General features: G+C 59.9%; 112 protein-coding genes, 3 tRNA genes and 2 riboswitches (2 of these 117 only partly in view). Of the genes, 71 read left to right on the top strand and 44 right to left on the bottom strand.

The genetic code is table 11. The features are described from left to right. Positions 1-89, top strand: partial view of a hypothetical protein gene (locus JFU48_RS20985; protein ID WP_201137514.1) — the final stretch only. It extends 304 nt beyond the left edge of the window; the window shows 89 of its 393 coding nt (coding positions 305-393); the start codon falls outside the window, past its left edge; its stop codon occupies positions 87-89. Here the strand turns inward: JFU48_RS20985 and JFU48_RS20980 are convergent. Continuing rightward, positions 82-690: a hypothetical protein gene (locus tag JFU48_RS20980; RefSeq protein WP_201137513.1), complete on the bottom strand. Its 609-nt coding sequence runs from the start codon at positions 688-690 to the stop codon at positions 82-84. The genes JFU48_RS20985 and JFU48_RS20980 overlap by 8 nt on opposite strands. A gap of 99 nt (positions 691-789) precedes the next feature. Between JFU48_RS20980 and JFU48_RS20975 the strand changes: the two genes are divergently transcribed. Beyond that, entirely contained in the window at positions 790-1,053 is a 264-nt protein-coding gene (locus JFU48_RS20975; protein WP_242486692.1) for a hypothetical protein, read from the top strand. Between the two features lie 147 nt (positions 1,054-1,200). Here the strand turns inward: JFU48_RS20975 and JFU48_RS20970 are convergent, their stop codons facing one another. Then, complete coding sequence (locus JFU48_RS20970; protein WP_201137512.1) at positions 1,201-1,743, bottom strand: hypothetical protein; 543 nt, start codon at positions 1,741-1,743, stop codon at positions 1,201-1,203. A 159-nt stretch (positions 1,744-1,902) separates the two neighbouring features. Here JFU48_RS20970 and JFU48_RS20965 point away from each other — a divergent pair, with 159 nt between their 5' ends. Next, on the top strand, positions 1,903-2,490 hold the full coding sequence (locus tag JFU48_RS20965) for a hypothetical protein (protein WP_201137511.1): 588 nt from the start codon (positions 1,903-1,905) through the stop codon (positions 2,488-2,490). Positions 2,491-2,526: 36 nt separating this feature from the next. Here the strand turns inward: JFU48_RS20965 and JFU48_RS20960 are convergent, their stop codons facing one another. Further along, positions 2,527-2,772 carry a hypothetical protein gene (locus JFU48_RS20960; protein WP_201137510.1) on the bottom strand — a complete coding sequence of 82 codons (246 nt, stop codon included), beginning with the start codon at positions 2,770-2,772 and terminating at the stop codon, positions 2,527-2,529. Positions 2,773-2,881: 109 nt separating this feature from the next. Beyond that, on the bottom strand, positions 2,882-3,124 hold the full coding sequence (locus tag JFU48_RS20955) for a hypothetical protein (RefSeq protein WP_201137509.1): 243 nt from the start codon (positions 3,122-3,124) through the stop codon (positions 2,882-2,884). 128 nt (positions 3,125-3,252) lie between these two features. Between JFU48_RS20955 and JFU48_RS20950 the strand changes: the two genes are divergently transcribed. The 7 genes from JFU48_RS20950 (at position 3,253) to JFU48_RS20920 (ending at position 9,635) form a co-directional block, all read left to right on the top strand. Continuing rightward, positions 3,253-3,567: a hypothetical protein gene (locus JFU48_RS20950; RefSeq protein WP_201137508.1), complete on the top strand. Its 315-nt coding sequence runs from the start codon at positions 3,253-3,255 to the stop codon at positions 3,565-3,567. Between the two features lie 43 nt (positions 3,568-3,610). Beyond that, positions 3,611-4,246 carry a hypothetical protein gene (locus JFU48_RS20945; protein ID WP_201137507.1) on the top strand — a complete coding sequence of 212 codons (636 nt, stop codon included), beginning with the start codon at positions 3,611-3,613 and terminating at the stop codon, positions 4,244-4,246. Beyond that, entirely contained in the window at positions 4,243-4,560 is a 318-nt protein-coding gene (locus JFU48_RS20940) for a hypothetical protein (RefSeq protein WP_201137506.1), read from the top strand. Before JFU48_RS20945 ends, JFU48_RS20940 begins: the two co-directional genes overlap by 4 nt. Before the next feature lie 51 nt (positions 4,561-4,611). Further along, positions 4,612-5,106, top strand: coding sequence for a hypothetical protein (locus JFU48_RS20935; protein ID WP_201137505.1), 495 nt, complete (start codon positions 4,612-4,614; stop codon positions 5,104-5,106). 255 nt (positions 5,107-5,361) lie between these two features. Further along, positions 5,362-6,564, top strand: coding sequence for a tyrosine-type recombinase/integrase (locus tag JFU48_RS20930; RefSeq protein ID WP_201137504.1), 1,203 nt, complete (start codon positions 5,362-5,364; stop codon positions 6,562-6,564). A gap of 12 nt (positions 6,565-6,576) precedes the next feature. Then, a complete protein-coding gene (locus tag JFU48_RS20925) occupies positions 6,577-8,163 on the top strand; it encodes an ABC-F family ATPase (protein ID WP_080593251.1) in 1,587 nt (528 codons plus the stop codon). Positions 8,164-8,447: 284 nt separating this feature from the next. Further along, on the top strand, positions 8,448-9,635 hold the full coding sequence (locus tag JFU48_RS20920) for an MFS transporter (RefSeq protein WP_201137503.1): 1,188 nt from the start codon (positions 8,448-8,450) through the stop codon (positions 9,633-9,635). A 122-nt stretch (positions 9,636-9,757) separates the two neighbouring features. On the opposite strand, the gene JFU48_RS20915 is transcribed toward JFU48_RS20920, so the two are convergent. Together JFU48_RS20915 and JFU48_RS20910 are read right to left on the bottom strand one after the other, a co-directional pair. Continuing rightward, complete coding sequence (locus JFU48_RS20915) at positions 9,758-10,795, bottom strand: alpha/beta hydrolase family protein (RefSeq protein ID WP_003225347.1); 1,038 nt, start codon at positions 10,793-10,795, stop codon at positions 9,758-9,760. Between the two features lie 238 nt (positions 10,796-11,033). After that, complete coding sequence (locus JFU48_RS20910) at positions 11,034-11,645, bottom strand: FMN-dependent NADH-azoreductase (protein WP_003225349.1); 612 nt, start codon at positions 11,643-11,645, stop codon at positions 11,034-11,036. Between the two features lie 125 nt (positions 11,646-11,770). On the opposite strand from JFU48_RS20910, the gene JFU48_RS20905 reads away from it, so the two are divergent. Together JFU48_RS20905 and JFU48_RS20900 are read left to right on the top strand one after the other, a co-directional pair. Next, entirely contained in the window at positions 11,771-12,679 is a 909-nt protein-coding gene (locus JFU48_RS20905) for a LysR substrate-binding domain-containing protein (protein ID WP_103485116.1), read from the top strand. Then, positions 12,676-13,035 carry an MmcQ/YjbR family DNA-binding protein gene (locus JFU48_RS20900; RefSeq protein WP_003225351.1) on the top strand — a complete coding sequence of 120 codons (360 nt, stop codon included), beginning with the start codon at positions 12,676-12,678 and terminating at the stop codon, positions 13,033-13,035. The genes JFU48_RS20905 and JFU48_RS20900 overlap by 4 nt, the downstream gene beginning before the upstream one ends. 118 nt (positions 13,036-13,153) lie before the next feature. Here the strand turns inward: JFU48_RS20900 and JFU48_RS20895 are convergent, their stop codons facing one another. Continuing rightward, positions 13,154-13,582 carry a DUF1294 domain-containing protein gene (locus tag JFU48_RS20895; RefSeq protein ID WP_103485118.1) on the bottom strand — a complete coding sequence of 143 codons (429 nt, stop codon included), beginning with the start codon at positions 13,580-13,582 and terminating at the stop codon, positions 13,154-13,156. Next, positions 13,579-14,409: an undecaprenyl-diphosphate phosphatase gene (locus tag JFU48_RS20890; RefSeq protein WP_103485119.1), complete on the bottom strand. Its 831-nt coding sequence runs from the start codon at positions 14,407-14,409 to the stop codon at positions 13,579-13,581. The genes JFU48_RS20895 and JFU48_RS20890 overlap by 4 nt, the downstream gene beginning before the upstream one ends. Positions 14,410-14,713: 304 nt before the next feature. Here JFU48_RS20890 and JFU48_RS20885 point away from each other — a divergent pair, with 304 nt between their 5' ends. From JFU48_RS20885 to JFU48_RS20845, 9 genes are all read left to right on the top strand, one after another. Next, a complete protein-coding gene (locus JFU48_RS20885; protein WP_201137502.1) occupies positions 14,714-16,348 on the top strand; it encodes a methyl-accepting chemotaxis protein in 1,635 nt (544 codons plus the stop codon). A 150-nt stretch (positions 16,349-16,498) separates the two neighbouring features. Beyond that, entirely contained in the window at positions 16,499-17,062 is a 564-nt protein-coding gene (gene pnuC / locus JFU48_RS20880; RefSeq protein WP_201137501.1) for a nicotinamide riboside transporter PnuC, read from the top strand. After that, entirely contained in the window at positions 17,059-17,583 is a 525-nt protein-coding gene (locus JFU48_RS20875) for an AAA family ATPase (protein WP_201137500.1), read from the top strand. Before pnuC ends, JFU48_RS20875 begins: the two co-directional genes overlap by 4 nt. Before the next feature lie 334 nt (positions 17,584-17,917). Further along, entirely contained in the window at positions 17,918-18,376 is a 459-nt protein-coding gene (locus tag JFU48_RS20870; protein WP_003225361.1) for a hypothetical protein, read from the top strand. Next, positions 18,373-18,951 (top strand): hypothetical protein, encoded by a 579-nt coding sequence (locus tag JFU48_RS20865; RefSeq protein WP_003225363.1) that lies wholly within the window; start codon positions 18,373-18,375, stop codon positions 18,949-18,951. The genes JFU48_RS20870 and JFU48_RS20865 overlap by 4 nt, the downstream gene beginning before the upstream one ends. A gap of 60 nt (positions 18,952-19,011) precedes the next feature. Beyond that, positions 19,012-19,977, top strand: coding sequence for a hypothetical protein (locus JFU48_RS20860; RefSeq protein ID WP_003225365.1), 966 nt, complete (start codon positions 19,012-19,014; stop codon positions 19,975-19,977). A 64-nt stretch (positions 19,978-20,041) separates the two neighbouring features. Continuing rightward, positions 20,042-20,722 (top strand): C39 family peptidase, encoded by a 681-nt coding sequence (locus JFU48_RS20855; protein WP_003225366.1) that lies wholly within the window; start codon positions 20,042-20,044, stop codon positions 20,720-20,722. Between the two features lie 44 nt (positions 20,723-20,766). Then, entirely contained in the window at positions 20,767-21,516 is a 750-nt protein-coding gene (locus tag JFU48_RS20850) for a hypothetical protein (RefSeq protein WP_045122475.1), read from the top strand. A gap of 45 nt (positions 21,517-21,561) precedes the next feature. Further along, complete coding sequence (locus JFU48_RS20845; protein WP_201137499.1) at positions 21,562-22,875, top strand: hypothetical protein; 1,314 nt, start codon at positions 21,562-21,564, stop codon at positions 22,873-22,875. An 89-nt stretch (positions 22,876-22,964) separates the two neighbouring features. Here the strand turns inward: JFU48_RS20845 and JFU48_RS20840 are convergent, their stop codons facing one another. Continuing rightward, positions 22,965-24,290, bottom strand: coding sequence for a sigma-54 dependent transcriptional regulator (locus JFU48_RS20840; RefSeq protein WP_003225372.1), 1,326 nt, complete (start codon positions 24,288-24,290; stop codon positions 22,965-22,967). Between the two features lie 345 nt (positions 24,291-24,635). On the opposite strand from JFU48_RS20840, the gene JFU48_RS20835 reads away from it, so the two are divergent. From JFU48_RS20835 to nhaB, 3 genes are all read left to right on the top strand, one after another. Then, complete coding sequence (locus JFU48_RS20835; RefSeq protein ID WP_003225374.1) at positions 24,636-24,902, top strand: hypothetical protein; 267 nt, start codon at positions 24,636-24,638, stop codon at positions 24,900-24,902. A gap of 280 nt (positions 24,903-25,182) precedes the next feature. After that, complete coding sequence (locus JFU48_RS20830; protein WP_201137498.1) at positions 25,183-26,469, top strand: hypothetical protein; 1,287 nt, start codon at positions 25,183-25,185, stop codon at positions 26,467-26,469. A gap of 68 nt (positions 26,470-26,537) precedes the next feature. Then, positions 26,538-28,040 (top strand): sodium/proton antiporter NhaB, encoded by a 1,503-nt coding sequence (gene nhaB / locus JFU48_RS20825; protein WP_201137497.1) that lies wholly within the window; start codon positions 26,538-26,540, stop codon positions 28,038-28,040. A gap of 124 nt (positions 28,041-28,164) precedes the next feature. Here nhaB and JFU48_RS20820 read toward each other — a convergent pair whose 3' ends face one another. The 3 genes from JFU48_RS20820 to gnd are packed head-to-tail and all read right to left on the bottom strand — an operon-like array spanning position 28,165 to position 31,495. Beyond that, on the bottom strand, positions 28,165-28,974 hold the full coding sequence (locus JFU48_RS20820; protein WP_201137496.1) for an HAD family hydrolase: 810 nt from the start codon (positions 28,972-28,974) through the stop codon (positions 28,165-28,167). Continuing rightward, entirely contained in the window at positions 28,971-30,494 is a 1,524-nt protein-coding gene (zwf, locus tag JFU48_RS20815) for a glucose-6-phosphate dehydrogenase (protein ID WP_201137495.1), read from the bottom strand. The genes JFU48_RS20820 and zwf overlap by 4 nt, the downstream gene beginning before the upstream one ends. Further along, entirely contained in the window at positions 30,491-31,495 is a 1,005-nt protein-coding gene (gene gnd, locus JFU48_RS20810) for a phosphogluconate dehydrogenase (NAD(+)-dependent, decarboxylating) (protein ID WP_315975069.1), read from the bottom strand. The genes zwf and gnd overlap by 4 nt, the downstream gene beginning before the upstream one ends. Before the next feature lie 251 nt (positions 31,496-31,746). Here gnd and JFU48_RS20805 point away from each other — a divergent pair, with 251 nt between their 5' ends. Next, positions 31,747-31,929: a DUF6026 family protein gene (locus JFU48_RS20805; RefSeq protein WP_003225385.1), complete on the top strand. Its 183-nt coding sequence runs from the start codon at positions 31,747-31,749 to the stop codon at positions 31,927-31,929. A gap of 200 nt (positions 31,930-32,129) precedes the next feature. Beyond that, positions 32,130-33,878 carry a phosphoethanolamine transferase CptA gene (locus JFU48_RS20800; RefSeq protein WP_201137493.1) on the top strand — a complete coding sequence of 583 codons (1,749 nt, stop codon included), beginning with the start codon at positions 32,130-32,132 and terminating at the stop codon, positions 33,876-33,878. 341 nt (positions 33,879-34,219) lie between these two features. Here the strand turns inward: JFU48_RS20800 and galU are convergent, their stop codons facing one another. Continuing rightward, on the bottom strand, positions 34,220-35,059 hold the full coding sequence (gene galU, locus JFU48_RS20795; protein ID WP_007912230.1) for a UTP--glucose-1-phosphate uridylyltransferase GalU: 840 nt from the start codon (positions 35,057-35,059) through the stop codon (positions 34,220-34,222). A 258-nt stretch (positions 35,060-35,317) separates the two neighbouring features. Between galU and JFU48_RS20790 the strand changes: the two genes are divergently transcribed. Next, a complete protein-coding gene (locus tag JFU48_RS20790; RefSeq protein WP_003225388.1) occupies positions 35,318-35,503 on the top strand; it encodes a hypothetical protein in 186 nt (61 codons plus the stop codon). Between the two features lie 151 nt (positions 35,504-35,654). Further along, a complete protein-coding gene (locus JFU48_RS20785) occupies positions 35,655-35,942 on the top strand; it encodes a hypothetical protein (protein ID WP_003225390.1) in 288 nt (95 codons plus the stop codon). Between the two features lie 3 nt (positions 35,943-35,945). Here JFU48_RS20785 and JFU48_RS20780 read toward each other — a convergent pair whose 3' ends face one another. Continuing rightward, positions 35,946-36,176: a hypothetical protein gene (locus tag JFU48_RS20780; RefSeq protein WP_003225391.1), complete on the bottom strand. Its 231-nt coding sequence runs from the start codon at positions 36,174-36,176 to the stop codon at positions 35,946-35,948. A gap of 72 nt (positions 36,177-36,248) precedes the next feature. Further along, positions 36,249-36,605 (bottom strand): hypothetical protein, encoded by a 357-nt coding sequence (locus tag JFU48_RS20775; protein ID WP_003225393.1) that lies wholly within the window; start codon positions 36,603-36,605, stop codon positions 36,249-36,251. A 212-nt stretch (positions 36,606-36,817) separates the two neighbouring features. Between JFU48_RS20775 and JFU48_RS20770 the strand changes: the two genes are divergently transcribed. The 5 genes from JFU48_RS20770 (at position 36,818) to ada (ending at position 39,949) form a co-directional block, all read left to right on the top strand. After that, the gene (locus JFU48_RS20770) at positions 36,818-37,120 is read left to right on the top strand and encodes a DUF1883 domain-containing protein (RefSeq protein ID WP_201137492.1); all 303 of its coding nucleotides are present in this window, start codon (positions 36,818-36,820) and stop codon (positions 37,118-37,120) included. A 22-nt stretch (positions 37,121-37,142) separates the two neighbouring features. Continuing rightward, positions 37,143-37,319, top strand: coding sequence for a hypothetical protein (locus JFU48_RS20765; protein ID WP_201137491.1), 177 nt, complete (start codon positions 37,143-37,145; stop codon positions 37,317-37,319). A 93-nt stretch (positions 37,320-37,412) separates the two neighbouring features. After that, entirely contained in the window at positions 37,413-38,123 is a 711-nt protein-coding gene (locus tag JFU48_RS20760) for a 2OG-Fe(II) oxygenase (RefSeq protein WP_201137490.1), read from the top strand. A gap of 5 nt (positions 38,124-38,128) precedes the next feature. Next, on the top strand, positions 38,129-38,794 hold the full coding sequence (gene alkB / locus JFU48_RS20755; protein WP_201137489.1) for a DNA oxidative demethylase AlkB: 666 nt from the start codon (positions 38,129-38,131) through the stop codon (positions 38,792-38,794). 87 nt (positions 38,795-38,881) lie between these two features. Next, positions 38,882-39,949, top strand: a complete 1,068-nt coding sequence (gene ada, locus JFU48_RS20750) for a bifunctional DNA-binding transcriptional regulator/O6-methylguanine-DNA methyltransferase Ada (protein WP_201137488.1) — start codon at positions 38,882-38,884, stop codon at positions 39,947-39,949. Here ada and JFU48_RS20745 read toward each other — a convergent pair. Together JFU48_RS20745 and acuI are read right to left on the bottom strand one after the other, a co-directional pair. Then, complete coding sequence (locus JFU48_RS20745; protein WP_201137487.1) at positions 39,946-40,404, bottom strand: GyrI-like domain-containing protein; 459 nt, start codon at positions 40,402-40,404, stop codon at positions 39,946-39,948. The genes ada and JFU48_RS20745 overlap by 4 nt on opposite strands. 60 nt (positions 40,405-40,464) lie before the next feature. Beyond that, complete coding sequence (gene acuI / locus JFU48_RS20740) at positions 40,465-41,448, bottom strand: acrylyl-CoA reductase (NADPH) (RefSeq protein ID WP_201137486.1); 984 nt, start codon at positions 41,446-41,448, stop codon at positions 40,465-40,467. Between the two features lie 190 nt (positions 41,449-41,638). Here acuI and JFU48_RS20735 point away from each other — a divergent pair, with 190 nt between their 5' ends. From JFU48_RS20735 to JFU48_RS20670, 15 genes are all read left to right on the top strand, one after another. Then, complete coding sequence (locus JFU48_RS20735; RefSeq protein ID WP_242486691.1) at positions 41,639-43,513, top strand: autotransporter; 1,875 nt, start codon at positions 41,639-41,641, stop codon at positions 43,511-43,513. Further along, entirely contained in the window at positions 43,438-44,088 is a 651-nt protein-coding gene (locus JFU48_RS30025) for a hypothetical protein (protein WP_242486690.1), read from the top strand. Before JFU48_RS20735 ends, JFU48_RS30025 begins: the two co-directional genes overlap by 76 nt. Before the next feature lie 114 nt (positions 44,089-44,202). Beyond that, a complete protein-coding gene (locus JFU48_RS20730; RefSeq protein ID WP_003225405.1) occupies positions 44,203-45,267 on the top strand; it encodes an NAD(P)H-dependent flavin oxidoreductase in 1,065 nt (354 codons plus the stop codon). 169 nt (positions 45,268-45,436) lie between these two features. Next, positions 45,437-46,204 (top strand): molybdate ABC transporter substrate-binding protein, encoded by a 768-nt coding sequence (gene modA, locus JFU48_RS20725; protein ID WP_242486689.1) that lies wholly within the window; start codon positions 45,437-45,439, stop codon positions 46,202-46,204. Further along, a complete protein-coding gene (gene modB / locus JFU48_RS20720) occupies positions 46,205-46,885 on the top strand; it encodes a molybdate ABC transporter permease subunit (RefSeq protein WP_003225407.1) in 681 nt (226 codons plus the stop codon). It begins immediately after the preceding gene. Positions 46,886-46,888: 3 nt separating this feature from the next. Further along, positions 46,889-47,968 (top strand): molybdenum ABC transporter ATP-binding protein, encoded by a 1,080-nt coding sequence (modC, locus tag JFU48_RS20715; RefSeq protein WP_201137485.1) that lies wholly within the window; start codon positions 46,889-46,891, stop codon positions 47,966-47,968. Between the two features lie 69 nt (positions 47,969-48,037). Continuing rightward, positions 48,038-49,066 carry a DNA topoisomerase IB gene (locus tag JFU48_RS20710; RefSeq protein WP_201137484.1) on the top strand — a complete coding sequence of 343 codons (1,029 nt, stop codon included), beginning with the start codon at positions 48,038-48,040 and terminating at the stop codon, positions 49,064-49,066. Between the two features lie 146 nt (positions 49,067-49,212). Beyond that, a complete protein-coding gene (locus JFU48_RS20705; RefSeq protein ID WP_201137483.1) occupies positions 49,213-50,838 on the top strand; it encodes an ABC-F family ATP-binding cassette domain-containing protein in 1,626 nt (541 codons plus the stop codon). 70 nt (positions 50,839-50,908) lie between these two features. Beyond that, positions 50,909-51,139 (top strand): hypothetical protein, encoded by a 231-nt coding sequence (locus JFU48_RS20700; RefSeq protein WP_003225411.1) that lies wholly within the window; start codon positions 50,909-50,911, stop codon positions 51,137-51,139. 122 nt (positions 51,140-51,261) lie between these two features. Beyond that, complete coding sequence (locus JFU48_RS20695; protein ID WP_003225412.1) at positions 51,262-51,492, top strand: hypothetical protein; 231 nt, start codon at positions 51,262-51,264, stop codon at positions 51,490-51,492. A 107-nt stretch (positions 51,493-51,599) separates the two neighbouring features. Then, positions 51,600-51,884: a hypothetical protein gene (locus tag JFU48_RS20690; protein WP_003225413.1), complete on the top strand. Its 285-nt coding sequence runs from the start codon at positions 51,600-51,602 to the stop codon at positions 51,882-51,884. Between the two features lie 206 nt (positions 51,885-52,090). After that, the gene (gene msrA / locus JFU48_RS20685) at positions 52,091-52,597 is read left to right on the top strand and encodes a peptide-methionine (S)-S-oxide reductase MsrA (RefSeq protein WP_103485138.1); all 507 of its coding nucleotides are present in this window, start codon (positions 52,091-52,093) and stop codon (positions 52,595-52,597) included. Positions 52,598-52,875: 278 nt separating this feature from the next. Beyond that, positions 52,876-53,037, top strand: a complete 162-nt coding sequence (locus JFU48_RS20680; RefSeq protein ID WP_003225415.1) for a hypothetical protein — start codon at positions 52,876-52,878, stop codon at positions 53,035-53,037. Between the two features lie 342 nt (positions 53,038-53,379). Then, positions 53,380-53,598, top strand: coding sequence for a hypothetical protein (locus tag JFU48_RS20675; RefSeq protein ID WP_045122476.1), 219 nt, complete (start codon positions 53,380-53,382; stop codon positions 53,596-53,598). A gap of 97 nt (positions 53,599-53,695) precedes the next feature. Then, entirely contained in the window at positions 53,696-54,472 is a 777-nt protein-coding gene (locus tag JFU48_RS20670; protein WP_242486688.1) for a hypothetical protein, read from the top strand. Positions 54,473-54,705: 233 nt separating this feature from the next. Here the strand turns inward: JFU48_RS20670 and JFU48_RS20665 are convergent. The 8 genes from JFU48_RS20665 to JFU48_RS20630 all read right to left on the bottom strand — a co-directional run bounded on the left by JFU48_RS20665 (position 54,706) and on the right by JFU48_RS20630 (position 59,632). After that, positions 54,706-54,792: transfer RNA gene (locus tag JFU48_RS20665), tRNA-Leu, on the bottom strand. A gap of 194 nt (positions 54,793-54,986) precedes the next feature. After that, positions 54,987-55,060 (bottom strand) — tRNA-Cys (locus JFU48_RS20660). A 46-nt stretch (positions 55,061-55,106) separates the two neighbouring features. Next, positions 55,107-55,182: transfer RNA gene (locus JFU48_RS20655), tRNA-Gly, on the bottom strand. A 60-nt stretch (positions 55,183-55,242) separates the two neighbouring features. Continuing rightward, a complete protein-coding gene (pgsA, locus tag JFU48_RS20650) occupies positions 55,243-55,803 on the bottom strand; it encodes a CDP-diacylglycerol--glycerol-3-phosphate 3-phosphatidyltransferase (protein WP_003225417.1) in 561 nt (186 codons plus the stop codon). 32 nt (positions 55,804-55,835) lie between these two features. Next, positions 55,836-57,659 carry an excinuclease ABC subunit UvrC gene (gene uvrC / locus JFU48_RS20645; protein ID WP_103486481.1) on the bottom strand — a complete coding sequence of 608 codons (1,824 nt, stop codon included), beginning with the start codon at positions 57,657-57,659 and terminating at the stop codon, positions 55,836-55,838. Between the two features lie 2 nt (positions 57,660-57,661). Continuing rightward, positions 57,662-58,303 carry a response regulator transcription factor GacA gene (gene gacA / locus JFU48_RS20640; RefSeq protein ID WP_024012761.1) on the bottom strand — a complete coding sequence of 214 codons (642 nt, stop codon included), beginning with the start codon at positions 58,301-58,303 and terminating at the stop codon, positions 57,662-57,664. Positions 58,304-58,430: 127 nt separating this feature from the next. Further along, the gene (locus JFU48_RS20635; RefSeq protein ID WP_201137481.1) at positions 58,431-58,874 is read right to left on the bottom strand and encodes a GNAT family N-acetyltransferase; all 444 of its coding nucleotides are present in this window, start codon (positions 58,872-58,874) and stop codon (positions 58,431-58,433) included. Beyond that, on the bottom strand, positions 58,871-59,632 hold the full coding sequence (locus JFU48_RS20630; protein WP_201137480.1) for a carbon-nitrogen hydrolase family protein: 762 nt from the start codon (positions 59,630-59,632) through the stop codon (positions 58,871-58,873). Before JFU48_RS20630 ends, JFU48_RS20635 begins: the two co-directional genes overlap by 4 nt. 618 nt (positions 59,633-60,250) lie before the next feature. Between JFU48_RS20630 and JFU48_RS20625 the strand changes: the two genes are divergently transcribed. Next, the gene (locus tag JFU48_RS20625) at positions 60,251-61,315 is read left to right on the top strand and encodes a 3-deoxy-7-phosphoheptulonate synthase (RefSeq protein WP_003225424.1); all 1,065 of its coding nucleotides are present in this window, start codon (positions 60,251-60,253) and stop codon (positions 61,313-61,315) included. 72 nt (positions 61,316-61,387) lie between these two features. Here JFU48_RS20625 and JFU48_RS20620 read toward each other — a convergent pair whose 3' ends face one another. Then, the gene (locus tag JFU48_RS20620) at positions 61,388-62,566 is read right to left on the bottom strand and encodes a hypothetical protein (RefSeq protein ID WP_201137479.1); all 1,179 of its coding nucleotides are present in this window, start codon (positions 62,564-62,566) and stop codon (positions 61,388-61,390) included. Between the two features lie 336 nt (positions 62,567-62,902). Between JFU48_RS20620 and JFU48_RS20615 the strand changes: the two genes are divergently transcribed. The 10 genes from JFU48_RS20615 to JFU48_RS20570 all read left to right on the top strand — a co-directional run bounded on the left by JFU48_RS20615 (position 62,903) and on the right by JFU48_RS20570 (position 75,900). Continuing rightward, positions 62,903-63,772 carry an esterase/lipase family protein gene (locus JFU48_RS20615; RefSeq protein WP_201137478.1) on the top strand — a complete coding sequence of 290 codons (870 nt, stop codon included), beginning with the start codon at positions 62,903-62,905 and terminating at the stop codon, positions 63,770-63,772. A 97-nt stretch (positions 63,773-63,869) separates the two neighbouring features. Continuing rightward, positions 63,870-64,151, top strand: coding sequence for a peptidylprolyl isomerase (locus JFU48_RS20610; RefSeq protein ID WP_007912303.1), 282 nt, complete (start codon positions 63,870-63,872; stop codon positions 64,149-64,151). A gap of 135 nt (positions 64,152-64,286) precedes the next feature. Next, positions 64,287-66,155, top strand: a complete 1,869-nt coding sequence (locus JFU48_RS20605) for an extracellular solute-binding protein (protein WP_201137477.1) — start codon at positions 64,287-64,289, stop codon at positions 66,153-66,155. After that, a complete protein-coding gene (locus JFU48_RS20600; protein WP_003225430.1) occupies positions 66,155-67,216 on the top strand; it encodes a microcin C ABC transporter permease YejB in 1,062 nt (353 codons plus the stop codon). The genes JFU48_RS20605 and JFU48_RS20600 overlap by 1 nt, the downstream gene beginning before the upstream one ends. Next, a complete protein-coding gene (locus JFU48_RS20595; protein WP_201137476.1) occupies positions 67,216-68,238 on the top strand; it encodes an ABC transporter permease in 1,023 nt (340 codons plus the stop codon). The genes JFU48_RS20600 and JFU48_RS20595 overlap by 1 nt, the downstream gene beginning before the upstream one ends. 9 nt (positions 68,239-68,247) lie before the next feature. Then, a complete protein-coding gene (locus JFU48_RS20590; protein ID WP_201137475.1) occupies positions 68,248-69,822 on the top strand; it encodes an ABC transporter ATP-binding protein in 1,575 nt (524 codons plus the stop codon). Positions 69,823-69,946: 124 nt separating this feature from the next. Continuing rightward, entirely contained in the window at positions 69,947-71,362 is a 1,416-nt protein-coding gene (locus JFU48_RS20585; protein ID WP_201137474.1) for a sigma-54 interaction domain-containing protein, read from the top strand. Between the two features lie 278 nt (positions 71,363-71,640). After that, entirely contained in the window at positions 71,641-72,996 is a 1,356-nt protein-coding gene (locus tag JFU48_RS20580) for a GntP family permease (protein ID WP_201137473.1), read from the top strand. 7 nt (positions 72,997-73,003) lie between these two features. Then, positions 73,004-73,777, top strand: coding sequence for a 3-hydroxybutyrate dehydrogenase (gene hbdH / locus JFU48_RS20575; protein ID WP_201137472.1), 774 nt, complete (start codon positions 73,004-73,006; stop codon positions 73,775-73,777). A gap of 167 nt (positions 73,778-73,944) precedes the next feature. Beyond that, on the top strand, positions 73,945-75,900 hold the full coding sequence (locus JFU48_RS20570; RefSeq protein ID WP_201137471.1) for an acetoacetate--CoA ligase: 1,956 nt from the start codon (positions 73,945-73,947) through the stop codon (positions 75,898-75,900). 495 nt (positions 75,901-76,395) lie between these two features. On the opposite strand, the gene JFU48_RS20565 is transcribed toward JFU48_RS20570, so the two are convergent. Then, positions 76,396-77,508, bottom strand: coding sequence for a PilT/PilU family type 4a pilus ATPase (locus JFU48_RS20565; protein ID WP_201137470.1), 1,113 nt, complete (start codon positions 77,506-77,508; stop codon positions 76,396-76,398). A 133-nt stretch (positions 77,509-77,641) separates the two neighbouring features. Between JFU48_RS20565 and JFU48_RS20560 the strand changes: the two genes are divergently transcribed. Both JFU48_RS20560 and JFU48_RS20555 read left to right on the top strand, forming a co-directional pair. Further along, positions 77,642-80,191, top strand: coding sequence for a PAS domain-containing hybrid sensor histidine kinase/response regulator (locus tag JFU48_RS20560; RefSeq protein ID WP_201137469.1), 2,550 nt, complete (start codon positions 77,642-77,644; stop codon positions 80,189-80,191). A gap of 39 nt (positions 80,192-80,230) precedes the next feature. Further along, positions 80,231-80,506 carry a peptidylprolyl isomerase gene (locus tag JFU48_RS20555; RefSeq protein ID WP_003225447.1) on the top strand — a complete coding sequence of 92 codons (276 nt, stop codon included), beginning with the start codon at positions 80,231-80,233 and terminating at the stop codon, positions 80,504-80,506. A 116-nt stretch (positions 80,507-80,622) separates the two neighbouring features. On the opposite strand, the gene JFU48_RS20550 is transcribed toward JFU48_RS20555, so the two are convergent. The 10 genes from JFU48_RS20550 to JFU48_RS20505 all read right to left on the bottom strand — a co-directional run bounded on the left by JFU48_RS20550 (position 80,623) and on the right by JFU48_RS20505 (position 88,106). Continuing rightward, complete coding sequence (locus tag JFU48_RS20550; RefSeq protein WP_201137468.1) at positions 80,623-81,555, bottom strand: sugar kinase; 933 nt, start codon at positions 81,553-81,555, stop codon at positions 80,623-80,625. Between the two features lie 128 nt (positions 81,556-81,683). Then, entirely contained in the window at positions 81,684-82,898 is a 1,215-nt protein-coding gene (locus JFU48_RS20545) for an amino acid deaminase (RefSeq protein ID WP_201137467.1), read from the bottom strand. A gap of 43 nt (positions 82,899-82,941) precedes the next feature. Continuing rightward, positions 82,942-83,706 carry an IclR family transcriptional regulator gene (locus tag JFU48_RS20540; protein ID WP_027612656.1) on the bottom strand — a complete coding sequence of 255 codons (765 nt, stop codon included), beginning with the start codon at positions 83,704-83,706 and terminating at the stop codon, positions 82,942-82,944. A gap of 144 nt (positions 83,707-83,850) precedes the next feature. Further along, a complete protein-coding gene (locus JFU48_RS20535; RefSeq protein WP_007912330.1) occupies positions 83,851-84,240 on the bottom strand; it encodes a RidA family protein in 390 nt (129 codons plus the stop codon). Positions 84,241-84,270: 30 nt separating this feature from the next. Then, complete coding sequence (locus tag JFU48_RS20530; RefSeq protein ID WP_103485146.1) at positions 84,271-85,068, bottom strand: amino acid ABC transporter ATP-binding protein; 798 nt, start codon at positions 85,066-85,068, stop codon at positions 84,271-84,273. Further along, positions 85,065-85,727, bottom strand: a complete 663-nt coding sequence (locus tag JFU48_RS20525; RefSeq protein WP_007965124.1) for an amino acid ABC transporter permease — start codon at positions 85,725-85,727, stop codon at positions 85,065-85,067. Before JFU48_RS20525 ends, JFU48_RS20530 begins: the two co-directional genes overlap by 4 nt. A 9-nt stretch (positions 85,728-85,736) precedes the next feature. After that, positions 85,737-86,399 (bottom strand): amino acid ABC transporter permease, encoded by a 663-nt coding sequence (locus JFU48_RS20520; protein WP_201137466.1) that lies wholly within the window; start codon positions 86,397-86,399, stop codon positions 85,737-85,739. Between the two features lie 50 nt (positions 86,400-86,449). Then, the gene (locus JFU48_RS20515) at positions 86,450-87,298 is read right to left on the bottom strand and encodes a transporter substrate-binding domain-containing protein (RefSeq protein WP_003225457.1); all 849 of its coding nucleotides are present in this window, start codon (positions 87,296-87,298) and stop codon (positions 86,450-86,452) included. A 288-nt stretch (positions 87,299-87,586) separates the two neighbouring features. Beyond that, positions 87,587-87,868, bottom strand: a complete 282-nt coding sequence (locus JFU48_RS20510) for a type II toxin-antitoxin system RelE family toxin (protein ID WP_103519729.1) — start codon at positions 87,866-87,868, stop codon at positions 87,587-87,589. Next, positions 87,858-88,106, bottom strand: coding sequence for a type II toxin-antitoxin system Phd/YefM family antitoxin (locus JFU48_RS20505; RefSeq protein WP_003225462.1), 249 nt, complete (start codon positions 88,104-88,106; stop codon positions 87,858-87,860). The genes JFU48_RS20510 and JFU48_RS20505 overlap by 11 nt, the downstream gene beginning before the upstream one ends. Before the next feature lie 275 nt (positions 88,107-88,381). Here JFU48_RS20505 and JFU48_RS20500 point away from each other — a divergent pair, with 275 nt between their 5' ends. From JFU48_RS20500 to JFU48_RS20475, 6 genes are all read left to right on the top strand, one after another. Next, positions 88,382-88,813 carry a thioredoxin family protein gene (locus JFU48_RS20500; RefSeq protein WP_003225464.1) on the top strand — a complete coding sequence of 144 codons (432 nt, stop codon included), beginning with the start codon at positions 88,382-88,384 and terminating at the stop codon, positions 88,811-88,813. 176 nt (positions 88,814-88,989) lie between these two features. Continuing rightward, positions 88,990-90,144 (top strand): non-hydrolyzing UDP-N-acetylglucosamine 2-epimerase, encoded by a 1,155-nt coding sequence (wecB, locus tag JFU48_RS20495; RefSeq protein WP_103485150.1) that lies wholly within the window; start codon positions 88,990-88,992, stop codon positions 90,142-90,144. Beyond that, entirely contained in the window at positions 90,141-92,315 is a 2,175-nt protein-coding gene (nfrB, locus tag JFU48_RS20490) for a cyclic di-3',5'-guanylate-activated glycosyltransferase NfrB (RefSeq protein ID WP_003225466.1), read from the top strand. Before wecB ends, nfrB begins: the two co-directional genes overlap by 4 nt. Then, positions 92,312-95,473, top strand: a complete 3,162-nt coding sequence (locus JFU48_RS20485) for an NfrA family protein (RefSeq protein WP_201137465.1) — start codon at positions 92,312-92,314, stop codon at positions 95,471-95,473. The genes nfrB and JFU48_RS20485 overlap by 4 nt, the downstream gene beginning before the upstream one ends. Continuing rightward, complete coding sequence (locus tag JFU48_RS20480) at positions 95,473-96,351, top strand: DUF4434 family protein (RefSeq protein WP_201137464.1); 879 nt, start codon at positions 95,473-95,475, stop codon at positions 96,349-96,351. The genes JFU48_RS20485 and JFU48_RS20480 overlap by 1 nt, the downstream gene beginning before the upstream one ends. Continuing rightward, positions 96,335-97,411: a GGDEF domain-containing protein gene (locus JFU48_RS20475; protein ID WP_201137463.1), complete on the top strand. Its 1,077-nt coding sequence runs from the start codon at positions 96,335-96,337 to the stop codon at positions 97,409-97,411. Before JFU48_RS20480 ends, JFU48_RS20475 begins: the two co-directional genes overlap by 17 nt. Positions 97,412-97,514: 103 nt before the next feature. Here JFU48_RS20475 and JFU48_RS20470 read toward each other — a convergent pair whose 3' ends face one another. The 6 genes from JFU48_RS20470 to cobW all read right to left on the bottom strand — a co-directional run bounded on the left by JFU48_RS20470 (position 97,515) and on the right by cobW (position 108,032). Continuing rightward, positions 97,515-99,074, bottom strand: coding sequence for a TerC family protein (locus JFU48_RS20470; protein WP_201137462.1), 1,560 nt, complete (start codon positions 99,072-99,074; stop codon positions 97,515-97,517). A 415-nt stretch (positions 99,075-99,489) separates the two neighbouring features. Continuing rightward, positions 99,490-101,136, bottom strand: coding sequence for a phospholipase D-like domain-containing protein (locus JFU48_RS20465; protein ID WP_201137461.1), 1,647 nt, complete (start codon positions 101,134-101,136; stop codon positions 99,490-99,492). Between the two features lie 172 nt (positions 101,137-101,308). Further along, on the bottom strand, positions 101,309-102,040 hold the full coding sequence (locus JFU48_RS20460) for a VWA domain-containing protein (protein ID WP_201137460.1): 732 nt from the start codon (positions 102,038-102,040) through the stop codon (positions 101,309-101,311). After that, entirely contained in the window at positions 101,968-102,966 is a 999-nt protein-coding gene (locus JFU48_RS20455) for an ATP-binding protein (protein ID WP_201137459.1), read from the bottom strand. The genes JFU48_RS20460 and JFU48_RS20455 overlap by 73 nt, the downstream gene beginning before the upstream one ends. Positions 102,967-103,109: 143 nt before the next feature. Then, entirely contained in the window at positions 103,110-106,958 is a 3,849-nt protein-coding gene (cobN, locus tag JFU48_RS20450) for a cobaltochelatase subunit CobN (protein WP_201137458.1), read from the bottom strand. 3 nt (positions 106,959-106,961) lie between these two features. After that, on the bottom strand, positions 106,962-108,032 hold the full coding sequence (cobW, locus tag JFU48_RS20445) for a cobalamin biosynthesis protein CobW (RefSeq protein ID WP_201137457.1): 1,071 nt from the start codon (positions 108,030-108,032) through the stop codon (positions 106,962-106,964). A 98-nt stretch (positions 108,033-108,130) separates the two neighbouring features. Then, a riboswitch (cobalamin riboswitch) is annotated at positions 108,131-108,343 on the bottom strand. A 1,017-nt stretch (positions 108,344-109,360) separates the two neighbouring features. Next, positions 109,361-109,581: riboswitch (cobalamin riboswitch) on the top strand. 122 nt (positions 109,582-109,703) lie between these two features. On the opposite strand from cobW, the gene JFU48_RS20440 reads away from it, so the two are divergent. The 4 genes from JFU48_RS20440 to cobM all read left to right on the top strand — a co-directional run bounded on the left by JFU48_RS20440 (position 109,704) and on the right by cobM (position 111,849). Further along, a complete protein-coding gene (locus tag JFU48_RS20440; RefSeq protein ID WP_003225486.1) occupies positions 109,704-109,901 on the top strand; it encodes a CbtB domain-containing protein in 198 nt (65 codons plus the stop codon). Between the two features lie 11 nt (positions 109,902-109,912). Beyond that, on the top strand, positions 109,913-110,611 hold the full coding sequence (locus JFU48_RS20435) for a CbtA family protein (RefSeq protein WP_003225489.1): 699 nt from the start codon (positions 109,913-109,915) through the stop codon (positions 110,609-110,611). After that, positions 110,608-111,021, top strand: a complete 414-nt coding sequence (locus JFU48_RS20430) for a cobalamin biosynthesis protein (RefSeq protein ID WP_003225490.1) — start codon at positions 110,608-110,610, stop codon at positions 111,019-111,021. The genes JFU48_RS20435 and JFU48_RS20430 overlap by 4 nt, the downstream gene beginning before the upstream one ends. An 81-nt stretch (positions 111,022-111,102) precedes the next feature. Continuing rightward, on the top strand, positions 111,103-111,849 hold the full coding sequence (cobM, locus tag JFU48_RS20425; protein WP_103484757.1) for a precorrin-4 C(11)-methyltransferase: 747 nt from the start codon (positions 111,103-111,105) through the stop codon (positions 111,847-111,849). Positions 111,850-112,022: 173 nt separating this feature from the next. Here the strand turns inward: cobM and nfuA are convergent, their stop codons facing one another. After that, positions 112,023-112,594 carry the 3' portion of a Fe-S biogenesis protein NfuA gene (nfuA, locus tag JFU48_RS20420; RefSeq protein ID WP_003225494.1) on the bottom strand. Its footprint extends 13 nt past the window's final position, so only the last 572 of its 585 coding nucleotides appear in the window; its start codon lies beyond the right edge, outside the window; the stop codon is at positions 112,023-112,025.

Below are 112,594 nucleotides of genomic sequence, written 5' to 3'. Positions count from 1 at the left end.
GCATTATTCAGGCCGCCGGCATGAGGTCGCTCGCTGACGATCCGCCAGAGCCTGATGACGAAGTTATCGGGCCTGATCGGATCACTTGAGCGAACCAGTGATCACCGAAAAAGCCCCTATTGCCTTCATATCCAGCTTGTCGATTTCAAAACGACCCCAGTACCCGTTAGCGCTTCGATAAAGCTCAATGACGTACTTGTGGTAGTTCTCGTAAAACTCTGAAAGGTCCACTTCCCCTGAGCTTCTTTCGGTAATTGCATGAGCCGTACTGTTCCGAACTTGCCGAAATTTTCTGCCGAAGTCAGCGGGTATCTGAATGTCGTAATAGTCGGAACTGTTTTCCCATCCGTAACCTTGCCCAGCCTTTATTCGGTGGAGAATTCCTAGGAACACACGACTGGTTTCAACTTGGAACAAGTCGTCTTTTTTCTGCGCCCCAGGGCGACCTGAGAAGCCTGCATCACTGCCTTGCTCTCGCATGAAGCAAGCAACGTAGAACTCGTAGAGATGATGAAGAAAAGAGCTGTAGCTACTGAAGAGCCGTACCTGCTCCACAGCGTTTAGCTTATTTCTAATTTGTTTTTCTGCGAGCTCAACGAATTCATCGAAGCTGCTTTTCATTAAAAAGCATTCGTGATGAATGGTTGTAATCAGAGCACTATCGAGATCTGGATCAGTGAAGTTCTGCATTGACCTTCTCCATCCGGCTCCATGCCGGGCCGAACACAAATACCCCACTTCTACGAATCACGCCAGCCGGCGAGGCAGGCGTATGCCTGGAGAATGCTTATGAGCACTTTCGCTGTGTTTGGAATGACCATTGATGTCGCCACCGCCGAGGCGCGCAAGAAAACGAGCGGCACCCGTAAGAACCTCAAGGCTCCAGGCGGCGTCGAGCCAATACCCGAGCCTGAGTGGCTTGAAATGGTTCGCAAGCGTGCAGAGAAGATCATGGGGGGGGGCTACGGTGCGTCAGCTTTCACCATTATTCGACGCGCCGCAGTACGCAGAGCAGTTCATGGAGCTGGCTCGAAAGACTTTACGCTGTCGTGATTTGAAGATTCGAGCAAAGGCGGTGCTGACCGACGCCAAGGGAAAGCCAATCCTCAATCCAAAAACCAAGGTGCCGAAGGTTGGTTTTTCCGAGTGGCCACCGAAGCCTGTTGAGCAGCAAGAGCAGGCCGCATGACCTGCCCTCACCTATTGCGCTGAGGTTTTGTACAAAACCAAAGCAATCCCAATGGTTATCGCTAATAAAACCAAACCAAGAGATATTCTCTTTAGCCATCTAAATGATGGCTCCCCTTGCTTTACTCTTACCCACTCACCCTTAAGTAAAAATTGAATCTGGCCTAACAACTTATCAAGATTCGCTACCATATCTTTTAATGTATCATCACCTTTATCGTGAAGACTATTCAGCGTTTTGATAATATCTTGGTGCTCAGCAGGGTTAAGCCTTAGCTTAATTCTAGCAGCAGATATTTCCATCTTTATAAACTCATTATGTTTTTCAAGAATAATATTCTTCGTATCATCAGAGTCTTCAGCAAAGTCAATAATGGCATGCAGATGCCCTATTAGCTCGGCGACATCATTCCGAAGAGCTTCGATCCACGCCTGCCTAAACTCGGAAGTTTTATTTTCTTTAGTAAGCACTGCAACTATGAAGGCAATTGTACCAGCGATCATCGCGGCTAATACGGGTCCTATTACGGGTATCAAACTTTTATAAACATCCATCTACCTGCTCCAAAGTCAAATGAGCTGAATCATACCTGATACCCTTGGGAAGCGAGCTGCACGCTGACATCACCTCCGCACACGACGCTCCCGAGCTCGACATAAATTTCTGACTCCCCACCCTCCACCACCCGGGCATGCCCCGGCATAGGACGCCCCATGCCCACAGAAAACAAACCGGCCGAGCCGCTGCCGACATTGGCGACTGGCGCCGCGCTTGATGCATCGACCTGGAACGACTTCGTCGAACGCCTCCGTTATCACTGCAAAGGCGCCGGCGTTAAATGGCACCACACTGCGGCCGCCATTTTCACTGTGCAGACCAAGCGAATCGATTACGGCTACGAGATCGACTACGCGGAAGGCCGAGTTGTCTGTCTGGAGGATCAGCACTGGTTCAGCCCGAAAGAATACTGGTACGATCTCGACGACGAGGAGCGTGCAGAAATCGACCAGGCTCTGATGGCTGATCGGGAATGCAGCTTTATAGATCTGGACGAGGACGACCAGTGGGAATATCTCGCCGAGTGCGATGACCACACCGTCACCGGCTGGAACAAGCGCTGGGAGATCGTGAACAGTCACTTCACCCGAGATGCCGCTGAAGCGTTCATCCGGCGCAAGCAGCACGACTACGGCGAAATGCGCGTCTACGTCGAATCGCAGTACTACGCCAGGGAGTTCGAAGCCATCAAGGAGGCGATCCTCGACGGCACGCTGACCTACACGCCGAAAGCAGCGACGTGACATCCTTCCAATGGGAGTTACTGCGACATCCGTCGGTCACTCGGATAATAGGGCTCCACTTTCGGCAGGTCGACCATCAAGAGGGGGAAGCGGATCTACTTGAACGCCAGTAAGGACTGCGGCCCAGGCATCAAAGGCCTGCCTATGACGCGCTACTGCTTCATCCCAGCGACTGCCGGTGACCTCGCTTGCAACCACCAACATCATCAGGTGATTGGTGGTTGCATCGAGATCGAGCAATCGGTGATGGGCTTTAAAACGTAAATCATCAGATGCAGTCATTTTTCATGGCCGAGATGGGCTGGCTCGGAACTACGGGCCGATATCCCAATGGAGTCAGTTTGCCATCAAATATCCAAGTTCAAAAGTCGACACGACCAATAGCAGGCCCTCACGGCATTTGTCGATCGATCCAATCCTCGGCCGCTTTGACCGCATCAGCGATAGCCTGCTGGTAATCATCCCAAGGGCCATCTAGTTCTACCGCGACTTTGCCGAGCCCTTCAACCTCGCCCAGCGCGATCACATGTGCAGCCGTAGGCGCTTCATCGTTCGGCTTCTTCCAGTCGAACTTCACGAAAACGTCTTTGCCACGGTAGTGATGGGCAAGCGGTACATCCATCTGGTGTGACACGGCTCCTCCTACATAGGGTTGTGGGCTGAGAGTATTGTTTTAGACCTTCTTACCGGTTTTCGCCATCAAGGCGAAATGCCATTCCCTCCCCCTTCAAAGTCAGCCGCTATAGCGGCAAGGACGAAGTCATGTCTGAAGAAAAGTTGATTGGCCCCGTCGAAGTCGTGCGCGATGAAGACGGGTACTGGTATCACCCGAACATTCCGGACTTCGACGAAGACGCTGAAGCATGGAAAGCGTGGCTCGATGCGCAAGGCCTGAAGGTCATCGGCTGGCATATGGATTCCGATCTGGGAGTTCATCCCTACTGGGATGACGATGCGTGTCATTGCCTGGGTTGGCAGCCTGAAACGCCGTCCGGCGATGGCTGGTTCCTGCTCGGAATTTTCGACACGGACGACGGCCCCTACGTGCAATGGGCGCGCCGCCAGGTGACGTCATGATCTTCGCCCCGCTCTACATGGCCTACCTGATCTATCGAGGCCCATGGCGATGAACAAATTGGTTTGTGGGTGGGGCATAAACGATGTCGATTACCAAATTCAGGCGAACAGGCCGTACTTGGATAACGGAATCAAAAAATACATCACCGAGTTCGATTGCCCTTACTACCGGCGCTGGTCGCACATGCTGATGCGGTGTTACAGCGATAAATTCAAACCCAAAAATCCAACCTACAGAAACACCACTGTTTGTGATGAGTGGAGGCACTTTTCGAAGTTCAGAGCCTGGATGGAAGCGATGCCATGGCATGGCAATGAGCTGGACAAAGACATCCTTGGCGATGGCTCTCATTACTCACCGAGCACCTGCTGCTTCGTACCTAAAAGCGTGAACGTATTCTGGACGAAGTGTGACGAAAAAGGCTCGAGCCTCGTTGGCGCGAGCTTTCACAAAGCCTCCGGGAGATATCGGGCTCAGTGCAATGTAGGAAAGCATCGCAAGGCATTGGGCTATTTCAACTCAGAGTTAGAGGCCCATGCAGCATGGGTTAGGGCAAAGGCCGAGTCACTGGCCATTTTGCTTGGATCGGTGAACCTTGAGGAAAGGGTTGTCCGTGGAATGAAGCGCAGGCTCAGCTTTTTTGAAGAGCGCTTGAAAGTCGGAGAGCTCACGCAATGAACCGCATGGTCAGCGTCCGAACCGAGGAACTGGCCGGCCCGGCGCTGGACTGGGCAATCAACGCGATAGAGGGTGATCAGCAGCCTGGCACTGGGCAACTGCAACTCTTCATCCTGCCCGACGCCGAGCAACTGATCACGAAGTACGGCGTCTGGGTCGATGTTGGCCACCGGCACCCTTGGCTGGCTGACATGACGAACGAACCGTTCAACCGCCAGCCCGGAGAAACCCGAACCATTGCTGTGTTCCGCGCCGTGGTATTCGCCAAGCGCGGCGCTGCGGTGAGCGTCCCCGCCGAATTCATCCAGCAGTAACCCCTCCCCCAACTCAACAGCCTGCCGGTATACGGCGGGCGAGGAATTCGTATGTCCGCACTTAACCGCTTCCACGAAACAGCGAGCGATGCGCTGGAAAAGATCAGCGCCAGCCTTCCTGAAGGCGCAAAGCTCTGCCTGACCATCCACACCCCCGAAAAACCAGAACTCGACATTGTTCTGCAGGACAAAGGGCTCGACCTGAACGAGGTGGTTTCCACCCTACGCCGGCGCGGCCTGAGCATCGACGGCGACAACACCTACAAGCGCGACCTGCTGGACTCTGTAGTCGGTGCACTGGCGTTCGGCGCGCAGAACAACAACGCGCCACCGGCCGGGCACTGGGGCCAGCGCTTCTGGGATATCGGCCGCGAGGAGCGCGGACTTCACGAAGAGCTGGTGGCGGCGCTGAAACTCACCCGCGAGAACCTCCGCGCCTGCCAGGCAACCATTCACCTCGCAGGCGGGTTTGATCCGGCCTACGTCGACGACGCACAGGCCACGATGGCAGTCGCCGACGCACTGCTGGCCAAGGTCGGCGCATAACCCATCACCACCTTCTGCCGCCACGTGCGGCATGGAGCAACAACGCCCGCCCCGGGCAGAGGACGCCGCTATGCCTGGAGAGCTGCAAGTTCTACAAGCACCAGACCCCGACAAAATCACCGAAAAGCAAATGGCAGAACGCCTCGGAACAACCATGAAAGCCTTGCAGACCCGACGCAGTAGAAACCAGATCCCTGAAGGGGTGTGGAACAAGTTCGGACACAACATCATGTACAGCATCAGGAGATACGACGAATGGCTCGAAAGCCTTTGGGTTTGCCCGCCGGGTTGGAAATCAGGGGCGACACCATCCGGATCCGTTTTAGTTGGGACGGTAAGCGTCGATCCGAAACACTCACGCTTCCAACCACGAAAGCGGGCATCAAGGCTGCCACCAGTCTTAGAGATCAAGTAGTCGGCCTGATCAAGCATGGCCTGCTCGACGAAGCGAAATACGCAGAACTGTTCCCCGGGTCGGCATTGTCCGGGGGCAAGGAGGTTTTGTTCGGGGAGTATGCGCAGGCGTGGCTGAGCGGAAGGGAAATTGAGGAAGGCACGCACCTCAACTACAAAAGCGCGCTGAACCTGTACTGGATGCCCTACCTGGCACTCACTCGCTTGACGGCAATCAGCACGATGCTGCTGCGGAAAATCGTAGGGGAGATTGAGTGGTCGTCGCCAGGCGTGAAACGTAACGCCATCGTCCGACTGAGCACCATTCTGGATGATGCTGTGCGAGAAGAGCTCATCGGGAAGAACCCGGCCGAGCTATTGGACGCGCCGAAGCGCAAGAAGGGTGAGCCTGATCCGTTCACGCTGGAAGAGGCCAACAAGATAATCGCGGAGCTTTACAGCACAGAGCATTGGCCCAGTTCGATTTACGCGGCCTTCTTCGAGTTCGCTTTCTTCACCGGCATGCGGCCGCAGGAGATCATCGCCCTCCGCTGGGATGCCGTGGACAGGGTGAAGCGCCAGGCTCACGTCTGTCGCGCGATCGCCCAGGGCGTGATCAAGGAGCGCACCAAGACGAAGAAGAATCGGTATGTGCTGCTCAACGATCGTGCACTGCACGCTCTGGCGTTTGCTGAGCAGTACGCGGAGCGCCGGAAGGCTGGCACCGGGGCGATCAAGGATTTCCCCTACGTGTTCCCCCCTTCCAAGATGAGCCAGCACGTCAAGCAGACCTCAGACCTGCACAAACAATGGGGGCCGGCACTGGAAAGGCTGAAGGTTCGTTATCGGCCGCCGTACAACTGCCGTCATACTTATGCGACAATATGCATAATGTCTGGCATGAATCCCGCCTTTATTGCCCAACAGCTTGGACACAGCGTCCAAATGCTGCTCTCGACCTATGCCCGCTGGCTGAATTCCAGCGGTGACTGGGGCGAGATGGAAAAGCTCCAAAATGCCCCAGGAATGGCCCAAGCGCCAAATGTGCGGCTCGCAACCCATTGATAGGTAAAGTAATTGATCTCCACAGCAAATATCACGATGCAGTTCGGCGCCAAGCCGCTCTTCGAAAACGTTTCGGTCAAATTCGGCGCGGGTAACCGCTACGGTCTGATCGGCGCCAACGGTTGCGGCAAGTCGACCTTCATGAAAATCCTCGGTGGCGACCTCGACCCGTCCGGCGGTCAGGTCATGCTCGAGCCGAACGTGCGCCTGGGTAAATTGCGCCAGGACCAGTTCGCCTACGAAGAATTCACCGTGATCGACACCGTGATCATGGGTCACGAAGAGCTGTGGAAGGTCAAGGCCGAGCGCGACCGCATCTACTCGCTGGCAGAAATGTCGGAAGAAGACGGCATGGCCGTGGCCGAGCTGGAAACCGAGTTCGCCGAGATGGATGGCTACACCGCCGAATCCCGCGCGGGTGAACTGTTGCTGGGTCTGGGTATTCCGCTGGAGCAGCATTTCGGCCCGATGAGCGAAGTCTCGCCAGGCTGGAAACTGCGCGTATTGCTGGCTCAGGCGCTGTTCTCCGATCCGGAAGTGCTGTTGCTCGACGAACCGACCAACCACCTGGACATCAACACCATTCGCTGGCTGGAAAACGTTCTGACTCAGCGTAACAGCCTGATGATCATCATCTCTCACGACCGTCACTTCCTGAACAGCGTGTGCACCCACATGGCTGACCTGGATTACGGCGAATTGCGCCTGTTCCCGGGCAACTACGACGAGTACATGACCGTGGCGACCCAGTCCCGCGAGCAACTGCTGTCGGACAACGCCAAGAAGAAAGCGCAGATTTCCGAGCTGCAATCGTTCGTCAGCCGCTTCTCGGCCAACGCCTCGAAAGCCAAACAGGCCACTTCCCGCGCCAAGGCGATCGACAAGATCCAGCTGGCCGAGGTCAAGCCTTCCAGCCGCGTGAGCCCGTTCATCCGTTTCGAGCAAAACAAAAAGCTGCACCGTCAGGCCGTCATGGTCGAAAAGATGGCCAAAGGTTTCGACGGCAAGCCACTGTTCAAAGACTTCAGCTTCCAGGTTGAAGCGGGCGAGCGCGTAGCGATCATCGGCCCGAACGGCATCGGCAAGACCACCCTGCTGCGCACCCTGGTCAACGAACTGACCCCGGATGCCGGTAGCGTCAAGTGGACCGACGCCGCGGAACTGGGCTACTACGCTCAGGACCACGCGCACGACTTTGAAGACGACGTCACGCTGTTCGACTGGATGGGCCAGTGGACGCAGGGCGAGCAGATGATTCGCGGTACCTTGGGCCGCATGCTGTTCTCCAACGATGAGATCCTCAAGTCGGTCAAAGTGATTTCCGGTGGTGAGCAAGGTCGCATGCTGTTCGGCAAGCTGATCCTGCAAAAGCCGAACGTGCTGATCATGGACGAACCGACCAACCACCTGGACATGGAATCGATCGAGGCGCTGAACCTGGCGCTGGAAAACTACCCGGGCACGCTGATTTTCGTCAGCCACGACCGTGAGTTCGTATCGTCCCTGGCCACGCGCATCATCGAGTTGAGCCCGAATGGCGTGACCGACTTCAGCGGCACTTACGACGACTACCTGCGTAGTCAGGGTGTGGTGTTCTAAGAGCAGCTTCGAGTGTTGACCAGCTAGCTTCAAGCTAAGGCCCTGTCCATGTGACGGGGCTTTTTGCATTCCAGCGCCAGTATTCATGCGGGTACCGACACCATCGCGAGCAGGCTCACTCCTACACGGGGGACGCATTTCAACTGTAGGAGTGAGCCTGCTCGCGATGAGGCCGTCAGCAACGCCTCACTCCCGGACCAGGAAAAATAGTTAGCCTGCTTCCTTTTATTTCAACGCCACGCCATGATGCCGACTCTCCCACCGCCGCCCGCGAACGAGTTCACATGTCTGCGCAGCAACAGCCTCCGCAAAGCTCCCTGACGATCACCCTGCAGATCGTCTCCATCGTTTTCTACACCTTTGTCGCCTTCCTGTGCATCGGCCTGCCAATCGCGGTGTTGCCCGGTTATGTGCATGAACAACTGGGGTTCAGCGCGATCGTTGCCGGGCTGGTGATCGGCTCGCAGTATCTAGCCACCCTGCTCAGTCGGCCGATGGCCGGGCGTATGTCGGATACGCTGGGCACCAAACGGGCGATTGTCTATGGCTTGTGCGGGATTGTCCTCAGCGGGCTGCTGACGCTGATTTCGACGCTGTTGCAGGATTTTCCGTTGCCGAGCCTGATGATTCTGATCGTCGGGCGCCTGCTGCTCGGCGTGGCACAGGGCTTGATCGGGGTCGGCACCATCAGTTGGTGCATGGGCCAGGTCGGGGTCGAACATACGGCAAGATCAATCGGCTGGAACGGCATTGCCTCCTACGGCGCGATTGCGATTGGCGCGCCACTGGGCGTGGTCATGGTCGCCAACTACGGCTTTGCCAGCCTGGGCATCGCCCTTTCGGTATTGGCTGCGGGCGCTTTGGTATTGATCCGCAATAAACCTTCGGTGCCAGTGGTGCGCGGCGAACGGCTGCCTTTTTGGGCAGTCTTCGGGCGGATTGCACCGTATGGGGCCAGCTTGAGCCTGGCGTCCATCGGTTACGGCACACTGACCACCTTCATTACTCTTTATTACCTCAACCGTGGCTGGAGCGGCGCCGCGTATTGCCTGACGGTCTTCGGCGTGTGCTTCATCGTGTCGCGGCTGCTGTTTATTTCGGCGATCAGCCGTTTTGGCGGCTTCAATTCGGCCATTGCCTGCATGAGCATCGAAACCGTTGGGCTGGTGCTGCTGTGGCTGGCGCCGTCTACCGCGTTTGCCTTGATCGGCGCGGGACTCGCCGGGTTTGGTTTGTCGCTGGTGTATCCGGCGCTGGGGGTCGAGGCGATCAAGCAGGTGCCCAGTTCCAGCCGTGGCTCGGGGTTGGGTGCCTATGCGGTGTTCTTTGACCTGGCGCTGGCGATTGCCGGGCCGTTGATGGGCGCGGTGGCGTTGAATCTGGGCTATGCGTGGATATTTTTCAGTGCGGCGCTGTTGTCGGTGATCGGGCTGGGATTGACCCTGCTGCTCAAACGCCGGGCGATGAACTGAACCTTCGTACAAATCACTGTGGGAGCGGGCTTGCTCGCGAATGCGGTGGATCAGTCGCTATCTAGATTGACTGGCCCACCGCCTTCGCGAGCAAGCCCGCTCCCACAGGGGAATTGCGTCTTTTATTGATCCGCGGTCTGCATCCCCGCCCGGCTCGGCTTGCCCAGCGTCCGCGAGAAGAACTGCCCGGCTTCGGAGATCAGGTTGCGGTGGATGTCTTCGCGATCCACGCCGTCAGCATCGGTGCACAGCGCCGGCATCGCACGAATCTGCTCTTCATTGCACGGCGCCATGAACACGAAGTGCCCTGCCCCGGCCAGTAATTTGAAGTCCGGTGCGGTTGGCAGTTTGCGCGCCAGTGCAGCGGCGTTTTTATCGAAGGCCACCAATTTGTCGCCATCACCGCTATAAAGCAGCACTGGCACATGCACATCCGCGAGGGTGTGACGGCCGAACTTCAGGCTCAGCGGCGCCATCAGGAGCAAGGCATGCACCCGGGGGTCGGCCACTGGCTGCAAATCGTCACGGTCGACGATCAGTTCGCCCTGAGTGTTGCAGGCATCGCGGTCGTCCGGGCGCTCCTGGCAGTAACGGCGCAAGCGGTCCAGATCCGGCTGCGCACCAGAAAGGATCAACGCAGTCTCGCCACCGGCCGAGTAGCCAATCACCCCGACCTGATCGGCGTTGACGAACGGCGAGAGCATCGGGTCGCCGAGCGTCGCGGTGATCGCTTCGGAAATCTGGATCGGCCGCCCGTACAGATTGCTCAGGGTGCCGAGGCGGCTGTGGTCTTTGGAGTTGTCGCCGGGATGAATTACCGCGACCACCACAAACCCCTTGCGCGCCAGCGAGGTGGCGAGGTCATGCAGCGCAATGGGCGTGCCGGTGTTGCCGTGGGACAGCATCAGCATCGGAAAGCGGCCGATGGCAACCTTGGTGTCGGCGCCGGCCTCGACGGTGTAGCCCTCAAGCAGGCTGGTGTGTTCGCGGTCGCTGGAGGGATAGAAGGCGATGGCACGCATCGGTTGCAGATCCAGCGGATCGAGGAACGTCATCTCGTGATAACCGACGCTCCAGACAGGGTGTCGCCCGGGCGCGGCATGCACTGAACCGAGGCTGCCGAGCAGGCAAATCAGTAACGCTGCACAAAGACGCATCATGGGATGGCCCACCCTGTGTTACTCAATCGAAAGATCCTTTGTGTTCCGACACGCCCGCAACCCTGTGGTTCGGTAATCCGGCGCGGCGTTGCACTCAGACGTTGATCGTTTGACTGCATAACCCGGGCCAGATTATGCAACAGTCAGAAACAAAAAACTCCGCATCTGGCCCTTGCAGAACCAGAATACAGAGTTTTTTGAGGGGCTACCTGAACGGCAGCTGGTCTTTACGTAATGCTTACGCAGCGGCGAACAGTTGCTCGCTGATCTTCGCCTGAGCGGCGCTCATCGCGTTGTTGCGCACTTCATCACCGTAAGCCAGGCCTTCGGCGCGGACGATTTCGATGTCGGTGATGCCGAGGAAGCCCAGGACCAGTTTCAGATACTCTTCGTGAGCGATACCGCTGGCCTGACCGGCATGGATGCCGCCGGAGGTGGAGACGATGATTACTTTCTTGCCACCGCACAGGCCTTCCGGGCCGGCTTCGGTGTAACGGAAAGTCTGGCCGGCAACGGCAACGCGGTCGATCCAGGCCTTGAGTTGGGTCGGCACGGTGAAGTTGTACATCGGCGCAGCGATGACGATGGCGTCGGCGGCGATGAATTCGGCCAGAGTCGAAGCGCTCAGCTCGGCTTCGTGCTGTTGCGCGGCGTCGCGCAGTTCAGCGGTAGTGCCAGCGGCAACCAAGGTGGTCGACGAGAAGTGACTGATGGCGTCTGCGGCCAGGTCGCGGTAGGTCACCACGGCGGTTGGCTCGGCGGCTTGCCAGGCTTTGACGACTTGGCTGCTCAACTGACGGGAAGCCGAGTTGTCGCCCAGAATGCTCGAATCGATGTGCAGCAGTTTCATGTGGGATCTCCTGGAAAGAATCGCCGACGGCGACGGAATGGAGACAATCCTACGGAAGAAACCAATAGCTGATTAGCCGCTGACAATGCGATAGTTCGTCCCACTGATAGAACGGTGGACTTTTCATGCAGGATCTCAACGATCTCTACTATTTCGCCAAGGTAGTCGAGGCTGGCGGCTTCGCGGCGGCCGGGCGTCTGCTGGGCATTCCCAAGTCGCGGTTGTCGCGGCGTATCGCCGAACTCGAAGAGCGCCTCGGCGCCCGCCTGTTGCAACGCACCACCCGCCAGTTGAACCTTACCGCTGTCGGTGAGCGCTACTTGCGCCACTGTCAGGCAATGCTGCTGGAAGCGGAAATGGCCGACGAAGCGGTCGCCAGCATGTCCAGCGAGCCACGCGGCCGCTTGCGCGTGTCCTGCCCTACCGGTCTGGCGCGGGAAATGTTGCCGTGGGTGATCAGCGAATTTCTCGGCAAATTCCCTCAAGTGCAACTGGAAGTGGTGCTGCTCAATCGCCGTGTGGATCTGGTCGCCGAAGGTTTCGACGTTGCGTTGCGTGTGCGCGAACTCGGTGATGAAGATCCGTTGCTGGTGACCCGGCGTCTGCGTCAGGCGCAAATGGTCGTGGTGGCCAGCCCGGCTTTTGTCGAGGGCAAAACCATCGCCCACCCGCTGGACCTGAAGCACTTGCCGGTGCTCGGCGCGCTGGAAGCCGATCGCATGGTCCATGTGCGCTTGCTCGACCAGCAAGGCAACAGCGTCGAGCTGAACATGGAGGCGCGACTGGGCATCGACGACTTCATCGTGCGCAAGGCCTGTGTGCTCGCCGGCCAAGGCTTCACCCTGCTGCCAATGATGTATTGCGAAGCCGACCTCGAGAGCGGCGCGCTGGTGCAACTGTTGCCCGAGTGGTCGTTGCCCGGCGGCTGGTTGCAGGCGGTGTATCCGCATCGGCGTGGCGTGATGCCGGCGGTGCGGGCGTGGATCGATCACCTGGTCGATTCGTTCAATGCGTGCGGGGAGCGTTTGTTATGAAACAGGGAAAGATGAACGAAGCGGACGTCGCCGCCTTCTGCCTGGCCTTGCCGGGCGCGCGGGAAGATTACAAATGGGGCGGCGTGCGGGTGTTTTCGATCGCCGGCAACAAGATGTTCGCCCTGCAAGGGCTGCGTGGAGACTCATTGGCGTTCAAGGTCGACAAGGATCTGTTTCTCGGCCATTGCGACCGCCCGGGCATTCATCCGGCGCCTTATCTGGCGCGGGCGCAGTGGATCATCATGCACCCACCCTACCCGCTGGGTGCCGAGGAACTGCAGGGCTTGCTGCAGCGTTCGCATCAGTTGGTGGTGAGCAAGTTGCCGAAGAAAACCCAAATCGGATTGTTGCTTTAGCTTTTGACTTGGGTGGGAGCGGGCTTGCTCGCGAATGCGGTGTGCCAATAGACGAATATGCTGTCTGACACACCGCATTCGCGAGCAAGCCCGCTCCCACAGGGTTTCTTGTGTTGCTTCAGAACAATGAAAGCAGGTTCGAACCCAGAAACAACTGGTCGATCCAGAACACCTGATGCAACACCACGATCACCCAGAACAGAATCTGATACGAAACCTTGCGCGTCTTGTGCCGAAACACCTGCTGAGCAATCAGCGCACCCGGCCAGCCACCCGCCAGCTCCACCGCGTGCAGTACGTTCTCCGGCGTTCGCCAGGCGTCGGCACGAGCCTTGCGCTTGTCAGCCCAATACAGAAAGAACGCCAGCACGCTGACGATCCCATAGGCGGCCAGCGGCACCAGCGAGATTCCGCGCAGCCACATCGACACCGAACCGAACAGCGGTAGTGCGCAAACGATCAGGAGAACGATCAGTTTCAACTTGAGGTTCTGAATCCCACCACCGGATGGACGTCCTTCGGGGCGACGGGCGCGAGAATCACTCATGCCTTGGCCGCCGACCAGTCGACCCAACCGAACTGCCAGGTCGCCAGAATCACCAGACCGAAAACGATCCGGTACCAGGCAAACGCTGCGTAACTGTGGCTGGCGATGAACTTGAGCAGACCGCGTACGGCAATCATGGCGAAGATGAACGCAGTGATGAAGCCGATGGCAAACACCGGGAAATCCGCCGGCACAAACAGGTGGCGATACTTGTAACCGGAGTACACCGCCGCACCGACCATGGTCGGCATGGCCAGGAAGAACGAGAACTCGGTCGCGGTCTTGCGCGACAGGCCAAACAGCAGGCCACCGATGATCGTCGAGCCGGAACGCGAAGTGCCGGGAATCATCGCCAGACATTGCGCGAAACCGACTTTCAGCGCGTCCTTCCAGGTGATCTCGTCCACGGTTTCGGCGTGCACTTCATGCTGCCTGCGTTCGGCCCACAACATGATCACGCCACCCACCACCAGCGCAGTCGCAACCGTGATCGGGTTGAACAGGTATTGGTGAATCAAATCGGCAAAAATCACCCCCAACACCACCGCCGGCAGAAACGCGATCAGCAGGTTGGCGGTGAAACGCCGAGCACTCGGCTGGGTCGGCAAGCCGATCACCACATCGAGAATCTTGCGGCGAAACTCCCAGACCACCGCGAGGATCGCGCCGAGCTGAATAATGATGTTGAACGCCATGGCCCGTTCGCCGCCGAAGTCGAGCAAGTCGGCAACAATGATCTGGTGTCCGGTACTGGAAATGGGCAAAAACTCCGTCAGCCCCTCTACAACTCCAAGAATCAGCGCCTGCAAGGCGGTCCAAAGATCCATCAGTCCCCCAAAGAGCGATGCACGGCGGCATGCCCCGATAATATTTTTTTACGTTCACTGCGTTCAGCGTAGCTGTTTGTTGCTGTACCGATTCCGCGCACACAGGATCCACACGAAACGGTCAAAATTCCGTGAAATATCAACTTGGATTCAGGTTTTTACGCGCGGGGCCGAAATCCTAACAGACAAGCCTTGATAGTGCTGCGGCGTTATTCGACTTGGGTCGCGTATGCCCGATCACCCAAACGTGGTTGGATGCTGGCGTTGATTTATTACAAGAAAAAGAAATCGGAGTGACAGCGTTATGAACAGCTTGCGCAGTGTGTCGATCAGCCGACGCTTGTGGCTCATTTTGATTGTGGCCGTGGTCATGTTGTTGACCTTGGGCGTGCTGATGCTCAAGCAGATCCACGACGACCTGTATCACGCCAAGGCGCAGAAAACCCAGCATGTGGTGCAGACCGCCAGCGGCCTGCTGACCTACTACCACGACCTCGAAACTGCCGGTACCCTCACCCGCGACGCCGCACAGAAGCAGGCGCTGACCGCCATTCGCGGTCTGCGCTACGACCAGAGCGATTACTTCTGGATCAACGACCTCACGCCTGTGATGGTCATGCACCCGACCAACCCCAAGCTCGAAGGCCAGAACCTCTCGGCGATCCGTGATCCGGACGGTTTCGCGGTGTTCAACGAAATGGTCGCAATCGCCAAAAGCAAGGGCGCCGGCATGGTCGATTACCGTTGGCCCAAGCCCGGCGCCAGCGAGCCGGTGGCGAAAACCTCTTACGTCAAGCTGTTCGAGCCATGGGGCTGGGTGCTCGGCTCCGGCGTTTACATCGACGATGTGCAGAGCGAGTTCCAGGGTCAGGTGATCAAGGCTTCGGTGATCGGTCTGGTGATCGCCGTGATCATGGCCCTGCTGGTGATTTTGATTGCCCGCAGCATCGTGCGTCCGCTGCAGGAAACCGTGAACGCCATGGCCAACATCGCCAGCGGTGAAAGCGACCTGACTCGCAGTCTCGACACCCACGGCCAGGACGAAGTCACGCAACTGGCTCATCACTTCAACGCCTTTACCGCCAAGTTGCGCCGGGTGATAGGCGATTTGCAGATCTCGGCCAGTGCGCTGGGCCAGTCCTCAAGTGAACTGGGCAACGATGCCACCCAGGCCCAGCAACGCAGCCAGCAGCAATCGCAGCAGATGGAACTGGTGGCGACGGCGATCAACGAAGTCACCTACGGCGTACAGGACGTAGCGAAGAATGCCGAACATGCGGCCGCTGAAATGCGCGATGCCGAAGCCCAGGCACAACAGGGCCAGATCAACATCGACGGCAGTCTGCAACAGATCGATAAACTGTCGGGGACCATTGATCAGGCGGTCGAGGTGATTCGCACCCTGGCAGCGGAAAGCACGCAGATTGGCAGTGTGCTGGAGGTGATCCGATCGATTGCCGAGCAGACCAACCTGCTGGCACTCAATGCCGCCATCGAAGCGGCCCGCGCCGGCGAACAGGGCCGTGGCTTCGCGGTGGTGGCCGATGAAGTTCGGTTGTTGGCGCAGCGCACGCAAAAATCGACGGCGGAAATCCAGACCATGATCGAACGCCTGCAGAATCATTCCGAAGCGGCGGTGAAGGTCATTGGCGACAGCAGCAAGGCCTCGCAACTGACCATCGAACAGGCCGGCCTCGCCGGCGCCAGCCTCAACGCCATCGGCCAGGCGTTGCGCAATCTCAATGGCCTGAACGCCTCGATTGCCAGCGCCACACTGCAACAGGCGCATGTGGTCGAAGACATCAATCAGAACGTCACGCAGGCAGCCGGGCTGTCCCACAGCACAGCGCTGGCGGCGGAGCAGTCGAGCGCGGCAAGCGTGAAGCTTGGGCAATTGAGCGAGCAGCTGAACCAGCTTCTGCGGCAATTCCGCGTCTGACCCCTCACCCTTGTGGGAGCGAGCCTGCTCGCGAAGGCGTAATGTCAGTCAACATCTGCGTTGCTGACATACCGCTTTCGCGAGCAGGCTCGCTCCCACAGGTTTTTGGGTACAATTGCGCCCCTTCTTGCACTCCCCCAAGGAACCCCCATGTCCGGGCTTGAACTGTTTGCCGCCGCCCTCGGTGTGATCGCCGTCTGGCTGACGGTCAAACAGAATCCGTGGTGCTGGCCGATCGGCCTGGTCATGGTGCTGCTGTACAGCTGGATCTTCTATGACGTGAAGCTGTACTCGGACATGTTGCTGCAAGTGATCTACGCCGCGCTGCAAGTCTACGGCTGGTGGCAATGGACACGCGCCGGGACGATGCATGACGGACGCGATGTCACCCGTCTGGACCGGCGCTCGATCCTGCTCGGCCTGAGTGTCGGAGCGCTCGGCAGCCTGCTGCTCGGCGCAGCCATGGCACACTGGACCGACGCGGCGCAGCCGTGGCTCGACGCCGCGCTGACGGCGTTCAGCCTGGTCGCACAACTCTGGATGGCGCAGAAACGCTTGCAATGCTGGGCGCTGTGGTTCCTGCTGGACGTGATTTTCGTCGGTCTGTTTCTTTACAAGGGCCTTTACCTCACTGCGGCGCTCTATGCCCTGTTCACCTTGATTGCCGTGCAAGGTTGGCGTGAGTGGCGCGCCGATCCGGCGTTGCAGCGATGAAAGTCGTTGTACTGACCGGCCCGGAATCCACGGGCAAGAGTTGGCTGGCGGCAGGCCTGCAGGAACACTTTGGTGGCCTGCGGGTGGATGAATACGTGCGCTGGTTCATCGAGCAGAATCCGCGCGACACCTGCCTGAATGACATCCCCGACATCGCCCGAGGGCAGTTGCAATGGGAGGATCAGGCACGGGCGCAGCAACCGGAACTGCTGATTCTCGACACCCACCTGCTGAGCAACATCCTCTGGAGCCAGACGCTGTTCGGCGACTGCCCGCACTGGCTCGAGTCCGAGCTGCTGGCGCGGCATTACGACCTGCACCTGCTGTTGTCGCCGGAGCAGATCGACTGGACCAACGACGGCCAACGCTGCCAGCCGCAACTCAGTGAACGCATGGCGTTCTTTCAGGCCACCCGCGACTGGCTGGAACAACACCGGCAACCGCTGCAAATCATTCAGGGCAACTGGGATGAACGTCGGTCTCAGGCCTTCGATGCAGTGAGGCGTTTGTTGGCTGCTTGACCGTCAAAGGGCTCCTTTCGGGGCTCAAGTGTCCATTCCTGAAACACCCATCCCCGCGCAAAGCAGCCATTTCAATGGCCTTCATCGTTCTGTCAGGACATCTGTTACTGCTGTGAAACACCTCAGCGCAAACCCTTGTTCCAGAGCTTTGCACCGCCCCTGACCCCGCACGCGCCTGCACGACTGTTTCAGCGCTGAGACAGATTATGTAACAGCGCTGCACGGCTCGGCACTAACCCATTGAAAGTCAAGGACAACTCAAAAGCGGCACAGCTTTCGCTCTCTCCTTCACAACGCTGACAAGAGCCAGCCCACTGAAGAAGGAATTGCCGCCGTGGGGAATATCAATAAAGGCTTGACCTGCCTCTTGCTGATCGGATCTGCAGCCAGCTCTCTGATCAGTTTCACCGCCCACGCCGATGGCAACGGCGTGATCGTTCTCAATCGGGAAGTTCAACCCATACCGATTGGCCGCAATGGCGGCAAAGACCCCTACCCGACCACAGTCAACGCCAACCCGTCAGTGACCGTCAATGCAGCCACTGCGCATGCCGAACTGAGCGATAACGAATTCGCCGGCATCGCCAGCGGTTCTTCAATTGCCAACTCGGTGAACAACGCGTTCGGCGGCTCCGCCGTCAACACACTCAATGGCATCAACAACGGTATGCCGGGTGCGGGCGGTGGCAGCGGCAACGGCGGAGGCATGGGCTCATCCATTTCCAACACCGTGAACCGCGCCGTCAGTAATGGCCTGGCCCCACTGGGCGCTCTCGGCGGAGCCATGAAATGAACCGCTCCCTGATCTTCCTTGCCCTGCTGGCCAGTACCAGCGCCATGGCCGACTCCAGTGTGCCGGTGCAGAACAGCGCCAACATCCAGGATTCCGGTGCCCAATACAACGGCAACTTCGGCGTCAACCAGGCGGCTGGCGACCAGTCGCAACAGGCCAACGTCCGGGCCATTGCCAACGGCCCCAGCGCCTCGGCGACTACCACCATCAACCAGAACATCAACACGGCCAGCGATCCGCGGATGAACGCGACAGCCACCATTGGCGGCAACTCTTTCAGTAACGGCAGTGGCGTACTGGGCGTGAACCAGTCGGCCGGCGCCGGCAACCAGATGGCCAACGTGGTGCGGATCAGCACCAGTACCGGGCCGCAAAGTATCGACGACAGCGTGCTTTCCCAACAGAACGTGACGCCGTCAATCAGCTCAGGAGCAACTGACACTTCGAAAGGCAGCCGCCAGGTCATTACCAGCGACCAGGCCTTCACCGGCAGCCGGGGAGTGATTCAGGTGAACCAGAGTGCCGGGGTGGGGAATCAGGTTTCAAACACCCTGAGCATCCGGGTCGCTAACTGACCCAATTGCAGTGCAAGAAAGTACCAACACTTAACCAACACATGAGCAAGGGGAAACAAAATGAAATCTACAATGGCCCTCAAACCACTGGTTTTCGCTCTGGCAGCAGTGATGGCAATGGCAGCACAAGCAGGCGGCGGCAATGAAGGCGGTCACGGCCACAACCCTCCTCCACCAAAAGGCCCGACTCTGGAACAACTGCTGCAGATCGGTGCAGGCGCCAGCGCCGTTTCGGTGGATACCCAAAACAGCGACACCAACGTTGTGAACAACGAAGGCACCCAGAACAATTCGTCGATGTCCAATGCGATGAACAGTTCCAGCGGCAACATCAACGGTAACTCGGCGGCCGGTGATGGCAACCAGCAAGCCAACCTGGCAGCGATCGCTTCGTCTGACGAAAGCTTCATCTTCGGCACCTCGACCGCCGCCGCCAGTGCCACCCAATACAACAACAATAACTATGTAAACAACCAGTCGACCGTCAACTCGTCGACCCTCAACAATGTCGCCAACAGCAGCTCGGGTAACATCAACGCCAACTCCGCTGCCGGCAACTTCAACCAACAGAAAAACGACCTGGCAATCGCTTCGTCGGGTGGCCGTGTAGCCCAGGCTGCCTCTGCAGCTAGCCAGTCCTCCACCAACCTGGTTGTTGAAAACCAAGGCGTGCAGACCTACTCCAAAGACACCCTCAAAGGCACCTTCAGCGCAACCGGTGGCTTCGTGGCAGCCGGCGTGGCAAAAACCGAAGGCGACGATCATGGTGGCCACGGCGGCTGGGGCGACAAAGGCGGCAAAGGTGGCAGCAGCACTTCTGGCTTCGTAGCAGTAGGCGAACTGGCACTGGCCGGCACCACCACCCAACAAGTGCTGGTTCCAACCGGCTGGGCTGCACCGGTGTACAACACCTCCAATGTTGCCAACGTAGCGAACGGCTCGTCCGGCAACGTCGGCTTCAACAGTGCGGCAGGCGTTGGCAACATGCAGGTCAACGCAACTTCCATCTCGTCGGCCGGCCATTAATCGCGACCGTCTGCAAAAGCCCCGGCAACGGGGCTTTTCCACACTCCGACAAGGCGTATCGATCATGCGTATGACTGCCCTCACCGTCCTGCTGTGCCTGTGCGGCGCCACGCAAGCTGCACAGATGCCCGTAGCCGCCCTTCCTGGCGGCATCCTGGTCTACAAGCAGGTACAAAGTATTCGTGAGCGAAAGTTCAGCGACATTGTCGAGCAAAAAACCGATTTCAGTTGCGGCGCCGCCGCACTGGCAACCGTGTTGCGCCAGGCTTATTGGCTCGACGTCGATGAGGATCACATCATAAAAGGCATGCTGGTCAACGCAGACCAGGATCTTGTGCGTACACAGGGTTTCTCCATGCTGGACATGAAACGCTACATAGAAAGCATCGGCATGCGCGCCAGGGGCTACAAGATTCCGCCTGAAAAGCTTGATGCAGTTTCGATACCGGTCGTAGTCCTGATGGACATCCGCGGCTACAAACACTTCGTCGTATTGCAGCGGGCAGACAAGGACTGGGTGTACATCGGCGATCCCGTACTGGGCCACAAACGCTACAGCCACGCTGACTTCGTCAACGGCTGGAACGGCATCGTATTTGCCATCGTAGGCCCCGGTTACGACAAAGCCAACGTATTACGCGACCCTCCGGCACCACTGACAGCAAAGAACAAACTCGATGAGTTCGCCCCTGTCAGAGACGCCGAACTGATGGAATTCGGTTTCATTCAGAGCGACTTCTTTTAGCGTCCAATAATGATAAGAGGGGCAGGATGCTCCGGGAGCAGCAGATGAAAGCCTCATACTGGCTGGCGGCCGCTTGCCTGGCGGCAAGTACGTCAAGCTTTGCCAATGAAGTATTCAAACCGATAGAAGTCAACGACCAGGAACTCAGCCAGCTACGCGGTCGTTTTGTCATGCCGGGGCGCATCATCAGCTTCGGCGTCGTCATGAGCAGTACCTGGCGCAACGCCAGTGGCGACCTGATAGGGGCAACCAGCTCGATGCAGATTCAGGCCTCCACCGTAAAACCCCAATTCTATGTCTCCACCATCAGCCAGCTCGGCAACGGTTCCACGAACAATACCCAAGGCACCGGCAACGTGATTGGCGGCGCAGGACTGAGCAATACGCAAGGCGTGACGCAAAGCGTACGCGCCGCTGGCGACAGCAACAGTGCCAACAACAACGTTGCGATCAACGTAACGCAATCGACTACCGCACCGACCATGGCTCCGGCCTCCGGTCAGGCCCTGATGAGTGGCCAGACCATCGGCGCCAGCAACGCCGCCGGCAGCGTCGCCGTATCGGCCATCAGCGGCGGCGTGCAGATGGCCATCCAGGCCAGCAACAACCAGGGTTCGGCACTGCAACAAGTGGCTCAGGCCGGCTTGCTGCAAAACACCACCCTGCTGGGTAACAGCAATCTGGTCAACAACCAGACCCTGCTCAATGTCGTGATCAACAACAACCTGAATCCGGCCGCGAGCGCCGCGCAGAATCTTAATCAACTCAAGGGACTACGCAATTCAGGATATTGAACTACGCTGATTTTCGATCATTGGGCTTAAAGGGACGGCTTTTTCATGTATCGATCGGCATCACTGCGCGCAGTCGTATGTTTGAGCACACTTTTTCCGGCCGCAGCGTTACAGGCTGCGACGGATCCGGATGTTGAAACACTCAAGCAGGAGCTCCTTGAGCTTAAACAGCGATACGAGACGCAGCAAAAGGCATTGGCGGTACTTGAGCAGCGGGTTCGGCAGGTTGAAGACCAGCCTGCGACCCCGCAGCCCAAGCGTCTGGTCAAATCCCCTGCAGAGCTGAGAAAGAACAATCAATCGGTCGCTGCGACCGGTACGGGTGCAGCAGCAGCGTCGGGGGGCGCGGCGGGAGGAAGTGGTGCGTCCTACGGACAGTCGCTGGCAGACGATTCGCAACCGGCGCAAAGTGTGACCAACCTGTATGACGAGGCCAGCGGCTTCTTCGGCGGCGGCAAGTTCAGTTTCGAGACCGGTCTGACGTATTCCCACTACGACACTCGCCAACTGACACTCAACGGCTTCCTCGCACTGGACTCGATCTTTCTGGGCAACATCAACCTGGACCGGATCAAGGCTGACACCTACACACTGGATCTCACCGGCCGCTACAACTACAACAACCGCTGGCAGTTCGACCTGAACGTGCCCGTGGTCTATCGCGCCTCGACTTACCAGTCCGGTGGTGGCAACAACGGCGGTGCGAACGTCACAACCCAGGGCGACGTTGATCAGGATCCGACGATTGGCGACATCAACGCCGGGATTGCCTACAAGTTCCTCGACGAATCGGCCAACCTGCCGGACGCGGTATTCACCTTGCGCGTCAAGGCTCCAACCGGCAAGGATCCGTTTGGCATCAAGCTGATCCAGTCGCAAAGCAACACCAACCTCTATGTACCTGAAAGCCTGCCGACCGGTAACGGCGTCTGGTCGGTTACGCCGGGTATCTCGCTGGTCAAGACCTTCGACCCGGCAGTGCTGTTCGGCACCCTCTCCTACACCCACAACCTGGAGGAGTCGTTCGGCGATATCAGCTCGACGGTCAATCAGAAAACCCCGGGCAAGGTCAGGATCGGCGACAGCTTCCAGGTCGGCATGGGCGTAGCATTTGCCCTGAACGAGAAGATGAGTATGTCGTTCTCGATGTCTGACCTCGTTCAGCGCCGCAGCGCCCTCAAGCCTGATGGCCAGGACTGGCAGTCGGTGATTTCCAGTGATGCCAACGCCGGTTACTTCAACATCGGCATGACCATCGCCGCCACGCCTAACCTGACGATCGTGCCCAACCTGTCACTGGGGATGACTCCGGATGCGCCGGACTTCACCTTCAGCCTGAAATTCCCGTACTACTTCTAAAGCAAAAGCAAAAGATCGCAGCCTGCGGCAGCTCCACGGATTCCACATCCAGGAGCTGCACAGGCTGCGATCTTTTTGATCTTTGGTCTCTAGCGGATCTGGTGTTTGTGCAGCAGACGATAAAACGTTGGCCGCGACACGCCCAGCACCTTCGCCGCGACACTGAGGTTGTCGCTGTGCCGGTTCAACACATCGCACAGCGCCTGGCGTTCGGCGCGAGTCTTGTAGTCTTCCAGCGTTCCCATCGGCGCCGAAATCGAGTGCTGACTGAGTAATCCCAGATCCCGGGCTTCGATCTGCCTTCCTTCCGCCAGCACCAGACCACGTCGCACGCGGTTGGCCAGTTCCCGCACGTTGCCTGGCCAATCGTGTTTGCCCATGGCGATCAACGCATCCTCACTGAAGCTGCGCGGACGGCGCCCGGTCTCGTGGCTGTAGAAGTGGGAAAAATGGTTGGCCAGCATCGACAGATCACCGTGGCGTTCGCGCAATGGCGCGGTCACCACTTGCAGCACATTGAGGCGGTAATAGAGGTCTTCGCGAAAACGCTTTTTCTCGATGGCCGCTTCCAGGTCGACGTGGGTGGCCGCCAGCACACGAACATCGACCGGGATCGGCTGACTGCCGCCGACGCGCTCGATGTGTTTTTCCTGGAGAAAACGCAACAGGTTGGCCTGCAATTCAAGTGGCAGATCGCCGATTTCATCGAGAAACAACGTGCCACCATTGGCGGCCTCGATGCGCCCGACCTTGCGCTGATGCGCACCGGTAAAGGCACCTTTCTCGTGGCCAAACAGTTCGGACTGAATCAAATGTTCGGGAATCGCCCCGCAATTGATCGCCACAAACGGCTTGCTGTGGCGTTGGGACTGGCGGTGCAGCGTGCGTGCGACCAGTTCTTTACCGGTGCCGCTTTCGCCCCGGATCAATACCGGGGATTCGGTCGGCGCCAGTTTGCTCAGTAACTTGCGCAGCTCACGGATCGGCTTGCTGTCGCCGAGCAACTCGTGTTCAGGCTGGTCGACGTGAATCGTGCCTTGCCCGCGCAAACGCGCCATGCCGAATGCGCGGCCCAGGGTCACCTGTACGCGTGAGACATCGAACGGCAAGGTATGGAAATCGAAAAACCATTCGCAGACGAAGTCACCGACGTTCTGTAATCGCAGGACTTCCTGATTCAACACCGCGATCCACTCGGTGCCACTGCGACTGATCAGTTCCTTGACCGCTTCGGGGCGTTCGAGGTGAAAAGGTTGCAGTCTCAGCAGCCCGACATCACATGTCCGATCGGCGGCATTTTCCAGGGTACAACTGTCAACATCCCAGCCCACCGCGCGCAATCCGGGTAACAGGCGATGGCAGTCGTCACAGGGGTCGACTACCAATAAACGTCGTAACGCTGGCGCTTCGATCATGACTGTTCCTTGGCGCCAAATTTAAGGAAATTATTGTAAAAACAGTCATTTGGCAGACCCGACTGTAACATTAGCAAGAAATTGACAGGGCCTTGTATCGATTGCTTATAGGTATACAAGCTAACGAGTTATAAGAAGCGAGTTTATTAGTTAGCTACCGAGTTGCTATCTTTCAGCAAGCTTTCAAAAACGCTCGAAATGTCCGGCCTCAGCAACAAAGTTGAAATTTCTTTGTGTCGTGTGTGACCTGCCACGGGGTTGCGTGCATCAGTACAAGTAACCAGCCGAACGGTAAGCCCAACCGACGGCAGATCATTTGATTGGGCACGACAGAGAGAAGACCCCATGACCGCCCCGCTCCGTATCAACGAAGCTCTTTTGATTGCCAACCACGCGTTCAAACCCTTCCAGTGCGTGGCCTGGGCCCCACAAGACGGCAACGGTGAACTGAACCTGACCGTCATCGATCGCACCAACTCGCATATCGGCCGCCAGCAGATCCCAAGCAGCGCCTACTCCGACCCGGCGCAGCTGGAATTGCTGTTGCAACAGGCCCGTGCTGAATTGAGCAAAGAAGGTTACCTGCTGCAGTCGTGGTCGATGCCGCACTGATCAGAGGGCCATGCGGATGACATTCAGGTCATCCGCTTTGTGTTTCGTTAGTTACAAACTGCTGTTTATCTCCAGTACTTTTGTACAACTTTCCTTCAAGCGTCAGGCGCCACTGCTTGGCAGGCTTTCATTTGGTTCAAAAAGACACTGTTATGGCACAGTGCGACCCTCCACCTGTTAGTTCTGTCAGTTGAACTTGCGTGTATTCAGGGATTGAATGTTCCGCTCATGCAGTTACCCGCCCGATTCGGGCCTGGTCAACTTGCAAGGAGAAGCATGCATGTCCTCCGAGAACGCCTTTGCGCGCCCGGCACTACTCAATACCTGCGGACAACTGGATAAACAATTTGCCAACACTGGCGTTGCCCAAGTCTATTTCGCCGGCAGTGTTTCCAGCATGACCCAGGGTGTTGCGCTGGACCGACAGGGACGCGTGTTGGTCGCCGCCAAGATCGGCACTGCCCAAGGCAGCCGTTTTGGTCTGGCGCGAATACTCGCTGACGGTTCGGCCGACCTCGCGTTTGGACAGCAAGGCAGTGTGATCGGTGAATTTGAACGCGGTTTTGAAGCCACGGGTGGCAAGGTCCAGGTGCTGCCCGACGGGCGAATCCTGCTGGCCGGGCTGCATTATCAAAACACCCATCGCACCCTGCCCGCCCTTGCCTTGTTCAGCGCCGACGGAATTCCCGACCCGGGTTTTGGCGAAAATGGCTGCAAAGTAGTGCGCCTGCCCGGAGACCTGTCCATCGGTTCCCGCGATACCTGGCTACCGCCCGGCGTGCCAGGCGCCGAAGCCTGCGACATCGCCGTGCAAGACGACGGGCACATTCTGCTGATCGCCAATCACCACTTCGAACTTGCCGACCATGCCGGCATGCTGATCCGCCTGATGCCAGACGGCGAGCTCGATACAAGCTTCAATGGCCGCGGCTTCGTGATGATCCGCCATCTGCTGCTTAACACCTGGCTCAGCAGCCTTGTATTGCAGGAGGATGGGCGGATCCTCGTCGCTGGCTCAATTGACTTTCCCCAAGAGGGGCTGGTCGCGCGCTATTTGCCTGACGGGCGCCTTGATGAACGTTTCGCGGTGGATGGTTTCCTCGCCTTCAAGGCCCACGGCCAAAGCGCGATGGTCAGCCAGGTCATCGAGTCGCAGGAGCATCTGCACTGCTTTGGCAGCAGTCGTGATCCGATCCGCTGCCTGGCGCTGAGCCTGCACGGCAATGGTCGTCCGGAATTGCGCAACAACTCAGGCCACCCGCATCTGCTGGAAATCGGTCCCAGCGGCTGCCAGTGGAGCGCAGCCCAATGCATGGCTGATGGCCGCATCATCGCGGTGGGTGCAACGATTGGCGGGATCGAGGCGGATTTCATCGTGGCGCGCTATCTGCTCGACGGACGACTCGACGCGCAGTTTGGCAACGGCGGCTGGCTACGCACGCGTCTGGGACACAGCCTGGACACCGCCAATTCACTCGCCGTGCAGGTAGACGGACGCATCCTGGTTGGCGGCTATTCACTGGACGGCAACTACCGCGCCATGGTCGCGCGCTATCTGAATCAATAACTCCCGTGGACTTGAACTTGCCAGACACTTGCGGCAACTTGCGCGCTTCTTAATACAAGGAGCAACCGATGTCCGGTTCACTGGCCCAGGCGTTCGCGCACAATTTCCTCGGGCATTCGCCCCGCTGGTACAAGGCGTGCATCGTCGGGTTCCTGATCCTCAACGCCGTGGTGCTGTTCACTGTCGGCCCGGTCGCCGCCGGCTGGCTGCTGGTGATCGAGTTCATTTTCACCCTGGCCATGGCCCTCAAGTGCTATCCGTTGATGCCCGGCGGGTTGTTGCTGATCGAAGCCCTGCTGCTGAAGATGACCACGCCGCAGGCGCTGTACGATGAGTTGGTGCACAACTTTCCGGTGATCCTGCTGCTGATGTTCATGGTCGCAGGCATCTACTTCATGAAAGACCTGCTGCTGTTTCTGTTCTCGCGCCTGCTGCTCGGCGTGCGCTCCAAGACGCTGCTGGCGCTGATGTTCTGCTTTCTTTCGGCGTTTCTGTCGGCTTTTCTTGATGCGCTGACCGTGACGGCGGTGATCATCAGCGCGGCGGTCGGTTTCTATTCGGTTTACCACCGCGTAGCCTCGGGCAACGATCCGCGCCAGGACAGCGAATTCAGCGACGACCGGCACCTGCCAGCCCTGCACCATGACGATCTCGAACAGTTTCGCGCATTCCTGCGCAGCCTGCTGATGCACGGCGCGGTGGGCACCGCACTCGGCGGGGTCTGTACGTTGGTGGGCGAGCCGCAGAACCTGCTGATCGGCCATGAGATGGGCTGGCACTTCGCAGAGTTCTTCCAGAAGGTCGCGCCGGTGTCGCTGCCGGTACTGGTGGCGGGCCTGCTGACCTGCATGCTGCTGGAAAAATTGTGCTGGTTTGGCTACGGCACCCTGCTGCCGGACAACGTGCGTGCCGTGCTCGCCAATTACGCCGCCGAAGACAACGCCGAACGCACACCGCGCCAGCGTGCCGCCCTGCTGGTGCAAGGCACTGCTGCGTTGATCCTGATAGGTTGCCTGGCGTTTCATGTCGCCGAAGTCGGCCTGATCGGTCTGATGGTAATCGTCTTGATCACCGCGTTCACTGGCATCACCGACGAGCATCGCCTGGGCAGCGCCTTCAAAGACGCCATGCCGTTCACTGCATTGCTGGTGGTGTTCTTTGCCGTGGTAGCAGTGATTCACGATCAACAACTGTTTGCCCCGTTGATCCAGTGGGTGCTGGCCCTGCCGGCGGAGCAACAACCGGGCATGCTGTTCATTGCCAACGGCCTGCTCTCGGCGATCAGCGACAACGTGTTCGTCGCCACCATCTACATCACCGAAGTGAAACAGGCGTTCCTGTCCGGGCACATGAGCCGCGAGCATTTCGAGACACTGGCGATCGCGATCAACACCGGCACCAACCTGCCGAGCGTGGCGACGCCGAATGGTCAGGCGGCGTTCCTGTTCCTGCTGACCTCGGCGATTGCGCCGCTGGTGCGTCTGTCGTACGGGCGGATGGTGTGGATGGCGTTGCCGTACACCGTGGTGATGGGGTTGCTGGGGTGGTATGCGGTGAGTTACTGGCTCTGACAACACGCGATTAAAACTGTGGGAGCGGGCTTGCTCGCGAAGACGGAGTATCAGGCACTTGATGTGTTGACTGACACACCGCATTCGCGAGCAAGCCCGCTCCCACAGTTTGTTTCCGGGTGAATCAGCGACCGAGGATGTACTTCTCGATCGCCTGCGCCACGCCATCGTCGGTGTTAGGCGCGGTCACTGCATCGGCCTGCCGTCGCACCGCTTCTTCCGCCTGCCCCATGGCGATCGAGAACCCGGCACGATGGAACATCGCCGGGTCATTACCGCCATCGCCAATTGCGGCGGTGTGCTCCAGCGGCACGTTCAGGTACTCGGCAATCGTCGACAGCGCGGTGCCCTTGTTTGCCTCCAGCGCCGTGACGTCCAGATACACCGGTTGCGAACGTGAAACCTGCGCCTGCCCCTCAACCTTGGTCAACAAACGGGCTTCCAGTTCAATCAGCAGATCCGTGTTGTTACTGGTGGCGACGATCTTGTCGATCCTTTGCAAATATGGCTCGAAACTCTCCACCACCACCGGCGGATAGCCAAGACCGTGCTGTTCGCGCGGCACCATTGGCCCGTTGGGGTCCTTGAGCAGCCAGTCACCGCCACTGAACACCCAGATTTCCACACCTGGCTGATCGATGAACGTCGCCAAAGCCGTCAGCGCCACCGGTACCGGCAGATAGTGCGCAGCCAGCAGCGTGCCGTCAGGCTTGACGATGGTGCCGCCGTTGAATGCCGCTGTCGGCACGTCGATACCCAAGGCTTCGATTTGCCGCAACATGGCTTTGGGCGGGCGCCCGGTCGCAAGACTGAAGAACACGCCAGCCTCGCGCAACGAGCGAACCGCGTCGAGGGTGCGCTGGCTCAGGCTGTGATCGGGCAGCAACAGTGTGCCGTCCATGTCACTCAGTAAAAAACGGATCGAGTTACTCATCCCAGACCATGCCAGACGCGGCCATCGCGAGTCAGCAGATCATTGGCGGCTTGTGGGCCATCTTCACCGGCAGCGTAGCTCTGCACGCTGGAATCCTGCTGCCAGGCGTCGAGGAACGGTTGCACCGCACGCCAGCCATTCTCGATGTTGTCGGCACGCTGGAACAGCGTCTGATCGCCGGTCAGGCAGTCATAGATCAGCGTTTCGTAACCGGTTGACGGCTGCATCTCGAAGAAGTCCTTGTACGCGAACCCCAGCTCGATGTTGGCCATGTTCAACGCCGGCCCCGGCCGTTTGGCCAGCAGGTCGAACCACATGCCCTCATTGGGCTGGATCTGGATACGCAGATAGGTTGGCTGCAGCTCGTCGACCTCGGTGTCACGGAACTGCGCGTACGGCGCCGGTTTGAAGCAGATGACGATCTCGGTGTCGCGTACGCTCATGCGCTTGCCGGTGCGCAAATAGAACGGCACACCGACCCAGCGCCAATTGTCGATCATGACTTTCAGCGCGACGTAGGTTTCGGTGCTGCTGTCAGGCGAAACGTTCGGCTCCTGACGGTAACCGTTCAACGCTTTGCCATCGACTTCACCGGCGCTGTATTGGCCGCGTACCGAATTGGCTCGCGCCTCCTCGACCGTCCATGGGCGGATCGCGCCGACCACTTTGGCCTTCTCGCCACGCACGGCGTCAGCGCCGAACGCGGCCGGTGGTTCCATGGCGACCATCGCCAGCAACTGGAACAGGTGATTGGGCACCATGTCCCGCAACGCGCCGGTGTGTTCGTAAAAACTGCCACGGGTTTCAACACCGACGGTTTCCGCAGCGGTGATCTGCACGTGGTCGATGTAATGGTTGTTCCAGAAGGCCTCGAACAGGCTGTTGGAGAACCGGCTGACCAGAATGTTCTGCACGGTTTCCTTGCCCAGGTAATGGTCGATCCGATAGATCTGTTTCTCGGACATGACCTTGAGCAGGCAGGCGTTCAAGGCTTCGGCGGTTTGCAGATCGGAGCCGAACGGCTTCTCGATTACCACCCTTCTGAACGCCTCGGGGGTTTCCTCCAGCAGTTTGGCGGCGCCGAGACGGCGCACCACTTCACTGAAGAAACGTGGCGCGGTGGCCAGGTAGAACACCGCATTGCCAGTGCCGCTGTCGGCTATTTTCGCCGCCAGCGCTGAATAGGTGCTGTCGTCCAGAAAGTCGCCCTGGACGTAGCTGATACCTTTGGCGAGCTTGGCCCACAAGGCCGGATCAAGCTTCTGATCGCCCTTGCCGACTTTCGCCGCCACTTCGGTACGGATGAAGTCTTCGAGTTTTTGCGCAAAGGCTTCATCGCTAATGGCGTTGTGGTCAACGCCGACGATCCGCAGGCCATCATTCAGCAGGCCGTCACGACTCAGGTTGTACAGCGCCGGCATCAGCAAGCGCTTGACCAGGTCACCGTGGGCACCGAACAGAAACAGCGTGGTCGGTGGAGCGGGTTCTGCCTTGGATTTCCTGCGGATCGTATGGGTCATTTTTTCGGTGTCTCCACATGGCCGCCGAAGCCGAAGCGCTGGGCCGAAAGGATCTTGTCGCCAAAGGTGCCCTGACCGCGGGAGCGGTAGCGCGAGAACAACGAGTTCGACAGCACCGGCACCGGCACTGCCTGTTCCATGGCCGCCTCGATGGTCCATTGGCCTTCGCCGCTGTCAGCCACCGAACCGGAGAACCCGTCGAGTTTCGGGTCGCTGGCCAGTGCGTCGGCGGTCAGGTCGAGCAGCCAGGACGAAACCACGCTGCCACGACGCCAGACTTCAGCAATGTCGGCAACATTCAGGTCGAAACGCTGGTCTTCCGGCAGACGCTCGCTGGATTTGGTCTTGAGGATGTCGAAGCCTTCGGCAAACGCGGCCATCATGCCGTACTCGATGCCGTTGTGGATCATCTTCACGAAGTGCCCGGCACCGGCAGGACCGGCGTGAATGTAGCCGTGCTCGGCACGGTGATCATCGGACTTGCGGTCCTTGGTGCGCGGAATCTCGCCCATGCCCGGTGCCAGCGCAGCGAACAGCGGGTCAAGACGGCTGACGGTCTCGGCATCGCCACCGATCATCATGCAATAGCCGCGCTCCAGGCCCCAGACGCCGCCGGAGGTGCCGACGTCGATGTAGTGCAGGCCTTTCTCGGACAGCGTCTTGGCCCGGCGGATGTCATCCTTATAGTTGGTGTTGCCGCCGTCGATGATGGTGTCACCGGCTTCCAGCAAGTCGCTCAGGGTGTTGATGGTGTCTTCGGTCGGTGCGCCGGCCGGCAGCATGACCCACACGGCGCGTGGCTTGGCCAGGCCTGCCACCAGGGCCGGCAGGTCGGCAACGCCCGTAGCGCCCTCGGCGGCCAGGGTGTCGACAAAAGCGGTATTGCGGTCGTAAACAACGGTGGTGTGACCGTTGAGCATCAGACGTCGCGCAATATTGCCGCCCATGCGGCCCAGTCCAATAATCCCGAGTTGCATGTGCTGATGCTCCTTACTGCAAATAAATGTGTGTCAAAGGTTATAGCCCAACGTGATCCATGGAGGTTAGTCCAGAGCGTCGGGTGGGAAGTTTCCGGGCATTGTGCCCGATCCAGACTGATAACGTCGGGAAACGTGCCGAAGACACACCGACCATGAAAAATAAAAAAGTTCCCTTCACACGCAAAAGAAACCAAAATTGGCGCCGATAGCAAGTCAGTAGCCCCGACGCGGGGACGATTTGCAGTTGAGACACGCCATTTGCGAGGTGAGCAATGGGCACAGTACATACAGCAATGCCTCCACAAACCCTGTACGTCACGATCCGTCGTGATGAATTGCGCCAGTTGAAAGACGAGCGCGACCAGTTGAAGCAGGAGCTGGCGCAGCTGCGCTCGCTGACCCAGGGCGCTCAGCCCAAACCTCTGCCGGTTGTCCAACGCAATCCGCACGCCTGACCTGCCCCGCCAGCTTCGGGAACGGCGCCTGTCGTTCCCGACATGATGCCCCCCTGCCCCTGTTCAGCAACTAACGAAGTTTTCACATTGCCTTGGTGATACTCCGGCCCATTCTGGCCGTGCGTTTGCGCGCGGCTTCCGTTCGTCGGTTTTGATGTAGCGCTCCGACGGTGGTTAGTGACGATGAGCTGGAGTGCTGAATGGCATTGTTCAAACGCAGCAAAACGACTGCGACAGGTTTCGACTGGGCCGGGGTTCTCTGGCTGTTCGCGTTTTTCTGGTATTTCTCGGGCATCACCCAACTGCTGATCCAGCTGACCGGCACCTCCGGTTTCAGCGGTTTCCGTCAAGCCTTCGTGATGAGTGCGCTCTGGCTCGCCCCGATGCTGGCGTTCCCCAAGCGCACCAAACTGCTCGCCGCGTTGATCGGCGTGGTCCTGTGGGCCTGCTCCATGGCCAGCCTGGGTTACTTCTTCATCTATCAGCAGGAATTTTCGCAAAGCGTCATCTTCATCATGTTCGAGTCGAACGTGTCTGAGGCGGGCGAGTACATGACCCAGTACTTCGCGTGGTGGATGATCCCGGCGTTCCTCGCCCATACCGCTTTCGCCTACTTCCTCTGGACGCGCCTGCGCCCGGTGTACATGCCCCGTGGCCGCGCTTTCGTTGCCGCGTTGGCGATCCTGATTGCCGTGGTTGGCTACCCGTTGATCAAACAAACCCAGCGCACCGGCAGTTTCGCCGGCGGTTTCGAGAAGTTCGAAGACCGCATCGAGCCAGCCGTGCCTTGGCAGATGGCGGTGGCTTACCACCGCTATCTCGATACGCTGGCCGGCATGGAAGAGATGCTGCACAGCACCAGCAAGGTCCCGCCGCTGCATAACCTCAAGGTTGCAGACGCCGATAAACCTTCGACCCTGGTGCTGGTGATCGGCGAATCGACCAACCGTCAGCGCATGAGCCTGTACGGCTATCCGCGCAAGACCACGCCGGAGCTGGACAAGCTCAAGGATCAGCTCGCGGTGTTCGACAACGTCATCACTCCGCGCCCATACACCATTGAAGCATTGCAACAGGTCCTGACCTTCGCCGACGAAGAGAATCCTGATCTGTACCTGTCGACGCCTTCGCTGGTCAGCATGATGAAACAGGCCGGCTACAAGACGTTCTGGATCACCAACCAGCAGACCATGACCAAGCGCAACACCATGCTCACAACCTTCTCCGAACAGGCCGACGAGCAGGTGTACCTGAACAACAACCGTAATCAGAACGCCGCGCAGTACGACGGTGACGTGATCGAGCCGTTCAACAAGGCGCTGACTGATCCGGCTCAACGCAAGCTGATCGTCGTGCATCTGCTCGGCACTCACATGAGCTACCAGTACCGTTATCCGCCGACCTTCGACAAGTTCCAGGACCGTACCGGCGTGCCGGCCGGCGTGCGTGATGACCAGGTGCCGACCTACAACAGCTATGACAACGCCGTGCTCTACAACGATTTCGTGGTGTCGAGCCTGATCAAGGACTACGCCAAGTCCGATCCGAATGGTTTCCTGCTGTACCTCTCCGACCACGGAGAAGACGTGTTCGACTCCGCCGGCCACAACACCCTGGGCCGTAACGAGAACAAACCGACGGCGCCGATGTACACCATTCCGTTCATGGCCTGGGCTTCGCCGAAATGGCGCGAGAACCATAACTGGAACTTCGCCGCAGACCTGGGGCGGCCTTACAGCAGCTCGCACTTGATCCACACTTGGGCAGACATGGCCGGCTTGAGTTTCGATGAACTGGACCGCACCAAGAGCCTGGTCAGCGACAGCTTCAAGCCGCGTCCGCTGATGATCGGCAACCCGTACGAGCGTGAGCAGCGCGCGCTGATCGACTTCAGCCTGATGAAGCCGAAAAAGGTCGAGCCTGCCGCTGCGAATGTCGTGCAGCAGTAACTGCCTGGAAGGCGCCGGTTTCGAGAGATCGCAAGCGGCGCAACGTATAAAGAAAAAGCTCCGTATCGCAAGATACGGAGCTTTTTTCGTTCCGGGCGGACAGGTTGCTCGCTTGTGCGGGGCTCTGCTGTGCCGTTTGAAGCGGATCGGCACAGCCAGCATGCTCGAAGGTGCCCTCCCCTTGAAAAAGCAGCCAGCGCGCTCAGAGGGCGTGAGTAAATCGCAGCGCCCGGCTCACGGATTTTTCCAGCACAAAAACAAACGCCCCGAACAAGTCGGGGCGTTTGTGGGTGCGTTCACTTGGGTGCTTTCACACCCTTCGCGATGCAGATCCGGCGCTATCAGTAAGCCTTGCCGGTCTTGTAGAAGTTCTCGAAGCAGAAGTTGGTGGCTTCGATGTAGCCTTCGGCGCCACCGCAGTCAAAACGCTTGCCCTTGAACTTGTAAGCCATTACGCAGCCATTCTGGGCCTGTTTCATCAGGGCGTCGGTGATCTGGATTTCGCCACCCTTGCCTGGCTCGGTCTGTTCGATCAGATCGAAGATGTCCGGAGTCAGGATATAACGACCGATGATCGCCAGGTTCGACGGAGCGTCTTCCGGCTTTGGCTTCTCGACCATGCTGTGTACGCGGTAGATGTCGTCGCGGATCATCTCGCCAGCAATCACGCCGTATTTGCTGGTTTCCTGCGGATCGACTTCCTGAATGGCGATGATCGAGCAGCGGAACTGCTTGTACAGCTTGACCATCTGGGTCAGTACGCCGTCGCCTTCGAGGTTGACGCACAGGTCGTCCGCCAGTACCACGGCGAACGGCTCGTCACCGATCAGTGGGCGACCGGTCAGAATCGCGTGGCCCAGGCCTTTCATTTCGGTCTGACGGGTGTAGGAGAACGAGCACTCGTCGAGCAGCTTGCGGATGCCGACCAGGTATTTTTCCTTGTCGGTGCCTTTGATCTGGTTTTCCAGCTCATAGCTGATGTCGAAGTGGTCTTCCAGAGCACGCTTGCCACGACCGGTCACGATCGAGATTTCAGTCAGGCCAGCATCCAGAGCTTCTTCAACGCCGTACTGGATCAGTGGCTTGTTTACCACCGGCAGCATTTCTTTGGGCATGGCTTTAGTCGCTGGCAGGAAGCGAGTACCGTAACCGGCTGCTGGGAACAAGCATTTCTTGATCATATAAGTCCTTGAAAGGGCTGTGTGTACGAGTTTCGGCGCAGTCTAATCAGGCGGCGTGCACCTTACAATGCCCCGCACTGGCTAACCGATGCCAACATAGAGAAATATTCTCTCCGATAGTTCCGTTGGCGTCTTCGACCCGCGAAAACAGAGTAGCTCAAACACGCAAATGCGCTGCATCACCATACGCTCATCGTCCCCCAATGTGAGGATTTGTCGGTATCATGGCGCCTTTGAACCAGCGAACGAGACAAATAGATGGCCGCGGTAAAAATCATCAACGGGTATGTGATCGACAAGAAAGACGGCAAGTGGACGCTGACCACTACCAATGGCGAACACATCGCCGGGCCTTTCGACAGCGAGCAGTTGGCGACTGATGTGGCGTCGGTGTTCACCGACACCCCGGCGTCGTCCAAACGCCGTGGCAAAGATCAGGACTGATCGGTTGCGACACATCCCGAGCCCTGCCCTTGTGCAGGGCTTTTTGTGACTGCCGGGCACACCAGCGCAAACAAGTGGCCAATCGCTATAACCTTTTCACTCCGGCGCTGTCAGAGCGTTTAGCCCCTCCATCGCTGAAGACGACACACCTATGAACATGAACAGATTGCTGCCGCTGATCGCGGTATTGGCCTTGGGTGGCTGTGCCACCTCGCAAACCACCTACCTGAACAACGGCGAACAGGGCCTGACCATCGATTGCTCGGGCGAGGCCAACTCTTGGGCCACCTGCTATGAGAAGGCCGATGCCTCCTGTGCCGGCACCGGTTATCGCATTGTCGGAACCGATGGCACGCCGGCACCCAAAGAAAGCGACAAGACTTTGGGGGTCGATGTCGGCAACTACAAAAACCGTAGCGTGGTGGTGGTCTGCAAATAGACCCTACATGTGAATCTCGGCGAATTTGATCCCGAGCCCACGCACGATCTCGATCAAGTCGTCGAGCCGGGCAAAGGATTCGACTTCGTCGTTATCGTCCACCAGGAAATAGCTGCGACCGGCGCTCTTCTTGAAAAAAACGATCCACTCACCCGGGTTCGCCGGATTTTGAATCACATGCGTGGCAGAGATAAGGCCCTCTGCATGCCGTTCCCGTACTTGCTCTCGCTTCATGCGCGACTCCAGAAATGAAAATGCCGTCACAGCATGACTGTGACGGCATCGGTGCTGATGGCCGCTATTCTATCAGCCGGAAATACAGGCATTGGCGGCGTTTTGCACGTCACGAGGGCGAATCGGCACATTGGACATGCGCTCATGCAGCTTGATGCTGCTGCCGCCGGAGCGGTCGTCGATGTCAAACACCGCTGCCGCGCCAGTGGAAAATTTCCCGGGGACAATCACTCGCACGCCATCCTTGTGCGGCTGCATCTGCAGCGCGCCACGGCTGTTGGCCAGCTTGTCCGCAAGGCACTGAGCATACTCATGGGGTTTCTTGCCGGAAATCACGCTCATGGTCGGCAAGGTTTCATTGATCTCGGAAACACTCGCGCAACCACCCATGACCAACATCAACGGCAGACACACCACACCCCACTTCATACAAATACCTCCCATAAAGACCCTCGGACAGCAGTAATGCCATTTTTCTCCGAGGCTTACTCCATTAAACCCGCATCGAATCGCGAATAACTGTTTTTAATTGTCAAAGCAGCGCTCGACGGCGGGATAATAACCCGTTCGGGCTGATAAACTGCGCCAATCGCACATGCTATCGTTTTGATTTAGTAGAAAAAGCCCTTCTGGAGGCGCCCATGAAATTCATTCACCAGCGCGAGCACCTCAACGAAGACGACATTGTCGTCATCCAATGCTCGCAAACCTGCAACATCCGATTGATGAACGACGCCAACTTCCGCGCGTTCAAGAATGGCGGACGCCACACCTACCACGGCGGCGCTTTCGACAAGTTTCCTGCGCGCATCACCGCGCCGAGCACCGGCTTCTGGAACATCACCATCGACACCGTCAGCCGTCGCGCCATCAGCGTCACGCGCAAACCGACCCTGACCCACTCGATCAAGATCATCCGCCGCTCCAGCACCAAACTCAGCTGAGTCGCCCTAACACAAGGTAAGTATGACCGTGGCCCAAACGACCAAATACGTCATCAAATACAAGCTCAACGGTGATCGCCGCTTCGAGTTCGCACAACTGGAGCACGGCACCGTGGAAGAAGCCAAGGCTGCACTGGATGCCATCCACGGCCAGACCGGTGACGTGATCAGCGATATCGCCGTCAGCAAAGCCCTGTAACCCAGTCCGTCGAATTCAACCGCAAGCGGCGGGGTGTTCTGCAGCAGGGACTTGCCCAGACTGACAGCCTAGACCAAGTGTTCAGGAGTCAGCATGTCAATGTCCCCGTCACGGCTGGATGCGCTCGATTGGCCCAGCCTGGAGCAGCAACTGGATCAATACGGCTACGCCATCATCCGTTCGTTGCTGTCGGCGCCAGCCTGTGAGCGCTTGAGCGCCCTGTATTCACAGACCGAACCGTTTCGCTCGCAGGTCATCATGGCCCGCCACGGTTTCGGTCGCGGGGAGTACAAATACTTTCGATATCCCCTTCCGACCACCCTCGAACGTCTGCGCAACGCGCTATACCCGCGCCTGATGCCGTTGGCTAATCGCTGGTACGAACGCATGAATTTGCCCGTCCGATTTCCCGCAACCCATGCCGAGTTTTTGCAGCAGTGCCACGCCGCCGGCCAGTTGCGACCGACGCCACTGCTGTTGCAATACGGCCCGCAGGACTACAACTGCCTGCATCAGGATCTGTATGGAGAACTGGTTTTCCCTCTGCAGGTGGCGATTCTTCTGTCAACGCCGGGGCAAGACTTTACCGGCGGCGAGTTCGTCATGACCGAGCAACGCCCGCGCATGCAGTCGCGTCCGCACGTCGTGGATCTGCACAAGGGTGATGCAGTGCTTTTTGCAGTGAACCAGCGCCCGGTCAGAGGCACACGCGGCGACTACCGGGTGACCATGCGTCACGGCGTCAGTCGCCTGCACAGTGGAAATCGGCATACCCTAGGCATCATCTTCCACGACGCGTCCTGAGCAGCATGCAACCGACCACTTTCGACCTGTTCGCCGACCACGAACCCGAGCAGCAACCCCGTACCGAACAGATCGGCGAGCAATCGTGGGTGTTGCGCGGCTTCGCCCTGCCGGTGCTCGATCAACTGCTGCCGGCGCTGGATGCCGTTCTCGCCGCAGCGCCGTTGCGTCACATGATGACGCCGGGCGGTTTCAGCATGTCGGTGGGCACCAGCAGTTGCGGCGCACTGGGCTGGATCACCGACCGCAGCGGTTATCGCTACAGCGCGGTGGACCCGTTGACCGGCAAGCCCTGGCCTGCGATGCCTCAAGTGCTGTCCGAGCTGGCACAGACAGCGGCGCAGCGTGCAGGATTTGCCGACTTCCGCGCAGATTCCTGCCTGATCAACCAATATATCCCCGGGGCCAAGATGTCTTTGCATCAGGACAAAGACGAAAATGCCTACGCCGCGCCGATCGTCTCACTGTCCCTGGGCTTGCCGGCCATGTTCCTGTTCGGTGGTTTTGCCCGCAGCGACAAGAGCCAGCGCATTCCTCTGCTGCACGGCGACATGGTGATCTGGGGCGGCGTTGATCGCCTGCGTTTTCACGGGGTGCTGCCGATCAAGCCCGGCCAGCATCCGCGTCTGGGCGAACGGCGGATCAACCTGACTTTCCGTGTTGCCGGATGATCCTGAAAAGTTTGACCGCAAGGCCCGGAGTGTTACGAACATCGCCGCTGGTTAACCTGAATCAAACAGGTCAACGGACTACTCGCCATGAAAAAACTGTCGCCAATCATCAACGTTGAAACCGATCCACGCTGGGCTGCCGTCGTTGCGCGGGACCCACGGGCCGACGGGCAGTTTGTCTACGCGGTGAAGACTACCGGCATCTATTGCCGCCCGAGCAGCCTGTCGCGGTTGCCCAAGCCGCAGAATGTCGAATTCTTCGACAACGCCGAAGCCGCCGAGGCGGCGGGTTACCGCCCGAGCAAGCGCGCGAGCAAGGATCAGACTGACGTCGCCAGCCAGCACGCCGCGACCGTGGCGATGGCCTGCCGACACATCGAGTCTTGCGAAACGGCGCCCGCGCTCAGCGAACTCGCCGAAGCTGCCGGCCTCAGTCCTTTCCATTTTCACCGGGTGTTCAAGGCCGCTACCGGCCTGACGCCCAAGGGTTACGCAGCGGCGCATCGCTCGCGCAGGGTGCGGGAACGGCTTGCGGGTGGCGGCTCGGTCACTGATGCGCTGTACGACGCCGGCTTCAATTCCAACAGTCGCTTTTACGAATCAGCCGACAAGGTCCTGGGCATGAAGCCCGGCGACTACCGCGCTGCCGGGCGCAACAACGACATTCATTTCGCCGTCGGCCAATGCTCGCTCGGGGCGATTCTGGTGGCGCAAAGCGAACGCGGCGTGTGCGCGATTCTCTTGGGCGATGATCCACATCAACTGGTCTGCGACCTGCAGGATCAGTTCCGTCAGGCCAACCTGATTGGCGCCGATGCCGAGTTCGAACAGTTGATTGCCAAAGTGGTGGGTTTCATCGAAGCCCCGGCACTGGGCCTCGACTTGCCACTGGACGTACGCGGTACGGCGTTTCAGGAACGGGTGTGGCAGGCACTGCGGGAAATCCCGGCGGGCCGCACCGCCAGTTACGCCGAGATCGCTCAACGCATTGGTGCGCCGACCTCGATGCGCGCCGTGGCGCAGGCGTGTGGCGCCAACCGCTTGGCCGTAGCAATCCCCTGCCACCGCGTGGTGCGCAGCGATGGCAATCTCTCGGGGTATCGCTGGGGCGTAGAGCGCAAGCGCCAGTTGCTGGAACGCGAAACCCAGTCTTAGCGCACGCCGATGTAGACCGACACGGACTCGGGGCCGGTATAGGCCTCGAAGTCGGTAGCGTAACGGCGCTGGATCTGCGGATTCTCCTCAAAGAACTTCCAGATCTTTCCCCAGGTCGAGATGACCGCGTCAGGTAACGGCCCCTGCGCTTCGAATACCAGATACTCGCCCGCCTCGATCAGGACCGACTCGAAGTCTTTGGTCGGGGCATTCACGGTGACGCCGGCAGTGACATCGAACTCACCCGAGGCATCCGACTCGTAAGCCGAATACACGCCATAAATTGGCGAATTGGCTGACTTGCCGGGAATGGATTCGGCCAACTCCTCGCCGAAAAACCGGCCCCACATCGGGCCGATTTTCGCGGTTTCGGCTTGGTGCTCTGTGGCGTTGGTGGTACGCACGCGCAGGCCGGCAACGGTGAAGGCGTCGATTTGCTGTCGTTTCAAATCCATCGAAATTGCCGCTCCCTAAATAGAGATGCGGCCACACGGGCCGCAATGACGCCTACTCTGTCAGCGATTGACGTCGACCACAACCCTGCCGCGCAGCTGTCCGGCGAGCAACTTGGGCGCCGCGTCGATGGCCTCGCTCAGGGCGATTTCGTGACTGATCAATGGCAAAAGGGCGAAGTCCAGATCCTTGGCCAGACGCGCCCAGGCCTCGATCCGCCGCGCTTTGGGCTGAGTTACGCTGTTGATCCCTGCTAGCGTCACGCCGCGCAGAATGAACGGCGCCACCGACGCCGGAAAATCCATGCCCTGAGCCAGACCGCAGGCAGCGACGGTGCCCTCGGCGCGGGTACTGGCGCAAGCGTTGGCCAAGGTGTGACTGCCGACCGAATCGATCACCCCGGCCCAACGTTCCTTGGCCAGCGGTCTGCCCGGCTCCGACAAGGTTGCGCGGTCGATGATCTCGCTGGCGCCCAGTTGCATCAGGTAGTCATGCTCGGACACCCGGCCCGTGGACGCCACCACGCGATAACCGAGCTTGCTGAGCAAGGCGATGGCGAAACTGCCCACCCCGCCATTGGCGCCGGTCACCAGCACTTCACCCTGATCCGGGGTCACGCCGTTACGCTCCAGCGCCAGAATGCACAGCATCGCCGTGTAGCCGGCGGTACCGATGGCCATGGCTTGCGCGGCGGTAAAGGCTTTGGGCAACGGAATGAGCCAGTCACCATTGAGCCGCGCCTTCTGCGCCAGCCCGCCCCAGTGACTTTCGCCCACACCCCAACCATTGAGCAGCACCTGATCACCGGCCTGGTAGTCGGGATGCGAACTGACTTCCACCGTGCCCGCCAGATCGATCCCCGGCACCATCGGAAACTTGCGCACCACCGGACTGCTGCCGGTAATCGCCAGACCGTCCTTGAAGTTCAGCGTGCTGTACGCAACCTTCACCGTCACGTTGCCTTCAGGCAACTGCGCTTCGCTGATCTGCTGCAGGCTGGCGTGGTAACCGCTGTCGTCTTTGTCGATCAAAATGCCGTTGAACATGGCTGCCTCTCAATCAATGGGTTCAAATCCTCGTGCCCTGAAATAACACAAAGCAACACATTGCCCCACCCGACTTTGCGCCAATTCGCAAATCCGCCAAGTAATTGTGAAGCGGGCGGCTATGCTTTTTCGACGGTCGTGCTTTCGCTGTCATCCCTGCTGAAAGCGGCCCTTGTCGATGGAGCTGACAATGCCTTACCCGCGCTCATTGCTAGCGATGCTGATGCTGTGCCTGCTGATCATTGGCGACACTTGGGCAGCCTCCCCCCCTGCGACGAAAGACACTGCGGGCAGCGCGCCGACATGGCCGCAAGTGATTACCAGCGGCAAGGCCAGACTCACCGTGTATCAGCCGCAACTCGACAGTTGGGATGGCTACACCCTCAATGCCCGCGCTGCCGTCGAAGCCACCGGAGCCGATGGCAAACCCACTTTCGGCATTGTCCAGTTCAGCGCGCACACGCTGGTCGACAAGGCCACGCGCTGGGTCGCGCTGGATCAATACAAGATCATCAAGGCCGACTTCCCCGCCGATGCCAGTCAGGCCGACGTCTGGCTTGGAGCCCTGCAAAAAGATGCCGAAAGCCGCAAGAAAACCATATCCCTCGATCAACTCGAAGCAGCGGTCGGCGTGCTGTCGGCAGAGCAGAAAGCCGACAGCGCGCCACTGGAAAATACCCCGCCCGCGATCATCAGTTCCGACGTCCCTGCCCTGCTCGTCTACATCGATGGCGACGCCGTCTACCGGGCGGTCGAGGGCACCGAGCTGCAACGCGTGATCAACACCCGTCCGCTATTGCTCAAGGACGCCGAGGGCAAACACTACCTGCACGTGTTCGACGGCTGGATGGTCGCTGGCAGTCTGAACGGCGAATACACCCGTCTGGCCACGCCGCCGGCTGATCTGGAGAAAGCCAAACAGGCGGCGATCCAGAGTCGTCAGGTCGATCTGCTGACCGGCCAGAGCGATCCGAAAGACAAGGTTCCGAGTCTGGCCAAATCACCGCAACCGAAAATCTTCATCGCCACCACGCCCACTGAACTGATCGTCACCGACGGCGCGCCGCAGTGGCTGCCGATACAGGGCACCCGTCTGCTGTATGTGAGCAATACCACCGGGCATATCTTCAAGGAAATCGGCGACCAGAACAGTTACGTGCTGATCTCCGGCCGCTGGTTACGCGCCGCTGACATGCAAGGCCCATGGACGTTTACCCCGGCTGACAAACTGCCGGCAGACTTCGCCAATATCCCGGATGACAGCCCGAAAGAGAACGTCAAGGCGTCGGTCGCCGGAACGCCACAGGCCAGGGAAGCCGCGATCGCTGCAACCATTCCGCAAACCTCGGCGATCAAGAAAAGCGCAGTGAAAATGACCGCGCCGCAGTTCGATGGCGAGCCGCAGTTGAAGGCGATCAACAGCACGCCGCTGCAATACGTGGTCAACAGCGCGACGCCGATCATTCGAGTCGACAGCGACAGCTGGTATGCGGTGGAAAACGGAATCTGGTTCACCGCCACCTCGGTTAACGGGCCTTGGGCCGTGGCCAGCTCCGTACCGGCGGTGATCTATTCGATCCCGCCGAGTTCACCGATGCATTACCTCACCTACGTCAAAGTCTATGAATCCAGCGGCGATACCGTGGTGGTGGGCTACACCCCCGGCTATCAAGGATCGAATCTGGATCCGGCCACGGGTGTGGTGGTCTACGGCACCGGTTATCCGTACACGCCGTGGGTCGGCAGCGTCTGGTACGGGCCGCCGGTGACCTACGGTTTCGGCGTCGCCATGCGCTACACGCCGTGGACTGGCTGGACCTTCGGTTTCGGCTTCGGCTGGAGCTGGGGCGGCAACACCGTGGCGATGGGTTGGGGCTGGGGCGCTTATCCATGGTGGGGCAATTACGGCTGGGGTTACGCCTGGGGACCGCGCCTGTACCCCGCGCCGCTGGCCTGGGGCGGCGCCGCTTACGGCTATCGCGGGGCGCCGTGGCCTGGGGTCCCGGTGGCTGGGCCGGCACCACCGGCAACATTTATCGGCAGTGGGGCGATCGCGCGACGGTGAGTCGCTATGGCGCCGGATACAACGCCTGGACCGGCAATCGCTGGGCCGGCCAGGTCGGCTCCTCCTACAACTCGCGCACCGGCATTGCGGCCGCAGGCCAGCGCGGAGCCGTACACAATGTCTACAACGGCAATTACGCGGCCGGGCGCAGTGGTGAGGTGGTCGGGCCGAACGGTGGCGCCATCGCCGGTGGAAAAGTGACCGCAGGCAACGCTCGCAATGGCACCCAGGTCACCGCCAATCGTGGCGCGGTGTACAACCCCAACACCGACAAGACCACACAATATGGCGGCGTGAAAGGACGTAACGGCGGCGCCGCGCGAGTGGGCGACAACGTCTATGCCGGGCACGACGGCAACGTCTACAAGAAAACCGACAACGGCTGGCAATCGATGGTCAAGGGCAGCCCGACTCGCACGGCACCGGTCAACAACAATGCCCAGTTGCAAAACCTCAATCGCGAGTCGGCGGCACGTAACTTCGGCAACCAGCGAACCAACAACTTTCACAATTCCTCGCAAGTCATGAACCGATCATTTGGAGGCGGCGGTGGCGGTGGTTTTCATCGACGCTGACGGCGCGCGACTGTCCGTGTGCGAAAAAATCGGGCTGGCCCTGGGGCCGGTTTAGCTGTTAAAAAACCGGTTCTGCCGTCCCTGCCCCGCTTCATCGTTCGGAGAACCGCTTCCATGAGCCAATGGCCTGACACCCGCATCCTTGACCTGCTCGGTATCGAGCTGCCGATCATCCAGGCCCCGATGGCCGGTGCCACGAACTCGTCCATGGTGATCGCCGTGTGCAACGCCGGCGGCTTGGGTTCGATGCCAGCCGCGATGCTGAGCATCGAGCAGTTGCGCGAAGAGCTGAAGACCATTCGCGAGCACACTCGCAAGCCGTTCAACGTCAATTTCTTCTGCCACCAGCCACCGGCCGCCAATGAACAGCGCGCGCAAGACTGGAAAAATCTGCTGGAGCCGTACTACCGCGAACTGGGTGTCGATTTCGACGCACCGACACCGGTTTCCAACCGGGCGCCATTCGATGCGGCAGCGTGCGCCGTGCTCGAAGAGTTTCGCCCGGAAGTGGTGAGTTTTCATTTTGGTCTGCCGGAGAAATCCTTGCTGGATCGTGTCAAGGCGACGGGTGCGAAAATTCTCTCGTCCGCCACCACTGTCGATGAAGCGGTGTGGCTTGAGCAAAACGGTTGCGACGCGATCATCGCCATGGGTTACGAGGCTGGCGGGCATCGCGGGATGTTTCTCAGCGATGACCTGAGTAGCCAGGTCGGCACCTTTGCTCTGGTTCCGCAGATCGTCGATGCGGTGAAGGTGCCGGTGATCGCTGCCGGGGCCATCGCCGATGCGCGCGGTGTGGCCGCGGCGTTGCTGCTCGGCGCGTCAGCGGTACAGGTGGGCACCGCGTATCTGTTCACCCCGGAAGCGAAAGTCAGCGCCTCGCATCACCAGGCGCTGCGTACCGCCAAGGAAAGTGAAACCGCGATGACCAACCTGTTCACCGGCCGTCCGGCTCGCGGCATTCTCAACCGGGTGATGCGCGAAGTCGGGCCGATGTCGCCCATCGCCCCGGCGTTCCCGCTGGCTGGCGGGGCGCTGATGCCACTGCGCGCCAAAAGTGAAGCGCAATTCAGTAACCTCTGGGCCGGTCAGGCTTTCCCGCTGGGCAAGGAGCTGAGCAGCGCAGAACTGACCCAGGAACTGGCGCAAGGCGCGCTGGAAAAATTGGTCCGTCGCTGATCCGATCCGGGGTGAGGCGTGTCATAGCTTCATCCTGTATACAACAGCACTTCCTGTTTAGCGGCATTTCGCTATATATTTCGCTATATAGCGTTTCACCCCCTCGCATCGGTGCAGTCCACCCACAACAATAACTGCCCTCTGCACTCGCCCATAACGGAGCTGTTACATGACCATTCGTGCCTCACGTTTTGCCCCAACCTGCCTGGCGTCCCTGCTGGCGGTATTCGCTTTCGGCGCCGCTCAGGCTGATGAAGTGCAGGTGGCGGTTGCCGCTAACTTCACCGCACCGATCCAGGCAATTGCTGCCGATTTCGAAAAAGACACCGGGCACAAACTGGTCGCCGTCTACGGTGCCACCGGTCAGTTCTATACCCAGATCAAGAACGGCGCACCGTTCGAAGTGTTCCTCTCGGCTGACGACACCACTCCGGCAAAACTGGAAACCGAAGGCGACACCGTCAAAGGCTCGCGCTTCACCTACGCCATCGGCACCCTGGCGCTGTGGTCGGCGAAAGAAGGTTACGTCGATTCGAAGGGTGAAGTCCTGAAGAAAAACGAGTACCAGCACCTGTCCATCGCCAATCCGAAAGCCGCGCCATATGGCCTGGCAGCCACTCAGGTGCTGGAAAAACTCAAGCTGACTGAGGCGACCAAAGCCAAGATCGTCGAAGGCCAGAACATCACTCAGGCCTATCAGTTCGTGTCCACCGGCAACGCTGAACTGGGCTTCGTGGCGCTGTCGCAGATCTACAAGGACGGCAAGGTCACCAGCGGTTCGGCATGGATCGTTCCAGCGAACATGCACGACCCGATCAAACAGGATGCGGTGATTCTGAACAAAGGCAAGGACAGCGCCGCCGCCAAAGCCTTGGTTGAATACCTCAAAGGCCCGAAAGCCGCTGCGGTGATCAAGTCCTACGGTTACCAGCTCTAAATGTCGCTGACGAGTGCCGACTTCGCGGCGATCTGGCTGACCCTGAAACTGGCGTCCCTGACCACCGCTATTCTGCTGGTCGTCGGCACTCCGATTGCGCTGTGGTTGTCGCGCAGCCGTTCCTGGCTGCGCGGTCCCATCGGCGCAATCGTCGCCCTGCCCCTCGTACTGCCGCCGACCGTGATCGGCTTCTATCTGCTGCTGGCGATGGGGCCCAACGGCTTTCTCGGCCATTTCACTCAGTGGCTGGGCCTGGGCACCCTGACTTTCAGCTTCACCGGGCTGGTGATCGGTTCGGTGATCTATTCCATGCCGTTTGTTGTGCAACCGTTGCAAAACGCATTCTCGGCGATCGGCACCCGCCCACTGGAAGTGGCCGCAACGTTGCGCGCCAATCCATGGGACACTTTTTTCAGCGTGATCCTGCCTCTGGCCCGCCCCGGTTTCGTGACCGCGGCGATCCTCGGCTTCGCGCACACCGTCGGTGAATTCGGCGTCGTGCTGATGATCGGCGGCAACATTCCCGACAAGACCCGAGTGGTCTCGGTGCAAATCTACGACCATGTCGAGGCCATGGAATATGCCCAGGCCCATTGGCTGGCCGGGGCGATGCTGGTGTTTTCGTTTCTGGTGTTGCTGGCGCTCTACTCCAGCCGCAAGACCCGCGCGGGCTGGAGCTGATCAATGATTGATGCACGTCTGAAAATCGCTTATTCGGGTTTCAGCCTGGATGTCGATCTGCATTTGCCAGGGCGTGGCGTGACCGCGCTCTACGGTCACTCCGGCTCAGGCAAGACCACCTGCCTGCGTTGTATCGCCGGTCTTGAGCGGGCCGAACAGGGTTTTATCAAGGTCAACGACGAAGTCTGGCAGGACAGCGAGCGACGAATTTTTGTCCCGCCGCACAAACGTTCAATCGGTTATGTGTTCCAGGAAGCGAGTCTGTTTCCGCACCTGTCGGTACTGGCCAACCTACAGTTCGGCCTCAAACGCATCGCCAAGGCCCAGCGTCGGGTCGACATGGCGCAGGCCACCGAACTGCTGGGCATCGGCCAATTGCTGGAGCGTCATCCGCAGCACCTGTCCGGCGGCGAACGCCAGCGTGTCGGCATCGCCCGCGCACTGTTGACCAGCCCGAAACTGTTGCTGATGGATGAGCCGCTGGCCGCCCTCGACAGCCAGCGCAAAAACGAAATCCTGCCGTATCTGCAACGTCTGCACGATGAGCTGGAGATTCCAGTGCTCTACGTCAGCCACGCGCAAGATGAAGTGGCTCGCCTGGCCGATCATCTGGTGTTGCTCAGCGACGGCAAGGCCCTGGCCAGCGGCCCGATTGGCGAAACCCTCGCCCGGCTGGATCTGCCAATGGCGATGGGCGATGACGCCGGGGTGATCATCGAAGGCCAGGTCAGCGCCTACGATGCCGAGTACCAGTTGCTGAGTCTGCAATTGCCGGCGACTGCCATGAACATCCGGGTGACTCACGCGCCGATGGCAGTCGGCCAAGCCCTGCGCTGCAAGGTGCATGCGCGGGACATCAGTCTGGCCCTGCACAACAGCGAGGCCAGCAGCATCCTCAATCGCTTGCCGGTTACCGTGGTCAGCGAGCTGGCGGCGGACAATGCCGCGCATGTGCTGATTCGTCTCGATGCCGGCGGCACACCGCTGCTGGCGCGGATCACGCGGTTTTCCCGGGATCAGCTCGGCATACACCCGGGCCAGCATTTGTGGGCGCAGATCAAGGCCGTCGCCGTACTGGCCTGAATTCGTTGGCACGACGGCCATGGCGCGCGGTCAATCGCTGTAACAGAGCGATTCGCCAAGGACACTGCCATGCCCGACACCGCGCCAGCCGACGTGCTCCCACCCGACCTGCATTACGTCGACGATACCCAACCCGGCCTGACCCGCAAAAAACTGCGCGGCAAGTTCGCCTATTTCGATCCGGCCGGGCAGCGCATCACCGACCCTGATGAGATCAAACGGATCAATTCGCTGGCAGTGCCGCCGGCCTACACCGACGTGTGGATCTGCGCCGATCCGCGTGGTCATTTGCAGGCCACTGGCCGTGATGCCCGGGGCCGCAAGCAGTATCGCTATCACCCACGTTGGCGCGAGGTGCGCGATGCAGACAAGTACTCGCGCTTGCGTGAATTCGGCCTGGCGCTGCCAAAACTGCGCAAACAGCTTGAAACGCTGCTGGATGCTCCCGGCTTCAGTCGCGACAAGGTGATGGCTACCGTCATCACGCTGCTCGACGCCACGCTGATCCGCGTCGGCAATACCCAGTACGCACGGGACAACCGTTCCTATGGCCTGACCACCCTGCGCAGCCGGCATGTCGAGGTCAACGGCAGCGCGATTCTGTTCCAGTTTCGCGGCAAAAGCGGCATCGAACACCAGATCACCGTGAAAGATCGACGTCTGGCGCGCATCATAAAGCGTTGCCTGGAAATCCCCGGACAGAATCTGTTCCAGTACCTGGACGAAAACGGCGAGCGACACACCGTAAGCTCGCACGACGTCAACACCTATCTGAAAACCCTCACCGGCGCCGACTTCACTGCCAAGGATTACCGAACCTGGGCCGGGAGTGCGCTGGCCCTGGCGGTATTGCGCGAACTGCAATGGGAGTCGGAAACCGAGGCGAAACGGCATGTGGTGGAGATGGTCAAGAGCGTCTCCAAACAGTTGGGCAATACCCCGGCGGTGTGCCGCAAGTGCTACATCCATCCAGCCGTGGTCGAGCGTTTCCTGCTCGGTGCGCTGGCCGAATTACCACGCCCGAGAGTCCGCAAGGGCTTGCGCTCCGAGGAAGTGGCGCTGGCGATGTTTCTTGAGCAAATGATGGATGCGCCTTGATCTGCGCTGGATGGGTGGTCTAGGCTAGCCACCTTTCCCCCTTCAGGACGACCGCAGAAAGTGAACAATCAAGCCTTCTGAAAATGTAATCGCGATAAGCGCTGAATAGCGCCTGTCAGTGTTCACGACATTTTTCGGAGGTGCCGATGACTCACGTCTCGCGTACGCCTGCCCTCGTCTCCCTGAATCAAACGACTTTTCAGTTCGCTAATGGCGAGACGATTTTCAACGAGCTGAATCTGCAATTCGATCACACTCACACCGCCATCGTCGGCCGCAACGGCGTCGGTAAAAGCGTGCTGGCCAAGTTGATTGCCGGACACTTGCAACCGACTGCCGGCAGCGTGACTTGCTCGGTTCCCCTGGCCTATATGGCGCAAACATTCACCGTCGACGCAGGACAGACCGTGGCCGACGCCACGGGCACCGCTGCCGCCCTTCGCGCATTGCAACGGTTGCAGTGCGGCGAGGCGTCGCCGGAAGATTTCGACATCCTCGGCGAACGCTGGGATCTGCCCGAACGCCTGCGCCAATGGCTGGATGACGCCGGTCTGCCGGACGTCGCCCCCACGGATTTGACCCAACCGCTGAGCGGCGGCCAACAAGCGCGATTGGCGTTGATCGGGGCATTTCTGAATCCGCCGCGCCTGTTGGTGCTGGATGAGCCGACCAACCATCTCGACGGCCCCGGCCGCGACTGGCTGATGAACAGGCTGGAGCAATGGCGCGGCGGATTGATCGTCATCAGCCACGACCGCCAATTGCTTGAGCGCATGCAGCGTATCGTCGAGCTGACGCCGCGGGGTGCCACGGTGTACGGCGGCAATTTTTCCACTTACCAGCAGCAACGACAGATCCATCAGGCGGCGGCGCAAGCGACGCTGGATCAAAGCAGAACCGAGCGCCGGCGCGAGCAGCAGCGCTTGCAAAACGAACACGACACCATCCAGCGCCATGCTGCCCGCTCACTGCGCAACGCCAGAACCGCCAATGTCTCGGGTTTCGAGCGCGCAGGGCTCAAAGGTGCCGCGAGGCAGATCATGGGCCAGGTGCGACATGGTCATCAGCAGCGCAAATCGGAGCTCAACGCGCAGGTGCGTGATGCCTACGCCAACGTGCTCCCGGACGATGTGGTGCTGATGAACCTGCCCGGCAGTTCAGTGCCTGCCGCGCGTAGGGTCTGTACGCTGATTGATGCGTGTGTGCCATGGCTACCGACGCAACCGTTCAATCTCACGCTGAGTGGTCCTGTGCGCGTCGCCGTCAATGGTCCGAACGGCTGCGGCAAATCGACGTTGCTCAGGTTGCTCGCGGGCCAACTGCATCCCGCCAGCGGCGAATGCATCACCCATATTCCCGTGGCTTATCTGGACCAGCATCTGAAGTTGCTGGACGACGGTCTCAGCGTCATCGAGCAACTGCTCGCGCTGCAGAGCCCGTTGAGTGAAAGCGCACTGCGCAGCCACTTGGCTCACCTGCAACTGGATGCGCAACGGGTGACCCGACCGAGCATTTCACTGAGCGGTGGCGAACGCCTGAAAGCCGCACTGGCGGTGGCATTGTGGGGCAAGACGCCCGCGCAACTGTTGTTGCTCGACGAGCCGAGCAATCATCTGGATCTGGCGTCGGTGCAAGCTTTCGAACAGGCATTGCAGACGTTTCCCGGCGCAATTGTCGCGGTTTCCCACGATCCTGACTTTCTGCAAGCCTTGAGGCCGACGCATCGCCTGGATGGGAACCGCGAGGGATGGCGGCTGCAACCGACGAACTGACTGTCTATTTTTTGCACGATCGGCCACGGCTTCTATAGTTGATCTGACACCCATTTGCTGTGGTGACGCCATGGAAGACATATTTGTCGTGAAGCGCTGCAACAAGATCATCATTCACGGCCGGCGCGCCGGGGAAAGCCAGCATGAACCCGCCGAGGCCAGCAGTTGGTTTCGGATCAACGATACCCGCACCGGCGGCTTCATCGGTGATGGCTACGACCTTGAGGAAGAGGCCCGACACGAATGCCGACGGCTCAATGCGGCCAGCTCGCCAATGCTGGCGCGCCAAACAGCCGGCTGATGCAATTGACAGGCGGGGTCTATACTCAAGGCAGCTGACGGACCAGCGCCCCAACGGCAGACAGCTCGCAACCCGCGAGCTTTTTGCTGCCTCTCAACGGTTTGTCTGAACGGAGGTGTTCCATGTCCGAAAAAGAGTCCATCACCACCCTCCTCACCCTGCTCGACTCCCGTCAGGCGCGCCTTGCCGCGGCCTGCAAGGAAATCGCCGACTGGGTCGATCATCAAGGCGGGCACCCGACCGCCCTGCGCATCCGTGATCGCCTTAACGACATCGAAAAAGACACGCCGCTGATCCGCCGCACTCTGTCTTCGCTAGAACCCGTCGAACGGCCGTTGCCTCGCTTCAGATGATTGCACAGCGATAAACGACAGTCTCCTGGCCTACCACTTGGCCGATACAGCGAACCCCAGCTGCCGTGAGGGGTCATAACCTGTACACGTCACCCAGGAGACTGTTCATGGTTATCCATTTCAAAACAGACGGACATCTGGCTTGTGGTCACAAGGGCAACAACCTTGCCTCGAGCCTGGAACTCAATCGCGTCAAATGCCGCAGCTGCCGCAACACCGATGCCTACAAGGAAGCGCGCAAAACCCAGCGCAATGCGGCACGGCGCGCGGCTCGCCACACCAAGGCTGACCACGGCGCGTCGAACTGGCGTACGGAGTGGATCGAACGACTGACCGCGCTGGCTGGGCCGCAGCGCCTGCCACGGGGCTTTTTCGGGCAAGCGTTTGTATAACCGCTTGATGTGGTGTCTTTAGTACATCACTCGATGTGAACTGCCCGAATTCAGCTCGAACCCATAAATGCCCTGGCCTTATCGTCAGGGCTTTTTGTTGAAAACACCGGATCGAGCAGCCCGTAATCCTGAATCAGGCTTGCAAATAGCCAACACGCCCGCATAACCAGAACCGTATCTACAGTCACCGAGAGGCAAAAAAGATCATGACCGGACAAACCGAAACCGCGATTCTCGCCGGCGGCTGCTTCTGGGGCATGCAGGACCTGCTGCGGCGTTATCCTGGCGTGCTGAAAACCCGCGTCGGATACACCGGCGGCGAGGTGCCGAATGCCACCTACCGCAACCACGGCAACCACGCCGAGGCCATCGAAATCATCTTCGACCCTGCCCTGATCAGCTACCGGCAGATCCTCGAGTTCTTCTTCCAGATCCACGACCCCAGCACGCCCAACCGCCAAGGCAACGATCTCGGCCCTAGCTATCGTTCGGCGATTTATTACCTCAGCGACGAGCAACGCGACATCGCCGAGGACACCGCCGCCGACGTCGACGCTTCTGGTCTTTGGCCGGGCCGAGTGGTCACCGAAATCGAACCTGCCGGACCGTTCTGGGAAGCGGAACCGGAGCATCAGGACTACCTGGAGCGGATACCGAATGGCTACACCTGCCACTTCATCCGCCCGAACTGGAAACTGCCCAAGCGCGGCTGACAAGACACCTGCTTAATCCATTCCACGCACGGCGTTGGCCTTAACCAAGGCCGGCGCCGAACGTCGCCGGCTTACCGCGTTACGAAACCTTACTGCATTGAAAAAGATCGATGGATGATTGCGCAACGACTGATTGCGCAACTCCAGAATCGATCATTTTGGCGAGTCCTTCCTTAGCACAGTTCAAGCGCCCGAGGATGAACATACGTTCATCGCAAGCATGGCTCAATGCGTCTAGCCTGCGGGTTCCAACATAGTGCCTACAGGAGTACCCCACCATGTTCTCGCACGAAAGCCTCCCGCTGATCGCCATTTTCATCATCATGCTGCTGTGCGTGCTTGCAGCGTTTTTACACCCGGTTCACGCTTTCTTCAGCTGGGTTCGCCGGCGTAGGGAAAGAGCGTCTGCCCGGACTCAGGAAGAAGTAAATTCACGCTGAGTGATTCCTCCGACAGGCCCGGATACGTCCGGGCTTTTTACTTCCTGCCAATCAACACAATATTTTTCAAGAGGGTGAAGCGGCCTTGCTCACGTAACCACCTCGACCTGGTTAAGTACCCTCCCATCCACCTGCTGGAGAATCTCTTCAGCAGTCGAGTCCGCAACGGGCATGATCAATGCTGGTCTCGACATCGCCGAAACGTAGCTCCAGCAGACGCATTGCAACATCCTGGACGCGAAGCATCGTGTCGCGCTCTATTGACACCCTGCCAATTGGTTGATGGCCAAACAGCGACCATAGCTGGCAACCTCTCATTTTTAATGATTGATCGAATAGGCTATGCCCACTGAAGCAATTACCGTCATGGCAATGGCCCGCTCAAACTTCGGGTATCTCAGCGAAGCCCGAGATGAAATTCAGCTTCTTGCGCTGAAGAGCAGTTCGATCAGCTTTAACCAGGCACTACAAATATCCGGAATGATCACTCACGACGAATTGACATGTCTTACAGAAGAACTGGAGACCGTCTGCCTGGCTTGGTACAGCCTGCGCATTTAGTCCCCGGCGCAGTCCGAATCTTCCACTTGCCCCTGTCAGATGAATGAAAACCCCGCTCAGTAGCAGGCATACCGCACTTCACTTAAGGATGAGCATCATGAACGATGATTTGAAGCAGTCAGGCTCGACTACTACCACACAGACCACCACCTCGCTGGAGCAGGTGAAAACCGGAAGAGCCTTGGATTTCACCTGGGCGCCTAACACCAACACGACGACCACCACTGTATCGGCAGACTTTGTCGACTATCGAGTCGATACCACCCAAGGCAGCCCGACTGGAGACAGCCACTCCATTGCACGATTTACCTATGTTCAGGGCAACGGTGGCGGTCAGATCAGCCAACTTTTTCTCGAAGAAATGCGCGCGGGAGTACGCGCCAACACGCAGATCGGGCTGATGGTAGGACGAAAGTGGGTTCTGGACCCCAATGGCGAAGTCTCGGGCAGCATCGGCACCTATGTGGTCGAGCAATTCGATGACATGCGCGCCAGTGTGAATTATGTCGGCTCCTTCGCACGCGTCTTCGCCGACCCGAGGATGGTCAGCTACCACGCCGGCGGCCACGTTCACACCAATGTCTCGATCACCGGCAGCAGGCCCCTGACCATGGCGGATTCAGGTAAGTCGATCCTGGTCATTAGCGACACAGACGTCACGCTGACGATTGGTGACGATGTGATTGAGGGGTTCAAGGCGACACTAATCCAGGCTGCCGCCGGAAAGATCAACATTGCAGTGTCGAACAGCCACATGATCTACAGCAACGCCGGAACCCGCACCCGTACGCTCGCCCCTCTAGACGAGTTGGAAGTCAGTACCTTCCCATTCGGGCCGGTGTACTTGGCCTTCCGTGTCAAACCCACGGCGTGAAGAACGTCGTGCGCTGGCTGAACCCGCTCTAAATGCCATCTTGATCAAATCATGGCGCGGAAGTCTGTGCAGGAGATTTGACATGGCCTGAGGGCAAATGAGTTGAAGCAGCTGAATCGCAAGGGCAAAAAGGTCATGCCCGCAAGGTAAATGGCTGATCAAGTCCAAAATGGCGGGACCGGAAACAAACAAGGGTTTGCATCAGCTTTCGCCCGCAAACCCTTGATTTTAGATGGTGCCCGAAGCCGGAATCGAACCGGCACGCCCTTACGAGCGGGGGATTTTAAGTCCCATGCGTCTACCAGTTTCGCCATTCGGGCGGTAGCGCGGTGTAGTGCTCATGTCAGTCGACCAGCACGCCTGACAATGTTGAGCCTTGTAAAGCAGAGCGGGAAATATATACATCACGTCCCGGTGAAGCAAGTTCACAGTAGCTGATTTCAAGACTAAATCTTGCAGCGCACTGGAAATAAAAAAGCTCCGTAAATCATGGATCTACGGAGCTTGTTTATAGTGGAGGCCGAGGTCGGAATCGAACCGGCGTAGGTGGATTTGCAATCCACTGCATAACCATTTTGCTACTCGGCCTCAAACGATCGCTGTTTAGTAGCACAACAACAACCGCGTACAAACTTGGAGCGGGAAACGAGACTCGAACTCGCGACCCCGACCTTGGCAAGGTCGTGCTCTACCAACTGAGCTATTCCCGCTTGGTGTGGCGCATTCTATAGATTTCAGAAGCCCCGTCAACCCTTTGATTCAAAAAAGTTTTATTTCTTTTCAACGTCGGTTTTCAGATGCGGCCAAGCGGCCCGCAGGTATTGAACCATCGACCACAATGTCAGGCCCGCCGAGATCATCAGCAAGGCATAACCCAGCAAGACCCAGAAGCTGAAGTCACGCGGATTGGCCAGCAGGATCACCAGCGCCAGCATTTGCGCCGCGGTTTTCCACTTGCCGAGATTGGACACCGCTACATGCGCGCGAGCGCCGAGTTCGGCCATCCATTCGCGCAAGGCCGATACGACGATCTCACGGCCAATGATCACGGCAGCGGGAAGTGTCAGCCACAAGTTGCCGTGTTCCTGCACCAGAAGTACCAGCGCGACCGCCACCATCAACTTGTCGGCAACCGGATCGAGAAACGCACCGAACGGCGTGCTTTGTTCCAGGCGGCGGGCCAGGTAGCCATCCAGCCAGTCAGTTGCCGCGGCAAAAGCGAATACCGAGGCGGAAGCCATATAGCTCCACTGGTAAGGCAAGTAAAACAACAAAATGAAGATCGGTATGAGCAGGACGCGGAGAACGGTAATCAGATTAGGGATATTCATCGGCACAACTGGCTACGAGGTGAGTTGGCATTCTACTCGCTATGCAGGTTTGCATAAATCGACTCTGCGAGCTTTTTACTGATCCCCGGTGCTTTGGCGATCTCTTCGATGCTTGCACGAGACAGCTCCTGCAATCCACCAAAATGTTTCAACAAGTCCCGACGGCGAGTTGGCCCGACGCCCGCAACGCCTTCCAGCGTTGACGTGCGGCGGGTCTTGCCCCGCCGCGCACGGTGGCCGGTAATCGCGAAGCGGTGAGCTTCGTCGCGAATCTGCTGTATCAGGTGCAGTGCCGGCGAATCTCCGCGCAAGGTGAACTCATGCGCTGCATCATTAAGATACAAAGTTTCGAAACCCGCCTTGCGTGTTGCGCCCTTGGCCACACCCAGCAGGATCAGATCCGGCACCGCCAATTCGTTGAGCACATCACGGGCCATCGACAACTGACCTTTGCCGCCGTCCACCAGCAGGATGTCCGGCAGCTTGCCCTCCCCGTCCTTCAGTTTGCTGAAGCGGCGAGTCAAGGCCTGATGCATGGCCGCATAGTCATCGCCCGCCGTGACGCCCTCAATGTTGTAACGACGATAGTCGGATTTGATCGCGCCTTCCGGGCCGAACACCACACAGGAAGCGACAGTAGCCTCACCACTGGAGTGACTGATGTCATAACACTCAAGTCGCTGCGGTGGCTCATCCAGATTCAGCACTTCAGCCAGCGCATCGAAGCGTGCAGCCGTGTGTTGACGATTGGCCAGGCGTGCACCCAGCGCCTGTTCGGCATTGGTGACTGCCAACTGCTGCCAGCGAGCCCGGGTGCCACGCACCCGGTGACTGATGGTCAGTTCACGACCACGTAGCTCATGGATCGCTTCGATCAGGGCGGTGGCGTCTTCAGGAACCACGTTGACGATCAACTCGCTCGGCAGGTCGCGTTCCGGACTGCTGATGAAATATTGACCGAGGAACGCCGCCATGACTTCGGCAACCTCCTCCTCGATACCGACCTGAGGAAAGAAGTTCTTGCTGCCCAGCACTCGTCCGCCGCGCACGCTGATCAGATGAACACAGGCGCCACCTGGATTGACGAACGCTGCGATGACATCGATGTCGCCCGTGCCGCCTTCCATGCTTTGTTGATCCTGGACCCGGCGCAGCAAGGCAATCTGGTCACGCAACTCGGCGGCGCGCTCGAATTCAAGATTGATCGCCGCCTCTTCCATTGCCGTGGACAGTTCATTGGTCAGCGCATGACTGCGCCCCTCGAGAAACATCACCGAATGTCGCACATCCTCGGCGTAGACCTCTGGTTCGACAAGGCCGACACAAGGCGCCTTGCAGCGCTTGATCTGATATTGAAGGCACGGGCGAGTGCGATTCTTGTAGTAACTGTCTTCGCACTGGCGGACGAAAAAGGTCTTTTGCAGCAGGCTGAGGCTTTCGCGAATGGCCCCGGCGCTCGGGTACGGGCCAAAATACTTGCCCTTGGCCTTCTTCGCGCCACGGTGGATGCTCAGGCGTGGAAACTGGCCGTCAGACAGAAACACATAAGGGTAGGACTTATCATCGCGCAACAGAATGTTATACGGCGGCCGCCACTCCTTGATCAGTGTCTGCTCAAGCAGCAACGCCTCGGTTTCGTTGGCGGTGATGGTGGTTTCGACCTGCGCGATACGCCCGACCAGCGCAGCGGTTTTCGGCGCCAGCCCGGTCTTGCGAAAATAGCTGGCAAGGCGCTTCTTCAGGTTCTTTGCCTTGCCTACGTACAGCAGGCGCGCCTCGCTGTCGAACATGCGATAGACGCCAGGACGCCCACTGACAGTCGCCAGAAAGGCGCCGGGATCAAATGCTTCAGTCATGATCAGGCGCTGGCATCAACCATGCCGTGGCGTACTGCCAACAGCGTCAGCTCAACGTCGCTGCTGATCGACAGCTTTTCGAAGATCCGGTAGCGATAGGTGTTCACCGTTTTCGGCGACAGGCAGAGTTTGTCGGAGATGATCTGCACCTTCTGGCAGCCGACAATCATCAACGCGATCTGGATTTCCCGTTCGGACAAGGCATCAAAAGGTGAATCGTTGGTTGGCTGGAACGACTTGATCGCCAGTTGCTGGGCAATCTGCGGACTGATGTAACGCTGCCCGGCAAACACCAGTCGGATGGCCTGGACCATCTCCGGCAATCCAGCGCCCTTGGTCAGGTAGCCGGCGGCGCCCGCCTGCAGCAGGCGCGTAGGAAATGGATCTTCCTCGCACACAGTGACAGCGACGACCTTGATGTCCGGATGACTGCGCAGCAGCTTGCGCGTGGCCTCAAGGCCACCAATACCGGGCATCTTGACGTCCATCAGGACTACATCGGGTTTCAACTCACGGGCCTTGATCAGGGATTCTTCCCCGGACTCGGCCTGTCCAACCACCTGCAAGCCATCGATATCGGCCAGCATACGTGTAATGCCTGTACGAACGAGATCATGGTCATCGACCACTAGCACCCTAATCAAGCAGACACCTCGCGATATGGTCTTATTGGGATGCCGGACACCTTAGCAAAAAGTGCCAGACAGACCTAGCGGCAAGCATCATTTAAAAAGTTTCAATTCATCATCGAGGGCTTGCCGGCCGTGGGTTTCAGAGCACAGGTGTACCGAAATCGAGCTGCATCCTCAGGAAACACTCGTCCTCGCCACACTTGATCAAGCCCTTTCTCTTATACAGGCTTTGTGCCGGATTATTTTTGAATACTGTCAGACGCAGCGCCGGAAGTCCTTCGGTGCGGGCCATGGCGATAACCTGATCAATCGCCCAGGATCCTGCGCCCTGCCTGCGAAAGGCCTCGGTTATTTGCAGCTCGCGGATGTACAGCGCCCGACGATCCCGACTGAGGCTGAAAAAACCCAAGAGAACTTCATCAAGAATGATCAGCCAGTTGTCCCGACCATCCCAGGCAACATCGAACGCTTCGTCCTGCCACAGCAAATCGTGCTCAATGTAATAGCGCAGCATGTTCCGGCACGTCAGTTCGCGGGCAAATTCCCGATCATCCGGCTCAGCGCGACGCAAATGGTAGGTCATTGCCCCACCGTCACAGGGACTGTCCGCCCGATCCATTCGCCAGCATCACGTCGAGCGATCACCAGGAGTTCACCTGGGCCTGGCGCGGCGATGACCAGCGCCCCGTTTTCAGACCAGACCGCGCTGCGCCCCGCCGACTGCCATCCACCTGTTAGCCCGGCGTGATTGGCCATCAGCACCGCCATTGAGTGGCTTTGGGCATAGCCCTGCAGTATTGCGCTATCCACGCCATAGCCTTTTTCGCCGATCAGCACGCCTGCTGCGTACAGGTCGGCGCCAACACCGGCGGCCGCTGCCGCGTGGCTGGAGTGGGAAAAATCAGCGCAGACCGCGAGCGCGACGGTGTCGCGACCTATGCGCAAGGTCGAACCACCAGTCCCTGGGGCATAGAAAAGCTCTTCGCCGCTGTGCAAATGCTGTTTGCTGTAAACCTCTAGAGAGCCGTCTTTGCCTAACGTCAGAGCGCCGATCAATACCTGCGGACTGCCCTTCTGGCGAATCGGCATGCCGACGACGGCGCTCAGCCCAAGCTCGCGAGCGCAATCGCGCAAGGGTTGCAGCACCGGATCCTGCGGATCGATTGCCAAGTCTGCGGCCATCTGGCCTTCGTAGCCTGTCAACGACAACTCCGGGAGCACCAGCAGCTCGACGCCCTGCTCCGCCGCCGTGGCCATGAAACGCAAATGACGTGTGATGTTTGCCGCCAGATCACCAGCAACGGAAAACGATTGGGCGGCAGCGATGGTGAACGTCGACATTATTCATCCTTGGAGTGATGCAAAACACGCAGTGTGTCACAACGTCCGTGGCCCTCAAGCGATAGGTAACGCCTTGAATGAGCAATAGCAATTTCTGATTGCTCAGGCCTATGGGCCTCTAGTAAGCTCGGCGCATTCATCGGAGACAAACCATGTTCAACGCCCTCTCACAGCTTCGTTCCGCTAGCGCCCTGCGCTCGGTTGCGGCTGCCCGGGCGAATGACGTTTGCGCTCCAGCGAGCTTTTATTTTGGGTATTGGTTTAGCCACTGGCGCGCCTGATACCCACACGGCGCCCATAAAAACGGGTCGCCTACCAGAGAATTCTCAACCCCCGGTCGGCCTCCCGACCGGGGGTTTTGTTTTTTCAGGCCCATAACTTTTTCAGCAACACACCAGACACTTTGAGGAATCACGACATGAACTACGCCACTTATTACCGTTACGACACTTTTACCGCCTGGCGATTTAGCAGCCTCCGCTCGGGACAGCCTGCCGCCTCCGATCGGTCACCCACAGGTGGCAAGCACACACACGCAGCCAATCCGGCCAATTGTCGAACACCCCAGTAGGGCCGAGTGAGCGGGAAGCACCCGCCGCCAGCCCAGGAATTCCGAATATGAACTCGTCTGTTTCTGCTCTGCCACTGACCACCCTGAACTCTGCCAACGAAGCACTGACCCTGCGTCTGCCCAGCTCGTTGCAGCTCAAACAGCAATTGCCCCTGAGCAATGCCCTCGCCCAGCAAGTCGCAGCCCACCGCCAGGCGGTCCGCGCGATTCTCAATGGCGAAGACCATCGCCTGCTGGTCGTCGTCGGCCCTTGCTCGATTCACGATCCACGCTCCGCACTCGAATACGCGGAAAAGCTTTCCCGCCTGGCCCATGAAGTCAGCAACGAAATGCTGCTGGTGATGCGCGCCTACGTCGAAAAACCACGCACCACCGTTGGCTGGAAAGGTCTTGCCTACGACCCACACCTGGACGGCAGCGATGACATGGCCGCCGGCCTGACCCTGTCGCGTGAATTGATGCTTGAAATGATCCGTCTGGGACTGCCTATCGCTACCGAGTTGCTGCAGCCAATGGCTGCCGGCTACTTCGACGACCTGCTCAGTTGGGTTGCCATCGGCGCACGCACCACCGAGTCGCAGATCCACCGGGAAATGGCCAGCGGCCTGAGCATGCCCGTCGGTTTCAAGAACGGTACCGACGGTGGCGTAACCGTAGCCGTCGATGCCATGCGTTCGGCAGCCCATCCGCATCGACACTTCGGCGTCGACAGCCAAGGGCACCCGGCGATCATTCAGACACCGGGCAACCCCGACACTCATCTGGTACTGCGCGGCGGTCATCAAGGCCCGAACTACGATCGCGAAAGCGTCACCCGGGTACATGCCGACCTGAATCGCTTGAAGATTCCGAGCCGAATCATGGTCGATTGCAGCCACGCCAACAGCGGCAAGGATCCACTGCGCCAGCCCGACGTGTTCAACGAGGTACTCGAGCAACGGCTGCAAGGTGATCGCTCCTTGATCGGCATGATGATCGAGTCCCATCTGTTCGAGGGCTGCCAGCCTTTGAGCCCCGCCCTGCGTTATGGCGTATCCGTCACCGATGGTTGCCTGGGGTTCGGCGCGACGGAGCAGTTGCTGTCGAACGCAGCCAAACGACTGAAAGCCTGACGCTCAGAACAGCCTTTGCGGGTTGAATCAGTAACCCGCAAAGGTCGGACCATCGCTCAGCTCAATCCAGAGTTACGCCCGCACTCGGACCCGGGCAACGCCGGAAGCCTGACTGGCATCATCCAGTCGCTCCACCGAATACGACACCTGCACCACGGTTTCCCGATGCTCGCGCCAGAAGCGGTACGGCACGATGAACACCAAAGGTTGCCCAGCGTTCTCCCGAGTGATGTCCCGGTCATCGCGATGACTGAAATACTCGCCATCGCATTTCAGGTACACCAGTTCTCCCTCCTCGGCCTGGGCATCGCCGATCACCACAGTAACCCCGTCTACCGCATCTGCCGCTTCCAGCTCACCGTCTTGCGCTTCCAGCACTTGTGGCGCCGCGAGATCCCCCCGAATCAACGGTGCGATCAGAATTCGCGAGTTCGCAGACTTCCTTACTTGCGCCGCTGCTGATTCGACCCGGTAACTGACGTTCACCTCTTGTGTGGAATGGGCAGCGATGCAATCGGCGTTAATCCAGAAAGACAGCGCTTCACCAACGGCAAACGGCTCCACGGTCAACACATCATTGAATGCCGGCGCTCCCTCGGCGCCTTGCCAGGACAGGCTGATCCGGTCGCCGGCCGCCATCCGGGCATAGGGGCGCACAGTGACACTTGTACCCTGTGGAACACGGGACGGATCGAGCGTCCCGCCCACTGTTTCTTCAATGATCGGTGCAAGCAGCTCAGGCTCTGGATCGCCCACATCCAGTTGCAGGCGACGGGATGACACCGGCTGAGGCAGTGCAACGCTATGCAGCGTCCAGTAAAGCTCCAGCGAACCGCGCTCCAGCGGCGCAATGTGCAGACCTTTTATGACAAAGACGATTTCCTCGCCCACCTGGCCTTCACTTACCGAGCGGGTGGCCTCATGGCTATAAGCCAACCCTTCGTCATCGAGCCCTCGCCAGCTCAGCACCAGTTTGTCGCCGCACATCATGTCCGGGTAAGGCGCAATCCTGACGAATGCATGACTCAGAGAAGGATCAAGCATCCCGCCCTCCAACACCTCGACCGTCGGGGCGGACAGGTCCAAGGCCGGCGATGAAGCGGATGCAGACGCCGGTCGATAGCTGAATTCGAAATTTTCACCGTCCACCTTCAAGCTCAGATGGCCGCCTCCTTCGGTGGCAACCGACAAGGGGACAATGTTTGCCGGCGGCATTGCACAAGACTCGCTAGTGACTTCGTAAATAGACATTCGCAGCTCCATTCCTTGGATAGAACGCTGCCATCAAGGCAGCGTCGAACGAAATCCATTGAACCTCATCCAGCGAATCGGCGAAGTCAGCCCAAAGCCCCGCCCCCCGAGGCAAACACACCGTCTGACGTAGGCAGACAGCGACGAATCTGTCGATACGCGGCAAAAGATTGCCAAATGTTCCGACTAGCCCCTCAAGCAGAAACGAAAATTCGCACCATTTTTAGTCCAGATTCCCCTTCACTCCGAGGATTTTTCAGACATCGCCAACCCGTAGGCCTGTTTTACAGTGGCACGCACCAACCACTGACAAGCATCTGCAAAAGAGGCAGGAACATGCAACGGAATGCGACAACCCGCTACCCCATCCTTTTGGTCCATGGCCTGTTCGGGTTTGACCGTATCGGCCGTTTCGAGCTTTTTCATGATGTCAAGCAAGCACTGAGGGAGGCAGGTGGACAAGTGTTTGTGCCGCAACTCTCCGCAGCCCATGACAACGAAGTTCGTGGCCAGCAACTGCTGATGCAGATTGAACGGGTCCTGCAGGGCACCGGGGCCGCCAGGGTCAACCTGATTGGACATAGCCAAGGTGCGCTGGCCAGCCGTTTCGTCGCAGCAGTGGCACCGCACAAGGTCGCCTCGGTCACGTCGGTCAGTGGACCCAACCACGGTTCGGAACTGGCGGACACGTTGCGCCAGGCACTGATTCCGGGGAGCCTGCCGGAGCAGGTGGCAGAGCAAGTGGCGACTCGGTTCGCTGATTTCCTCTCGCTACTCAGTGGTCAACCGACCCTGCCGCAGAATGCCGTGGCAGCGCTGAACGCCCTGACCACACAGGCGGTCAGCCAATTCAACAAGAAGTATCCTCAAGGCCTGCCTTCTACCTGGGGCGGCCAAGGCGCGGAACGGGTCAATGACGTTCACTACTACTCCTGGAGCGGCACGCTGCAGGAAGGATGGCTTGCGCCGCTTGATCCGGTACATGCCGTCTGCCGGGCATTGTCCGGCCATTTCGTCGCGGAAGCGGGACAGAACGATGGTTTCGTGGGCCGCTACAGCTCGCATTTGGGCTCGGTCATCCGCTCCGACTACCCCTTCAACCACCTCGCCACCCTGCGGCGACCAGACGGTTTACTAAACTCCGCCCCTGATCCCGTCGAACTCTACGTCGAGCACGCTCTGCGCCTGAAAGCCGCACAACTGTAGACACACGCCAATAAGCCGAGTGGAACTTTGCCGAGAAATCGCTTACTGAATCCGGTAGGCTCCACACTTTTACTGAAATAGATTGGAGAGTTTCCCCATGGCTAAAGCCACTGCCCGCCACATCCTGGTTTCCAGCGAAGACAAGTGCAACGAACTCAAGGCCCAGATCGAAGGCGGTGCTGATTTCGCCGAAGTCGCCAAGGCCAACTCTACCTGCCCGTCCAGCCGTCAGGGCGGCGACCTGGGTTCGTTCGGTCCTGGCCAGATGGTCAAGGAATTCGACACCGTGGTCTTCAGCGCGCCGATCAACGTCGTGCAAGGCCCGGTGAAGACCCAGTTCGGTTATCACCTGCTCGAAGTCACCAGCCGCCAGGACTGATCTCGCGTCCGGTTTGCTGTGCCACGGCCCGCCTTTTGGTGGGCCGTTGTGTTTTGGTTACAGGATACGGCTGGCGACTGACGCGCCGCTCGCGTACAAATTGCGCTTATCGATCACCCGGCTTTAAGGCTGACAATGCGACTGGCTTTCCCGACTTTGCTGTTCACTGCCGTGGCCCTGTTGTTGGGCGCCGCTGGTGTGGACGCCACCCCGCAACACGCTTTGACCGTCTATGGCGAACCCGCCAAATACCCGGCCGGTTTCAGCCATTTCGACTACACCAACCCGCAGGCCCCCAAGGGCGGCACCATGCGCCGCTCGGCGATAGAGATCGGGCATTTCGATCACATCCTGCCTTATATAGACAAAGGCATCGGCGTCACCCAGATCGACGGCATGCTCTATTCGCCTCTGGCCCAGCGCTCGATGGATGAGCCTTACACGGTCTACGGCCTGGTGGCGCAAAAGATGGAGCGCTCGGAGGATGGCCTGTCGCTGCGCTTCTTCATCAATCCCAAGGCACGCTTCGCCGACGGCAAGCCGATCACTGCCGAAGATGTGCGTTACACCTATGACCTGTTGATGACCCAGGGCAGCCTGCGTTATCGCACGCAGTTCGCCGACGTCAAAGGCGTGGAAGTGGAAGCGCCGCTGACCGTGCGTTTCGATTTCAAGAGCAATGAAAACCGCACCTTGCCGCTGGACATCGCCACCCTGCCGGTATTTCCCGAGCACTGGTGGAAAACCCGCGACTTCGCCGGCGGTGGTGGTTATGAACCGCCACTGGGCAGCGGCCCGTATCGGGTCGGCAAGGTCGACTCCGGGCGCAGCATCACCTTCGAGCGCAACCCTGACTGGTGGGGCAAGGATCTACCGGTCAGTCGCGGCCTGTATAACTTCGATCACTTCAGCATCGAGTATTTCGGCGACACCGATGTCGCCCGTCAGGTTCTGCGCGGTGGCGCCTATGACTACAACCGCGAGTTTTCCGCGACCGGCTATTCGATCGGCTACGACAGCCCCGCGCTGAGTGACGGCCGCTTGCAGAAAGCCCACCTCGCCACCGAAGCCCCGCAATCGGCCCAGGGCTTTGTATTCAACCTGCAGAAACCGATGTTTCAGGATCGTCGGGTACGCCAGGCGCTGGCGATGCTCTGGGATTTCGAGTGGAGCAACCGGCAGATGATGCGCAACATGTACATCCGCCAACAGAGCTATTTCTCCAACTCCGCACTGGCAGCCCGCGAGTTGCCGGATGCCGCCGAGCTGAAAATCCTCGAACCCTTGCGCGGGCAAATTCCAGAAGAGGTGTTCACCCAGGTCTTCGAAGCGCCGAAAACCGATGGCAGCGGTTTGATCCGCGACAAGCAACTGCAAGCCCTGCAATTGCTGGAACAAGCCGGCTGGAAACCTGATGGTGACCAATTGGTCAACGCCGAGGGCGAGCCGTTAAGTTTCACCTTCCTGGTCAGCCAGAACGGCATGGACCGTCTGCTTCTGCCTTACAAGCGCACGCTGAAACAGATCGGCATCGACCTGAATATCCGCCGCATCGACTCCTCGCAATACGTCAATCGCCTGATGAGCCGCGACTACGACATGATCGTCACCGGCTACCCGGTCACCACGTCTCCGGGTGGCGAGCTGCTCAATTACTTCGGTTCGATTTCGGCCAACGACCCCGGCGCCAACAACTATATGGTGCTGAAGAATCCGGCGGTCGACACCTTGATCAATGGCCTGATCCGCGCCTCGACCCAAAGCGACATGCTGCACTACGCCCACGCCCTGGACCGGGTGTTGCAATGGAATTACTACTGGATTCCCAATTATTACCCGCCGGGCACCTCCACCGTGTGGTGGAACCGTTTCGGCATGCCGGCGATACAGGCCAGCAATGACGAAGCGATCGAGAGCTGGTGGGAAATCAGCAGTACGCCGCTGACCAACCAGCAGATGACCGCCGCAAAAATCGGCCGTGGCAGACCCGGAGGACCGCACTGATGTGGGCATACATTCTGCGGCGCCTGCTGCTGATCATTCCGACGCTGGTGATCATTCTGCTGGTCAATTTCGTGATCATTCAGGCGGCACCCGGCGGCCCGGTCGAACAGGCCATCGCTCATCTGCAAGGGATCGGCGGTGCCAGTGTCGGCGGCAGTTCCAGCGAGACCATGAGCAGCACCTCGCGTGCCAGCCGTGGCCTCGATCCGCAACTGATCAAGGACATCGAAAAACAGTACGGTTTTGACAAACCGGCGCATGAACGCCTGTGGCTGATGCTCAAGAACTACGCGCAGCTGGATTTTGGCAAAAGCTTTTTCCGCGGCGCGACGGTCACCGATCTGATTCTGGAAAAAATGCCGGTGACCATTTCCCTCGGCTTGTGGGCGACGCTGATCACCTATCTGGTGTCGATCCCGCTGGGCATCCGCAAAGCGGTGCATCACGGCAGCCATTTCGATATCTGGAGCAGCACTGCGATCATCATTGGCTACGCGATGCCGGCGTTTCTGTTCGCGATGTTCCTGATCGTGGTGTTTGCCGGTGGCACATCATTGAACTGGTTTCCGGTGCGCGGGCTGGTCTCCGACAACTTCGAATCGCTGTCGACCCTGGGCAAGATCGCCGATTACTTCTGGCATCTGGTGTTGCCCGTGACGGCACTGGTCATCGGTGGTTTCGCCACGCTGACGATCCTCACCAAGAACTCGTTCCTCAATGAGATCACCCGACAATATGTGGTCACCGCACGCGCCAAAGGCTTGAGCGAACGCCGTGTGCTTTACGGCCACGTGTTCCGCAACGCGATGCTGTTGGTGGTTTCGGGAATTCCGCAGGCGTTCATCAGTGTGTTTTTTGCCGGTTCGCTGCTGATCGAAGTGATCTTTTCCCTCGACGGCCTCGGCCGCATGAGCTACGAAGCGGCGGTTTCCCGGGACTATCCGGTGGTGTTCGGCTCGTTGTTCATCTTCACCCTGTTCGGCCTGCTGATAAAACTGATCGGCGACTTGTGCTACACCCTGGTCGACCCCCGTATCGACTTCGCCGCGAGGAACGCCTGATGTTCAAGCTCTCGCCCCTGGGTCGTCGCCGTTTTGCACGATTCAAGAAAAACCGCCGTGGCTGGTGGTCGTTGTGGCTGTTTATCGGCCTGTTCCTGCTCAGCCTTGGTGGTGAACTGATCGCCAACGACAAACCGCTGGTCGTCAGCTATCAAAACCAACTCTACTTCCCGGTTTTCAAGCGCTACACCGAGCAGGAGTTTGGCGGGCAACTGCCGTTCCAGGCCGATTACCGCAGTGAGTATGTGCAGAACCTGATCCGCAAGGACGGTGGCTGGCTGCTGTTCCCGCCAATCCCGTTCAGCGAGGACACCCCCAACTACGATCTCAACCAACCCGCGCCGAGCCCGCCCTCCAGGGTCAACTGGCTGGGCACCGATGATCAGGCGCGCGACGTGTTGGCGCGGGTGATTTTCGGCGCCCGGGTGTCGATCCTGTTTGCGCTGATGCTGACCGCTATCAGCGCGCTGATTGGCATCGCCGCCGGCGCCCTGCAAGGCTATTACGGCGGCTGGGTCGATCTGCTTGGGCAACGCGTGCTGGAGGTCTGGAGCGGATTGCCGGTGCTGTATCTGCTGATCATTCTGTCCGGTTTCGTCGAGCCGAATTTCTGGTGGCTGCTGGGGATCATGGCGCTGTTTTCGTGGCTGGCACTGGTGGATGTGGTGCGCGCGGAGTTTCTGCGCGGACGTAACCTGGAATACGTCAAAGCGGCTCGCGCGTTGGGCCTGACTGACCGCAAAGTGATTTTCCGGCACATCCTGCCCAATGCGATGAATGCGACGCTGAGTTACTTGCCGTTCATTCTGACCGGGGCGATTTCCACTCTCACCGCCCTCGACTTCCTTGGTTTCGGCATGCCCGCCGGCAGTGCTTCACTGGGCGAGCTGATCGGCCAAGGCAAACAAAACCTGCAAGCGCCATGGCTCGGGCTGACGGCGTTTTTCACTTTGGCGCTGATTCTTTCTTTACTGGTGTTCATCGGCGAAGCGTTACGTGACGCGTTCGACCCTCGATCCTGAAGTGTGACCATGACTGATAACCTGATCGAAATCCGTGACCTGAATGTCGCCTTCCATGGCCAGCCGGCGGTGCGCAACCTGTGCCTGGACATCCGCCCCGGCGAGTGCCTGGCCCTGGTCGGCGAGTCGGGCTCGGGCAAGTCGGTAACCGCGCATTCGATCCTGCAATTGCTCCCCGAAGGCGACGCGCAAACCAGCGGCAGCATTCGCTATCGCGGTCAGGAACTGCTCGGCGCCGATCCCAAGGTCCTGCGTGAACTGCGTGGCAACCGCATCGCGATGATCTTCCAGGAGCCGATGACCTCGCTCAATCCGCTGCACACCATCGAAAAGCAGATCGGCGAAACCCTGCTGGTGCATCGGGGACTGGGCGGTAAAGCGGCGCAACAGCGCATCCTTGAACTGTTGGAACTGGTGGGTATTCAAAAGCCCGAAGAACGCCTCAAGGCCTATCCGCATCAACTGTCCGGCGGCCAGCGGCAACGGGTGATGATCGCCATGGCCCTGGCTTGCGAGCCGGAACTGCTGATCGCTGACGAGCCGACCACGGCGCTGGATGTGACGGTGCAGCGCAAGATCCTGCTGCTGCTCAAGTCCTTGCAACAACGCCTGGGCATGTCGCTGCTGCTGATCAGTCACGACCTCAATCTGGTGCGCAGCATCGCCCAACGGGTGTGCGTGATGAAGGCTGGCGAGATCGTCGAGCAGGCGCCGTGCGAAACCCTGTTTACCGAACCGAAGCACCCTTACAGCTGCGTGCTGCTGAATGCCGAACCGGAGGGCGAAGCCCTGCCACGGGACGAGCGCGAGAACGTGCTGGAGGTGGATGATCTACGGGTCGAGTTCGTTGTCGGTGGCGGGCTGTTCCAGCGCAAACAATATTTGCAGGCGGTGGACGGCATCAGCCTGAATATCCAGCGCGGCAAAACCCTGGGCATCGTCGGCGAGTCCGGTTCGGGTAAATCGACCCTGGGCCAGGCGATTCTGCGGCTGCTCGACTCCGAGGGCAGCATCCGTTTTCAGGGCACCGCCCTCGACGGTCTCGATCAGAAGCAGTTGCGGCCGTGGCGCCGGCAGATGCAGGTGGTGTTTCAGGACCCGTTCGGCAGCCTCAGTCCACGGATGTCAGTGGCGCAAATCATCAGTGAAGGGCTGGAGGTGCATTGCCAATCCAGCGCCGAAGAGTGCGATGCACAGGTGATCCGCGTGCTCAAGGAGGTTGGCCTGGACCCGGAGAGTCGTCATCGCTACCCGCACGAATTTTCCGGAGGTCAGCGCCAGCGCATCGCCATCGCCCGGGCGCTGGTGCTGAAACCGGCGCTGATCCTGCTCGACGAACCGACTTCGGCCCTTGACCGTACCGTGCAGAAACAAGTGGTCGCCCTGCTCCGCGACCTTCAGGAAAAACACGGCCTGACCTACCTGTTCATCAGCCACGACCTGGCGGTGGTGCGGGCGCTGGCGCATGACATGATCGTGATCAAGGACGGCAAAGTGGTTGAACGCGGTGCCAGCCATGAGGTGTTTGACTCGCCACAGCATCCTTACACCAAGGAGCTGTTGGCGGCGGCGCATCCGGGGTAGGCATGATCACCGTTTGACTTGAAACCGAGTCGCGGCCTTCGCGAGCAAGCCCGAATCCCTGTGGGAGCGGGCTTGCTCGCGAAGAGGGCCTTACAGACAACCCAAACTCCGGATCAACCCACGCATGAACACCACCGAAAGCCTCAAGGACTACCAACGCGTTCGCACGCTGGCGATCCGCTCGCTGTTCGAGATCATTGAGCAGTCCAGCGAAGGCACGGTGATTGTCGATCGTGACGCGAACATCGTCTGGATGAACGAGCGCTATGCGCGGCGTTTTGGTCTTGAATCGGCGAAAAAAGCCATCGGCAAACCCTGCGAAAGCGTGATCCCCGGCAGCCTGCTGCGTGAAGTGGTGCGCACCGGCCGCCCCATTCTGCTGGACATGCAGGACACGCCGAAAGAGCCGCTGGTGGTGATGCGTCTGCCGATCCACGACGATGCCGGCGCAGTGATCGGCGCCATCGGGTTTGCCCTGTTCGACGAATTGCGCAGCCTGTCACCGATGCTCAAGCGCTACCTGAGCATGCAGGAAGAACTGGCCTCGACCCGCTCGCTGCTGCGGGCGCGGCAGACCAAATACAACTTTGCCCACTTCATCGGCACCAGCAGCGCCAGCCTCGAAGTCAAACGCCGCGCCCGTCGCAGTGCGAGCACCGATTCACCCGTGTTGCTGCTCGGCGAAACCGGCACCGGCAAGGAATTGCTGGCCCAGGCGATTCACAGCGCTTCGCCCCGGGCGCACAAAGCCTTCGTCAGCATCAACAGTGCGGCGATTCCCGAAGCGCTGCTGGAAGCCGAGTTTTTCGGCACCGCGCCCGGTGCGTTTACCGGCGCTGACCGCAAGGGTCGGACCGGCAAGTTGCAGATCGCGCAGGGCGGCACGCTGTTTCTCGATGAGATCGGCGACATGCCGTTGCCGCTGCAGAGCAAACTGCTGCGGGTGCTGCAGGAAAAGGAGTTCGAACCGGTTGGCTCCAACGAGGTGATTCAGAGCGATGTGCGAGTGATCGCGGCGACTTCGACCGATCTTCAAGCCGCGATCAAGCGCGGTGAGTTCCGCGCCGACCTGTATTACCGCCTCAACGTGCTGCCGATCCAGGTTCCGCCGCTGCGCGAGCGTCTCGACGATTTGCCGGCGCTCAGCGAAGCGATCCTTGAAGAGTTGCGTAGCCAGCATGAACTCAGCCGCGCGGCGTTGGAACTGCTCGGACAACATGCTTGGCCGGGGAACATTCGTGAATTGCGCAACGTGCTGGAGCGCGCGGCGCTGCTCAGCGATGACCTGATCCTCACCGAAGAGGATATTCGTGCAGCCATCGGCACGTTTACCCCGGTTGAGCGTCCGTCGGGTTCGACGCTGGAACCGTTGACCGAGGAGACATTCGCCGAGGCACGGCAGCGGTTTGACCGGCAGTTGATCCAGTCTGCCCTCGCGCAATGTGCGGGCAAAGTGCCGGAGGCGGCGGCTCGACTGGGGCTGGGGCGCTCGACGCTGTACAAGAAGATGCTGGCTTTGGGCATCGCCGAGTCTCAATAAAGAGACTTAAGTCTCCAAAAAAAGACAACAGCCAGAGCTTCGCGAGCAAGCCCGCTCCCACAGGGGGGTACGCATTCCAAATGTGGGAGCGGGCTTGCTCGCGAAGGCGTCAGCCCTCTCAGCAAAAATCTCCAGAAAGAGACAACCCTTCAACTCTCAACACGCTGAAACCTATAAAACCCTTACATTTCAATGATTTGAATATCTGGCACAGATCTCGCTAAAGCCCTCCCCACACCCGCTTCACCCACAAAAATAACAATCCCTGGAGACACACCATGAGTGTGATCATTGCCTTGGCAGCCCTCGCGCTGCTGATGCTCGCCGCCTACCGTGGCTACAGCGTCATCCTCTTCGCCCCGTCCGCCGTCGCCCCTGCCTTCACCGGAGTGTTCATGGAGAAAATGGTCGGCTTCATCAAACTGTATTTTCCGGTATTCCTGCTCGGCGCCGTGTTCGGCAAGTTGATCGAATTGTCGGGGTTCTCCCGTTCGATCGTGGCTGCGGCGATTGGCTTGCTCGGCACCCGACAGGCGATGCTGGTGATCGTGCTGGTTTGCGCCCTGCTCACCTACGGCGGCGTATCGCTGTTCGTAGTGGTATTTGCGGTGTATCCGTTTGCCGCGGAGATGTTCCGCCAGAGCAACATTCCCAAGCGCCTGATTCCGGCGACCATCGCTCTCGGCGCGTTCTCCTTCACCATGGACGCCCTGCCCGGCACTCCGCAGATCCAGAACATCATACCCAGCACCTTCTTCAACACCACCGCGTGGGCCGCGCCGTGGCTGGGGGTGATCGGCACGATCTTCGTGTTCTGCGCCGGCATGCTGTTCCTGCAGCGCCAGCGCAACAAGGCGCAGCGCGCGGGTGAAGGCTACGGCACCGAACTGCGTAACGAGCCGGAAACCGCCGAAGATCTGCAGCTGCCGAACCCATGGATCGCCCTGTCGCCCCTGCTGGCGGTGGGCATCATGAACCTGTTGTTCACCCAGTGGATTCCGCAGTGGTACGGCAAGACCCACAGCCTGGCGCTGCCGGGGATGGCCACGCCGGTGACCACGGAAATCGCCAAGCTCACGGCGATCTGGGCGGTACAGGCGGCATTGCTGATCGGCATCCTGATGGTGCTGGTGTTCGGCTTCAAGGCGATCCGCAGCAAACTCGCCGAAGGCAGCAAAAGCGCGGTCAGCGGTGCATTGCTGGCGGCGATGAACACCGCCTCGGAATACGGCTTCGGTGCGGTAATCGCTTCGTTGCCAGGCTTTCTGGTGCTGGCCGACTGGCTCAAGCAAATCCCCAATCCATTGGTCAACGAAGCGATTACCGTCACCCTGCTGGCGGGTATCACCGGTTCAGCATCGGGCGGCATGAGCATCGCGCTGGCGGCGATGTCCGAGCAGTTCATCGCAGCGGCGCACGCGGCGAACATTCCGCTGGAAGTGCTGCACCGCGTGGCCGCGATGGCCAGCGGCGGCATGGACACTCTGCCGCACAACGGCGCGGTGATCACCCTGCTGGCGGTTACCGGCCTGACCCACCGCGAAGCCTATAAAGACATTTTCTGTATTACGCTGATCAAGACCCTGGCGGTCTTCGTAGTGATCGGCACTTTCTACGCCACTGGCATTGTGTGAGGTATTCATGACGACTCTTTCGGGCAAGACCGCACTGGTCACCGGCTCCACCAGCGGCATCGGTTTGGGCATCGCCCTGAGCCTGGCCAAGGCCGGCGCCAATCTGATTCTCAACGGTTTTGGCGATGCGTCGAGCGTGATCGCCGAAGTCGGCCAGTTCGGCGGCAAGGTCGGTCACCACCCAGCCGATGTCAGCGATCCGGCGCAGATCGCCGAGATGATCGCTTACGCCGAGCGCGAATTCGGTGGCGTCGACATTCTGGTCAACAACGCCGGGATCCAGCATGTCGCCGCCTTTGAGGAGTTCCCGGTAGAGCGCTGGGACTCGATCATCGCGATCAACCTGTCATCGGTGTTCCACAGCACCCGCCTGAGCCTGCCGGGGATGCGCGCCAAGGGCTGGGGACGAATCGTCAATATCGCTTCGGTGCATGGTCAGGTGGGTTCGACTGGCAAGGCTGCGTATGTTGCGGCCAAGCACGGCGTGATTGGTTTGACCAAAGTGGTCGGCCTCGAGACAGCCACCAGCAATGTCACCTGCAATGCGATCTGCCCGGGCTGGGTGCTGACGCCGCTGGTGCAGAAGCAGATCGATGATCGTGCTGCCAAAGGGGTCGACCCGCAGCAGGCGCAGCATGATCTGCTGGCGGAGAAGCAGCCGTCGCTGGAGTTCGTCACGCCGCAGCATCTGGGGCAATTGGTGTTGTTTCTGTGCAGCGAGGCTGGAAGTCAGGTGCGGGGGGCGGCGTGGAATATTGATGGGGGGTGGTTGGCGCAATAAGCAGCGCTGGACCGCTGTGGCGAGGGAGCTTGCTCCCGCTGGGTGGCGAAGCCGCCCCCGGCAATTTACGACTGCTGCGCAGCCGATCGGGAGCAAGCTCCCTCGCCACATAAGTAAGTGCTGCACTCTGACCTGTGTGCTTGACCAACAAAACAAGAGGCAAACCAATGTCCGACATCCTCTGGCAACCCGATGCCGAGCGTATCGCCCAATCGCGCATGGACAATTTCCGCCGCGATATCAATCAGCGTCATGGCCTGACCCTGAGCAGCTACACCGACCTGCACCGCTGGAGCGTGGATCAGCGCGAGGCGTTCTGGCAGGCGATCGTCGACTTCTTCGACATCCGCTTTCACACCCAGCCCGACGCCGTCCTGCGTGAAGGCGCGCAAATGCCCAGTGCCGAATGGTTTCCCGGTGCGACCCTGAATTTTGCCGAGCACCTGCTGCGCCGTCGTGACGATGCAGTCGCGGTGATTGCCGTGGCGGAAAACGGCCAGCGCGAACAACTGACCTGGGCCGAACTGGCCGAGCAAGTCGCCGGTTTTCAGGCCAGCCTGATGGCCTGCGGAATCGGCCTCGGTGATCGGGTGGCCGCGTGCATGCCCAACACCTGGCAAACCCTGGTGGCGATGCTCGCGACCACCAGCCTCGGCGCGATCTGGTCGTGCTCGTCGCCGGACTTCGGCACCCACGGCGTGATCGACCGTTTCGGCCAGATCGAACCCAAGGTGTTGATCACCTGCGCCGGCTACCGTTACGCCGGCAAAGACATCGACCAGACCACCAAGGTCAACGAAATCCTCGCGCAACTGCCGTCGCTGCGGCAGTTGATCATCGTACCCTATGCCCGCGAACAGGCCTGTGCCGAGGAATACCACAGCCACGCCAACGTGACGTTGTGGGACGATTTTTACCAACCCGGCGGCGAACCGCGTTTTGTCCCGGTACCGTTCAATCATCCGTTGTACGTGCTGTATTCCAGTGGCACCACCGGCGTACCGAAATGCATCGTGCACAGCACCGGCGGCGTGCTGCTGCAGCATGCCAAGGAACACGGACTGCACGTTGATCTCGGCCCCGGTGATCGGTTGTTCTACTACACCACTTGCGGCTGGATGATGTGGAACTGGCTGGTCTCGGCGCTCGCGGTCGGTAGCGCGGTGGTGCTGTATGACGGCTCGCCGTTTCACCCGGGCCATGAGCGACTGCTGGATCTGATCGACGACGAGCGCATCAGCGTGTTCGGCACCAGCCCGAAATTTCTCGCAACACTGGAAAGCAGCGGCTTGAAGCCTGCGTACAGCCATGATCTGAGTAGCCTGAAGACCGTGCTCTGTACCGGTTCCGCGCTGTCGCCGCAGAGCTATGACTTCGTCTACCGCGACGTCAAGCGCGATGTGTGCCTGGCGTCGATGTCGGGCGGCACCGATGTGGTGTCGTGCTTCGTCAACGGCAACCCGCTGTCGGCGGTGCGCCGGGGCGAAATCATGGGCAAGAGCCTGGGCATGGCGGTTGAGGTGTGGAACGACGCCGGCGTTGCCGTGATCGGCGAAAAAGGCGAGCTGGTCTGCACCCGGCACTTCCCGGCCATGCCCATCGGCCTGTGGCACGACCCTGACGGCGAAAAACTGCGCAAATCCTATTTCAGCTTGTTCCCCGGCGTCTGGGCCCAAGGCGATTACGCTGAGCAACTGCCGCACGGCGGGATGCTGATCCACGGTCGCTCCGACGCCGTGCTCAACCCCGGCGGCGTGCGCATCGGCACGGCGGAAATCTATCGTCAGGTCGAGAAAGTCCCGCAGGTGCTGGACAGCGTGGCGATCGGGCAGCAATGGCAGGACGATGTGCGGGTGGTGCTGTTTGTGCGCCTGCAGGACGGTGTTGCGCTGGATGACGAACTGCAACAGCAGATCCGCCAGGTGATCCGCGCCAACACCACACCGCGCCATGTGCCGGCGAAGATCGTCGCGGTGACCGATATTCCACGCACCATCAGCGGCAAAGTGGTGGAACTCGCGGTGCGCAATGTGGTGCACGGTGAGCCGGTGAAAAATACCGATGCGCTGGCCAATCCCGAGGCCTTGGAGCAGTTCCGCAATCGCCCGGAGCTGTCGGATTAGCACGCCATCCCCTTGTGGGAACGGGCTTGCTCGCGAAAGCAATCTGTCAGTCGATAACAATGTGACTGACCCACCGCTTTCGCGAGCAAGCCCGCTCCCACAGGGGTGGGGTGTCAATCCATCAGGCCCCAATCGCCTGACGTAATGGGCGCCGGCAGCGGCCGCGCAATCGCCTGGAGCTGTCGGACTGATCCCTCATCCCCTTGTGGGAGCGGGCTTGCTCGCGAAGGCAATCTGTCAGTCGATAACAATGTGACTGACCCACCGCTTTCGCGAGCAAGCCCGCTCCCACAGGGGTGGGGTGTCAATCCATCAGGCCCCAATCGCCTGACGTAATGGGCGCCGGCAGCGGCCGCGCAATCGCCCGGAGCTGTCGGACTGATCCCTCATCCCCTTGTGGGAGCGGGCTTGCTCGCGAAGGCAATCTGTCAGTCGATAACAATGTGACTGACCCACCGCTTTCGCGAGCAAGCCCGCTCCCACAGGGGTGGGGTGTTAATCCATCAGGCCCCAATCGCCTGATGTAGTGGGCGCGGGTGCCGGCCCCGCCTCGGCATGCAGTTTCAGGCGCAGGCGCAGGTTGTTCTGCGAATCCGCATGCTTGAGCGCTTCGTCTTCGCTGATCACGCCCTCCACCACCAGCCCGTACAGCGCCGCGTCGAAGGTCTGCATGCCAACCTCGCCAGACTTTTCCATGATGCCCTTGAGTTCGCCCAATTCGTTGCGGCGGATCAGGTCGGCGATGGTGGGCGTGCCGAGCATCACTTCGACCGCCGCCCGGCGCTGGCCGTCCACAGTGCGCACCAGCCGTTGCGAGACAAACGCTTTGAGATTGTTGCCCAGCGCGTGCAGCAACTGCGGGCGGCGCTCTTCGGGGAACAGATTGACGATACGGTCCAGCGCCTGATTGGCGTTGTGCGCATGCAACGTCGACAGCACCAGGTGCCCGGTGTCGGCGAATGTCAGCGCATGTTCCATGGTCTCGCGGTCGCGGATTTCGCCGATCAGCACCACGTCCGGGGCCTGACGCAGGGTGTTTTTCAGCGCCGCATGGAAACTGCGGGTATCGACGCCGACTTCGCGTTGATTGATGATCGAGCGCTGGTGTCGATGGATATACTCCACCGGGTCTTCGATGGTGATGATGTGCCCGCTGCTGTGGCGGTTGCGGTGATCGATCAGCGCGGCCAGCGAAGTGGATTTGCCGGAGTCGGTGGCACCGACGAACAGGATCAGCCCTTGTTTGAGCATCACCGTTTCCAGCAGCACTGGCGGCAGTTTGAGGTCTTCGAAACGCGGGATATCGAGTTTGACGTTGCGGATCACGATCGACACGTCATTGCGTTGCTTGAAGATGTTCACCCGAAAACGCCCGATACCGGTGCGGGAAATCGCCAGGTTCATTTCCAGATCCCGATCGAACTCGCGACGCTGCTCGGCGTCCATCAAGGAGTTGGCGATGGCCTCGACCTCACCGGGCTTGAACGGCCGCTCGCTGAACGGCGTCAGCACGCCATCGATGCGCGCACTGGGTGGCGCTCCCGTGGACAGGAACAGGTCAGAGCCGTGCTGGCTCGACAGACGGAGCAAAAGTGCATCGATTTCCATGGCAAAAAGCACCCGCGAAGCTTTCAATGAACAGAAATGACCCGCTGTCGTGACGTGACGGGTCATACAGCGTCTACCGCAAGTGCAAGAATAGTAGATGCCAACGCACTGACCGACGCTCAGGATAGATGTGATGAACGCAGCACCCTCCCCCGATGACGCCCAAGCCCTGATCGCCCGTACCGACTGGAGCCGCACTCCGTTGGGCGCTTCTGGCACCTGGCCGCAAAGCCTGCGCACCGCGGTGGACATCGTGATTCACTCGCCGATGCCAATGCTGTTGTTGTGGGGGCCGCAGCTCACGCAGATCTACAACAATGGCTTTGCGATGCTCGCCGGCAGCAAGCATCCGCACGCTTTCGGACAGCCGGCGCACCTTATATGGCCAGAACTTCAGGACTTTACCGACCCGATTTATCGAGCCGTCCTACAAGGCCAAGTGCGCACCTACACCGAACGGCGATTCACCCTGCAACGCGAAGGCATAGAGTCTGACTTCTGGCTGGACCTGACCTACAGTCCGATCCGCGATGAAAATGCGCAAGTGGCGGGGATTCTGGTGACCGCCATCGAAACCAACGAACGCCGGCGCATCGCCCTCGAACTGCAACGCCGCTCCGAAGAAAGCCTCAAGGCCCAGCGCGACACTGAAGAGCGCCTGCAACTGGCCTTGGCGGCCACCGATGCGGTCGGCACCTGGGACTGGGACATCGGCGAAGACCGCTTCATCGCCGACGCGCATTTCGCCCAGTTGCACGGCATCGATCCGGCGCAGGCCAGCCAGCTACCGATCAGCGATTACCTGCAAGGCGTGCACCCCGAAGACCGCGCCCTGATCGCCCGCAGCATCAAGCATTGCATCACCCACGGCACCGAGTACGCCGAGGAATATCGCCTGCTGAAAGCCGACGGCGAACTGCGCTGGGTGTTTGCCCGCGGCCGCTGTTACAAGGATCACCACGGGCGACCGGTGCGCTTTCTCGGCGCTGCGCTGGACCTGACCGAGCGCAAGCACACCGAACAGGCGCTGCGTCAGAGCCAGACGGAATTGCAGCTGATCATCAACGCGATGCCGATCCTCATCAGTTATGTCGACCACGAAGAACGCGTCCGTCTGAACAACGCCGCCTATCTGGACTGGTACGGCCTCACGCCGCAGGAACTGTATGGGCGCACCATTCGCGAGGTGATCGGCGAAGAGGCCTACTTTCTGCGCGCGCCATACATTGCCGAGGCACTGGCCGGGCGGCCCTGCTCGTTCAGCCTGTACACCCCGCACCGTGACGGCAGCAGCCGTCACGCGCTGATGAACTACCTGCCGCGCCACGGTGCCGATGGCGCGGTCAACGGTTTCTACATTTTTGTGATCGACGAAAGCGAACGGAAGAAGACCGAAGAAGCGCTGCGCAATCTCAATGAAACCCTCGAAGAACGGGTCAGCGCCCGTACCGAACAACTGGCCCAGGCCAATCAGCGCCTGCAAAACGAGATGTTCGAACGCGAGCGCGCCGAAGATGCATTGCGCCATGCGCAGAAAATGGAAGCGGTCGGTCAGCTCACCGGCGGTATCGCCCACGACTTCAACAACATGCTCACCGGAATCATCGGCAGCCTCGATCTGATGCAACGCTACATCGCCGACGGCCGCGCCCATGAAATCGGGCGTTTCACTGAAGCGGCGGTTTCGTCGGCCAACCGTGCAGCGGCGCTGACCCATCGCCTGTTGGCGTTCTCGCGCCGGCAGTCGCTGGACCGCAAAACCCTCAACGTCAATGAACTGATTCATTCGCTGGAAGATTTGATCCGCCGCACCAAGGGCGACCCGATCGAACTCACGCTGCGGCTGGCCGACGATGTGTGGCCGATCAGTACCGACGTCAGTCAACTGGAAAACGCCCTGCTCAATCTGGTGATCAACGCCCGCGATGCGATGCCCGATGGCGGCGAGCTGCTGATCGAAACCGCCAACGTCTACCTCGACGGCAACGACATCACCACCCTCGAACCGGTCAAGGCCGGCGACTACCTGATGCTGGCGGTCAGCGACAACGGCACCGGCATGACCCCGTCGGTACGGGCCAAGGCGTTCGATCCGTTCTTCACCACCAAACCGATCGGCCAGGGTACCGGGCTGGGACTGTCGATGATTTATGGTTTCGCTCAGCAATCGGGCGGCCATGTCAGCCTCGACAGCCTGCCGGATCACGGCACCTGCGTGCGCTTGTACCTGCCGCGCCTGAACCTGCTGGAGCCCGAACATCCGCTGGTGGAGCCAACCAGCGCTGCGCCAACCGCCACCTGTGGCGAAACCGTGGTGGTGGTTGAAGATGACCCGGCGGTGCGCATGCTGGTGCTCGATCTGCTCAAGGAGCTGGGCTACCTCGCCCACGAAGCCGCTGACGCCAGCGCCGCCCTGCCGCTGCTGGAATCGGAGCTGCGGGTCGATCTGCTGGTGACCGACGTCGGCCTGCCGGGAATGAACGGCCGGCAACTGGCGGAAATCGCCCGTCAGCATCGCCCGGGCCTGAAAGTGCTGTTCATGACCGGTTACGCGCAGAAAGCCGCCGAGCGTCAGGGCTTTCTCGAGGATGGCATGGACATGGTGGCCAAGCCGTTTTCGATTGAAGTGCTGGCCAACAAGATCCGCGAGATGATCAACCAAACGCCGTCACTTGAGGCATAATCCCGCGCCCCGCCGTCACCCCGTTACAGGTATCGCACGATGAAAGCCCAAGCCCGCCACATTCTGGTGAAAACCGCCGAAGAGGCCGAACAGCTCAAACAACGCATTGCCAAGGGCGAAGCGTTTGATGTGCTGGCGAAGAAATATTCGACCTGCCCGTCCGGCAAACGCGGCGGTGATCTGGGTGAAGTGCGGCCGGGGCAGATGGTTGGCGCGATTGATGCGGTGATCTTCAAAAAGCCGCTGCGTACGGTGCATGGGCCGATCAAGAGCAAGTTCGGCTATCACCTGGTGCAGGTGTTTTTCCGCGACTGAATGGTTGGCTTCAGGTCCTCTTCGCGAGCAAGCCCGCTCCCACAGTCTGGAATGCGGTCCCCTGTGGGAGCGGGCTTGCTCGCGAACCGATTGCGCAGCAAGCGGCCATCCACCGCTTACCTGGGAATCAACGCCCCCGGCACCTGAATCACCCGACTCGCCAGCCAATGCCCCGCCTCCGCCGCCTCGACCGGACTGCCTCCCAGCAAGCGCCTCGCCAGATACGCCGCACTGAACGAATCCCCTGCCGCCGTGGTATCCACAACTTTGGCGACCTTCTGCGCCGGCACTTCGAACGCCTCGCCATCACAACGAATCAGACACGCCTCGGCACCACGCTTGAGCACCACTTCCGGCGTGCCGATCTGCGCGTACGCCTCCAACACCGCGTCGCAATCGGCAAAATGAAACAGCGCCTGTTCGTCATCGACGGTCAGCAACGCCAGATCGACATGCGGCAACACGCTGCGATAGGCCGCCCGCGCCTCTTCCTGTGAGGCCCACAAACGCGGTCGATAGTTGTTGTCGAAAACGATCCGCGCATCGCGTTGGCGCGCTTCGATCAGGGTCTGGATCAAGCGTTCGCGGCCCTTCGCGCCTAACACCGCGAGGGTGATGCCGCTGAAATACAGCACGTCGTAGTCCGCCAGCGCCGCCAGAATCGGCTCGGCGGCCGGCGTGGTGAAGCAATCGCGCACCGCCGCTTCATTGCGCCAGTAGAGGAAACGCCGCTCCCCGTTGGCGTCGGTCTGGATGCAGTACAGGCCCGGCAAGCGACCGGGCAGACGCTGCACGAGATCCAGACCAATGCCTTCATCGGTCCAGCTCTGGCACATGGCATCGCTGAAGCTGTCGTCGCCGAGCGCGGTGACGTAGTCGACCTGGGCTTTATCGCCGAGCGCGCGGGACAGGTACACCGCCGCGTTCAAGGTATCGCCGCCGAAGCTTTGCTGCAGGCTGCCGTCGGCACGGTGCTGGAGTTCGATCATGCACTCGCCGATCAGGGCGATGCGCGGGGTATTCGGGCCCAGGGGGCTGAGGGTGCTCATCTTGTGCTGTCTCTGGATTCGCGGATGTCTGGACTGGCGCCTTCGCGAGCAGGCTCACTCCTACAATTGGAATGCGTTCCCCTGTGGGAGCGAGCCTGCTCGCGAATGGCGCGACTCGGTCTCAAGCCTTAGAAACAAGTCTCCATGCTTTCGACCACCGCCAACCGCTCATCCACCAGCAACCCCACCCGCCACTTGTCGAACGTCAGACACGGGTGCGAGGTGCCGAAGGAAATGATGTCGCCCACCCGCAACTCAACCCCCGGCGCCACGCTCATGAACGCATGCTGGTCCATCACCGCCGTCACCTTGCACGCGCCGACATCGTCGCCCACCGCTGGCAACACACCGGCCTTGTAACGCAGCAACGGCACCGGCAGCCCGGCATCGAACGCCACGTCACGTTTGCCGAGGGCGATCACCGCAAAACCCGGCTCCGGCATCGATTGCACATGCGCCCAGACTTCCAGCGCCGGACGCAGGCCTTCGTGCAGGTCGCTGCGACGATCCAGCACGCAGCATTGCGCTTCCTTGTAGATGCCATGGTCATGCGCGACATAACTGCCCGGACGCAACACACTCAGGAAGCGCCCCCCGGCGTTCTGCGTTTCGAACGACTCGGCGATCAGGTCGTACCACGCCGAACCCGAGGCGGTGATGATCGGCTTGGCGATGGCAAACGCGCCGCTGTCCTGCAACTGCACCGCCAGACGCACCAGCGAGGCGGCGAATCCGCGAATGCCGCTGACCGCGTGATCGCCGTGGATCACCCCTTCGTAACCTTCGATACCGGTCAGGGCCAGCGCCGGTTGCGCGTTGATCGCCTGAGCCAGCGCGATGACTTCCTGCTCGCTGCGGCAACCGCAACGGCCACCGACCACGCCGTATTCGATCATCACGTTCAACTTCACTCCACGCGAGGCGAAGTAGGCGCCGAGATCGGCGACGTTGTCCGGGTGATCGACCATGCAGTAGAAATCGAAATCGGCATCGGCCAGCAGATCGGCAATCAATGCCATGTTCGGCGTGCCGACCAGTTGGTTGGCCATCAGCACCCGGCGTACACCGTGGGCGTAAGCGGCGCGGGTCTGGGTGGCGCTGGCGAGGGTAATGCCCCACGCGCCAGCGTCGAGCTGACGCTGGAACAGCGCCGGGGTCATGCTGGTCTTGCCGTGGGGCGCGAGTTCGGCGCCACTGTCGCTGACGAACTTCTGCATCCAGCGAATGTTGTGCTCCAGCGCCTCGCGGTGCAGCACCAGCGCCGGCAGGCTGACGTCACGCACAAGGTGCGCGCCAATTGTAGCGTCGCCCTTTTCCACAGCGGTATTGATGGCAGTCGTCATGGTCAAACTCCTCGCATTCAGTCGCGGCCGCAGGCAGCCGCGGTTATTCGTTGATGCGCCGGGCGAGGCTGTTCGCGCTCTCGATCAGCACCCGGCGATAGTCGTCGTAATTGTTCTTCGCATCGGCCCGTGGGGCGACGATGCACAGGGTGCAGATGGCCACGCCACTGGGGTCTTTGACCGGCGCGGCGAAGCAATGGGTAAAGGTGTCGGCAACGCTGTCGAAGGAGAAGAAGCCGTCGATGCCGGCCTGGCGGATCTCCGCCAGAAAGCGCTCCAGCGGCAGACGTTCGCCGTCGGGCAGGATGTAATCGTCTTCGTCGATCAGGTCGATGATCTGCTGGTCGCTCAGATGCGCCAGCAGCAGGCGTCCTGAAGCAGTCCACGGGATCGGCGCGTTTTCGCCGATGTCGGAAGAAATGCGGAAATGCCGCTCGCCTTCCTTCATCAGTGCCACGGTGTATTTGCGCCCGTTGAGCAGGCACATCTGCGCGGTTTCCCGGGTCTGGCTGACGATCTCCTGCAAGGCGTGATCGGCTTCGCGACTGAGGTCGAAATGGCGCAAATGCGCCTGCCCGAGGAAGTACAACTGGCGCCCCAGATAGACGTGACCGTCCTTGCCCACCGGCTCCAGAATCCGTCGCTCCAGCAGTGACGCCACCAGTTCGTAGACCGTGGATTTCGGGCTGCCGATACCGTTGGCGATGTCGTTCGGACGCAGCGGCTGGCCGATCTCCTTGAGGAAATCGAGGATATCGAACGCCCGGTCCAGACCACGGGCCCGGCGTTTGATGGTGTCTTCGGTCATGTCTTCAGTTCCCAATGAAAGTGCCGGGAGTGTACCGAGAGTGCAGCGTCGACGGTTAGATCGCCATCGCGAGCAGGCTCACTCCTACAGTTGAAGCGCGTCCTTCTGTAGGAGTGAGCCTGCTCGCGATAGGGGCACCTCGGTTCAGGCTTTTTTCTTGTAGGCGATGCAATCGATCTCGACCTTGCAATCCACCATCATGCTCGCCTGCACACAGGCCCGCGCCGGGGCGTGTTCAGGTTTGAAGTACTCGCCGAAGACCTTGTTGAAACTGCTGAAATCCCGCGGATCGTCCAGCCATACGCCGGCACGCACCACATCTTCCAGGCCATAACCGGCCTCTTCGAGAATCGCGATCAGGTTCTTCATGGTCTGGTGGGTCTGCTCGACGATGCCGCCAACGATGATCTCGCCATCCACCGCCGGCACCTGGCCGGATACGTGCAGCCAGCCATCCGCCTCAACGGCGCGCGCGAAGGGACGTGGCTGACCGCCAGCGGCGGTGCTGCCGGTGCCGTATCGAGTAATGCTCATGGGTACTTCTCCTGATGACAAAACAAAAAATTAGAACCGCGTGCTCTTGAGAAACTCGGCCAGACGCGGCGATTGCGGGCGTTCGAACAGTTCCTTGGGCGGCCCCTGCTCTTCGATCCGCCCCTGATTCATGAACACGATCTTGTCCGAGACCTCGAAGGCGAAACGCATTTCGTGGGTCACCAGCAACATGGTCATGCCGTCTTCGGCCAGGCCCTTGATCACGTTCAACACTTCACCGACCAGCTCCGGATCGAGGGCCGAGGTGACTTCGTCGAACAGCATCAGGCTGGGGTTCATCGCAATCGCCCGGGCAATCGCCACGCGCTGTTGCTGACCGCCGGACAACTGCCCGGGAAAGTGATTGCGCCGCTCCAGCAGACCGACCCGCTCCAGCCATTTTTCGGCCAGCACCACGGCTTCGTCCTTGTGCATTTTCTTAACCTTGAGCAGACCGAGGGTGACGTTCTGCAACGCGGTCAGGTGCGGGAACAGGTTGAATTGCTGGAAGGCCATGCCGGTCATCGCGCGATGGCGGGCGATGACTTTTTCCGCGTGACGCACGCGTTTGCCACCGACCTCGTCATAGCCGATGGACTCGCCGTCGAGCAGGATCTGCCCGCCCTGGAACTCTTCGAGCATGTTCACGCAGCGCAGCAACGTGGTCTTGCCCGAACCGCTGGAGCCGATCAGCGTTACGACGTTGCCGCGCTGCATGCTCAGGTCGACACCCTTGAGCACTTCGACCGCACCGTACTGCTTGTGCAGGCCACGGATGTCCAGCAGCGGCTGACCGTTCTGAACCTTGGAAACTTGAGCTTGAGTCATGGCAGGGCCACCCGCTTTTCAATGTGCCGGCCGAGTAATTCGATGCCGTAGTTGATGACGAAGAACAGAAAACCGGCGAACAGGTAGAACTCCAGAGTCATGAAGGTCCTGGCGATGATCTGTTGGGTGCTGAGCAACAATTCGGCGACGCCGATCACCGAGAGCAGGGTCGAGGCCTTGACGATTTCGGTGGACGAGTTGACCCAGGTCGGCAGGATCTGCCGCAACGCCTGGGGCAACAGCACGTAACCGAGGGATTGATAAAACGTCAGGCCGATCGCCTTGCTCGCTTCCATCTGCCCGCGTGGCAAGGCCTGCAAGGCGCCGCGCACAATCTCAGCAACGTGCGAACCGCAAAACAGCGTCAGGCCCAACGCACCCGCCTGAAACGCGCTGATCTGCCAGCCCAGCGCTGGCGCCATATAGAAGCAGGCCAGCACCAGCACAAACACCGGCGTGCCGCGAATAATGTCGACATAAAAGCGGAACGGCGCGCGCATCCAGAACTTGCCGTAGGTCAGCACCAGACCGGTGACAACCCCGAGTAGCGTGCCGAACAGAATCGCCAGCGCCGACACCTGCACACTGGTCAGGAAGCCTTGCAGCAACGTCTCGCGTGCCACCCATAATTCATGCAACCAACTGGGAGATTCGTACATCGCAGCCTCCTATCGGCGAATCGCCAGACGCTGCTCGAGGTAGCGCAGCAGCATGGCAATGAGGTAACAGGCCGCGACATACAACGCCGTGATCACCAGCCAGGTTTCGATCACCCGGTAGCTCTCGACGTTGATCTTGCGCGCGTAATAGGTCAGCTCCGGCACCGCAATCGCGGCGGCCAGCGAGGTGTCCTTGAACAGCGAGATAAAGTTGTTCGACAGCGCCGGCAACACGTTGCGCAGCATCACCGGCACCGTGACGTAGGCCTTGACCTGCCATTCACCGAGACCGATTGCCAGCCCCGCCTCACGCTGGCCTTTGGGGATGCTCAGCAAGCCGCCACGGAACACTTCGGTCAGATAGGCGCCCGCATACAGCGACAAGGTGATGATGAACGACGGGATCTTGTCCAGGCGGATCCCCAGGCTCGGCAAGGCAAAGTAGATCAACAGAATCAACACCAGAATCGGCGTGTTACGCACCACCGTGACGTACACCGAGGCCAGCACCCGCAAGGCGCGATGCTTCGACAGCAAGGCAAACGCCATCAGCAGGCCGATCACGCAGCCGATGGCGATCGACACCAGCGCCAGTTCAAGGCCCAGACCGAGCCCCGCCAGCAAGGTGTCGAAATCGCGCCACACGGCGGCAAAGTTCAACTGATAGTTCATGGTCAGCAGTACCTTGAGCGGGGCGATTGAGGCGCCCCGCTCTCACGGGGTCATTTGAATTCGACTGGGAAACCGATGGCCGGCGACGGCAGATCCACACCGAACCACTGCTTGAAGGATGCTGCGTAAGTCGGGAACTCGACGCCGGTCATGGCTTCATGCAGCACAGTGTTCACGAAATTCAGCCAGTCCTGATCGCCACGTTTGACGGCGCAAGCGTAGGTCTGCGGGCTCCACGCGTAGGTCGGGCTGCGGTAGCGGCCGGGGTTCTGCACCATCAGGTATTTGACCGAAGACTGGTCGGTGGCTGCCGCATCGGCACGGCCGGAGTTCACCGCCTGATACATCAGGTCGACGCTGTCGTACTGATCAACCTTGGCCTTGGGCAGTGCCTGATGCACCAGTTCTTCGGCATAGACGTTTTGCAGCACAGCCACGGTAACGCTATCACCGGCAGCCTGCAGGTCTTCGATTTCCTTGTATTTGCTGTTGGCCGGCAGCAGCAGACCGACACCTTCGCGGTAGTACGGCAGGGTGAATGCCACTTGCTGAGCGCGGCTGGCGGTAACGGTGATGAACTGGCAGCTCATGTCGACCTTGTCGGTCAGCAGATTGGGAATTCGCGCATCGGACGACTGCACCACAAACTCGACCTTGTTCGGATCATTGAACAAGCCCTTGGCCACCATCCTGGCAATGTCGATATCAAAGCCCTGCAACTTGCCGTCCGCACCTTGAAAGTGCCACGGCGCGTTGGTGCTGCCGGTGCCGACAATCAACTTGCCACGGGCCAGAACACTGTCGAGCTTGCTGTCGGCTGCCTGGGCCATGCCCATGACAGCGGACGAAGCCGCAAGAACAAAAACACACGCTTTGAACAACGAAGGACGGCGATGCATGGCAAGCACTCCAGGATGATGTTTATTCCGCTATACCGGAACACGGTTTGTTACTACGGAATAGACAGCAGAAAGTGTGCCACAGGAATTGCGGAGGATCTTGATAAGATTGAAATGTTTTTGGAATCAACAGGATGCGGAAAATGCGAGGAATGGTGTTACATGGAGGTACTGATGGGCTGCGCTACCTTAGGCTACAAATCGCGAGTAGCTGGTTCCCAGATGGGAGCATCGACGACTATTTCGGTGCAAATGTGTTTGGCGTTTGAACGTGCCCTCTCTCCATATCTATCGGCTAGCGGCTTTGTCGTAAACCTCTCCGCGCTCTCTTCTCCCTACCGCAATCACGGTAACAACCAAAACCTCGTTCTTTACGCGATAGACCAGCCTGTATCCAGCACTGCGAAGCTTGATTTTGTAAGCGTTTCCCAACCCTCGAAGTCGATCGGCAGGAACGTGAGGATTGACCAGACGTGTAGAGAGCTTTTTCTTGAACTGATCCTGAAGTGCTGAATCAAGCTTTTTCCATTCCCTCCAGGCTTTCTCGGAAAACTCCAACTCATAGGTCATCTATAGAGACCTTGATGGTGGGATCGTTTTCTCGCTCCTTGCATAGTGCGATCAGTTCCAGGTCCTCAAGGCGATTCATCATCGCCTCATACTCCTTTGCGGGAACACAATAAAACGCTGGCTCATTTCGATTGAGGATTGCAACAGATTGGCCGCCACCGGCGGCCACGGTACCCATGGGGTTTCTTTTCAATTCAGAAATACTCGCAACGATATTAGAAAGGACTACGTGAGTCATGATGGTGCTCCTTGGAGTGCTGTTAATGGTGCTTAAAATAGCACTCCAAGACTGCTTCGACGTCTATCGCTTATTCCACCTTCTCTTTTATTGAGTGAAAAAAGGTATCACGTCCCGACATTCCACATTTCCGGGTTTCGTGTCAGGACGATCCTCCATAAAAGTGGGAAAAATCTCGCGACTCCAAGGGTCACCTGTAATTTCTGACAGTAGACCTGGTCTTCACCCTCCTTTAACGTCATCGAACCTTCGAGGTCGTTGAAAAGGAGTTCTCAATGAGCGCTGCCAATACCATTTCCAATCTGGCCCCGGTTTACCGCAAAGCCCTGAAAACCTGGCGCCCGGTGATCCTGTACTTCGCCAACGAACACTGTCCTGCCTGCGAATGGGCCGGGCCGGTGTTTCGTGAGGTGGCCGAGCCGTATCGGCTCCGGGCGAACATTTACATGCTCAACACCACTGAGGCGCCGCGCCATCCACTGGTGACCGGCACCCCGACGGTGCTGTTCTACAAGAACGGCAAACTCATGAAGAAGCTCAAGGGCATCGGCACTGAAGAAACATTAAGTGAAGATTTCGCCCGGCACATCGGCAAAACCAAAGCGCCAGCAGTCATCCGCCCACCCCGGCATGATCTGGCCTGGCTGCGGCGCACCTTGCGCACACTCTGCACCGTCCCCCGCGCACATCGATGGAACTTTTCCTGAAAGTGCCACCTAAGAGCCATCAACCGATGGCACTTTCGTTCCAAATTATCGGTAACACACAAGCCTCGGGCCGGATTGGACAAGCTCCATTCCGGCTGCTTTTCTTTTATTTCTCGGCAAGCGAACACAGGCGTCAGGTGATTTAGCCCGGCGTTGCCATGTCCCAGGAGGGATCAATGTCTTTCAACGTCATGATGGTTTTCGGTACTCGTCCGGAGGCCATCAAAATGGCCCCCCTGGCCAGGGTTCTGCGCCAGTGGCCCGACATCCAACTGAACATCTGCTCCACCGGCCAGCACCGCGAGATGCTCGCCCAGGTGCTCGACGCCTTTGAACTGACGCTCGACGAAGACCTGCAGGTGATGACCCAGGGCCAGACTATCAACGGCCTCTCGCAGAACCTGCTCGGACAACTCGATCAAGCCTACGAACGCGTCAAGCCGGACATCGTGCTGGTACACGGCGACACCACCACCAGCTTCATCGCCGCCCTCGCTGCGTTCAATCGTCAGCTACCCATCGGCCACGTCGAAGCAGGCTTACGCACCGGCAACCTGCGCGCACCATGGCCTGAAGAGGCGAATCGACGCTTGACCGGCGTGATTGCCGACCTGCATTTCCCGCCCACCTCCAAGACCGCCGCCAACCTGCTTCGCGAAGGTGTGCCCGAGGACAACATCGAAATCACCGGCAATACCGTGATCGATGCCTTGCTGTGGATGCGCGATCACCAGCAGCAAACCAACTGGCATCCAGCCGCCGACTCGCCGTTGGCTGTCCTCGATGATCAGCGCCGGATGATCCTGATCACCAGCCATCGGCGGGAAAACATCGGCGATGGTTTCCGCAATATCTGCCAGGCATTGGCAGAGCTGGCCGAGCGTTATCCCGACGTTCAGTTCGTTTACCCGGTGCACCTCAACCCGCTGGTGCAGGAAGTGGTGTACGGCACGCTCTCGGACAAACCCAACATCTATCTGATCGCCCCGCAGGACTACCCGAACTTCGTGTGGCTGATGGGCCGTGCGCATTTCATCCTCACCGATTCCGGCGGCGTGCAGGAGGAAGCTCCGGCCATCGGCAAACCGCTACTGGTGCTGCGCGATGTGACCGAACGGCCATCCGTGCTGGAAAGCGGCACCATGCTGCTGGTGGGGACCGACAAGTCCCGCATCGTCAAAGAGGCCAGCCAGTTGCTGGACGACCAGGACACCTACACCCGCATGAGCCGCGTGCACTTCCCGTACGGCGACGGCCACGCCAGCGAACTCATTGCCACTCGCCTTCATGCCTGGCTGAGTGCTCGCTCGGCGGTGGGTAGCGACGTATGAGTCTGGGTTGGGTCGACTTCTTTGCGTATGTGCTGTTTGGTCTTAAATATGTGGCGATCGCCCTCGCCCTGTTGATGTTCATCCTTGGTCTGGATGACCTGTTCATCGACCTTGTCTACTGGTTTCGCAAGCTGATCCGGCGCTGGCGGATCTACGAAAAATTCGAGCGCGCGGACGAACAACGTCTCTACACCATCCCCGAAAAACCGCTGGCAATCATGGTGCCGGCGTGGAACGAAGTCGGTGTCGTCGGCGAAATGGCGCGATTGGCGGCCTCAACCATCGATTACGAAAACTATCAGATTTTCGTCGGCACCTACCCCAACGACGCCGAAACCCAGGCCGACGTCGACGCGGTCTGCCAACACTATCCCAACGTGCACAAAGTGGTCTGCGCCCGCCCCGGCCCGACCAGCAAGGCCGATTGCCTGAACAACATCATCGACGCGATCCTGCGTTTTGAAAGCGAGGCGAAAATCCAGTTCGCCGGGTTCATCCTGCATGACGCCGAAGACGTGATTTCGCCGATGGAATTGCGCCTCTTCAACTACCTGCTGCCAAACAAGGATCTGATCCAGATTCCGGTCTACCCCTACGCGCCTGAGTGGAAAGGTTTTACCGCCGGGCACTATGTCGACGAATTCGCCGAGAACCACGGCAAGGACGTCATCGTCCGTGAAGCCCTGACCGGTCAGGTACCCAGCGCCGGGGTCGGCACTTGCTTCAGTCGAAAAGCCATCAGCGCCTTGCTCGAAGACGGTGACGGCATTGCTTTCGATGTACAGAGTCTCACCGAGGACTACGACATCGGCTTCCGCCTCAAGCAGAAAGGCATGAAGTGCATTTTTGCCCGTTACTCGGTCAGCGATCCGAAGCTGGCACTGGAGCAACCGTGGGTGTTCGGCATGAACCGCGAATTCTCCCAGGTGATCTGCGTGCGCGAGCACTTTCCCCGCGATCTGCAACACGCGATCCGGCAGAAGTCGCGCTGGATCGTCGGCATCGTGTTCCAGGGCACCAAGAACCTCGGCTGGAGCCGCAAGGGCCTGCTCAACTACTTCCTGTGGCGAGACCGTCGCGGGCTGATCGCCTATATGTTGAGTTTTCTGGTCAACCTGCTGTTCGTGGTCCTGATCGCGATGTGGCTGATCACCGTGATTTCCCCCGAATCGTGGCGTTATCCATCAATTCTCTCCGACAGTTCGCTGCTCTCGGCATTGCTTTGGCTCAACGGCTTCATGCTGCTCAATCGCCTGTTCCAGCGTGGCTGGTTCGTCACCCGCTATTACGGGCTGGTCGAAGGCCTGCTCTCGGCGCCACGAATGATGTGGAGCAACTTCGTCAACTTCTTCGCCAACGTGCGGGCCCTGCGTCAGGTCATGGCAATGGGCGACTCGCGACGCGTGGCGTGGGACAAGACCACCCACGAATTCCCGGCATTGACCAAGGCGCAACGCACACCGCTGGGTCATCGTCTGGTGGAAAAAGGCCTGCTAACGGAGGAACAACTGGAAGCGGCGATCACCAGCCCGGTGCGTCGGCGTCTGGGCCGCGAGCTGCTGTTGCGTGAATACATCAACAGCACCCAACTGGTACAGGAACTCGCCGAGCAGCTGGAACTGGAATGGGCACCGCTCAATCCGTTCAAGCTCGACCAGCGCCTGATCGACGCCGTGCCGCGCCGGGTCGCTTCGCACTACGGCGTACTGCCGGTCGCCGAGGAAGGCGACACTCTGGTGCTCGCCTCCGAAGGCCCGGTCAGTCAGGTATCGCTCGGTGCGATCAGCCGTCAATTGAAACGCCCGGTGCGCTGCCGACTGGCACCGCAGGGCCGGGTGACGCTGGGGATTCGTTACTGGTACGCCAGCCCCCGGCAAAGTGAGGAAGTGCGTCATATGCTGCAAGTGCTTGAGCGCCATCAGGACGATGAAGACCTGCTGGAGCGAGTCAGTCGCCATCAGGTACTGCTCGGCAACCTGCTGCAGGTGCGCGGCATGGTTCCGCCGACTCTGTTCAATCAGGCGCTGATCGATTTCGACGCGGAACACATGTCCCTCGGCGAACACCTGATTTCCCGCGGCATGATCACTCAGGACGTTCTCCAGCAAGCCCTGGCCGATCAGGCCAGTGAACAACAAGCGGCTTACCGCATCGTCCGGGAGGTCGCATGAAACCAGTACATCGTCACACTTTATTGATGGGCAGCCTGCTGCTCGGCCTGAGCAGCGCCTACCCGCTGCAAGCCGCGCCGCTGAGCGATTTCGAACAGTTTCGCAGCTATCCCTACATGGACCGCAGCTATCGGGAAGCGAAGAAAGGCAACTGGAAAGAAGTCGAACGCCTGATGCGCCACCTGCTGGAGAAGGTTCCAAAAAATGATGAAGCTCGGGCGCTGCTGGTGGACGCCCTGGCCAAACAACGCCGCTACAAGGACGCCGTCGAAGCGTTGCCGGAACGCGACAGCGCAGCCACTCTCGACCTGCGCCTGACCTGGATCGAACAGGATCCGCCGAGCAGCACCCAGGTCGAGCAATGGATGGCAACCAGCGATCTAAACGACCGTGTACGTCTGTGGCAGGCCTACAGTTTGAGCCTGGCCAAATTCGGCGGCGCAGCCAAGGCCCACGACTGGCTGGCGCAACTGGCGCCCAGGGGCGATGACAACATCCTGCGTCTGGCCCGCGCCAACTGGTCTGAGCAACTGCGTGACTGGAGCGGCACCATCGATCAGTTGGCCCCGCTCGCGGCACGCAAGCAACTGGATGCCGAAGGCTGGCAACGTCTGGCCAACGCCTACGTGCAGCGTCTGGACGAAAAACTGTTGCAGCAACTGCTGCAACAGGCACCAAGCCCTGACGCCGCGCGCAAGGTACGTCTGGCGATGGTCGATCGCGCCATTGCCATGGGCCACGATCAACAGGCTCAGCGCTGGTTGCAGTCATTGCCCGCTGCGGATTTGGCGGATCCGACACAACGCCAGCGGCTGTGGGAACTGGCCCGGCAGACCGACGATGTGCCCACCGTCCAGCGCCTGAGCAACGACCTGCAGCGCCCCTGCCTGGAAACCGTCGACTGGCTGTCGCGCCACGATCCTGAAGCAGCGCTGACGCAGTTACGCAGTTGCCAGCCAACCGACGACCCACAAGCGTGGCTGGTACTCGCTCAGCGCCTGCAAGCCACCGATCTGTTGCAAAGCACGACCTTGCCGCAGCCATGGGAAAACCGGCGACAGGCACAACTGCTCGATGTCTGGCAGGAACAGGGGCAGAGCAGCAAAGTCATGGTCTGGCTTGCGGGGCAGGAGCAGACTCCAGCGGTGGTCAAGCGTCGCGCGCAACTGGCCCAGTCCATGGGTCGCCGTACCGAAGAACAAACGCTGTGGGAATACCACTACCGTCAGACCGGCGATCTGGCTTCGCTGAATCAGGCCAGTTTCCTCGCTCTCAGCAGCGGTGATCGTGCCCACGCGCAGGATCTGCTGGAAAACGCCTATGACCGCTTCGGCGGTCGTCTGCCGGGCACCGCCCTGCAGCGTCTGGCCGGAATCTACGCGTCATCCAAAGACACCACGCCCGCACAACAGCGGCGGATGGCATCGCTGATCAGCCAGATCGACGGCGCCAGCCGTGGCCAACTGCTTGCGCAACTGGCGGAAAACGGTCAGTGCGATGCCGTGCAGCAAGCAATTGGCAGCCACCCGCAGGCCGCCGGCGATTATCGTGCGCTCGGCCGCTGTGCAATGCCGGACCGCCCCGGTGAAGCGGTGGTTTATTACCAACAGGCAGAAAAGCTCGGCGACCGCGGCAGCCGTCTGCCGCTGGCCTATGCGCTGGAGGCCGCAGGTGACTCCGCTGGTGCCTTGGCGATCTGGCGCAGCATTCCCGCCGCCGAACTCAGCGACAACGCACGTTTGACCGCCAGCCGCAGTGCGCTGAATGCCGGTGATAGCCAGACTGCCGAGGGTTACTGGCAGCAAAGCACAACCCGCGGCGCCAATGAATGGGCACTCGGCGCAGCGATTGCCGATGCCCGTGGCGACCACGCCCAGGCGTTGCAGCGCCAACGTCAGGCTTTGCAGCAAGCGCCGGATGCCGGGCATTTCTATGCCGCTTCCGTCACTGCACAAAAGGCTGGCGACATGCCGCAAAGCAATGCCTGGCTGGCGGAAGCGGTACGTCGCGATCCGAACAACCCGCGTTACCGCGCCGATTACGGCATGCGCCTGTCCGGCGCGCCGACTCGCGAAGAACGCGCACGGGCGATTCCGTACCTGCAGCAGGCGACCCGGGATTTCCCCGAGGATTATCGTCTCGGCGAAACTTTGGCCTGGCGCTATGACGAAGTCGAGGACAGCGCCTCGGCGCGCAAGGAATTGCGCCGAATAATCGATCTGGAACAAAACCCGGTAGCCGCCGACGATGAAGACGGCAGCATGGAAGCCCGGCGCTATCGCCAGCGTCGCGCCCACGAAACGCTCTCACGGCGTGACAGTTTCACCCTCGCCAGCACCTGGTCGCCTGCCGGTGTTTCGACCAACGATTTCCTGCGTGACGACAACACCAAGGGCTCACGCCGCAGCGCCAGTTCGCAGAACGTGCAAGTGGCGATGTGGGACCACGCACTGGGTGAAGAACCCAGCCGCGCGGGAAGCACGCTGTCGGTCTACGGGCGGGTTTTGCTCGGTGGTCAGAGTCGCTCCAGCTACGCCGAGTCCGCCGCAGCGGGTGTCGGCCTGCGCTACAAACCGTGGGGCACGCAGAACATCAACCTCTACGCCGAGATCTACAAGCAGAGCCAGTTCGATGACCAGGACAACCATGGCCTGAGCCTCGGGCAGATGATCAACCCGCATAAATTCTCGGATCAGCTCGACGATCATCGTCAGGACGGCCACACCACTACCGATTACCTGCTGCGCGCCACGGCCTCGTTCCTCGATCAGGGCCAGTACCGCAACGATTGGCGTGTCGATGAAAGCGACTGGGATGAGCGCTTTCTCTATCTTGATGCCGCATGGTGGACCAAGGCTGGCGATCACCAGTGGTTGTCGCGTTTCCAACAGGGTCATGCGTGGAAGCTGCCGTCCAACGCCGCGCAAACGATCATGCCGTATGGCTTCCTCGAATTTGCCAGTCAGGACCCGAGCAACGACTGGCGTCAGGACCTGCGCACCGGTGTCGGTCTGCGCTGGCAATGGTGGTATGACGATGACCGCTACAACGCTTACCGTTCGAAACTGACAGTGCGCACCGAGTACCAGCAATCGCTGGGCGGCAATCTGTATGACGGCGGCAACGGTGTGCTGCTGGGTGTGGAGTGGAATTTCTGATGGCGCGCTGGATGCTGTTTTTCTGCCTGATGCTGGGCGCAGTTGTGGCGCGTGCTGACGAGCGCGTGTTTTATCAACCGCTGAATGTCGACGCCAGCCTCAGTCAGGCGCAGTGGCAACAAATCTGGCAAGACACCGCCCGCCAAGGCATCAGCACAGTGATCGTGCAGTGGACCGCTTATGGCGATTCGGACTTTGGCGGCGCCAGTGGCTGGCTCGCCAACAGCCTGAAACTGGCTCGGGAACAGGGTTTGCAACTGGTGCTCGGGCTGAAGATGGATCCGGCCTACTACCAGCGTATCGACGAACTGGATACCGCCGGACTCGCCACCTACTGGCAGGCACAGTTGGGCCAGTCACTGGCGCAACAGCAAACACTGCGCAAGGACTGGAAATTGCCTGTCAGTGGCTGGTATTTGCCGATGGAACTGGATGACTTCCACTTCCTGGCGACCGATCGCCGAGCCACGTTGCAACGACAGCTCAAGGCTTTCGCCGGCAAGCTCGACGCACCGTTGCACATCAGTGCGTTCAGCGCCGGCAAACTCGCCCCGACGGTCAATGGGCAATGGCTGGGCGAGCTGAGTGGCGCCGATATTCAGGTGTGGTGGCAGGATGGTGCAGGCACGGGCAAATTGTCACCGCTGGTGCGCAATGGCTATGCCAGCGCTCTGCCCTGCTCCGTGGGTATCGTGCGCGAGGCATTCCGTCAGGTCAGTGCCGAGGGCCAGCCGTTTCGTGCCGAACCTGCGGTGCCCGATGCGGCATCCACCGGCTGTCACGTCAGCGCTGTGTTTTCCCTGCGTTACCGCCCTTGGGCTCGGGTGATCCTCGACAACCAGCGCAAACAGCAAGGCAGCAATGTACAGACTCGTTGAAGAGCAGGTACTGAAGAAAACCGCGCCCGCCGAGTTGCGGGCCGAGTTCATCCAGCATGAATTCGAACGGCTGCACACGTTCAGTCTGCTGATCTACGCCGCGAGTTTCGCCATCTGGCTGGTGTTCGATCTGGTCGTCAGCTTCCTCGGAGAACAGGGATTCACCTGGCGCTCGGTGGCCTTCATCACTTTTTTTTCAACGTTGACCGTCGTCATGGGGTTCACCCACAAGGCTCGCCATTTCGACGTGATCACGCTGCTGTTCGTACTGGGCCTGACTGTGGGCGTGCGGCTGATCATCACCGGCGTTCCACTCGCGGTTCACAGCTCATGGCTGGTACTCGCCGCGGCGAGCATGCTCTACAGCGTATCGGTGCTGCCACTGAGTCGCTGGGCATTTTTCGCGACGCAAGCCATCATCTGGCTGGTACTCAACCCGTTCATCAATACCCCCACCACCCTGATTGAACTCAGGGGCGTGATGACCGCCTGCTACAGCGTGTTTCTCTGCTCGTTGAGCATCTACACCTTCCTCAAACTGCGTGAGGCCAAGCTCTACAACTACATCATGTCCAGGCTGCTGCTGGATCAGGCCTACAACGACACGCTAACCGAAATCCCCAACCGCCGATCGTTCATGACCGTCGCGCAAAACCACCTGAAAACAGTTCCCCGCCAGCATGATCATTACCTGGCGATGATCGACATCGACAACTTCAAGAAAGTGAATGATGTGTACGGTCACGACATTGGTGATGAAGTGCTGAAGCGCGTGGCAGCCGATATCAAAACGGTGATGGCGCAGCACGATTTCGCCCGTCTGGGTGGCGAGGAGTTTGCGATTTATCTGGCGGATGTGCGGCGCGAGGATGTCGAGGCCCTGGCTGGCAAGTTGTGCCGGGTGATTCGCGAACAACCGACACAGCACCCGATCACGATCAGCATGGGTGTGGCACGGGTGGAAGATGGCGACACCTTGAATCAGGCACTGATCAAGGCGGATGAAGCGTTGTATGAGTCAAAGCATGCGGGCAAGGATCGCTTTACTTTTCATCAGTGATTTTATGGCGCAGGACAGATTGCATTCGCGAGCAGGCTCGCTCCCACTGTGGAATGTGTTCCAGAGTGGGAGCGAGCCTGCTCGCGAAAGGAGCGCCCAAGGATTACTCGATTTCACGCACCAGCAACACCCGCGTCACCCGCCGCTCCTCCACCGCCATCACGGTCATCTGCCAGCCCTCGCATTGCAATCGATCGCCAATCATCGGCAAGCGGTCCAGCAGGCTCATCACCAACCCGGCCAGCGTTTGGTAATCCTCTGTTGGCTGCGCACCAAACCCGGTACGTTGGCGAACACGAGTCAGGTTCAACGCACCGTTGACGATGAACCCGCCCTGCTCTTCGATCACATCCGGACCTTCGATTTCGCTGGCATCGGGCAATTCGCCGGCAATCGATTCGAGGATATCGGTCATGGTCAACACGCCAACGAAGTCACCGAACTCGTTGACCACGAAGGCAATGTGGGTCGACGCCGCACGCATCTGCTCCAGCGCATTAAGGATCGAATAGCTGTCGAGCAGGTTGATGGTCTTGCGCGCCAAGTGCTCCAGGTTCGGCTCGGCACCGGCCAGGTATTCCTTGAGCAGTTCCTTCTTGTGCACGAAGCCCAAGGGCTCATCCACCGCGCCGTTGCGAATCAGCGGCAGACGTGAATACGACGAGTGCATCAATTTTGTGCGAATCGTCTCGGCGTCGTCAGCCAGATCGATGGTGTCGACGTCGGCGCGCACTGTCATCAAGTTCCGAATCGGACGCTCGGCCAGTTGCAGCACGCCACTGATCATCACCCGCTCGCGGCGGTCGAACAGCTCCGCACTCGGTGCGTCGCCGTCATCCAGCAGGTCGGAGATTTCCTCGCCGACCTCCTCCACTTCCAGCTTGCGCCCGCCCAGCAGACGCATCACCGCATGGGCCGTACGCTCACGTATGGGGCGCAGGCCTTGCATCGAACGTTTGCGCCGCGCCCGGGCAATCTGGTTGAACACCTCGATCAGGATCGAGAAACCAATCGCCGCGTACAGATAGCCTTTCGGGATGTGGAAGCCCAGGCCTTCGGCCGTCAGGGCAAAACCGATCATCATCAGGAAGCCCAGACACAGCATGATCACCGTCGGGTGCGCGTTGACGAAGCGGGTCAACGGCTTGCTGGCGACGATCATCAGACCGATGGAAATGATCACCGCGATCATCATCACCGCCAGTTCATCCACCATGCCGACGGCGGTGATTACCGCGTCCAGCGAGAACACCGCGTCGAGCACCACGATCTGCGCGACGATTGGCCAGAACAGCGCGTAAGCGGCGTTGCTCGAGCGCTGGCCAACGTGGCCTTCAAGTCGTTCGTGCAGCTCCATCGTCGCCTTGAACAGCAGGAATACACCACCGAACAGCATGATCAGGTCACGGCCGGAGAAGCTCTTGTCGAATACCTCGAACAACGGCTGCGTGAGGGTGACCAGCCAGGAAATACTCGCCAACAGGCCCAGACGCATGATCAGCGCCAGCGACAGGCCGATGATCCGCGCGCGATCGCGCTGATGCGGCGGCAGTTTGTCCGCCAGGATTGCGATAAACACCAGGTTGTCGATACCCAGCACCAGTTCCAGCACGATCAGAGTCAACAAGCCTAACCAGGCCGTGGGATCCGCTAACCATTCCATAAAATGTCTTGATCTCTCTTCAGTGAATTCAGGCTGCCGGGCACGGCAAAGTGCAACGCGAAGGCTCTGATGCCGCGTTGTCAACGATAGTCGGGAGTCGGAAAACCGGATGCTGCGAGTGCGTCAAGACCGCGCCATGGCGCGAGGAGAAAGTACGACTGGGAGGCTCCGAGAGGGTGTTCATGCAAATCCTGAATGAAAAATGGCCTTGGAGCGTACAGGCTCAGGGCACATTTTCTACAGTGGCAAATCATTTCAAAATCTGTAAGAGCACAAGAAATGTGTTTTTCCTGTTGGCCCTTTCGCGAGCAAGCCCGCTCCCACAGGGGTTACTCGTCGGACGCAAGTTCTGAGTTCAAAGAGGGGCCAATGTGGGAGCGGGCTTGCTCGCGAAGGGGTCATCAAACACGCCAGATCATCGCCCGGCAAAACGCAACCGCGACAACTGCCGCAAATCCCCTTCCACGTAATAATCGTTGGTCCAGCTGTCATCCACCGCCAACGGACTCACCTGCTTGAGCTCGAGTTTTTTCGCGAAATAGCGAAAGCGGTAATGCTCATAGAAACGCAGCAACTCCAGGCCATAGCGGTCAGCCAGATCGGTGTCGCCACGAATGATCAGGAAGTTCTCGTCATTGCCGTTACTGGCCGAGGTACTGAGGTTGTGACTGCCGCTGATGATGGTCGGCGCATCGGTGGTGAAGTCGGTGACTATGGCTTTGGTGTGCACCAGCAGGTTGCCCTTCTGGCCTTTCATGCTTTCCTTGAGCCAGCCTTCCAGCCCGGTATTGAGTAATGCCGTGGCAGCGAATTCGGCTGTGCGGTCGGCATGAAACCCGGTGATGCTGCTCGCGGTGTTTTGCAGACCGTAACGCAGGATGTCGTCATGCGGTTTGCCGAGCAGCGCGTTGAGAATCATGTCCGGCAGGGTAAAAGCCGTGACGAACAACACGTCCTTTTTGGCCGCCTCAATGATCTCGACGAACTCACGCAAATCGCCACCACCGCTGCGTGGCGAGAACCCGGCAAACAGCGGCTGCGTTGGGTCCATCGGGTTATGTTGAGTAATCCAGGTACGCGTCGCGCCGACATCGGTGGGGTTGGCCCAGACTTCTTCGAAGGTTTGCAAATAACGCGTGGCAATCGTCACGTCGTCGAGCGTATGCACCACGTTGGCCTGGCGATACACGCCATTGGCCGTGAAATTGGTACTGCCGCACAACACCGCCTGCGGTTGGCGCTGCCCGCTGCCATCAACACGGCTGAGGACAATAAATTTATCGTGGAAGATCTCGTGAGTGACGCGAGCGCGCTTGTTTGCCGCCGGCAACTTCGCCAGGTTCGCTTCGTTCAGAGCGGTATCGGAATCATCAGGTCGAGCGTGGTACAGCACACGCACTTGAACGCCGCGAGCGAACGCCGCGTTCACCGCCTCGATGATCGCCTGCAACTGATACTCGTAGATCGCGACATCCAGCGCCCAATTGGCGTCGACAGCACGCTCGATGTACCCGAGCAAACGCTCCAGCAGACCGTTCTCCAGCCACAGTCGTGCCGCATCGGGCCAGGCTTCGATGGGCAGGTTCTTGTTGGCGCTGATCTGCGCGTCGAGCTCGGGAAACTTGCGCTGGAAGGCCTGACTGGCGGCCACGGCGCGGTTGAAGATCACGCTTTGGTTGGCCGGATGACCATCGTCACTGGTGATGCTCAGCTCCAGCGATTCGCCCAGTTGCGGTGCATCCGCCGTGCCGTAGGCCAGATGCACGCGATAGTGCATCGTCGTCCCCGGATCCACCGCGTAATCGGCCCAGCGGAATTTCTGCAAAGGGGCCTTATCGCTGGGTGTGGCGTGATACTGGGGGAAAGTGTGAGCCTTGCCGGGAAACGTCAGGCTGTTGAACAGGAACAACCACGGCCTGTCACCCTGCTGCTTCTCGATGGCGAAGCCGAGCAGGCCTTTGCGTCGGGGCTCGGCGAGGTCCATGGCGAGCAACACGCCGTTGGTGCCGGCGTAGGCTTTGACGCGAAAATCGTCCTGAGGATTGGCGACCAGTACCCGCATGATTCACTCCTTGTGATTGGGCTGGGGTGGAGCATAGAACAGCGCTGCAAGTTTTGATGATATCCGTTTGAACCGAGGTGACCTCTTCGCGAGCAAGCCCGCTCCCACAGGTCAAGCAGCGTTCACATTCCTTGTGGGAGCGAGCCTGCTCGCGAAGAGGCCCGCTCAGGCATCACAGATCATCAATGTGCCGATAATCCGCATTCAGCGCCGCCGCTAATTCCCGCACCCGTGCCAATCGGATGGGCCCGCGCTCAATGTCGATCAACAATCCCGGACACTCCAGCGCCGGCATCGACGGCAAGGCTTTCAAACGCCCATCCGTGACCACCAGCAAGCGCTGCTGCTCGGCCGGAAAACGCTTTTGCCGCTGCACCAGCCACTGCTGCGCCTGCGCCAACGCCGCCACCAATGGCGTGCCGCCGCCAGCGCCCAACGCCTCCAACCAGGTGCGCAAGCCACTCGACGCCTTCAAACCCTGAACCTGCCATTTCGGCGTGGCACCGCTGGCGGTCAACAGTGCCAGTCGTGCCCGTTGCCGATAAGCGTCATCGAACAATTGTGCGAGCAGACCTTTGGCATCACTTAATGCCTGATGCCGACGCGTCGAAGCCGACGCATCGACGATCACCAGCCACAACTCATGGGGAGAACGAGTGCGCAACTGGAACTGCAAGTCCTCACGGGTTTGCGGGCGGCCGTTGAGCAGCGTTCCCGGCCAGTTCACCAGGCCGCTGCGCGCGGCGTGGCGCTTGCCCTGGCGTCCGTGATCGAGGCGTCCGGCGCGGGGTCTGGCATTCGCCCCCGCGTCGGATCGGGGACGAATGCCGGTTACTTTTTTGGCCAGCTCGGCACTTCGCGGCGGGCACCCGTGGCCAGTGCCGGGGCCGGCATGTCGCCCCACTGCCCCTGCCCCTCGCTCGGGTCGAATTGGGTATTGGCCGAGGTTTGCGCGGGTGGCTGCGGACTGGAAGAAGAGGACTCTTTACGGCGATGACGCAGGGCGAATTCCGCTACTGCGTCGATATCCTGCTCGGCAATCGCTTCAGCGCCGCGCCACGCCGCGTGAGCACGGGCGGCGCGCAGCCAGACCAGATCGGCACGCAAGCCATCGACGCCGGCCGCAAAGCAACGCTCGGTGATGCTCGCCAACGCATCGTCGTCCAGCGGAATGCTCGCCAAGGCGATGCGCGCCTGTTCGCAGCGTTCGCGCAGCGCTTGCTGCTGTGCTTCCCACTGCGCGCAGAACGCCTGTGGATCGCTGTCGAAATCCAGTCGGCGGCGGATAATCTGCCCGCGTTCGGTCGGCGCGGTGTGGCCGCTGAGGGCGACGTTCAGGCCGAAACGGTCAAGCAGCTGTGGCCGCAATTCGCCCTCTTCCGGGTTCATCGTGCCGATCAAGACGAACCGCGCCGAATGCCGATGGGAGATGCCGTCGCGTTCGATCAGGTTGGTGCCGCTGGCCGCCACATCAAGCAGCAGATCCACCAGATGATCGGGCAGCAAATTCACTTCATCGACGTAGAGCACACCACCGTCAGCCTTGGCCAATACACCGGGAGAAAACTGCGCACGGCCTGCGCTCAGCGCCGCGTCGAGATCGAGGGTGCCGACCAGACGCTCTTCGGTAGCGCCCAGCGGCAGCGTGACGAACTGCCCGCTCGCCAGCAGATCGGCGAGGCCACGGGCCAGGGTCGATTTGGCCATGCCACGCGGACCTTCGATCAGCACGCCACCGATTTTCGGGTCGATGGCGGTGAGGTATAGCGCAAGTTTCAGGTCATCGGCGCCGACCACGGCGGAGAGCGGGAAATGCGGGGTGTCGGTCATCTTCAATACTCGGTCATGGTCGGAGTGAATGCATTTCAATGTAGGAGTGAGCCTGCTCGCGATAGCGGTGTGTCAGCGACAAATAGGTTTGCTGATACACCGCTATCGCGAGCAGGCTCACTCCTACAAGGTATTGTGGTGTGTCAGGTGTCTTCTTCTATATCCAGCAGCAGGTTTTCCAGGGCCTCTTTGTAGACCCCGGGTTCCTGCCACATCCCGCGCTGCTGCGCTTCCAGCATGCGCTCGGTCATGTCGCGCAGCGCATGCGGATTGTGTTCGCGAACAAAATCCCGGGTCGCCGGATCGAGCAAATAAGCGTCGGCCAGCAACGCGTACTGATGATCGTCAATCAGCTGCGTGGTGGCATCGAAGGCGAACAGGTTATCGACCGTCGCCGCCAGCTCGAACGCGCCTTTATAACCGTGGCGTTTGACCCCGTCGATCCATTTTGGATTGGCCGCCCGCGAGCGGATCACCCGGTTCAGTTCTTCTTTCAGGGTGCGGATTTTCGGCAGATCCGGCTGGCTGTGATCGCCGTGATAACTGGACGCTGCTTCCCCGCGCAGGGTTTCCACCGCCGCGAGCATGCCGCCCTGAAACTGGTAATAGTCGTTGGAGTCGAGCAGGTCATGCTCGCGATTGTCCTGGTTCTGCAACACCGCCTGCACCTGGCTCAGACGCTGGACGAACTGCTCGCGGGCGGCGGTGCCTTCGTCAGAACCGCCGTAAGCGTAGGCGCCCCAGTTCAGGTAGACCTCGGCCAGATCCTCGCGACTCTGCCACAGGCGCCCGTCGATCGCGCCTTGCACACCGGCGCCGTAAGCCCCGGGCTTGGCGCCGAAGATCCGCCAGCCGGCCTGGCGCCGCGCCGCATCGGCATCCAGCCCGGATTGCAGCAGCGCTTCACGCTCGGCGCGCACTTTCGCCGCCAGCGGATTGAGGTCATCCGGTTCGTCCAGCGCCGCCACCGCTTGCACGGCCGCGTCGAACAGGCGAATCAGGTTGGCAAAGGCATCGCGGAAGAAGCCCGAGACCCGCAGCGTGACATCGACCCGTGGCCGGTCGAGCAGGCTCAGCGGCAGAATCTCGAAGTCATCGACGCGCTGACTGCCGGTGGCCCACACCGGACGCACGCCCATCAGCGCCATGGCCTGAGCGATGTCGTCACCGCCGGTGCGCATGGTCGCGGTGCCCCACACCGACAGACCGAGCTGACGCAGGTGATCGCCGTGATCCTGCAAGTGGCGCTCAAGGATCAACGTGGCGGACTGGAAACCGATGCGCCACGCGGTGGTGGTCGGCAGGTTGCGCACGTCCACCGAGTAGAAGTTGCGGCCAGTGGGCAACACGTCGAGACGGCCACGGCTGGGTGCGCCGCTTGGGCCGGCGGGGACGAAGCGACCGCCGAGGGCGTCGAGCAGACCACGCATTTCAGCGGGACCGCAGGCGTCGAGGCGTGGGGCGACGACTTCGCGCAGGTTATCAATGATTGCCCTCACTTCAGCCCAACACGCCCCTTGTGGGAGCGAGCTTGCTCGCGAAAGCGTCGTGTCAGTCGTCATTGATATACCTGACCCACCGCTTTCGCGAGCAAGCTCGCTCCCACAGGAGATTTGTAGTGTTTGGGAAATCAGTTGGGTGGCGAACAGTTCGAGGCGTTCGCGGGTGTCGCCGGCGCTGCGCCAGACTTCGTCGCTGACGTTTTGCAGCGCTATCGGACGTGGGCCGTTCCAGGGATCAGCGAGCGCACAATCCAGCGGATCAAAGCCCAATTCAAACGCCTTGGCCAACGCCCGCAGCAAACTCGACTGCGCGCCCTTGCCGTCGCCACGCGGAATGCGCAGCAAGGCCAGCAACGTATCGATGCGCAAACGTCCGGTCGGCGACTCGCCGAAAATGTGCAGGCCATCGCGAATCTGCGACTCCTTCAGGTCACACAAATAAGTGTCCAGACGCGGCAGCCAGATCGCTGCATCGGCGTCGCTGTCCAGACCGGCGTCGAGTTGCAGTTCGCGGTCGATCTGCGTTTCGCGCACCAGTTGCAGAATGTCGCGCTGCAGCTCGCGGGCGCGACGCGGATCGAGCAGTTGCGCCTCGTAATATTCGTCGGCCAGCAGCTCCAGATTGCGCAACGGGCCGTAGGTTTCGGCACGGGTCAGCGGCGGCATCAGGTGGTCGATGATCACCGCTTGCGTACGCCGTTTGGCCTGGGCACCCTCGCCCGGGTCGTTGACGATAAACGGATAGATGTTCGGCAGCGGCCCGAGCAGCGCGTCCGGCCAGCAATTCTCCGAAAGCCCCACGCCCTTGCCCGGCAGCCATTCGAGGTTGCCGTGCTTGCCGACGTGAATCACCGCGTGGGCACCGTAGGTGTTGCGCAGCCAGAAATAGAACGCCAGATAGCCGTGCGGTGGCACCAGATCCGGGTCGTGATACACCGCGCTCGGATCGACCTGATAACCGCGCGCCGGTTGAATGCCGACGAAGGTCAGGCCAAAACGCAGACCGGCGATCATCATCCGTCCGTCGCGACACATCGGGTCGTTTTGCGGCGCGCCCCAGCGTTCCAGCACTGCCGCGCGATTGGCTTCCGGCAGCGCGTTGAACATCGCCAGATAGGCGTCCATCGCCAGGCTTTGCTGGCACGGACGCAGGTCGATGCTGTCGAGATCGTTGCTGACGCCGCCGAGCAATTGCTGGATCAACGCGGTGCCGCTGTCCGGCAACTCAGCCGTCAGCGGGAAGCCCTCCGCCTGCAACGCCCGCAGGATATTCAACGCCGCCGCCGGCGTATCGAGACCGACGCCATTGCCGATCCGACCATCGCGGGTCGGGTAGTTGGCGAGGATCAGCGCGATGCGTTTTTGCGCGTTCGGCAGCCGCGCCAGATCGCTCCAGCGCCGGGCCAGTTCGGCGACAAAATCCATGCGCTCGGGTTGCGCCCGGTAGCAGACCACGTCGGACTGGCTGCGCTCACTGCGCCAGGCCAGATCCTTGAAGCTGATCGGCCGGCTGATGATGCGTCCATCAAGTTCCGGCAAGGCGATGTGCATCGCCAGATCCCGTGGCCCGAGGCCCTGCTCGCTGTCGCGCCAGCCCGGTTCGTTGTCCTGAGCGCAGATCGCCTGAATCACCGGAATATTGCGCCGGAACGGCCGCAGGTGCGGGGCTTCCGGGCTGGATTGCGCGAAGCCGGTGGTGTTGAGAATCAGCGCCGCCTCGACCTCATCCAGCCAATCCTCGACCACCGACAGGCAGCCGGGTTCTTTCAGACTGGCGACGGCGATCGGCAACGGATTAAGCCCCGCCGCCTGCAAGCGCTGGCAAAACACATCGATGAACGCGGTGTTGGCCGCTTGCAAATGCGAGCGATAAAACAACACCGCCGCGACCGGTTGACCGGGCAGCCATTCGGCTTGCCAGTCGCTCAGTGCGGCGGTGTTTTTCTGTGGGTGGTAAATCGCCGTACGCGGCAGCGCTTGCGGCTCGCCCCAGGCGTAATCCCGCGCCAGCCAGCGGTTGGCCAGACAACAAAAGAAATCCAGCGCATTGCCCATGCCGCCCTGACGCAGGAACTGCCAGAGGCGGTCGCGATCTTCGGCGGGCACGGTGCTCAGGTCGCTGAGTTCCGGGTCGGGACGGTCATCACCGGGCACCAGAATCACCTGCACGCCGCGCTCGGACAATTCCACCAGACGCTCGACGCCGTAACGCCAATAGGCGATGCCGCCGTGCAGCGAAATCAGAATGACCTTGGCGTGACGCAACACCTCATCGACATACAGATCGACCGAGGCGTGATTCTGCACCTGCATCGGATTGGCCAGGCGCAGGCTCGGGTAATCCTCAGGCAGTTGCTGCGCCGCTTCGGCGAGCAGCGCCAGGCTGGAATCGCCGCTGCACAGGATCACCAGCTCGGCGGGGGTTTGTCCAAGGTCGGCAATGTTGTCATCCGACACGAAACCGCCGGGCTGGGTCCTGAGCAGGTGCATGGCTTAAACGCTGAGCGCGGCGCGCAGTTGCGCTTCGAGTTGCGCAGCGTCGAGTTCCTGACCGATCAGCACCAGACGGGTGACGCGCGCTTCGTCAGCGCCCCACTGGCGGTCGAAGTGCTTGTCGAAACGCGTGCCTACGCCTTGAATCAACAGGCGCATCGGCTTGTTCGGAATCGCCGCGAAGCCCTTCACGCGCAGGATGCCGTGCTTGACCACCAATTGCGTCAGCGCGTCGAGCAACAGGCTTTCGTCGGCCTGCGGCAGTTCGATCGAGATCGAATCGAAGGCGTCGTGATCGTGGTCATCGTGATCGTCATCACCGTCGTGGTGGTGGTCGTGATGGCTGTGGCGGCTGTCGATGTGCTCTTCAGAGCCGGCGCCGAGGCCGATCAGCACGTCCAGCGGCAGGCGACCGTTGCTGGCTTCGATGATTTTTACTGCGGGCGGCAGTTCTTCAGCGACTTCAGCGCGAACGCGAGCCAGATCTTCCGCGCTGGTCTGGTCGGCCTTGTTGAGGATCACCAGATCGGCGCTGGCCAGTTGGTCGGCGAACAGCTCATGAAGTGGCGATTCGTGATCGAGGTTCGGATCGAGTTTGCGCTGGGCATCGACCTGATCCGGGAACGCGGCGAAAGTGCCGGCGGCCACGGCCGGGCTGTCGACCACGGTGATCACCGCATCCACGGTGCAGGCACTGCGGATTTCCGGCCACTGGAAAGCTTGCACCAGCGGTTTTGGCAGGGCCAGACCGGACGTTTCGATCAGGATGTGGTCGAGATCACCGCGACGGGCGACCAGTTCACGCATCACCGGGAAGAACTCTTCCTGGACCGTGCAGCACAGGCAGCCGTTGGCCAGTTCATAGACGCGGCCGCTGGCTTCTTCTTCGGTGCAGCCGATGGTGCATTGCTTGAGGATTTCACCGTCGATGCCCAGCTCGCCGAACTCGTTGACGATCACCGCGATGCGACGGCCCTGAGCGTTGTCGAGCATGTGCCGCAGCAAGGTGGTTTTGCCCGAGCCGAGAAAACCGGTGACGATGGTGACGGGGAGTTTGGCCAGTGTTTTCATCGGATGCCCTTTGGCAAGGTGGCGGGCATACGGGACGAGATCCGCTGCGAACGTGCGCGCGGAAGAATTCGCCACCGGATCACCCCGCCCGGTTGTAGTGAGAAATCTGTCACGAGGCAGGTCTCCTGGCTGACGGTGTTCAGGCCTTGGGCCCGGCATTCGCTGCGCCTTCCCGCGGGCTCTGTGGATTGAGCTGGCAGTGGCGTGGCAACGAATTTCACCGTTCACAGTTGCGGGGGCAGCCGCGGCTTTGACCGCGTTCCCTTCTTAGCTTCGGCGTGGGCCGAAGAACCTCGAAAGCGCAAGGCTACGCATCGGGTGGTGACCGGTCAATGGTTGGTGGATTTTAGGATTGGGGGCATATCCGTTGCTGTGGTGACGGCCTCTTAGGGTTTCGCCCTTGCGGCGGTCACTTTTTCCAAGCGCCGGGTTTGGGGTTTGGGGTTTGGGGGGCATATCCGTTTCTTCGGGTGTTGCCTCTGGCGGTTTCGCTCTTACAGCGAGTCACCTTTTCCAGACGCCGAAGGTAACCCAAAAGGCTTTGCCCCGGCGTACGGCACTTCGCTGAGGCTCAGTGTTCCCTCGCTACGGTGCCCATCCGGGGGCATCGCCTCCGGTTTGCTTCGCTGCACCTCCTCTCGATGTATGCGGCTTCGCCGCATGGCGCTGCGCGCCTACCCCCCGGATGAACACCTACGCTCGGCCTGCCGAAGGGGCTGAAGATCAAAAGCCACATCAAAAGCCAAAGCCAAAGCCAAAGCCAAAGCGGATCAAAAGATCACAGCCTTCGGCAGTTCCTACATGGGATTGGGTGTATTCAGTTGGAGATTGGTCGGCTGACAGGCCGCCTTCGCGAGCAAGCCCGCTCCCACAGTTGGGCCGGGTGCATCCGCAAGAGATCGGTCGGCTGTCAGGCCGCCATCGCCAGCAGGCTGACTCCTACAATTTAGAAAGCGTGCACCCCATGCGGCAAAGCCGCCCCACTCAACACAATGAGCGTTAGCTCGAGTAAAGCTTTTGATCTCAGGGCCCGTCGGCAGGCTGAGTGGAGGGATTTATCCGGGGGTGGGAGCGCAGCGACCGTTTGGCGCAGCCAAACACAGCGAGAGGAGGTGCAGCGAAGCAAACCGTAGGCGCTGCCCCCCGGATGAATCCCGGAGCGAAGGAACCCGAGCCTAGGCGAGGGCCGAACGTCAGGGTAAAGCCTTTTTGGTTACTTTTTCGGCGTCTGGAAAAAGTGACCCGCCGTAAGGGCGGAACCTTAGGAGGCCGTTACCGCAGCACCGGATCCACCCACAAAATTGACTACATTCCCCAACCCATGCTCTCCTACACAACTTGTTACGGGTGCCCTTCACAGGGTGAAACGGGAAACCGGTGAATCATGTGCTTTACTCAAAGCCATGTCAGTCCGGTGCTGCCCCCGCAACGGTAAGCGAGCGAAGCGTCGAATCCACTGTGCCGTACGGCATGGGAAGGTGACGCTTGCAGGTCGGCCTGACGCCAACCCCTCGTGAGCCCGGAGACCGGCCCGCAACACACAGTGCGCATTTTGCGTCGCTGAACATAACAAACCCGCGGTGGGCGGGCGCTGTTCGAACCTCTGCGTGCCCGACTCGCAGGGGTTTTCATGCGCTCTATCGACCCGCTGACACTCCAGAGGGAAGCGCCATGTCAATCATCAGCAGCACCGGCAGCAACACCGACAAAATCTCCAGCACCGCCACGTTGAGCCAACGCCTGACCGCCGCGATCTTCGCGTCTATCCTGGGCGCCAGTCTGGTGTACTTCGCCGGCTTCTCGCACATCGAAGCGGTGCACAACGCCGCTCACGATACCCGCCACAGCGCCGCGTTCCCGTGCCACTGAGACCTGCCGACATGATCAAGCGTATTGCGCAAACCGCAGGCTTCACCGGTCTGCTGGCCGCCCTGCTGCTGACCCTGCTGCAAAGCTTCTGGGTCTCGCCACTGATTCTGCAGGCCGAAACCTTCGAGAAATCCGAACCGGTGGCCGTTCACGAACACGCCGCCGGCACAGCCGCACACACTCACGACGCCGAAGCCTGGGAGCCGGAAAACGGCTGGCAGCGCGTGGTCTCGACCACCGGCGGCAATCTGGTGGTGGCGGTCGGTTTCGCCCTGATGCTCGCGGGTCTATACACCCTGCGCGCACCGACCAAAACCTCGCAGGGCCTGCTCTGGGGCCTCGCCGGTTACGCGACCTTCGTCCTCGCGCCGACTCTGGGCCTGCCGCCTGAACTGCCAGGCACCGCTGCGGCCGATCTGGCTTCGCGGCAAACGTGGTGGATCGGCACCGCCGCCTCCACCGCTGTCGGCCTGGCCTTGATCGTGTTCAGCCGTCACTGGTTGATGAAGCTGCTGGGCGTGGCGATTCTTGCCGTGCCGCACGTGATTGGCGCACCGCAACCGGAAGTGCACTCGATGCTCGCCCCGGAAGCACTGGAAGCCCAGTTCAAAATCGCTTCGCAGTTGACCAACGTGGCGTTCTGGCTGGCCCTGGGCCTGATCAGCGCCTGGTTGTTCCGCCGCAAAAGCGCTGGTCAATACCACGCATGACCGATGACCGCGCAGCGCCGACCTTCGTGGTCGGCCTGGGCTGCCAGCGCGGCTGCCCGGCCAGTACGCTGCGCGCGTTACTCGATCAGGCATTACAGGCACATCGCATCGAACTCGAAGCGGTCAAGGCATTGGCCAGCATCGATTTGAAACGCGATGAGCCCGGTTTGCAGGAGCTGGCCGCGCAACTGGCCTTGCCGCTGTTGTATTTCAGCAGCGACGAATTGGCCAGTTACCAGCAGCGGCTAAGCCATCATTCACAGATCGCCTACGAGCGCACCGGTTGCTATGGCGTCGCGGAAAGTGCCGCGCTGGCCCTCGCCGAGCAGTTGATCCAGGCTCCGGCAAAACTGCTGATTTCCCGGCAGAAATACGCTCAGGCGACACTGGCATTGGCCGGCGCTGCGTAAAATCCCGATAATCCCCCTGTTTGATCATGAGCAATCTTCATCTGAAGCGTTGCCCTGCCCCGTTTTTCACAGGATTTCTTCATGACCGTCTACTTCATCGGCGCCGGCCCCGGCGACCCGGAATTGATCACTGTCAAAGGCCAGCGGCTGATCCGCAGTTGCCCGGTGATCATCTACGCAGGTTCGCTGGTCCCGGCCGCCGTGCTGGAGGGGCATCAGGCCGAAACCGTGGTCAACAGCGCCGAATTGCATCTGGAGCAGATCATTGAATTGATCAAATCCGCCCATGCCAAGGGCCAGGATGTGGCGCGGGTGCATTCGGGTGATCCAAGCCTGTATGGCGCGATTGGCGAGCAGATTCGTTATCTGCGCGAATTGCAGATTCCGTTCGAGATCATTCCCGGCGTGACGGCTACGGCTGCTTGCGCAGCGTTGCTGGGCGCGGAACTGACGCTGCCGGACGTTTCGCAGAGCGTGATTCTGACTCGTTACGCCGATAAAACTGCGATGCCGGCGGGTGAGGAACTGAGCAGTCTGGCGCAGCATGGCGCGACCATGGCGATTCACCTGGGGGTCAATCATCTGCAGAAGATCATTGGCGAACTGCTGCCACATTACGGCGCGGATTGCCCGATTGCGGTGATTCACCGGGCGACATGGCCGGATCAGGATTGGGTGGTGGGGACACTGGAGGATATTGCCGCGAAGGTGGAGGCCAAAGGGTTTCGGCGGACGGCGTTGATTCTGGTTGGACGGGTGTTGGGGAGTGAGGTGTTTGGCGAATCGTCGCTTTATCGCGCGGGGCATGCGCACCTGTACAGGCCCTGAAAGCAATTGTGGCGAGGGAGCTTGCTCCCGCCGGATCGCGGAGCGATCCCAAAACCGGACAACCCATTCATCACGGGTAAATGCATTGTCCGATTTGTGACTGCTTCGCAGTCAGGCGGGAGCAAGCTCCCTCGCCACAGCGCCGTTTTTCATGTTCGCAGTGAACACCTTACTCAGTAGTAGGCGTTTTCTTTCTGCGTGTGGTCGGTCACGTCGCGAACACCTTTGAGCTCTGGGATACGCTCGAGCAAGGTGCGTTCGATGCCTTCCTTCAGGGTCACGTCGGCCTGGCCGCAGCCTTGGCAGCCGCCGCCGAACTGCAGCACGGCGATGCCGTCCTCAACCACATCGATCAGGCTGACCTGACCGCCGTGGCTGGCCAGCCCCGGATTGATTTCGGTTTGCAGGTAGTAGTTGATGCGCTCGTTGACCGGACTGTCGGCGTTGACCATCGGTACTTTGGCATTTGGCGCCTTGATGGTCAGCTGGCCGCCCATGCGGTCGGTGGCGTAGTCGACGACGGCATCGTCGAGGAACGCTTCGCTGAACGAGTCGATGTAAGCGGTGAAGCTTTTCAGCCCCAGCGCGGTATCTTCAGGTTTTTCTTCGCCCGGCTTGCAGTAGGCAATGCAGGTTTCGGCGTACTGGGTGCCAGGCTGGGTGATGAAGACGCGGATGCCGATGCCCGGGGTGTTCTGCTTGGAGAGCAGATCGGCCAGGTAATCGTGGGCGGCGTCGGTAATGG

It is taken from the genome of Pseudomonas sp. TH49 (assembly GCF_016650625.1).
Taxonomy (GTDB): Bacteria; Pseudomonadota; Gammaproteobacteria; order Pseudomonadales; family Pseudomonadaceae; genus Aquipseudomonas; species Aquipseudomonas fluorescens_H.
This window is presented reverse-complemented; position numbering and strand designations above follow the sequence as displayed.

Bases quoted from the DNA above. Each gene is read 5' to 3' on its own strand.
- JFU48_RS20860 (WP_003225365.1), top strand. From the start codon at position 19,012: ATGAAATCTACAATGGCCCTCAAACCACTGGTTTTCGCTCTGGCAGCA.
- JFU48_RS20905 (WP_103485116.1), top strand. From the start codon at position 11,771: ATGCAGGATCTCAACGATCTCTACTATTTCGCCAAGGTAGTCGAGGCT.
- JFU48_RS20785 (WP_003225390.1), top strand. From the start codon at position 35,655: ATGAACATGAACAGATTGCTGCCGCTGATCGCGGTATTGGCCTTGGGT.
- JFU48_RS20695 (WP_003225412.1), top strand. From the start codon at position 51,262: ATGTCCGAAAAAGAGTCCATCACCACCCTCCTCACCCTGCTCGACTCC.
- JFU48_RS20835 (WP_003225374.1), top strand. From the start codon at position 24,636: ATGACCGCCCCGCTCCGTATCAACGAAGCTCTTTTGATTGCCAACCAC.
- modA (WP_242486689.1), top strand. From the start codon at position 45,437: ATGACCATTCGTGCCTCACGTTTTGCCCCAACCTGCCTGGCGTCCCTG.
- JFU48_RS20790 (WP_003225388.1), top strand. From the start codon at position 35,318: ATGGCCGCGGTAAAAATCATCAACGGGTATGTGATCGACAAGAAAGAC.
- JFU48_RS20920 (WP_201137503.1), top strand. From the start codon at position 8,448: ATGTCTGCGCAGCAACAGCCTCCGCAAAGCTCCCTGACGATCACCCTG.
- cobN (WP_201137458.1), bottom strand. From the start codon at position 106,958: ATGCACCTGCTCAGGACCCAGCCCGGCGGTTTCGTGTCGGATGACAAC.
- JFU48_RS20615 (WP_201137478.1), top strand. From the start codon at position 62,903: ATGCAACGGAATGCGACAACCCGCTACCCCATCCTTTTGGTCCATGGC.
- JFU48_RS20465 (WP_201137461.1), bottom strand. From the start codon at position 101,136: ATGCGGGTACTGGTCGCCAATCCTCAGGACGATTTTCGCGTCAAAGCC.
- JFU48_RS20430 (WP_003225490.1), top strand. From the start codon at position 110,608: ATGACCGATGACCGCGCAGCGCCGACCTTCGTGGTCGGCCTGGGCTGC.
- galU (WP_007912230.1), bottom strand. From the start codon at position 35,059: ATGATCAAGAAATGCTTGTTCCCAGCAGCCGGTTACGGTACTCGCTTC.
- alkB (WP_201137489.1), top strand. From the start codon at position 38,129: ATGCAACCGACCACTTTCGACCTGTTCGCCGACCACGAACCCGAGCAG.
- JFU48_RS20500 (WP_003225464.1), top strand. From the start codon at position 88,382: ATGAGCGCTGCCAATACCATTTCCAATCTGGCCCCGGTTTACCGCAAA.
- JFU48_RS20875 (WP_201137500.1), top strand. From the start codon at position 17,059: ATGAAAGTCGTTGTACTGACCGGCCCGGAATCCACGGGCAAGAGTTGG.
- nhaB (WP_201137497.1), top strand. From the start codon at position 26,538: ATGTCCGGTTCACTGGCCCAGGCGTTCGCGCACAATTTCCTCGGGCAT.
- JFU48_RS20910 (WP_003225349.1), bottom strand. From the start codon at position 11,645: ATGAAACTGCTGCACATCGATTCGAGCATTCTGGGCGACAACTCGGCT.
- JFU48_RS20705 (WP_201137483.1), top strand. From the start codon at position 49,213: ATGACTCACGTCTCGCGTACGCCTGCCCTCGTCTCCCTGAATCAAACG.
- JFU48_RS20610 (WP_007912303.1), top strand. From the start codon at position 63,870: ATGGCTAAAGCCACTGCCCGCCACATCCTGGTTTCCAGCGAAGACAAG.
- JFU48_RS20510 (WP_103519729.1), bottom strand. From the start codon at position 87,868: ATGACCTATGAGTTGGAGTTTTCCGAGAAAGCCTGGAGGGAATGGAAA.
- JFU48_RS20625 (WP_003225424.1), top strand. From the start codon at position 60,251: ATGAACTCGTCTGTTTCTGCTCTGCCACTGACCACCCTGAACTCTGCC.
- ada (WP_201137488.1), top strand. From the start codon at position 38,882: ATGAAAAAACTGTCGCCAATCATCAACGTTGAAACCGATCCACGCTGG.
- JFU48_RS20480 (WP_201137464.1), top strand. From the start codon at position 95,473: ATGGCGCGCTGGATGCTGTTTTTCTGCCTGATGCTGGGCGCAGTTGTG.
- JFU48_RS20590 (WP_201137475.1), top strand. From the start codon at position 68,248: ATGACTGATAACCTGATCGAAATCCGTGACCTGAATGTCGCCTTCCAT.
- modB (WP_003225407.1), top strand. From the start codon at position 46,205: ATGTCGCTGACGAGTGCCGACTTCGCGGCGATCTGGCTGACCCTGAAA.
- JFU48_RS20505 (WP_003225462.1), bottom strand. From the start codon at position 88,106: ATGACTCACGTAGTCCTTTCTAATATCGTTGCGAGTATTTCTGAATTG.
- JFU48_RS20800 (WP_201137493.1), top strand. From the start codon at position 32,130: ATGGCATTGTTCAAACGCAGCAAAACGACTGCGACAGGTTTCGACTGG.
- JFU48_RS20765 (WP_201137491.1), top strand. From the start codon at position 37,143: ATGACCGTGGCCCAAACGACCAAATACGTCATCAAATACAAGCTCAAC.
- JFU48_RS20485 (WP_201137465.1), top strand. From the start codon at position 92,312: ATGAAACCAGTACATCGTCACACTTTATTGATGGGCAGCCTGCTGCTC.
- pgsA (WP_003225417.1), bottom strand. From the start codon at position 55,803: ATGAATATCCCTAATCTGATTACCGTTCTCCGCGTCCTGCTCATACCG.
- cobW (WP_201137457.1), bottom strand. From the start codon at position 108,032: ATGAAAACACTGGCCAAACTCCCCGTCACCATCGTCACCGGTTTTCTC.
- JFU48_RS20780 (WP_003225391.1), bottom strand. From the start codon at position 36,176: ATGAAGCGAGAGCAAGTACGGGAACGGCATGCAGAGGGCCTTATCTCT.
- JFU48_RS20885 (WP_201137502.1), top strand. From the start codon at position 14,714: ATGAACAGCTTGCGCAGTGTGTCGATCAGCCGACGCTTGTGGCTCATT.
- JFU48_RS20580 (WP_201137473.1), top strand. From the start codon at position 71,641: ATGAGTGTGATCATTGCCTTGGCAGCCCTCGCGCTGCTGATGCTCGCC.
- JFU48_RS20540 (WP_027612656.1), bottom strand. From the start codon at position 83,706: ATGACCGAAGACACCATCAAACGCCGGGCCCGTGGTCTGGACCGGGCG.
- JFU48_RS20745 (WP_201137487.1), bottom strand. From the start codon at position 40,404: ATGGATTTGAAACGACAGCAAATCGACGCCTTCACCGTTGCCGGCCTG.
- zwf (WP_201137495.1), bottom strand. From the start codon at position 30,494: ATGACCCATACGATCCGCAGGAAATCCAAGGCAGAACCCGCTCCACCG.
- JFU48_RS20550 (WP_201137468.1), bottom strand. From the start codon at position 81,555: ATGAGCACCCTCAGCCCCCTGGGCCCGAATACCCCGCGCATCGCCCTG.
- JFU48_RS20475 (WP_201137463.1), top strand. From the start codon at position 96,335: ATGTACAGACTCGTTGAAGAGCAGGTACTGAAGAAAACCGCGCCCGCC.
- JFU48_RS20850 (WP_045122475.1), top strand. From the start codon at position 20,767: ATGAAAGCCTCATACTGGCTGGCGGCCGCTTGCCTGGCGGCAAGTACG.
- JFU48_RS20935 (WP_201137505.1), top strand. From the start codon at position 4,612: ATGTCCGCACTTAACCGCTTCCACGAAACAGCGAGCGATGCGCTGGAA.
- JFU48_RS20730 (WP_003225405.1), top strand. From the start codon at position 44,203: ATGAGCCAATGGCCTGACACCCGCATCCTTGACCTGCTCGGTATCGAG.
- JFU48_RS20535 (WP_007912330.1), bottom strand. From the start codon at position 84,240: ATGAGCATTACTCGATACGGCACCGGCAGCACCGCCGCTGGCGGTCAG.
- msrA (WP_103485138.1), top strand. From the start codon at position 52,091: ATGACCGGACAAACCGAAACCGCGATTCTCGCCGGCGGCTGCTTCTGG.
- JFU48_RS20890 (WP_103485119.1), bottom strand. From the start codon at position 14,409: ATGGATCTTTGGACCGCCTTGCAGGCGCTGATTCTTGGAGTTGTAGAG.
- pnuC (WP_201137501.1), top strand. From the start codon at position 16,499: ATGTCCGGGCTTGAACTGTTTGCCGCCGCCCTCGGTGTGATCGCCGTC.
- JFU48_RS20760 (WP_201137490.1), top strand. From the start codon at position 37,413: ATGTCAATGTCCCCGTCACGGCTGGATGCGCTCGATTGGCCCAGCCTG.
- JFU48_RS20570 (WP_201137471.1), top strand. From the start codon at position 73,945: ATGTCCGACATCCTCTGGCAACCCGATGCCGAGCGTATCGCCCAATCG.
- JFU48_RS20965 (WP_201137511.1), top strand. From the start codon at position 1,903: ATGCCCACAGAAAACAAACCGGCCGAGCCGCTGCCGACATTGGCGACT.
- JFU48_RS20940 (WP_201137506.1), top strand. From the start codon at position 4,243: ATGAACCGCATGGTCAGCGTCCGAACCGAGGAACTGGCCGGCCCGGCG.
- modC (WP_201137485.1), top strand. From the start codon at position 46,889: ATGATTGATGCACGTCTGAAAATCGCTTATTCGGGTTTCAGCCTGGAT.
- JFU48_RS20945 (WP_201137507.1), top strand. From the start codon at position 3,611: ATGGCGATGAACAAATTGGTTTGTGGGTGGGGCATAAACGATGTCGAT.
- JFU48_RS20595 (WP_201137476.1), top strand. From the start codon at position 67,216: ATGTTCAAGCTCTCGCCCCTGGGTCGTCGCCGTTTTGCACGATTCAAG.
- cobM (WP_103484757.1), top strand. From the start codon at position 111,103: ATGACCGTCTACTTCATCGGCGCCGGCCCCGGCGACCCGGAATTGATC.
- JFU48_RS20530 (WP_103485146.1), bottom strand. From the start codon at position 85,068: ATGACTCAAGCTCAAGTTTCCAAGGTTCAGAACGGTCAGCCGCTGCTG.
- JFU48_RS20620 (WP_201137479.1), bottom strand. From the start codon at position 62,566: ATGTCTATTTACGAAGTCACTAGCGAGTCTTGTGCAATGCCGCCGGCA.
- JFU48_RS20605 (WP_201137477.1), top strand. From the start codon at position 64,287: ATGCGACTGGCTTTCCCGACTTTGCTGTTCACTGCCGTGGCCCTGTTG.
- JFU48_RS20770 (WP_201137492.1), top strand. From the start codon at position 36,818: ATGAAATTCATTCACCAGCGCGAGCACCTCAACGAAGACGACATTGTC.
- JFU48_RS20675 (WP_045122476.1), top strand. From the start codon at position 53,380: ATGCCCACTGAAGCAATTACCGTCATGGCAATGGCCCGCTCAAACTTC.
- JFU48_RS20840 (WP_003225372.1), bottom strand. From the start codon at position 24,290: ATGATCGAAGCGCCAGCGTTACGACGTTTATTGGTAGTCGACCCCTGT.
- JFU48_RS20545 (WP_201137467.1), bottom strand. From the start codon at position 82,898: ATGACGACTGCCATCAATACCGCTGTGGAAAAGGGCGACGCTACAATT.
- acuI (WP_201137486.1), bottom strand. From the start codon at position 41,448: ATGTTCAACGGCATTTTGATCGACAAAGACGACAGCGGTTACCACGCC.
- JFU48_RS20630 (WP_201137480.1), bottom strand. From the start codon at position 59,632: ATGTCGACGTTCACCATCGCTGCCGCCCAATCGTTTTCCGTTGCTGGT.
- JFU48_RS20690 (WP_003225413.1), top strand. From the start codon at position 51,600: ATGGTTATCCATTTCAAAACAGACGGACATCTGGCTTGTGGTCACAAG.
- JFU48_RS20820 (WP_201137496.1), bottom strand. From the start codon at position 28,974: ATGAGTAACTCGATCCGTTTTTTACTGAGTGACATGGACGGCACACTG.
- JFU48_RS20805 (WP_003225385.1), top strand. From the start codon at position 31,747: ATGGGCACAGTACATACAGCAATGCCTCCACAAACCCTGTACGTCACG.
- JFU48_RS20950 (WP_201137508.1), top strand. From the start codon at position 3,253: ATGTCTGAAGAAAAGTTGATTGGCCCCGTCGAAGTCGTGCGCGATGAA.
- JFU48_RS20865 (WP_003225363.1), top strand. From the start codon at position 18,373: ATGAACCGCTCCCTGATCTTCCTTGCCCTGCTGGCCAGTACCAGCGCC.
- JFU48_RS20855 (WP_003225366.1), top strand. From the start codon at position 20,042: ATGCGTATGACTGCCCTCACCGTCCTGCTGTGCCTGTGCGGCGCCACG.
- JFU48_RS20975 (WP_242486692.1), top strand. From the start codon at position 790: ATGAGCACTTTCGCTGTGTTTGGAATGACCATTGATGTCGCCACCGCC.
- JFU48_RS20700 (WP_003225411.1), top strand. From the start codon at position 50,909: ATGGAAGACATATTTGTCGTGAAGCGCTGCAACAAGATCATCATTCAC.
- JFU48_RS20555 (WP_003225447.1), top strand. From the start codon at position 80,231: ATGAAAGCCCAAGCCCGCCACATTCTGGTGAAAACCGCCGAAGAGGCC.
- JFU48_RS20440 (WP_003225486.1), top strand. From the start codon at position 109,704: ATGTCAATCATCAGCAGCACCGGCAGCAACACCGACAAAATCTCCAGC.
- JFU48_RS20960 (WP_201137510.1), bottom strand. From the start codon at position 2,772: ATGACTGCATCTGATGATTTACGTTTTAAAGCCCATCACCGATTGCTC.
- JFU48_RS20670 (WP_242486688.1), top strand. From the start codon at position 53,696: ATGAACGATGATTTGAAGCAGTCAGGCTCGACTACTACCACACAGACC.
- JFU48_RS20900 (WP_003225351.1), top strand. From the start codon at position 12,676: ATGAAACAGGGAAAGATGAACGAAGCGGACGTCGCCGCCTTCTGCCTG.
- JFU48_RS20930 (WP_201137504.1), top strand. From the start codon at position 5,362: ATGGCTCGAAAGCCTTTGGGTTTGCCCGCCGGGTTGGAAATCAGGGGC.
- JFU48_RS20515 (WP_003225457.1), bottom strand. From the start codon at position 87,298: ATGCATCGCCGTCCTTCGTTGTTCAAAGCGTGTGTTTTTGTTCTTGCG.
- JFU48_RS20830 (WP_201137498.1), top strand. From the start codon at position 25,183: ATGTCCTCCGAGAACGCCTTTGCGCGCCCGGCACTACTCAATACCTGC.
- JFU48_RS20710 (WP_201137484.1), top strand. From the start codon at position 48,038: ATGCCCGACACCGCGCCAGCCGACGTGCTCCCACCCGACCTGCATTAC.
- JFU48_RS20600 (WP_003225430.1), top strand. From the start codon at position 66,155: ATGTGGGCATACATTCTGCGGCGCCTGCTGCTGATCATTCCGACGCTG.
- JFU48_RS20635 (WP_201137481.1), bottom strand. From the start codon at position 58,874: ATGACCTACCATTTGCGTCGCGCTGAGCCGGATGATCGGGAATTTGCC.
- nfrB (WP_003225466.1), top strand. From the start codon at position 90,141: ATGAGTCTGGGTTGGGTCGACTTCTTTGCGTATGTGCTGTTTGGTCTT.
- JFU48_RS20470 (WP_201137462.1), bottom strand. From the start codon at position 99,074: ATGGAATGGTTAGCGGATCCCACGGCCTGGTTAGGCTTGTTGACTCTG.
- JFU48_RS20565 (WP_201137470.1), bottom strand. From the start codon at position 77,508: ATGGAAATCGATGCACTTTTGCTCCGTCTGTCGAGCCAGCACGGCTCT.
- wecB (WP_103485150.1), top strand. From the start codon at position 88,990: ATGTCTTTCAACGTCATGATGGTTTTCGGTACTCGTCCGGAGGCCATC.
- JFU48_RS20895 (WP_103485118.1), bottom strand. From the start codon at position 13,582: ATGAGTGATTCTCGCGCCCGTCGCCCCGAAGGACGTCCATCCGGTGGT.
- JFU48_RS20560 (WP_201137469.1), top strand. From the start codon at position 77,642: ATGAACGCAGCACCCTCCCCCGATGACGCCCAAGCCCTGATCGCCCGT.
- JFU48_RS20455 (WP_201137459.1), bottom strand. From the start codon at position 102,966: ATGACCGACACCCCGCATTTCCCGCTCTCCGCCGTGGTCGGCGCCGAT.
- JFU48_RS20680 (WP_003225415.1), top strand. From the start codon at position 52,876: ATGTTCTCGCACGAAAGCCTCCCGCTGATCGCCATTTTCATCATCATG.
- JFU48_RS20525 (WP_007965124.1), bottom strand. From the start codon at position 85,727: ATGTACGAATCTCCCAGTTGGTTGCATGAATTATGGGTGGCACGCGAG.
- JFU48_RS20915 (WP_003225347.1), bottom strand. From the start codon at position 10,795: ATGATGCGTCTTTGTGCAGCGTTACTGATTTGCCTGCTCGGCAGCCTC.
- JFU48_RS20775 (WP_003225393.1), bottom strand. From the start codon at position 36,605: ATGAAGTGGGGTGTGGTGTGTCTGCCGTTGATGTTGGTCATGGGTGGT.
- JFU48_RS20585 (WP_201137474.1), top strand. From the start codon at position 69,947: ATGAACACCACCGAAAGCCTCAAGGACTACCAACGCGTTCGCACGCTG.
- JFU48_RS20845 (WP_201137499.1), top strand. From the start codon at position 21,562: ATGTATCGATCGGCATCACTGCGCGCAGTCGTATGTTTGAGCACACTT.
- JFU48_RS20980 (WP_201137513.1), bottom strand. From the start codon at position 690: ATGCAGAACTTCACTGATCCAGATCTCGATAGTGCTCTGATTACAACC.
- hbdH (WP_201137472.1), top strand. From the start codon at position 73,004: ATGACGACTCTTTCGGGCAAGACCGCACTGGTCACCGGCTCCACCAGC.
- JFU48_RS20520 (WP_201137466.1), bottom strand. From the start codon at position 86,399: ATGAACTATCAGTTGAACTTTGCCGCCGTGTGGCGCGATTTCGACACC.
- JFU48_RS20735 (WP_242486691.1), top strand. From the start codon at position 41,639: ATGCCTTACCCGCGCTCATTGCTAGCGATGCTGATGCTGTGCCTGCTG.
- JFU48_RS20435 (WP_003225489.1), top strand. From the start codon at position 109,913: ATGATCAAGCGTATTGCGCAAACCGCAGGCTTCACCGGTCTGCTGGCC.
- uvrC (WP_103486481.1), bottom strand. From the start codon at position 57,659: ATGACTGAAGCATTTGATCCCGGCGCCTTTCTGGCGACTGTCAGTGGG.
- JFU48_RS20970 (WP_201137512.1), bottom strand. From the start codon at position 1,743: ATGGATGTTTATAAAAGTTTGATACCCGTAATAGGACCCGTATTAGCC.